The sequence below is a fragment of the Vampirovibrio chlorellavorus genome (genome assembly GCF_003149375.1).
In the GTDB taxonomy this organism is placed as follows: Bacteria; Cyanobacteriota; Vampirovibrionia; order Vampirovibrionales; family Vampirovibrionaceae; genus Vampirovibrio; species Vampirovibrio chlorellavorus_B.
This window is the reverse complement of sequence record NZ_QFWH01000001.1, coordinates 397,317-492,360: the sequence shown is the minus strand read 5'-3', so window position 1 is coordinate 492,360 and position 95,044 is coordinate 397,317. Positions and strand designations below refer to the sequence as shown.

Here is a 95,044-nt window from a genome sequence, read left to right as displayed (position 1 = left end):
GCTTGGGAATCACTGGCTCAATCAGTTCCCATTGCTCGTCACTCAAGGGCTTCCAAGGCATACTCTATCCTCTTCTAAACCCTGGAATTCTAACCCAAAGTTACCGTATTGGCTCTAAAAAATCTCCAATTTTAAAAAATATGTCATATTTTTTAGTCAATCAGAAACATAAAAAGGTTTCAAGATTACAAACTATTATGAATTGCCCTTAAAGGAAGGTAAATGTATTTTCTAGACAATAATTATTTAAAAAATATATTCCAGAATTATTAAACTTATTCTTCTTAATAGCCCGCTTTAGCGGTTTCGTTAATAATTTTGTGCAAGTGGGTAAATAGCTCCGTCAGGAACTCCACTTGATCTTCCCCGGTCATGGCCAGCAATTTCACAATGAGCACCGGCAAGCTGCCCTGCTTGGAAGTCACCCCCGGCACCCAGCGAGCTTTGCGCCCAATGTCCACCGGCAACTGCTTTTGCAGGAACAACCACTCTTGCAGGGTGTAAGGCACCGTAATGCGCAACGATTCATCATCGGCCCGCACTTGCGGAATATTGAGCGCTGTAGCCAAGATCCGCAGCCGGACTAAATTTACCAACATTTGCGTTTGCTTGGGAATATCGCCAAAGCGGTCTTTCCACTCGGCCTGAATAATCTCGATGGCCAACTCGCTGTCCACACTGGCCAGGCGCTTGTACTCCATCAGCTTCACATCGCGATCGCCCACCCATTTGTCGGGAATGAGCGCCGTGACGTTGATATCGATGATGGCTGGTTCTTTTTCTTCGGCCACTTCCCCCGTTTGCAACTCGTGGATGGACTCTTCCAGCATTTGGCAGTAGAGATCGAAGCCCACCGCCACCATGTGTCCGTGCTGCTCGGAACCCAGCACGTTGCCCACCCCCCGAATTTCGAGATCCCGCAGGGCAATCTGGTAGCCGCTGCCCAGAGAAGTGAACTCCCGAATGGCCCGCAGACGATCCCGAGCGTCCTCGGTCAGGTTGCGCTCCGGGTCGTAGTAGCAATAGGCGTAGGCTTGCACGTTGCTGCGGCCCACCCGCCCGCGAATCTGGTACAACTGGGCCAGCCCCAGCCGGTCCGCCCGATCCAGAATGATGGTGTTGGCGCTGGGAATGTCCAGACCGCTTTCAATGATGGTGGTACACAGCAGCACATCGTACTGGTGCTGGGCGAAATCCAGCATCACGTTTTCCAAATCACGCTCGTTCATTTGCCCGTGACCCACGGCAAAGCGTACTTCCGGCACCAGGGCCTGTAATTCCTCCAGCTTGGCGTAGATGGTCTGCACCCGGTTGTGCATAAAGTACACCTGTCCGCCCCGATCCACCTCTTGCAGGATGGCCATGCGGATTTGGGCCGGGTTGTACGGCCCCACGAAGGTTTTAATGGGCGCCCGGTTGATGGGCGGGGTGTTGATGACCGACATTTCCCGAATACCGGAGAGGGCCATATACAGCGTGCGGGGAATGGGTGTGGCCGACAGGGTCAGCACGTCCACCTCGGTCTTGAGCTGCTTCATTTTCTCCTTGTGGGCCACCCCGAAGCGCTGTTCCTCATCCACCACCACCAGGCCCAGATTCTTGAACTTGATATCCTTTTGCAGCAGGCGATGGGTGCCCACCACCACGTCGCACTCCCCAATGCTCAGGCGGGCAATGACCTCTTTTTGCTCCTGCGGGGAGCGAAACCGGCTGAGCAAGCCCACCCGCATGGGGTAGGGGGACAAGCGCTCCACCAGCGTATTGAAGTGCTGCTGAGCCAAAATGGTGGTTGGGACCAGCACGGCAGCCTGTTTGCCGGATAGAATGCACTTGAATATGGCCCGGATGGCTACCTCGGTTTTTCCAAAGCCCACGTCCCCGCATATCAGGCGATCCATGGGCTTGTCGGATTCCATATCCCGCTTGGTGTCCTGAATGGCCTGCCACTGATCGGGGGTTTCCGTGTAGGGAAAAGCCTCTTCCATTTCCACCTGCCAGGGGGTATCCGGCTCGAACTGGTGCCCCCGTGCCTTGGCCCGGGCGGCGTACAGGGCCTGCAAATCACGGGCGATGACCTGAATGGACTTTTTGACCTTGGACTTGACCTTGCTCCACTCCATGCCGCCCATTTTGCTAAGTTTGGGCGGTTTCTCACCGGCGCCGCGGTAGCGGGACAGGAGGTTCAACTGGTCAATGGGCACATGCAGCTTGTCGCTGGAAGCGTACTGGATGCTCAGGTACTCCCGCTTCTCGCCGTCAATAACGATGCTGGTCAGCTCGACAAACTGGCCAATCCCGTGCTTGGCATGTACCACGTAGTCGCCCATGCGCAAATCGTGAATGGAGTTGATGACATCGATGTCTTCCCGCTTGGAAGGCTTGGTCTTGGCCGTCATGACCCGTTTCAGGCGACGCCCGTACAGCTCGGTGTCCGTGAAGTGGGCGATTTTTTCAGCAGGCAGCACAAAGCCATCCTGCGGGCCGATTTTGGAAATAATCACATCCCGGCTTTCAGACAGCAGGGTGGTGGGGTCCAAGCCCTCCTCCGTCCAGTACGTGGCAGGGACGTCCCATTCCTTGCAGGCATCCAGCACCCGCTGGGGGTGATCGGTACTGATGAAAATCTGTACCTGCTGGCGGCGCAACTGATGAAAATGCTCGCAGGCCTTGGGCATATCGGCCTTGAACTGCTCGGCCCCAATGACATCCAGCGCGCAGCGCTCCAGGCCCGCCGTGGTTTCAGCCAACTGCCCGTCCCCGCTGAGAGGCAGAGTGTCCAGAAAAATGCGGCCTGCCACGTGCGACTTTAACTGAGTGAGCGCTTCGGCGTCCGTCCAGTGGTACTCAAAGCCCAAATCCAGCAGACGGCCTTTTTCCAGCCCCTGACTGACCTGGGTCCTGAGGCGATCCGACAGGCCCGCCAGATTGTTTTCCAACAAGGCCCAGTCATCCATGACCACGATGGCCGTCCTGGGAATGTAATCAATGATGGTTTTATAGTCCTGATGCAGCAAGGGGGCGTAATAATCAATGCCATCCGGCAAAAACGATTGCTCCAGCCCCTGAATCTGGTTCTCCAGGGTCATTTGCAGACCTTCCAGCTCCACCCCGGAGAGATGCTTCTTCTGCACCGTCAAGCGCTGATGCAGCAAGTCCGGCAAACGCCCACGATTTTCGGCATTCAACACCAAGCCCGAGCGGGGAATGGCCACCACCTCATGCACCCGTTCAATGGAGCGCTGGTTGTCCACGTCAATGATGCGGATATTCTCGATAGTGTCCCCAAAAAACTCGATGCGCACCGGCTCCCCGTTGACCGGGTACAGGTCAAAAATATCGCCCCGGCTGCTAAATTCACCGGGGTCCATAATCATGCTGCTACGCACATACCCCAAGGCCAGACATTGCTCCACCACCGCCTCTGGAGAAATCACCTGCCCCTGTTGCAGCTTGATGGCGTAGGCGTCCAGCTCTTCCAGCGACAAGTGCTTGATCAGCAGATTTTTGGGAGAAACCAGCAACACAAAAGGCTCGGCCTGCTTGAGCCGGTTGAGGATACGGTACTGGCTTTTGAGGGCCTGCACCGGAAACACCGACAAATCGTAAGGCGAAAAATCTTCCGCCGGGTAGCGCTCCACTTTTTCAGTGAGAAACTGGTTTAATTCAAATTCATACTTCACCGCCGTTTGCGGATCGGGGCAGACCACCACCAAGGGCTGATTCAGTCGCTCGAAAGTAGCGGCAATGGTCAACGCTTTGATCGAAGGATGGGCCAGATTTTCCAGATGCGCTTCCGGCAAAACCGCGGAAGCATGATGTAACTTGGCCTCAAAGCCCCGCACAAACTGATGAAACCAGTCGGTTTCCAGAAAGCGCTCCAGCATAAACCGGGGAGCGGTCACATTGACCAGCGAATGCTTGGACATTGAGGATTCTGAAGGGGTCATAAGCCTTTACTGTTTTGACACGGAAGAAGCCATGGGGGCCGGGACAGCCTGAGCCAGTGGTCTCAATCGGACTGTGGCGCCAGCCTGAATATGATGCTTGCGGGCGGTGCCTCCCGGCAGTTCAATCACCATATCCACCGGTTTTTGAGAGGAGTAGATCGGACAAGGCTCCTGCTGGCAAGGCTGAGCCTGATGGGCGATATGCACCACTCGCCCGGCCTGAATAAACACCATGTCCAGCGGAATCAGGGTGTTTTTCATCCAGAAGGCCACCGGGCGGGTTTCCTGAAACCGAAACAACATACCGCCATTGACAGGCAGCGAAGTTCGATACATCAGCCCTGTTTGCGCCTGCTGCGGGGTAGAGGCCACCTCCAGCAAATATTGACGCCCTCCCATCTTGACCTGGGTCAGCGGCAAACCCGTTTGCGGCATGGCGTCTTGAGCCCAGATGGTATTACTCACCCAAGGCACGCCAATCAGGACTGCCAAAAGGCCAATCAGCGGCTTGGTCAAGCCAGCTTGTCTGGAAAAAAGAGGTAGGACGACCATACACACATTGCCGTGGTTGGGTGGTTCAACCTTTCTATTGTACGCCAAGTCGCAGGGTCAAAGTAAGGGCTGGCCTTTGCAATAAAAAACCCGCCGAGGCGGGTAAACTTTTTGTCTGAGTAGATTTGAAAAGTAGGTAGATAGAAGTAGTGGAAAAACTTTGTAGCTTGTCGCTTACACTTGCATAAAAACAGGCGTTTCCGTTTCGATGTTAGAACTTTAAGAAATGTAAACCCCGAATTTCAAGAGAGCGTTCTCAAGCCACCAACCGCTGCACCAGCTGGCACACTTGCTCCAGCTCTTCGCAGAAAATAAATTCTCCCAAGCTGTGGGAATAATGAAACCCCATGCCCAACACCACCGTGGGCAGACCATTCCGGTTCAAAATATGCGCATCGGAACCAATATTCATTGGGGCCAACTGAGGACTCAGATTGAGCGCATCGCAATGCTGCACCGCCCGCTGAATCACCACTTGCTCAGGGTCCACGTAAAAGCGATCGTAGCGACGCACATTTTTCAGGGCCACCGAGCCACCGGCAAAGCGCTCCTCCACCTGCCGACAAACGGTTTGATATGTGCCCAGAAGCTGGCTTAATTTGTCCTCGTTATGACTGCGCATTTCCCCTTTGACAGAAAGGGCCGGGGCCACAATGTTCATGGCGCTGCCCCCCTGAATCACCCCCAGATTGCAGGTCAAGTCCTCCGCCAGCCGACCGCTGGGCAATTGGGCGCACAAGGCCGCCCCCATCTGGATGGCGCTGATGCCCGCCTCCGGGGCAATCCCGGCGTGAGCGGCCCGGCCCGTACAATCAATCTGGATATTCTCCTGCGAGGGCCCGGCGTTAAAAATCAGCCCCACCCGGCCTTCCCCATCCAACACGTAGCAATAGCTGGCCCTCACCTGCTTCATATCAAAGCCCTTGGCCCCGGTCAGGCCCACTTCCTCCCCGGTGGAAAAAAACAGCTCCAGCGGATGATTCTCCCGAAAGCCTTGCTGGGCCAGTTGACTAACCACCTCCAGGGCCACGGCGATGCCGGACTTGTCATCGGCCCCAAGGATGGTACGCCCTTCCGAGCGGATAATAGGACGCCCGGCCCGCTCATCCCGAACGGGTACAATGCCCTCGCAAGGCGGAACACTGTCCATGTGCGCGGAGAGCATAATGGTTTTTTTACCCGAATTTCCCGGCACCCGCACGAACAGATTTCCGGCAGCGTCCACACTACAATCCGAGATTCCCATTTCCCGCAAAGCCGCTTCAATGGCCTGCCGAATGGCGGACTCCCGGCCCGATGGGTTATCAATGGGCACTATGCTCTGGAATCGTTCAACCACACCCATGTTCAATCACCTCTTTTGGGTCCAAACCGGGGAAAAAGCCCGCCCGGGCAGCAGACCTGTCAACCCGTACTCATTGTATCGCAGCCATTCCCACCCGCCTACCCTTTGTTCATCCCTTATTTACCCTTTGCTTCCCGTGCCCTGAACACGAGCGCGCATGCCGCTTGCAAACGGTCTGGCCGAACAATTACCCTAGCCTGTCGGGCGACTGCGATAATCGCGGGTTAACCGCAACCCGTCCTTTCGCTGGCTCATGGCCAATGGGCTTTGCCGCAAAATGCCCCCAACCTCATCAGCCCATGCGGACTCCTCGGAGTACCACGGTGAGGACTTCTTCTGTTGCGCCACTTGCTGGGCAGTGGTTAAGATTCGCATTGCCAGAGCCTCCAGATAGGCATCCGGAATACTGCTCATTAAATTGAAGGCCCGATGGGTTAAGGGGTTGGGGTCATACCAGCGACGCCTGTAACTGGCCCGGTATAAGCCCAGGGTTCGGCTCCCCCCGAGGGAGAATGCGTGCTTGTCCGCCCGGCGATTTTTACGATGCTGATTAATGGCCTCATTCAACTGACGAGCGATGATGGCTTGCACTTCCGGCGGTAAAGCCTGGCTAATATGAATCGCCTGGGACAGATTGGGAATTTCATCGTACCAGCGGCGTTGATGGCCGGATGCCTTGGGGTCAGTCATACGCTCTCAAACCAGATTGCTTAATGACCCTATCGGCATCCCCGCTCAGAACTTGAATGCGATCAAAGCCTACATCAGACTGCCCGAAGCGCAAAAGTCCCCAGCGTAACATGTCAGGCCAGTTTTTTCAGCACCGCTTCCAGAATGGCTAGAGCGCTATCGGTTTGCTCCTGACAAATCACCAAGGGAGGGCTAAAGCGGATGGAATTTTCTCCGCAACCCAGAATGAGCAGGCCATGGTAAAAGCACTCATCCACAATGCGGTTGCGCAAGTCTGGCGCTTTGGCCTTGCTGGCCTTCGATTCCACGATTTCAATGCCCAGCATGAGCCCTTCGCCCCGCACCTCGCCAATCACATCGCCACGTGCGGCCAGAGCCTGCAAGCCAGCCTTGAGATAGGCCCCCTGCACCCGCACGTTCTCCAGCAAGCCATTTTCCAGTAACTCAAAGGTCTTCAAGGCGGCGGCGCAACTGACCGGATTCCCGCCAAAGGTGGTGGCATGACTACCCGGTGCCCAGTCCATAATGTCGAAACGGGCAATGCAGGCCCCCAAAGGCATGCCGGAGGCCAACCCCTTGGCGCTGGTCATGATATCCGGCTCAAAGCCGGGATAGAGCTGAGAGGCCCAAATCTGGCCGGTGCGACCCATGCCCGCCTGCACCTCATCGGCAATAATCAAAATCCCATGCTTGCGGGCCAGCGCTTGCAAGCCGGTTAAAAAAGAAGCAGGCGGCATCACATACCCACCCTCGCCCTGAATAGGCTCCACTATGAAGGCGGCCACCTCATCCGGCGGGGTCAGCATTTTAAAAATATAATCCTCAATATAATTCAGGCAAGCCTGAGCGCACACCTCTGGCGTTTCGCTCTGGAAAATATCCCGGTAAAAGTAAGGGTAATGGGCGTGAAAGACCCCGGGCATCAGCGGGGTAAACTGCTTCCGCTGAATGGCCTTGCTGGTACTGACCGACATGGAGCCATAAGTACGGCCATGAAAACTGCGGTAAAAGGAAATGTAATTTTTACGCCCCGTATGATACCGGGCCAGCTTTAAAGCCGCCTCATTGGCCTCGGTGCCGGAATTGCCGAAGAACACTTTTTTATCGGGAGAACCGGGGGTGGTTTCCGCCAGCTTTTGGGCCAAGTCAGCCATGCCGGTGTAATAAAAATCCGTACCGGACATGTGCAAAAACTGGGCGGCCTGCTCCTGAATGGCCTTCACCACTTCCGGGTGGGAATGCCCGGTGGAACACACGGCAATGCCTGCGCAATAATCCAGAAAAACATTGTCATCCATATCCACCACCATGGCCCCATAGCCCCGTTGAATGGATAACGGGTAGCCCCGGGTATAAGAGGGGGACAGATACTGGCTGTCCTTTTCAATCAACGCCCTGGTTTTGGGGCCCGGTAACGCCGTTTTGATTTGCGGATGAATAGCGCCTTCCCACAGCACAGCCTGATTACTCATGATACTTCCCTCTCAACATGTCCCAGACCTGACTTTCAGGCTTGAAACGCTTGAATACAAACCAACAGAAGCAGCCCCCTGACTCGGCCCTTCACTGGTATCATCATACCCCGAGCCGGTTCAGGTTTACACCCCCAAGTTAAAATGGGCAAAGCGTTTTAAAATCCAAAACGTGTTTCTTTTCAACTTTTTCGAATTTTAGAATTTGGTAAGTATCCCTTCACAACCGTTTGTAACTGTTTGAGCCCAGCGCGTTCAGGATCAATGCTGAGCAACTTTGCCAAAAGCAATTCCACAGTTTGTTTGAGCTGAGCGCAGTTTTACAGACGTGTTGTGAAGGGATGCTTGCCTAAAATTTTAAGCGCTTGACGCAAAAATCTCTCAACGCAGGAAAGTCCCTTCCGGCTCTGCTTGCAATTGGTTCAGGGCCTGATTCAGCAATTCCTCGTAGTTTCGACACCCTTTATATTCCGCCGCGCCCATACGCAACCGCAAACCGGACGCTACCCCCCCGCCCGGACCCTGCTGCAGTCGCTGGAAAATCCGGCGTCCCAATGCTAAAGCGCCTCGTTTCCCGGTTTGGGGCAACACCACCACAAACTTGTCCATAAAATATTCGCCCACCCAATCCAGCCCCCGGGCGGATTCCTTGAGCAAACTGCCCAACAGACTGGACTGTCCACCCTGAACGGCCACCATCAGTATGCTCAAGTCCTGAGCAGGATCGGCCTCCACCGTCCGGGCCGCGACTTCCAGTTGCTTGAGCAGGTAGTTGGTGGTCAACACCCCAGAACGAGCCGAAATCACGCCCAACTCTTCCAGAATCTGATCCTTTTGCCGGGCGATCTGGGCCAACCGATGCTCCTGCAACATGCTGATAACTCGGGACATCAGGTAGGCATCGGGAACCGGCTTCACCATAAAGTCACGAGCCCCGGCATCGTGGCAGGCCAAAAACAGAGACTCCTCAAAACGATCCGCCAAAACCAGTGGCTTGACCCCGGCAGGAACAGTGGCCATAAACGCCAGTAAGGCAGCCTCATTCCCCTCCGCATCCACAATCAGCAGGGCGGGTTGGTTGGCGGGCTCCACAGCCTTCCAGTCAATGGCCCCCAGGGGCATACAGATCAGTTCGTCAAAGCCCCGCAGCACCATCACCTGCTGAATAGCCTCTGCCCGGGCGGGAGAAGCGGTGACAATATAAATCGCGTCCGGTGCCTGTTTCATACCAACCTCTGCTTCCAACTTCTGCTCACTCACCTTAAATCATAATCATAAACCAGCCCTGACGGATGGCCTTGATCGGAATCTCCCGCCCCGGATCGGTGACCATTTCCGCGGGGGTTTGCTCGCACAAATTAAAGGTGGCGCTGACATGGTATTCCCCCGGTGTCCACTGATCCGTATCCAAAAAATGATAGCGTTTCAAATTGGCGCGCAAGGTCAGGCTCTGGCCACTTTCCAGCCATTGCACCTTCATGGGTTCCTGAAAAATAGTGCTGTTGTCCTTGATCACCAGGGGCTGCAAGGCCAACTTGCCCTGACCCGGACGGGAAATGGTAATATCCATCTGGCTAAGAATATCCTTGGCCAGACAGAGCTTGGTTCTTTGGGTGGCTTTAAATACCAGCTTCACCACCAAGCCTTCCCGCACCGAGTAAATTTGCTTGATGGGCTCAATGTCCAGCCGCAAACCCACCGGCTCTCCCGCTTGCCCGGCGCTTGCCATCAGGGCCAGGCCCACCAGTATAATGGAAGCCATTGGTCGTAGCCGTTTCATTAACCTGTGGGAAGTCATAATGCCCAAAACCGCTGTACCCGTCATCACCGAACCTTTTGTATTGTATCAATCCGCCTTGCTCAATACCTACACCGAACGGGTGATCCACGGTTTTACCGGCAAGCCGATCACGCTGGGCGGCCAAGCCTGCCCCCCGGCGCAGGCCCGAGCCAACCGGGAGCTAGTCTGCGAGCACACCGGGCTCTCGGTCGCTCGACTGACCCTCCCTCGGCAAACCCACACCGACCAATTCCGATTGAACGACATCCCCTGCGACCGGGAAACCGACGCCGTCATCCTGACCGAAACCGGCGTAGCCGCCATGGTGCAGGTGGCCGATTGTGTCCCCATCATCCTCTACGAGCCCGATCGGCACATTGGGGCGGTCATTCATGCCGGATGGCGTGGCACCGCCCAGAGCATCACCGCCAAAGTGGCCCAGATCCTGATAAGTCAATATCAGGCCAGCCCCCATCGGTTGTTAGCCGTCATCGGCCCCTCCATTGGCGGATGTTGCTATGAAGTCTCGCCGGAAGTGGCGGAGCAAGTCGGCCAAAGCCTCCCCCAAGTGACCGCCCGCCAATACACCAGCCTTTCGCTCAACGGCAAGCCCCAAATTGACCTGAAGCAGGTCAACGCCTTGCAATTACAGACCTTGGGGATCAGCCAGATTGACAGTCTCCCGGCCTGCACCCTGTGCGAACCCGAGCGGCTCTGGTCTCACCGCCGGGGCGAAACTGGACGGCAAGTGGCTCTATTGGAATTAAAGCCGCTTTCAGCGCTTTAGTCTGCAAAGCGCCAGCACATAGAGAACTGGCGTGCTAGTGGGGCTCAATCCGCAAGGGGGACTGCTGAACTTTACCCGTCTGCCCGATAGAGTTGACTGGGGTGACATTCCCTTTCGAACCAGCCGATGAGCCCGTCGAGCTGGCCTGAGCGGCGTTGCCGGAGGCTGCTCCTGTCTGGCCGGAAACCGGTTTCACGCCAGAAGTAGCGCCCAAGGCCTGCTTCAACAGCTCAATACGGGTCAAGGCCTCCTGCGTATATTTGGCGGAGGGGTCTTTGATGTAGGACTGATAGGAATCCAGCGCCTCCTGATACTTCCGCTGCTTCTCCAGAGTTACAGCCAGCCCGTAGCGGGAGTCGCTATTGGCCGGATCCAGACTCATGGCCTTTTTATAGGCTTCCGCGGACTGATCCAGTTGCCCCAGTTCGTTATACACAATGCCCAGATTGTAATGCACAAAGGGCATGCGCTCATTAAGGGTCAGGGCCTTTAAATAATGCTCCCGGGCTTTTTCCAGATTGCCCGCCTGTTGCCACAAGGTGCCAATGGAGGAAAGCAAATCGGGATTGTTGGCATCCAGCGCCAACAGTTTCTGATAGGTGTTGATGGCCGCCGTGGTGTTACCCTGACGCTCGTAGGCATTGGCCAACGTCAGTAAAACATCCTGATTGGTGGGGTTTTGCTGGGCCAATGATTCCAGCGTACTAATATTGGCATCCGACACCCCGACCGGAGCGGCATTGCCGGTGCCCGTGGGATTGGCAGTCGCCCGGGCCATGGCCAACTTGGTGCGGTACAGCTTGGCCGTCACGTTTGCCGGATCTTTTTCCAGCACCTTGCCGTAGGCGTCGTTGGCCTGCTCAAAAAGCTCCATGGCGTAATAGGTGTTGGCCAAACCCAAATCCGGGTAAAAATTCTTGGTGTCGGCGGTCAGGCGGGCATCACCATAGCGGGAAACGGCCTGTTTAAAGTCCTTGCTCTTGTAGGCGGCATCGCCCAGAGCGGTGAGGGCCACCGCCAGATCATTGCCCAGGCTTTCTCGATTGATCTTGAACTGCTGCCGCAAGGCTGGCTCGGCATAGTAAACCTGCTTGTAAAAGTCTACGGCCTTGTCGTACTGGCCTTCCCGGTGATAGGCAATGGCCAGATTGGACTTGAGCTGCAAATCCTTTTGGGCCATCGGATCAGACAGCAAGGTCTCCGAGAGGGTGATGGCCCTGGGCATATCGCCCAGCATTTGCAGGGAATAGGCCATATCCTTCTGGATTAAAAAACGCTGCTGCGGGTCAGTCGTAGCCTGAAGCAACAGGCCCAACTCATTGAAAGCCGCCTCGAAGTTATCAGCGTCCAGATAGGTAGTAGCCAGAGACTGCCGCACCCCTTGGGCATCAGGATGCGCTTTCAAGTACAGCTGATAATTTTCCGCAGCCGGTGCCCACTGCTTTTGGGCCCGGTACAGATCCGCAATACGGGGCAGCAGGTCATCCTTTTTGGGATTCAGGGCCAGGGCCTTCTGGTAGTTTTGAATGGCCAGATCCACCTGCCCCAAAGCGGAATGGGCCCGCCCCATTTCCTCATCAATATCAGACTTGCTACCTTCCTTGGCGTAGGCGACTTTCAGCTCTTCCAAAGCCTGTTCCGGCGCGTTGGAGCCGGTCAGGGCACGGGCCAGATCCAGATGTTCCTCAAACCGGCTGGGGAAGCGCTGCTTGAGAATGTCAAATTCTTTCACCGAAGCCGATTCCTGTCCGCTGACAAGGTACAACTTGGCCAAATGACGGCGGGCCTCGTAGTGATCAGGGTATTTTCCTAAAAATTGCTGATAGTGGGCAATGGCGGGCGGATACTTCTTCTGCTGGATTTCGGTACGGGCCAGATTGAGCAAGGCAAACTGGTACCGGGGGTTATTTTGCAGGCATAGCTCATAAGCCTCTTCGGCTTTGGTGTATTGGCCCAATTGTTCGTAAATACCGCCCATGCTGTACAGGATCATATTGTCCTGAGGGTTCAGGTTTAAAGCCTGCTGATAATAGCTGAGGGCTTCATTGGGCTTACCCAGCTGGTTGAGGATAGAGCCCAGTTTGACGAAGTTCAGGTAATCCTGGGAATCGAGGGCCACGGCCTTGCGCAAGGACTGCTCGGCCTGTTCCAGCTTGCCCTGCAGCTCCGCCTGCTGGGCCTCCAGGTAATATTGCCGGGACTGAGGGGACAAGGCCCAGCCACTCCCCGTCAAAGCCGTAAAGGCTAGCCCAAGGGTCACAGTCAAAGCCAGTGGCGCTTTGTAAAACAGGCAAAAATTCCGGGGCTGCATCATTCTGCTCTAACCTCTTTCCAGCGTTGACATCCTGTGGGGATTGGTTCGCCCATTATAGCAAAGGCCCAACCACCCGGTGCTAATCCAGTAGACTCTCAACCGGCGCTTGCGTTCCAGACACCATGGAATCTGTGCAATCCGTACATTACCAGCGTGAAAAAATGTAACAAACCCCTCAAGGTTCTTGCCAGCCTGCCGAAAGACGGGTGAAGGGATCAAACCCAGTCCAAGCACCGCCATTGGGAAGGATCATGATGCGTATTGAAGGTATCGAGGCCGCCTTGGGCCTTGGCAACGCCGTACCGGAAATTCACTGGTACACCCAGCCCAGCGAAAAAGAACTGAAACGACTGGGCATGCCCCTGACCCAGTACATTCAGGCGCAGGCCTCAGCCAGCGCCAAACAGATCGATCGCTCCGGCGGCCTGCTGACCGCCAGCCTGGATTTAAAATCGCTCATTAAGCTACTCAAGGTACACTCCCAAAAACTGCGCATTTTACGTATGATGCGCCGCAGCAACTGGATAGAGCTGCTGCGCCTGCTGCCCAAGGAAATGCTCATTAACGCCCTGCGCCTGTTCAGCAAGGCCAAACTGCTCAAGCTCATCTTGCACTTGCCCAAACCGTTCCTCATCAAAATGCTCCTGCGCATCTACAAGCTGGAAGATCTGATCAAGAAAATGCCCACCGCCGAACTGCTGCGCATTATGAGAAACAAACGTCTCAACAGCCGGGAACTGGCCAAAGGCATCCTGACCCTGGAGCCCAAGTTCATCCTGATGTTACTGCAAAAAATTTACGGCCAGCACGATTATTCCAAACTCAAGCCCTACGACATCATGCGTATTTTTATGCACACCCCCAAAGAACGCATTATGGAAGCGTTCAAAACCATGCCTTTCAAGGCCCTGCAACAACTGGTCACCGGTTTCATCAAGAAAGATCCGGTGCTGCTGATGGGCATGAGCGATGGGTTTATCCTGAAGCTGCTGGCCCCCTGCTCCAAGCCCGTCTTGATGGAGGGTTGCAAAGTCCTGCCCCCGGAAATCCTGATCAAGCTGCTCTCCCAACTGCCCGATCAATTCCTGATGCTGGCCGCCGCCCAGGTGGATGACAAAACCTTTGAGGAATTTCTCATTTCAAAACATGGGGATTTACTGCGCAAAATGGCTGCCTGAACAATCGGGCGAATCTACTGAATGCGCTGCTCGGTGGCCCCGTCAAACAACAGCACTTTATCCAAATCCAGCTTGATGCTGAGAGTTTCCCCTTCTGCCGCCGGTAAATCCGATGGCCAACGGGCCACCACCAACTGACCATTGAAGGGGAAATGCACCATCTGTTCACTGCCCAGCATTTCCACCCGGTCCGGCACGACCTCAAACACCGGCCCAGCCTCTGGAGCGGTTTCCGGCACCCAATGCTCGGGACGAATGCCCATGACCGCCGCCCGGCCCGATAGATCTTGTAGTTTCTCCCGCAAGGCCTGTGGCAGGGGCAACAGGGTTTGATCACCCAGACGCAAGCCTTCTGACTCCATCACCCCGGTCAGAAAATTCATTTGCCCCACAAAACCGGCCACAAACATATTGGCGGGCTGATGATACACCTGAAGCGGCGTATCCACCTGCTGAATCTTGCCCTTGTTCAGGATGACGATGCGATGCCCCATGGTCATGGCTTCCACCTGATCGTGGGTCACGTAGATCGTGGTGGCCTTCAGGCGTTTGTGCAAAGCGGCGATTTCCGAGCGCATTTGCACCCGCAACTTGGCATCCAGGTTGGACAGGGGCTCATCCATCAAAAAGACTTTGGGATTGCGCACAATGGCCCGGCCCAAGGCCACCCGCTGGCGCTGCCCACCGGATAACTGCTTGGGCTTGCGCTCCAGCAAATGCTCCAAATCCAGAATACGGGCGGCTTCCTTGACCTTGGCGTCAATTTCCGCCTTGGGGGTTTTGCGCATCTTCAGGCCAAAGGCCATGTTTTCGTACACGCTCATATGCGGATACAAGGCGTAGTTCTGAAAGACCATGGCAATGTCACGATCCTTGGGAGGCACCTCGTTTACCACCCGATCTTCAATCTGGATGGTACCGCCAGTAATGCTCTCCAAACCCGCAATCATGCGCAGAATGGTGGACTTGCCGCACCCGCTGGGGCCCACCATCACCACAAACTCCTGATCCTGAACGGTCAACGACACATCCTGTATCACGGGGGTCTTATCGTAGGACTTGGCTACGTTTTCCAAAACCACTTCTGCCATAGTATTATTATCCGGCTATCTTCGGATTGTGACAATCTATTTCCATCATCAAGCTGCCTTGCGTTGCCTCAAACGCCCATCAACCGGGCAGATCGAAGGACCCCTTCCGCTATGTACCATCAACTCGCTCACCTGTACGACTGGCCCGGCGCCCTGGAGTTTGCCCGTAAAATCACCGACAAAGACCTTCAGATTTTGAGCGAATTTGGCATCCAGCCCGGTGCCCACCTACTGGATTTGGGATGCGGCACCGGCACCCTGGCCTTATCGCTGGCCCAAAAAGGCTATCAGGTAACTGGCATCGATCTGTCGGCGGCCATGCTGGCCCAGGCCCAAGCCAAGCAAGCGGAGTACCCCGAGCCCATGACCGTGCGATGGGTGCAGGGTGATATGCGGGACTTTGTGCTGGAAGCGCCGGTCAATGCCGTGCTATGCCACTACGACAGCCTGAACCACCTTTCCAATGAAACCGAACTGCGCTGCGCCTTTTTACAGGTGGCCCAGGCCCTCCAGCCAGACGGACTGTTTTTGTTTGACCTCAACACGCTGGAAAATTACCAGACCTTCTGGAACGGCAAGGACAGTTACGAGGGCCCCAACTACCGGCTTAAAACCGTTTCCCACTTTCAGGAAGCAAGCGGCAAGGCGGAAGTTCAGTTTACCGTGGATGAATACAATGACGCGGGTGAGCTGCATCACCATGAGGAGACTGTCTTTGAGCAGTACTTCAACGAGAAGGCGGTGGAAAAATACCTGATGGCCGCTGATTTCTGTGAGATAAGCTATGCACCCTTCAATCCGGTGGAAGATTTACCAGCGGACTTTCCGCTGAAAACCTTTTGGGTGTGCAAAAAAAGACCCGTCTGAATCCTGAGTTCCGTTTCGGCGGTTGGGGCTTCCAGCCTGGCCGCTGTGAATCCGCCTTGACTAACACAAAAATGCAATCAGCCGTTTTTATGGGGAAAAGACAGCCCAGCCGGGCTCGCTGGAACCATTGCCGAGCTTTGGCTTGACAGCCCAACCGTGAGGATTTCATTATGGCCAGCACTCCATCCATCTCTACAGCGAACCCCTTAACACCCCCATCTGCATTGAGACGCTCAAACTCTGTGCCGAACCTGTCCACGCAACCCAGCGCTGACCCCATAACTTCTGATAGTGTCAAAATTCAGGGCAATAAGCCGTCAGCCGTTCCGGCCGAGGAAGTACCCAACCCGACCAAGAATACAAACCTGTTTTTTGAGCCGTTGCAGGATCTTTTGGGCTTTATTAAAAAACTCTATCAAAAGTTCATGGATTTTTTCACCCCCACCTCCAAAGAAGCCATTGAAAAATCGCTGGCCAAAGCTGGTTCAAAACAACGGAAATACTTGGACCGTATCTCTTTGCAAGAAGCCCTCCAAGCCCCTGAAAAAGGCCCGCCAGAATTACAAGCGCCTTTAGAAGCCTTAACGTCCACAGAGCAAGAATTTATTGTAAAGGATGGCCAAAAAGCAAAGAAAAAGCTGGAGGCCTTGACTCCAAAGATAGAAAAACTGGCCGCCAAATATACGAAACTAACAGGCATCACTATTACGGAAACCACTTCACAAAACAGCGAAGCGTCTGATACCAAGCCCAAAGGCAAAGTGTCCCAACAGTCGCCTATAACGCCCCCTAAAGCAGCTGTGACAAAGAACGCTGAGAATACCGGCGAAAGTTTGGTAAAGGATCTTGTAGACGCCATAAAAGATATACTTGACCCAAATGGAGAAACCGCCCAAGAACTCAAAAAAGCATGCCCAGCGCTGGCTGATATTTTTGAAAATATGCTGAAACCTGGAAAATAATTCAGCTTTTGCTCAAGGTTAAAACGGCAATTTCTGGCCAGGTATTAAAGCGAAATCGGGGAAACCCGATTTTTCGCTTTTTAAGATAAAACGCCGCCGACCCTACCCCGCTGGTGACGTGCAACTGACACCCATTTTTTTCATACAGCCCGTAGCGGTACTTCATCCTGAAAATTTTGCGATAAATAGGCCCTAAAAAAGGAATGTACACATGCCCGGCATGGGTATGCCCTGCCAATACCAAATCCACCTGCCCGTGAGCCCCCAGGGCAATGGGGTCAAACAACAAGGGATTATGGGCCATCATCAGGGTCACTTCCCGCTCCGTGGGAATGGCGGCCAGAGCTTGGGAGATATTGGGCGCCCCATACCAGAGATCGTCCAGACCGGCCAGCCACAAGCGCTGCCCATCCCGTTGCAGACAGTCGCTTTCGTTTTTAAGCAACCGAAACCCGGCCTGAGGGAGCATAGCCTCTATCAATTGGCCCCATTGACTGTCGTTGTAATCGTGATTCCCCAGAATGGCCCATTTTCCGAAATTCGCCCGCAACTGATGCAAGAACGATCGGGCTGGCTCGATGTAATCGGGCCCGTAATGCACCACATCACCCGTCAATAAAATCAAATCCGGATTTAAAGCGTTGACCTGCCGAACGACCGCATTATAAAAGTCCGGGCTGGTATATTCGTAAAAATGCAAATCCGACAGCTGAACCACGCGCAATCCGTGGAAGGCTTGCGGGAGCCTGGGCAGGCAAATTTGACGCTGAGAAACCCTGAGCTGATTGTGCGTGAGAACATCCATGCCTGCTATTCTATCAACAACCGGCCCTGTTTTTAACCCGACAAAGCCACAAAACTTTGCCCGGCTTACTTCGTCATAAACTGCAATACGGCGTTGATCACCACCGGCCCCATCAGCACAATAAAGAGCGGTGGGAAAATAAACAACACCAGGGGAAAGGTCATTTTAATACTGGCCTTGCTGGCCAACTCCTCAGCGCGCTGACGACGCTTGGTGCGCAGATCGTCGGCGTAAACCCGCAAAGTATCCGCCACACTGGTTCCCATTTTGTCAGACTGCACAATCATGGCGCACAAGGAGCGCACCTCATCCACCCCGGAGCGCTGCCCCATGTTCTGAAACGCCTCAATCCGGGAAATACCGGCATTCAGCTCTTTATTCAATCGCCTGAATTCATAGGAAATTTCCGGCGCCATTTTTTCGGTTTCATCCGCCACCCGCTGAATGGTGGAATCCAGACCCAAACCCGCCTCCACGCACACCACCATCAGATCCAGCGTATCAGCCAGCTTAAACCGTATTTCCACCTTGCGTTTACTGGCGGCACCCCTCAATCTGAACTGAGGCAGCAAACTGCCCAACATAAAACCACCGAGGGCGCTGGCCAGCGTCCACAGTAAATTACCCAGGCCAAAAACCGTGCCAACCACAGCCATTACCATTCCAGCCAACAGGCCAGCAGCGGCACGCTGGGCCATAAAGCTCAGGACCCGGTCTTCTGTATCCTGTAAACCCGCTTCGGTCAACAAGGTTTTGACCTGCTTCTTGTACTTGTCATTCTGGGCATACAGACTGTAAGAAACGGGCTTGGCCACCTTCATCAAGAGTTCCTGCAAATCATCAAAGGGTGTCGGCTTTTCATAACCGGCTCCCTCGAACGCCCCGTCTCCCTTTAGCTGATAAAGCCGCTGCTTCACCGGATTTTCCTCATAGTTGAGCAAGGAAATAATCACGGTTAGCACGCCAAATGTGGCCAAAATAACCACAATGCCCCCACCAATCAATAACAGAAAGTGAGTCGGATTGATAATTTGAAGATTCGCCTCAGCCACGATTACACCCGAATATCCACAATTTTTTTCATAATAGAAAAGCCTATACATTGTAAAACCACAGCGATCATCAAGGCCACATGACCCATTTCAGTCTCGTAGAGTGGGGAAACATAGCCATAGAAGAACACCGATAAAAGAATCAGCAAAAACGCCGGAGCCCCGCCCAACACATAACCGGTTAATCGGGACTGACCGGTCAAAGCCGAGATTTGACCTTTTAATTTAAAACGCTCACGAATGGTGTATCCCAAACTCTCCAGCACCTCAGCCAGGTTACCACCCGCCTCTCGCTGAATCATCACGGCGGTGGCGAACATGCGAACATCGGGCAACGTATCCAGTTTGGCCACCAGACGCGACAGAGACTCCCGAACCGGAATGCCCAGATTAATATCTTTCACCATGGACGCGAACTCCAGGGCGATTGGATTGGGCATTTCACTGGCAACCACGGTCAAAGCCGACTGGAAAGAATGGCCAGCCCTCAGCGCGCTGGTAATCATACTCAAAGCGTCTGGAAACTGGGCAATAAATTTCGCGTAACGCTGCTTGCGTTTGAATAAAACCAAAAGGTAGGAACCCACCGACCATATCAATCCCAGCAATATCATCATGAAAAAACCACTGACAAGCGCCAGAACCGTCAGGATCACCACTGGCATCAACATATTCATAATGAAATATTTATCAGCGGGTGTGTTAATACCAGCCTGCTGCATCCGAATTTTCAGGGTCAGGAAAAAAGGAATCCGCTCCAGCTTGGCACCGAGTTTTTCATTTTGATAATCGGCCTCCTTAAACAGAGAGGCCAGCTTTTTCAACTGATCTTCAGCGGGGCCCTGACTCTCGCTGACCGTCCTTTGCTTGAGCATCATTAACCGCTTCTGAACTTCGGTCGGCTCAGGATTGGCATATCTCTGGAACAAAAAAACAGCCGCCCCAAAACCAACCGCCATCAATAAGAAGGCCATCAGCATCAGAATCAGTAGCAGCATTGGACTCATTAACAGGCGCTTCCAGTTAAGTACAGTCTATTTCACCTCAGGTGGCGGAGAATCATCCCGCTCAAAAATGTTATGGGGCAACTCAATCCCTTTGGCCTTGCAAATATCGGCAAAGCGGGGACGAACACCGGTCGCCACGTGACGGCCAATCACTTTGAAATTTTCATCCAGACCGTATTGCTCAAATTTAAAAATTTCCTGCATGGTGACCATGTCCCCTTCCATTCCTGTAATCTCGGAGATGGAAGTGGTCTTGCGCTGTCCATCCATTAAACGGCTGACCTGCACAATCAGATGGACGGCCGAGGCAATTTGTTGCCGAATGGTTTTTTCAGGCAGGGGATTATCGTTCATCATGCACATGGTCACAATACGGGCAATGGCATCCCGAGGCGTGTTGGCGTGCAGTGTGGTCAAGGAGCCATCGTGTCCCGTGTTCATGGCCTGCAACATTTCCAGGGTTTCTGGGCCCCGACACTCACCCACCACAATGCGATCCGGACGCATCCGCAGCGAGTTGATCATGAGTTGCCGGGCCGTAATCTGACCTTCCCCCTCAATGTTGGGCGGACGGGTTTCCAAGCGCACCACATGCTCTTGCTTCAACTGCAATTCCGCGGAGTCCTCAATGGTCACAATCCGTTCATCGGGAGCAATCAGCGCCGATAACGAGTTCAGCATGGTTGTTTTACCGGAGCCGGTTCCCCCGGAAATAATGATATTTAAATGACACCTCACAGCGGCCTCTAATGTTTTGGCCATCGCGGGGGTCATGGAGCCCCAGCCCAATAGTTTTTCCAATGTCCCGGCATCCGCCTTGAACTTACGAATGGAGATAGAAGGGCCATCCAGCGCCAATGGGGGAATAATGGCGTTAAACCGGGAACCATCCTTCAGGCGGGCATCCACCATGGGCGTTTTCTCATCCACCCGGCGACCCACCGCAGAAACAATCCGCTCAATAATATGCATGACATGCGCATTGTCTTTAAAGCTGACGGTCGTCTTGTGCAGCTTACCCATGCGCTCGATGTAAACATTCTTGGGCCCATTCACCATGATTTCAGAGATGGTAGGGTCCCTCAGCAAAGGCTCCAGAGGCCCCAGGCCCACCACTTCTTCCACCAGTTCCTGAATCAGCATGGAGCGTTCTGAAGTGCCCATGGGCACTTTTTCAGCCATCAGGATTTTTTCCAGAAACTGATAGGCCGCTAGAGACACATCATTCTTACTCAACACATCAGTGGAAGTAATATTCAAATTTTCCACCAGCATGTTATGAACTTTCGTTTTTACCTCCTCAAACCGGTCTCCCTTTCTAGGCTGGTTGTTATGGTTCTCAGGGGCGCCTGCCGCTCCCGGCGTGGTGTTTCCATATCCGGACGACGATAGCGAGCCAAACGAAGTCTGTGCGTTTCCGGACGCCTGGGAACTGTTGGCTTCCAAACCAAAAGAGGAGCCACTCTGTGGCACTCCCGGTTTTTTTAAACGATCCCTTAAAGACATAGAGGCTCCCAGACCTTAATTGAATTGTCTTACCGTTTGCCGAACAAGTTGCCTAAAATACTTTTGGACTCCTTGCGGGCGGGTGTGGAATAGGCGACACCGGATGATGACAGGACACCGCTCAGTTTCTGGGCCAGTTCCAGGAAATTTTTCTCCAGCGCCTTGCTGTTCTCCACCATTGAGATTGGAATACCCCGGTTGATTGCCGTCATCACCACCCCATAATTATTGGGGATTTTCCAGAACAGGGGATGCTCCAGCGTTTCTTCCACGTCCTCAATGGTAATTTCCTCACCCGGAATATAACGATTGATCACCAGCTTTATTTTTTGAGCATCATAGCCAAGCCGCTCAAACAGGTTGAGCAATCGCTGGCTACTGCGAATACTGGGAAGATTAACCATGGTCACCAGAAGAATGTAATCGGCCAAATCGAGCGCCGCCAGCGTTTTAGAGTCAAAAGACGTGGTAGTATCAATAATCACGTATTCAAAGGTGGCCCGCAGTACGGTCAAAACAGCGTTAATCTGTTCTGCGGTTACTTCCTCGGCGTCTTCCACATACAAGGGATCAGCCAACACGTAAACCGTGGCGTTTTTGGTTTGATACTGTGCCAGGGAGCCTTCCAGATACGCCGCATCCACGCGCCCAATATTACGCGCAACATCGACAATGGTCTGCTTGGGCTCCACATCCAGGAAAGTGGTAATGTCGCCCAGTTGCAAGTTCAAATCAACCAGGGCAACCGGTTTGCCAATGGTTTCTGAAAGGGCCAAAGCCAGATTAACGGCAATGGTGGTTTTTCCCAGCCCGCCCTTGTTACTGAACACCGTCACAATTCGACCGCTTCTATCGCCCGCATCGGTACTGGCCAGTAAGGCCAACTGATGTTTCTCCAGCACCTCCTTGACCTGAGCAGCATCGAAAGGCCGCTTGAGAAAATCGCGAATGCCTACTTCCATGCAAGCCTTGATCATCTCCAGACTCATATCCGGCCCAGAGGCAATCAGCAGCACATCTTTGAAATAAGAGGAAATTCGCCGGGCCGTGTCCAGACTTTTCGCGGCATTCTCCCGTAAATCCAGAAATACCACTTTAGGACGATTCTGGCGAATCAATTCATAACCGTAAACCAGACTATCGGTCTCGGCCAGAATTTCCACACCGGGAATGCCCAGTAAAGCCGTCTGCAATAACGCTCGAACAGCCGGGTTTTCCTCAATAATCACAACGGTTAAATTATTTGACATGTCCTTACTCTCTTGCCGGACGCATTATTGCACGGTTCCTAAAACCTTGCCGTAATCGGCTGCCTTGACGATATGCGGAGTTATCACCACCACCAACTCCCGATCACTCTTACTCATATCGGCATTTTTAAAGAAGTTGCCTAAAATGGGCAAATTTCCAATAAACGGTATTTTGCTGAAAGTATTTTGCTCCTCTCTGCTTAAAATACCGGAAATCATCAGCGTTTCCCCATCCATCAGTTCTACGGTCGTATCCGTGGAACGTCTGGCGATACCGCAAACCTGTGTCCCCCCGGTGGTAGTCTGACAATTGGAAGTATCCACATTGCTGACTTCGGGAGAAACTTTCAATTCGATACGGCCAGACTTAATGGCAATCCACGGTGTAAAGCCCAGCTTCACCCCAAATTCCTTAAACTGAATAATCGGGCTGCCGTTCTGATCCGTGCCAGCCACGTATGGAAATTCTCCCCCGGCCAGAAAACTGGCACTGCGCCCATGCGTACATACCAGGGTTGGATTGGCCAGCGTATTCAGCTTGCCGGAAGTTTCCAGCATGTCCCACATTACGCTGAAATTTCGAAAAGGGGTAACCGAGCCTGTAGAGCCACCCACATTGGTACTGGCCTGATTGTTCTGTATTGGGCCAAAGGCACTGGGATTGAGTCCACTGGTCGCTCTCTGTATATTTGATAGAAAAGATCCATCCAACGGATTGGCCAGCCGAATCATATTGAGATCACCTTTGGCAGAACGCATCTGATAGGCCGTTTTTAATTCACGACCAATACTGCGGTTGGCCTCCGCAATCCGAACTTCCAGCAAAACCTGAGGTACCGGGGTATCGGTCAGATCGATAAATTTATCATCCCGGTAGCCATAGGCGGCCGCTGTTTTTCGGATCTCGTCCAGTACTACGGAACTCGATACCTGGCCCGACAGGATAAAGGAATCATCGGTCACCCGAGCCTGAATTTTCTCATTGGGAGCAATGTTACTGACCGCATCCAGCAGCTCACTGCTATCATTTTGAACGTACAGATCAAAAATACCCTCTTGTCCGTTTTCATCCCATACAATCAAACTGGTTACCCCACGCAGTTTGCCATTCACCATGATTTGATCCGGAGACAAAGGAATGATGTCGGCCACCGAAGGCTCCGCAATGGACAAGCGCATGATGGGCTGGGCGAACTTAACGATTTGAGAGCGTCCCCGCGTCACGTGAATACTGGTGACACTCCCTTGCAGCGCTTTGGTTTTTTGGGGTGCCCCAGCCACACGATTGAGTGTTTCACTCTCATCCAGATGCTGCAGGATAAAAGCAGGCGTTTCTGCCTTGGTGGGGGTTGCCTGCTGAACCGCGACCGGAGCGGGCAGACTAGAGGCCTCTAAAGGCTGAGGGTTTAACTCAGGCATCTGCACCACCATCTTGGCGGGCTTGCCCCCATTTCCGTCAGCGGCCACCGCCCCCAACAACAATGCGGACACGGGAAGCAGATGTGCGGCCACCACCACAGCCAAGGCCATTCTCATCAGCCTTTTTCCACTTCTCCCGTTCATAGCGTCATCCTTTTGGTTAAATAGATACTGACCAATCATCAGCGGGGTTTTTAGCGCTGAAAATCAATGGTTTCCGTACCGGTTCCCCGATACACCTGCATCGTAAATTTATTACCGGCCTTGCTATCCGGCTCCGGGTAAGGCAAATTATCCGCAGGGGAGTAATTCACGTTGTAAAAGCCGGATTTGTCGGTCCCTTTTGCTGGCCGTACGGGGATGTTTCCTTTGAAAGTAGCCGGCTGAATTCCGGTCATCACACTGGTCAAATCCGCACCCGCCAAAGTCGATTTCCGAGCATCCGAGAAATTACGAAGGGTTAAATGAAATCCTCCCAGCTGGCCGGCCAAAGTCAGCAATTCCGCCTGAGCAGGGTTTACCACCAAAGTAACGGCATAATTACCACCAGTCACAGCAGTCAATTTTGACGCAGAACCCGAACGAGCCGCGGAGCCCGCCCCGGCAGCGTTCACAGCGACAACCGGCACATTTTGCAGCAAGGTACGCGTGATGGCCTCATCTTCCTTGAACACGGTGGTCAATACATCCACATGGGCGCCCGGCGGCAATGCGCCTCCAAGCCCACCGATGTTATTCACTTCAATCGTAATGGCCCGCATCCCGGGTTCCACCGAAATACCACCGGTATCCATCAATTTGGAGCTGTCCAGCGGTTCTCCGGTCAGTACCGGCGACTTGACCACCTTGCCCATCGCCTGGGAAATCAGGCTCAAAGTACCGGGCAAGGGTCTTTCCACAACCTCCGCCAGGGTCACGATATCTTTGGTAATGGTTTGACCGGGCCTTAAATCGACCAAAGCCGTTACCACGCGATAGGTTTTGGGCGTTCTGCTCAGTTGTTCCTGCAATTTACGATACTTTTCCGCTTCCACCTTGGCGGCTTCCGCCTTGGCAGCCGCTTCTTTTTGCACCTGCTCCGCGTTGGTGGAAATACCCTGAATCACCATAAACCCGACGACAATGGCAGAAACCCCAAAGATGACAGCCACCACCATGGCGATGGCAAACTGGATGAAAATCTTTTTAGGCTTACGGGCTGCAGGCATATCGTTCGCTCAGTGATTACTCAAAAATCTGGATCTTGTCCTCTGTCCAGCATACCCTTCTATCCCTGCCAGGCTGATCCTCTATCCGAATGAATTACAGCCGGTGGACAAACAAAAACAGAGAACCAAAGGTCCTCTGTTTAGTAGGTACTGATAGGAAGCAGTGCCCTAGGGGCTTAAACGATCCATCAAGCGGGGGAATGGAATGGTTTCCCGAACGTGGTGCAGCCCACAAATCCAGGACACGGTGCGCTCAATACCCAAACCAAATCCGGCGTGGGGAAAGCTGCCATACTTGCGCACATCCAGGTACCAGTTAAACGCTTCCATGGGTAAACCGTGTTGCTGAATTTTGGAGACCAGCACCTCCAAATCATCTTCCCGCTGACCGCCGCCAATGACTTCCCCGTAGCCTTCCGGGGCAATCATATCCACGTTCAGGGCGTACTTGGGGTTCTCGGCATCCGGCTTCATGTAAAAAGGCTTAATCTCAGCGGGATAATGGTGAATAAACACAGGGCGATCAAACTGGCTGGAGATAATGGTTTCCTCATCACCGCCAAAATCTTCGCCCCACGGGAAGTTTTTATGTTCCTCTTCCGGCCCGTGCTTGCGGATCAGCGCAATGGCCTCATCGTAAGTAATGCGGGGGAAAGGCTTCCGGATGGCCTCCAGCTTGCTGATATCCCGCTCCAGCACTTCCAGTTCAGCCCGGCGGTTTTGCAGCACCTGCTGCACAATAAAGCACACAAAATCCTCCGCCAGATCCATGTCCTCATACAGATCCATAAACGCCACTTCCGGCTCCACCATCCAGAACTCCGTTAAGTGGCGGCGGGTTTTGGATTTTTCCGCCCGAAAGGTGGGGCCAAAGCAATAGGCCTTGCCAAAGGCGGCGGCGGCGGCCTCCATGTACAATTGTCCGCTTTGGGTCAGGTAGGCCTTTTCATCAAAGTAGTCGGTTTCAAACAGGTTGGTGGTGCCTTCGCAGGCGTTGGGCGTAAAAATGGGGGCGTCTACTAAAGTGAAGCCATTCTGATCAAAATAATTCCGCACCGCCCGAATAATTTCGGCCCGAATGCGAATGATGGCGTTTTGCCGAGCCGACCGCAGCCACAAATGACGGTGATCCATCAGGAAGGCCACCCCATGCTCCTTGGGACTAATGGGATAATCTACGGATTCTCCCAGCACTTTAAAGTCTGTCACGCCCAGTTCAAAGCCCAACTTGGAACGGGTATCCGCCTTTACCATGCCAGTTACCTGAATGGAGGATTCCTGGCTGACTTTATCAGCGGCCTCAAATACTTCGGGAGCCACATCGCCCTTGAACACCACGCACTGAATAATCCCGGTGCCATCCCGCAGTTGCAAAAAGTGCAGCTTGCCACTGGAGCGCTTGTTGTACAGCCAGCCATGCAAGGTGACGGTCTGCCCATCGTGCTGACCAATATTTTCCACGTAAATTCGCTTCAGTGGGGTTTGGGTTTCAACTGCCATCATGAATCTCCTGATTGAACGTTGGCTCTATCTTAGTGCGAGCCGGTGACCAACACAACAAGCCGCCGTCCTCATTCGGCCTGTTGTGCCTTTTAAAGAAAACGATCCCGCTTCCCAAGAGAAAGCAGGATCGCTGTGGTCTTGAATTTCAGTTGAAATTAATCGTCAATTTGGGCCCGTTGCAACTTGTCGCTGTAGTCCACGTACAGGCTCTTCCACTCGGAGAACACATCCAGAGCCGTGGTGCCAGCGTCCCGGTGTCCGTTGCCGGTGTCCTTGGTACCGCCAAAGGGAAGATGGACTTCCGCCCCGATGGTGGGGGCATTCACGTAGCACAAGCCGGAGTCCAAATCGCGCAGGGCGGTGAAGGCCTGATTGACGTTTTTGGTGTAAATGGCCGTGGACAAGCCAAAGGCGATGCCATTGGCCACTTCAATGGCTTCTGCAAAGCTGCCCACCGGAATCAGGGCCGTCACCGGCCCGAAAATTTCCTCCTGGGCAATGCGCATGGTGGATTTTACGTTATCAAACAAGGTGGGCTGCACGAACCAGCCGGAGCCCGCCTGCGTATCCCGAGCCCCCCCGGCAATCAACTCAGCGCCTTCGCTTTTGCCGATTTCGATGTACTCCAGGATTTTCTTCATGGCCGCCTCGTTCACCACGGGGCCCACTTTGACCTCTGGGTTGAGACCATAGCCCAATTTCAGCTCACCGATACGTTTTTTGAGTTTGTCCCGTACCTGGGCATGCACCGCTTGATGGACAATGACCCGGCTGGCCGCGGTACAACGCTGCCCGGAGGTGCCAAAGGCTCCCCACAAAACCCCATCCACCGCCAAATCCAGATTGGCGTCATCCATGATGATAATGGCGTTTTTACCGCCCATTTCCAGAGACACCCGCTTGAAGGTCGGGGCGCAAGCCTCATTAACCCGACGGCCAATATCGGTAGAGCCCGTAAAGGAAATCAGGGAAACGTCCTTATGGGCCATCAGCGGTTCGCCCACTTCCCGCCCGGAGCCGTACACCACATTGACCACCCCTTTGGGCAGGCCAGCTTCCTCTAAAATTTCCACCAGACGATGAGACAACAAGGGCGTATCGCTGGCGGGCTTTAACACGCAGGTGTTCCCGCAAATCAGGGCGGGCATCAGCTTCCAGCTGGGAATGGCCATGGGGAAGTTCCAGGGGGTGATGAGGCCCACCACGCCCAAGGGCACCCGCACGGACATGGCAAATTTGTTCTGCAATTCAGACGGCACAGTCTGCCCGAACATACGGCGGCCTTCTCCGGCGGCATAAAAAGTCATATCGATTACTTCCTGCACATCGCCACGGGCTTCAGCCAGCACTTTGCCCATTTCCCGAGTCATTTCCCGGGCCAATTGCTCCTTGCGTTCCACCAGAATTTGTCCGGCCTTGAACAGGATTTCGCCACGCTTGGGAGCGGGGTACAAACGCCAGCGCTCATAGGCCTTTTTGGCGGCAGCCACCGCCGCGTTAACATCCTCCGGCCCACAGGCAGGAAAGACGCCCACCAGGTCCGAAGGCTCGGCCGGGTTGCGGCTTTCAAAGGTTTTTCCCGATTTGGCGGGCACCCATTGCCCGTCAATGTAGTTTAAAAACTGGCTTTGCTTACTAAAGGCACTGGGTTTAATTTCAAAATTCAACTGGGGATTGGCTTGCGTAACGGCCATAAACTTCCCTCCTCCTCAACACTGCTAGCGTATTATACTACGCCTGCCCTTCAATCAACAGGCAACCCCGATGAACACGCGATCACTTCAACCAAACGGAATGGCCAACTATGCTAAAGTCAAGCAATGGCAAGTGGCAAAACACATGACTGGGTCACCGTGGCCCTGCTCCCATCCGTCTGGCTGATTGCCCACTGGGGCTTCAATTTACCGTTTCATCAAAGCCTGCTGATCACCATGGGCACTTGGGTGGGCGGTTTTTACCTGAGCCCGGATCTGGATACTCCCAGCCGTCCGTTTTACCGCTGGGGGGCGCTGCGCTGGATCTGGATTCCCTACCAGTGGGCAGCCCGGCACCGCTCGCCGCTCTCTCACGGACTACTCTGGGCTTCCTGGCTGCGCTTGTTTTACCTGACCGGCATGCTGGCCCTGATTTATGTGGGCCTGCGTCAGCTCCTGACTTTTTTTGGGGTACGCACCACTTTGCCCTCACTGCTCACAACGCAGCAATTTTTTAATGCCCACCAGCCGGATTTTTTCATGCTGGGTGTGGGCCTTTGGATAGGAGCCCTCATCCATATCGCCCTGGATGCCCTCACATCGGCGTTTACCCCCAAAAAGCGGCGGCGCTAAAGCGATATTGAGTTGCTGACGTGTCAGGCAGCAATGGCGGTTTACGCCGTTTACAATAATTACACACTGGGATTACGCACTGGGCTTTCACACTGGAATTCCGTACGTGTGCCGCCATCTATGACATATAATAAAGATTCTATCTTTTTATGGAGTGGAAGGATCCCCGATGAGAGCTAAAGCCTTCTGGTTGATACTGGTAGCGTTGGGACTGGGTACCAAGCGGCACTGGCACATTTTGGCGGCCATTTTACTGGGCGTGGTGCTGGGCATCTACCTGCCCTACCCCAATCAATCCCTGCAACCGGATTCCTACTATTTCATTCACCAATTGTTTGATGTCGTGGGTCAGCTTTTCATCCGTTTGATTACCATGGTGGTGGTGCCGCTGGTGGTCAGCTCCCTGATTGTGGGTGTGTCCTCCCTGGGAGATTCTCGTCAATTGGGCCGCATGGGCGGAAAGGTCCTGTTTTATTTCCTGCTGCTAATGGGCATTAGCGCCCTGCTTGGAGCAGGCTTAGCCCTGTGGATGGAGCCGGGCTCCCAAATTCAGCAGAATCTGCTGATGACCGCCGATGCCGCCACCATTATCCGGGAACTTCAGAACGCCCCCAGCCAGAGTTTACAGGCGCTGTTTTTCAATATGATTCCCCGGAACCCCATGGAGTCGCTGGCACAGGCCGACCTGGTACCGGTGATTGTGTACACCCTGCTATTTGGGGCGGCGGTAGCCAGTGTGGGCGAAGCCGGCAAGCCCATCATCAACTTTTTTGAATCCCTGTTTACGGCCACCATGAAACTGACCGATTGGGTCATGATTCTGGCCGTACCCGGGGTCTTTTCACTGGCCTTTATCACCGTGGCCAAATCCGGGCTGGGCGTGTTCGGACAACTGTGGGTCTATGCCCTCACCATCCTGATGGGGCTGCTCATCCAGCTATTCATTATTTTTCCGCTCATGCTGAAGTTTTTGGGCAAAATCAACTTTATGAACGTGTATCGGGCCATTTCGGAAGCCATCATGGTGGCCTTCGGTACGGCCAGCAGCTCTGCGACATTACCCATTACCATCGCCTGCATGGAACGTCGGGCCGGGGTATCCAACCGCATTGCCAGCTTTGTGCTGCCCACTGGCGCCACCATCAACAAAACGGCCACCACCATGTTCGAGGTCATCGCCGTCATTTTCCTGTTACAGGCCTATCAAATTGAAGTCACCCCGGATAAAGTCGGCTTCATCGTCCTTTTTTCCATCGTGGCCTCCATCGGGGCGGCAGGCGTGCCCAGCGCCGGACTAATTACCATCGCCATCGTCCTCAACAGCATCGGCCACTTCCAGATGGATCTGCTGGCCGGGGGCATTGCCATGTTGTGGTCCATCGATCGGGTGCTGGATATGTGCCGTACCGTGGTCAATGTGGTCAGTAGCTGCACCGTGGCCACCCTGGTGGCCTCCAGTGAAGGCGAACTGAACCGCGACATTCTCAATAATCACGACGCCTGGACGGAGGTTGTATAGTCCGCATGCGCCATCGCTTCAATTTGCGTAACCCCTGGTATTCCCTGTTCCTCATTCTGCTGCTCTGGCTGGGTGGAAGCCCCAGCTTGGCCGATACCAAGGCCAGCGGCCAGCGTCCCGAAACCAGTCCCTCCGCCCAAGCGGAGAAGGAAGGCAACCTGCCTCCCGGAGCGGAGACCTATAACAAAGGGGTGGAACTCTTTCAAATCGCCCAGATTCAAAATGAAAAAGGGAACAGTGAGGGCCAGAAAAAACTGCTGAAAGAAGCCATCAAGCAGTTTGAGCTGGCCCTGGGCACCAATCCCAAGCTGGTGGAAGCCCAAAGCAACATCGGGTTTGCCTACCTGACCTTGCGGGATTACCGTAAGGCGATTGCCGCCTTTGAGAAAGCCCTCACCATCAACCCCAACCACCTCAACACCCTCAACGGGCTTTCCACGGCCTACGCCTTTAACAAAAATATCGATCAGGCCCTGAAAACCTTCGACAAGCTGACCACACTGGACCCCGGAAATAGCCAGTACTGGTTCAATAAGGGCAGTGTGCTTCAAAAATCGGGACGCCTTCAGGAGGCCGAACAAGCGTATCTGCAAGCCCTGAAAGTACAAGCCAACGATCAGCGCACCTTGTTTAACCTGGGGACTCTGTACGAAAATCAGGGAGAGCTGGAAAAGGCCCGCCCCTATTATGAAAAAGCAAAAGGGGTTGAAATCGGCAATTCCATTGGCCTGGAGGCCATCCGGCGCCTGGAAGAAATTAACAGCACCCTGAAAAAGCCATAACCGCAGAACTCGCAGCCAGAAGGAGAGGCTGACCCTGTGTTTCATAGTCACTTAAAACATGGATTTCGACTCAGCCGAACCGTCGGCTTCTGTCTGCTGGCCTATACGCTGCTGGCGCTTGTCTCGGTCAGGTTGCCAGGCAGCGTCCTCGATTTGGGCGCGCCCTGGATTGGCCTTCGCTTAAGTCTGGCCGGGCTGAGCGCCGTACTTTTTCTACTGCTGAACGAAATCAGCCTGCGCTCCTTCAAACGGCACCCCCGGCTGGATGATGTCACACTGGAGAAGCTAAGCCTCCTGCTACCGCTGGTGACCGCCTTGCTGGTGGGCTTTCATTACCTGCTGTCGGGGCAGCTCGGACTGCTCCTGCTGGGCGTGGTCATCAGTTTACAAGCCCAGTTATTTGGCCACAACGGGGTGGCCCGAACCTTGCTGGTCATTTTCGGACTGCTTTATATGGCCAGCTTCGCGCTGGGCTACCCTTTTTTAGTGGGCCTACAGGCCAATGCCTTCAGTGGGGTTCCGCTGGGACTTCGCCTGCTTGGCATGCTGGGCCCGGCGGTGCTGGCCCTTCATCATCTGGGAGGCATTGTGGCTTCCACCCAGCGGCACACCTCCAACCGAGTCTCCAAATTGCAATCGCTGGCCGCCACCGACGGTTTAACGGGCCTCATCAACCGGCGACAATTCAACCAGCAACTGGATGCCGAGATGGCCCGGGCCCGGCGGTACCGCAAGCCCTTATCGCTGGCGTTGTTTGACATTGATGATTTCAAGAAAATAAACGATTTCTACGGCCACACCACCGGCGATCGCATATTAAAAGAGCTGGGCCAGCTCATCACCCAGAACATCCGGGAATCCGATGTGGCGGCCCGCTATGGCGGGGAAGAGTTCGCCCTGATTTTGCCGGAAACCGGACAAATCGACGCTTACGAGTTACTGGAGCGCCTGCGGGCCATGATTGAGCGCACCGTGTTTTGCCTGCCCGATAACCCCATTACCGCCACCATCAGCGTGGGGGTGGCCCAGCTGGATTTACATGACAGCAAGGGCTATGAAATCATCGAGAAATCAGACGCGGCACTGTATGAGGCCAAAAAGCAGGGTAAAAATCGGGTGGTCTACGGCACACTGCCCCCGCCCAAGGTCAGCTACCCGACTTTCGAGTCTTGAGGTACTCCAGACAGGACAGCCATCGCCAAGCACCCGCCTTCGTGGCACAATAGAAGCATTATGAGCAAATCCTCTCTCTCCAGCATTCTGCCCGATCCCCAGAAGGCGGCCACCAGCAAAGCCCAGCAGGTGGAACAAATGTTTGACCGCATTGCCGGGAGCTACGATCGCCTGAACAACTGGATCTCCATGGGATTTCATAAGCAGTGGAAACGCTTGGCCTGCCAAAAGTTGAAGCTCCAGCCCGGCCATCAGGCCCTGGATATCTGCACCGGCACCGGCGACCTGATTGCCTACCTCTTGCCGCTGGTAGGAGAACAAGGCCAGGTCTGCGGGCTCGATTTTTCGGCCCAAATGCTCTCCTTTGCCCGGCAGCGCTATCAGGATCAGGCCCAAGTATCGCTCACTCAGGGCGATGCCTTGGCTTTACCCTATGAGGACAACCGCTTTGATGGGGCCATTATCAGTTTTGGCCTGCGGAATGTGACCGATATCCCCAGGGCCTTGACCGAAATGCACCGGGTCATCAAGCCGGGCGGCTGGATGGTCAATCTGGATACGGCGCCCAAGCCCCTGTTGCCCGGTATGCAGTTCTACTTCTCCAAAATAGTACCCCTACTGGGCGGCATGCTGGCCCAGGACAGTCAGGCTTACCAGTATCTTTCCAACTCCACCCGGCACTTTTTAACCCCGCAGGAGCTGAAGCAATTGTTTGAGCAGACAGGCTGCGTCAACGTGGCGTCTCAAACGCTCATGCTGGGCTCGGTCTCTCTGCAAGTGGGGCAAAAGCCCTTTTAGCCGAGCCAAGTGCTAGGCCAGAATGCCTTTAGACGTATCAACGGCCCTGGACTGGCTTACGAACTGCTTCCACAGGATGTCTTTTTGATGAAAAAGGCGTTCTTTTTCTCGTTTTTCAGAGGATAAATCCTGATGAACCTTTTGCCCCTGAGAATACGAAATAATCAGCGCCGCCATCAAAGGATGAATGGAGGGCATCATGGGTGCTAGACCTTTAAAGTTACGATACTGCTTCTGAAATGACCCGAATATAAAATGGATCACACTGGTATAAAAACGTTACAACGTAACAAATTGCTACAAAACTCAAAAATTTGTGAAGCAATTCCTAAATCGTTTCAAATCTTTACCAATCTCCGCAAATACTTCGCCATGCTGACAAGATCTTTGGAAACAAGCCGCTTGGGGGTTTATTCCAGGTACTGGGTATAGGCCAAAATGCTGTAGCAAGATTGCAGCATCTGATAAACCACTTCAAACTGATCCGTTTGGAAGGCAATGCGAGTGCCATCCACACGCTGAACGCCAGGAATGGTGTTGGCGGCATCGGCGGCCAAGGGGTTGATAAAGGTCAAGACCAACTCGTAAGGCCCCTTTAATGTCAGGAGATTTTTCGACCAGACAGCATGATTTTTGAGAATCTGACAGGTTTTGGCCTGATAATCCGCCAACACGGCCTGCACCGGATGACATTCAGCCGCCGTGTACGTGAGGCCCACTTTGGTTTCCACGGTTTCAAGCCCGGGAATCAAGGAACGAATTTCTGATAAATAAGCCCGATCCCCACTGGTTAAAATAACCGGTACGCCGTGTACCAAACTGGCGTACAAGGCATTGATCCCGCCTTCCCCATAAGACACGCCATTAATCGAGACATCAAACAGCTTGGAGTGAAACGTATGGCACAACACGCCCTGATGGGTACCCGCTTTGGCGTGGTAGCCCACGTAAATGGCCGCGTCATAACTGGCGTCCAGCCCGGCGGACATGGCGCAGCGCTTGGGCTTGCCCGTCAACACCGACACCCGGGAATCCAGCTGATCCAGCCGTAAATTGGTCATGGTGAAATGAGAATCATTCACCAAAATGTGGGACACACCTTCGGCAAGGGCAGTTTGAACCACGGCGTTGACTTCCGCGGCCAACTGATTCACGGCCCAGTCATAGACGGTGCGATCGGGGTGTGGGGCGCAATGGTGCGTAGAGACCACGCCGCAGGCCCCCTCAATATCCGCGGAAATATAAAGCCGTGTCACCCAAAAACGCCCCCGATTACGAGGGGGTCTCAGACGTCTTTTTCACCGCATCCGTCAGGCGGCTGACCGTCTTGCGGCCAGTTTCTTCCAGCTCGGACGACAGATCGCACATCTTATCCTTGAAAGCGGCAGCCTTTTCTTTCAGCAAATCAGACTTCTCCCGCAGGGCGTCCGAGGATTCCCGGTAACGGTTATCCAGTTCCTCCCGAATCAGTTCACGGGTTTCAGCGCCGCTGCGTGGCGCCAGCAACATGCCAATGGCCGCACCAACCGCCCCGCCAACCAGGGTGCCTAAAATAAATTTTCCCAGTGAGGATGAGCTGGACATGGTGTATCTCCCTATCGCTTGCGGTTAAATGACTTGATGATTCCACCCCAGAAGGACTGGAATCCATGTTGAATCTCTCGGCCCAGGGATTGTAAGACAGGCTTGGTGGAAGCCACCCCTTCCTCAATGGACTTCACCCCACTGGCGGCCCGATCACTGAGCATTTCCACATGCTCGGCAATCAAACGAACGTCTTTCATGGCCGGGGCCAGCTCGTAGCGGGCCAAATTCAGAAAATCCAACAAACTGTGCAACAACATGGCCAGCTTGTACAGCACCAGACTCAGCAAAACGCCAGCCGGTATCAGAACGATCCAGCTCACTCGCAGTAGATGAGCCATTTCCGCTTGGGTGGCATTTGGTTCCATCAGCCTGTTTCCCCCAAAGGTTAATTCGTGCGTTCGCTAGTTAAACTCGTAACCACTGGCCAGCTCTTCGGCCATTTTGGCCTTGGCCATGCGATCAGCGTCCCGGTCTTTTTTGACCTTGCCCACCTGATTCTCAATACTGTAGCGAGTCTTTTCAATGAATTCCCGGGTGCGGGCGTTGGGATTGTGTAATTCCTCATTCATGCGCCCGGGCAAGCTCCGCACAAAGGCGTTGGCATCGGCCCGCAACTCATCGCCAGACTTGGGAGCAAACAAAACCCCGGCCAGTCCGCCACCTAAAATACCCAGAGCCATGCCGGACAAAAAAAGCAGGATACCGTCGCCGTCACTTTTGTAAGATTCGTTAGCCACCGTTCTCTCCTCTTTCTTGAACAACAACGACTACTGCCAGTCTACGCCACCGGGTCAGAAGCGTCAAGAACAGGCCATTCCAGAGCGCTTGAAAAGCCGGGCCGTCCAGCGAATCCATTTCCAGGTTCGCCGCAAACGGGGGCTGAGCGGCAATGCCACAGCCGATGCCTCCACCGCCAGAATTTGGCGACGCAGGCCACGAATCCGGCGGGCCGCCAACCGACAATCCGCCAACCACTGCGATTGACGCTCGGCAACCAGCGTTTGCCAGTAAATCAGGCGCAACAACAAAAAGCCCAAAGCCAATAACAAGCCAAATTCAGCCAGCATCAACAAGATGCCACTCAACGCACTACAGGTTTCCATTGGGCACTTCCTGCTTGGCTTCCGGCTGGTTGATGGGCAGCACCACCGGCTTCATTTTAGGCAAACTGGGCGGAAGCTCAATGTCCACGTGCTTCAGATACTCATGCTCTTGCGTCATCAGCTCGTTGGTACATTTGCGGTACTCATTCATCAGCCACAGTAACCGGGGTTCATAGAAAGGCTTGAGCAGCAGCGGTTTTTTGCTCAAATCCACGGCGCTTTTTCGGTAAGGCTCGCAATAAGTCAGCATGGCATTTTCCGGCGGTGGCTGAAACGTCTGCACCTGCTTGACCGGATCGTTTTCCGGGGGTGTTTTTTTCTCAAACCACCTGGCTTGTACTGGCTGCATCCCGGCCCAAGCCAGGCACACAGCAACCATGCAAAGGGTGACAAAACGCATGCGGGTCATCCAAACTTACCTCGTTAATGCTCCCCATTCTACACCGCAAACAGCAAGGTTTTAACACTTCGGGCCGGAATGGTCACAGATGCCGCTGAAACAGCCTGCTGCCGCTCCTCCAGAAAGTTCACCTCCCACAGAGAAGCGCATTCAAACCCGGTATGCAGGGCCGTTTGTTGCTCCTGTCCGGTGGGGTTCAGTAACCGCAGAATCCAGCCCTGCCCAACCGACCAGTAGCAGGCCGCCACCACCACTTCAGGGTTTTCCACCGTGATCAGCGCCCCGGCTGGCGCTGCGCTGGCCTGCTGGGCAACACCGGTCAGGCCCCATACGGTGCCATAAAACCGATCCGCCATCTCAAACAGAGCGCTCGGCTCATCCCCTTGGGGAGTCCAGGCGTACCGACACCGGAACATACGCCCCAGACACTGCCCTTCCGGCGTTTCAAAAGGAGGCCCAGCCTGAGCCCCTCGTACGCCCGTATCCGCACTGGACAAAGCACCAAAAGCCCGCAGCAAGGTAATTGCCAGCGTGTCCTGAAACACTTCGTACTCGCACAGGCCTTCGGTAACAAAACCCTGACCGTTGGCGCTCAAAAAGCGCTGAACGGGGCCCGTATTGGTCGCCAGTTCCTGCATGGGCGCTACAGGCATCCGATCCACTTCCCGGTACGCTGGGTCATAAGTACGCGCCACCACGCCCAAATGACTTTCCGCCACCACCCGACGAATCGGCTGCCCGGTATTGAACACCGCTTGCAGCTTATGCTGGGAGGCATGGTTGATAAAGGTGGTTTCAAAATCCAGGCGGGCACTCCCCGCATCTAGCCGAACCTGCGTGACCAGCGAGCAATCAGAATCCGGGAAGTGATGGGTCAGCGCCAGTATGCCCACCAGCGGCCCGGCTTGCACCACCCGACTACCAGTAAACACGGCCACCTGAGGAACCGTACCCGGTACCGGCCCACTGTTGTAGGAATCCCCCTGATCCGGCCGATCGGTAAAGGTCAACAAATCCTCAAACCGCTGACCGGTGGCCATCCACTCAACGGATAAGCGGCCTTGGGCATCGACAGACACCCGCAACTGATCATTCTCCAGCCGGGCAGAATCAGCCAAAACCGTCGCGTGGCCCTGCTTCCCAAGGGCTGTATCCCGATTCAGCACGGCATAGCCCAACGGCGGAATGTTCTCCACCCAAATCCAGCCCTGACGACGCACTTTGGTCAGGTGCGACAGGGGAATCCGCTGACTATCGTGGAGATACTCATCCTGTAGCACAGCGGTTTCCGAAGCCTGCTGGGTCAGGAAAGAAGGAGCCTGCCCATCGGGAACATCTTCTGTCACCGGCACCACCCCCGTATAGGGTTGCCCGCTGGTATTGAAAACAATCCACTCATCCCCAGTGGCCAGAACCCGACGAAAGCGCTGTTCACTGCGCTGCCGCAACCCCTCAGCGATCTGCGCCACCTGATCAAAGCGCACCTCATTCTCCCGATGTACGGCATCCACGCTGCAACCGCAAATGCTATCGTGGGGATGGTTCAGGATCAGGGTTTGCCAGGCTAACGCCAAAGCCTGCTCAGGATACTCAGCTTGCCGATTGGGGAGTAACCCCTGCGCCATGGCCAGCAACGGTTCCAGTTGACGCACCAGGGCATGCTCCAGCCTGCGGTTAGCCTGTTTCAGGTACATGCGGGCGGAATACACCCCCGGCAGCAGAAAACTGCCCGTATTATCCACCAATTCCCCAGCCACCGTTTCCAATGCCTCGATAGGGGTAAATTGGCGCAAGTAAGCATCGGGCGTGGTTGCCTGTAAATTCGGATACAACGCCTTCAGTCGCTGATGGGCTTCGGCTGGCAATGGCCCCAAATGATCGCCCCCCATGGGCAACAGCGGCGGAACGCCCTCCACCTGAACCGCTTTCAATTTTTGCACCAACCCCCGCAAGGCAGCAGCCTGCGCCTCCGGCTCCGCCGTCCAGTCCTGCAACATCATCTGAAAATAACCGTCGGTCAGGTGCAAGGTTTTAACCAGATGACCCGCAGGACTTTGCCATTGGAACACGCTTTTTTTCGGGAACACTCCCCGCCACACCACCGCCGAATCAAGGCCGCAGTGCTGAAAAAGGGTGGGCATATCCGCGGAATGCCCGAAGGTGTCCGGCAAATAGCCGGTGAAGGCCTTACAACCCCAATCCCGGGATTGACGCAGCCCCAGCGCCAAATTGCGAATGAGGCTTTCCCCGCCCACCAAAAACTCATCGGGCATGACATACCAGGGACCAATACTGAGTTGTCCGTACTGAATGAAATGCCGCAACCGATCCGCCTGTTGGGGACGAAGTGCCAGATAGTCCTCCAGCACCACCGTTTGCCCATCCAGCATAAAGCAGGAGAAAACGCCGCTTTCCAAGCGCTCCAGAATATCATCCACCACCTCCACCAACCTCAACTGATAGGCCCGGAAGGGTAGGTACCACTCCCGATCCCAATGCGTATGGTAGTAAACGGACAATGGCGCGGGCACGGTCAATGCCTCCGCTGATGTTGCAACTTGCTCGCTCTCTGTCCGGCCCATGGGCGGCTCTCCCTTGTCAACAGACTGATCAACCAAACCCGAAGACGGGCCCGCTATTCAGTGTAGCAGGCCCGCCAAATCTTGAGGAAGCGACTCGAGTTACTGAATCAGACGCAGGGCCTCTTCCAGCAGGGTCTTGTTGGTACTGATCAGCTTGGAGGTCACATCCAGCTGTAACTTGGCCTGAGCCAGATAGTTGGCGTTGGTTCTGAAATCCGTGTTGGACGATTCCAGCAGACCCACCCGCACTTCCCCGGAGCCTTCCACGGGCTCACCGGATAGCTCGGTAGGCTCGAACATCTGATCTTCCGGCATGCCCAGGGCACCCGGGTTAATGAAATTGACCAGGGCAATTTTGTAGAGGGGGGTCATGGTTTTCCCTTTATCGGCCACCCCCACCACCGTCCCATCGGACTTCACCTTGTATTCGTCGTATTTTCCAAAAAACTTACCGTTGCTGGGGTCCATCCACATGTTGATTTCAGTCGTGGGAATGTGTCCCGGCCCCCCGGCGCTGTGGTTGGGATTATTGGCCACCGGCGAGGCATTGGAATCCCCCGTGTTGACCATCTGGCCATCTTCTCCCAGCAGGTAACCCTGCACCACGTAGCCTTGCGTATTCACCAGGGTGCCTTCCGCATTCAGATCAAAGTCGCCATTGCGGGTATAAAGCAGCTTGCCATCCGGCTTGCGAACCACAAAGTAGCCTTTGCCCTCCACCATCAGGTTATTGGGGCCCCGGCCCGGCATGGACTTGCCTTGCCCTTCATTGCGGGGCAATTCCAGCAACTGCACCCCATTCACAAAATCCCCAAAAGTGGTTTTCACTTCCCGGAAGCCGGGGGTGTACATATTGGTCATGTTGGAGGCCAAGGAATCAAACCAGCCCAAAGCGGCCTTTTGGGTATTTAAGGCGGTGATAAATGGATCAATCACGATGGGGTGTCCTCCGTTTAACGTTCAGGCCTGGTACTCACTCGGAGCGGGATGGGGTTTCTTCATCCCCTTGCTTGTGGTTTTGCCGGGGGTTTTGATACTTGTATTCCAGGGTGCCCACGGGTAAATTGCGGGCGGTCATTCGGTTTCGCAGTTCATCCAGTTGTTGCTGGACGGCAAAGGCGGCGGCCCGATCGGCGGAAACAAACTCGGCGGAAACCTGCCCATTGCGAATCTTCAGCACCAGAGCCGAAGTGGCGTCCAACTCCACCCGAATGGGCCGACCGGTCTTAAACCCTTTTTCGATCAACTCGGATAATTTGGGAGACACATCAAAGCCCTTGTAACTGATTTCCCCGTCTCCACCGGTGGGAAACACCGTGTTAAAGGGCACCTGACCCACCAAAATGGGCAGCCCCGGGATGACCTCCTGCTTCAGATACTGAATATCCAGCAGGGTCAGATCATCCGGCTTTAAGACCATATCGGCATCCACCGCGGTATTAAACTCCCCTTCATCCTTGGCGGAAATCGCTGCTTTTTCGGGTACCGGCAAGCGCACCACTTTTTTGGATTCCGACACAGGGGCCTTGCCTGACATCAATCCAGCATCAGCCTTCACGCCCGGCAGCGAGGCCTGATTCCGGGCATCGGCCTTGGTGTTGATGGAGTCCAGCAGTTCCAGAAAAGACATGTCCAATTCATCCAGGGCAAACTCAAAAGACGTCTGCAAGGAATTGGCCCGCAATTTTTCAACCGGGGAGCGATTGGGAAAGGGGGAATCTTCGATTTTCATTCACTTCGATTCCTTCTGACTTATAACTTTCTAAAAAATGGATCTTTGAAAACTGACTTCAAGGAGAAAACTTAGTATTCAAACGCCTCTTCTTCAGACAAAACGTCCTCTTCCGATTTTTCCAGTTGAGCCCGAAAGTAACGCTGGCCCGCCACTTCATCCAGGCGCTTCATTTCCAGCTTTTTTTCCTCTTCCAGCCATTCTTCCCGGGCCTTTTCCTTATGCTTGACCAGGGCTTCCAAATCGGCCTGGGCCTTAATCAGTAACTGACGCTCATACTCCAGCTCGGACTGGGCGTAGTTCAAATCCCCATGCAATTGATCCAGTTGCCCGTTGAGGTGATGCAAAAAGCTGTCATGCGCCGCCATTAATGTATGCGGAGAGGCCAGCATGTTTTTCTGTACATCACGGATTTCATCCTTCTTTTCTTCAATGGCCATTTCCACCTCACGGACATACTTCTGAGCATCCAATACGCGCTGCTCCTGCTCTTTTTTGCGGCGCTCTCGAAGCTCAAATACTTTTTGCAATCGGTAGACAAAGCGGGCCATAATCTCAGGGGCTTTCCGGTAAATGCTGACCAGGGTCTCATCCTGTCACAAACGACGGTCCGTGGCAGCCACTTCAGGAGGAGGGCCATACGCTGACAATCCTTTGTATTGGGATTTTATTGAGGATTCGGCAAAACACAACAGAGCTTTAACCGAAGCGCTTAATTTCCATTAGCGGGAGGAGTCAACCCACCATTCACAAAACCCCGAAACGGCAAACCGCAAGGCCCAAACAATCAGGCGGAGGCTTCCGTTTTCGGACCCTCAGCGGTTTCAGCATCCGCCAAAGCCTGCACCTGCTTCTGACGACTCATTAAAATTTGCAACACGGAAATATCAGCGGGGGTTAACCCGGGAATGCGGGAAGCCTGACCCAAGTCCGCCGGTTTCATGCGGCTCAGTTTCTCACGCGCTTCGTTGGACAACTGCTTGATACTGGCGTAGTCCATATCCAAGGGCAGTTTAACCTTATGCGCTTCGGACAAATGCTGAATATTCCGGTTTTGCCGCTGTAAGTACCCTTCGTACTTGATTTCCGTCTCTACGTACTCTAAAACATCCTGAGCAACCCGCATACAACCGGGCTCCACCTGTTTTAACACCTCGTAGGTTACCGATGGACGACGCAAAAGCTGGAATAAAGTCGTTTTCTCACGAATCACTTCACCGCACTGAGACTCCAAGAGGGTGTTCACACCTTCAACGGGGTCCAGCTTGACCGTTTTCAGACGCTCCTGCTCAACGGCAATGGCCTCATTCTTTTTCTGAAAGACCTCCCAACGCTGGGCATCCACCAGACCAATTTCCCGGCCCAGCGGGGTTAGGCGCTGATCGGCATTGTCCTGACGCAGCAACAAGCGGTACTCACTGCGGGAGGTCAGCATGCGGTAGGGCTCATGGATTTCCTTGGTCACCAAATCGTCAATCAGGGTGCCAATATAGGAGGATTCCCGGGTGAACACCACCGGTTCCTGCTCCCCACAAAACCGGGCGGCGTTGATGCCTGCGACCAAGCCTTGGGCCGCCGCTTCTTCATAGCCGCTGGTGCCATTGATCTGGCCGGCTAAAAATAAGCCCGGGGCCACTTTGGTCATCAGGGACGGTAATAACTGGTAGGCGGGGAAATAATCGTACTCAACCGCGCAGGCGGGCCGCAAAATCTCGGCTTTTTCCAGCCCCGGCAGAGAATGCACCATTTCCACCTGGATTTCATAGGGCAAACAGGTGGAAAAGCCCTGCAGGTACATCTCATAGGTATCACGGCCTTCCGGCTCAATGAAGAGATGGTGACTGTCCTTATCCCGAAACCGCTGGACTTTATCCTCGATAGAGGGGCAATAACGAGGCCCGGCCCCTTGCAACAAGCCCGAATACATGGGCGAGCGGTGTAAATTCTCGTCAATCAGGGCGTGGGTAGACTCATTGGTACGGGTTAAGTAGCAGGGCATTTGTTCCCGCACGGGCCGGTTGGGCAAAAAGGAGAAAAACCGAAGTTCCGCATCCCCCGGATGCACTTCCAGGCCAGCAAAATCAATGGTGCGCCCATCCAGACGCGGTGGTGTCCCTGTCTTCAGGCGGCCCGTTTTTAAGCCCAAATCGGCCAGGCACCCGGTGATGCCATAAGAGCCAGATTCTCCGGGGCGGCCACCGCCCATGCTTTTTTCACCCACCCACAGCTTGCCGTTAAGGAAGGTGCCCGTGGTAATCACCAAAGCCTTGGCCTGATAAACAATGCCCAGGTTGTCTTCTACGGCGTTAAAACTGTTATCGGTTGGATTGACGTGCAATTTGGTGATCATGGTCTGCCGCAACTTGAGATTGGGCTCAGACTCCACCAATTTACGGGCAAAGGCACGGTACTCGGCCTTGTCCGACTGAGCCCGCAAGGCGCGAACCGCTGGCCCCTTGCTGGCGTTGAGCGTTTTCAGTTGCAGATAAGTGGCATCGGCGCAAATGCCCATGACCCCGCCCAATGCGTCAATCTCCTTCACCAACTGGCTTTTGGCCGGGCCGCCAATGGCTGGGTTGCAGCTCATCTGGCCGATGGTATCCAGATTCATGGTCATCAACAGGGTTTTGCACCCCAGTCGGGCAGCCGCCATGGCCGCTTCAATCCCGGCGTGACCAGCGCCAATGACGATGACATCTGCTTTTTCGATAATGCTCATAGTGTCGTATTGTAGGTTAAAAAATAAGATCCAGCCAATAGTTTTCGATCTGTTAAAGGTCACTGGCTCCTCAAAATTGCCTACAACACCCGCAAACGTCCCAACGGCTAACCGGCCTTGCTTTGAGCGCCTTTTTGCAGTCGATACAGCTTATCGATGGAGCGATACTGAAGGGCTTCTGCGATATGAGCGGCCTTGACCCCCTCGGATTGCTCCAAATCGGCGATGGTTCGGGCCATGCGCAAAATCCGATCAAACGTTCGGGCGCTCAGGTGCATTTTCTGGATGGCCTTTTGCATGAGCCCCTGCCCAGCCGTATCCAGCAGGCAGGCATTTTTGATTTGCAGCGGGGTCATCTCGGCGTTACACAGAATGCCCTCCCCCGCAAAGCGCAAGGCCTGCCGTTGCCGAGCCTGAATCACCCGCTCCCGAACTTCGGCGCTGGAAGCACCCGGCTCCTGATGGGTTTGCTGATTGAGCAATTCACTTTCATTCAGGCGGGGTACTTCCAGATGAATATCAATGCGATCCAGCAAAGGGCCCGATAGCTTCTGTAAATATCGGGCAATTTGCATTTCGCTACAGGTGCATTGCTTCACGCTATCGCCCGCATAACCGCAAGGACAGGGATTCAGCGCCGCCAACAGCATAAACTTGGCTGGATAGGTGATATTTTGATGCGCTCGGCTGATGGTCACCACCCCATCTTCCAGAGGCTGACGCATCACCTCCAGCACATTGCGGGGAAACTCCACAAATTCATCCAGAAACAACACCCCCCGATGGGCCAGGGTGATTTCGCCCGGTCGGGGATGGCTACCGCCTCCGGTGATACCGGCCTTGGAAGCCGAATGGTGGGGCGCCCGAAAAGGTCGCTGACGCATGAGACTTTGTTGCGTGCTACCCGGCTCCTGGGCCAGCAGACCGGCCACGCTGTAAATCCGGCTGACTTCCAGCACCTCCCCAAAGGATAAAGGCGGTAGAATCCCGGCAAAGGCTTTGGCCAGCATGGATTTCCCACTTCCCGGCGGCCCCAGCATCATCATGTTGTGTCCGCCCGCGGCAGCGATCTCCAAGGCCCGTTTGGCAACGGCCTGCCCTTTAATATGGGCAAAATCGACCGAGGGAACCGGTAATTCCGTGGCGGAGGCAATCAGGGCCGTCCGATCCACCGGCTTTAAAAAACTGGGCGGATGCAAAAACAGCACCGGCAGTTCATTCAGATGCTTGAGCCCGTAAACCTCTAGCCCTTCTACCAAAGAGGCTTCCAGCACATTCTCATCCGGCACGATCAAGGCTGTATAACCTTCCTGCTTGGCCATCAGGGCCATGGAAAGCACCCCGTTTACTCGCCGCAAGGAGCCCTCCAGAGACACTTCCCCGATAAAGCAGGCCTTCTCCAAAAAGGGCGTGGGGGTCAGATATTCCGCGGCCAGCAGAATGCCCACACACAGCGGCAAATCAAAGCCGGTGCCCTCCTTGCGCAAGGCCGCAGGCGCCAGATTAATGACCACCTTCTTCAATGGAAAGGCGAATCCGCTGTTTTTAATAGCCGCCTTAATGCGTTCCTTGGACTCGTTAACCCCGGTATCCGGCAAGCCCACAATGGTTAACCCCGGCAATCCGGCGCTCAAATCGACCTCTACCACCACGGGATGGGCATCCAACCCCGTCAGGGAACCTGTATAAACCGTCGCAATCATGAACGCTCCGTTTCCACCAGCGCAAGACAAACTGTACCCTCGCATTGTGTAAAAAGCGCGCGGGAAGCCAAAGGGTTAAATGTTCGGTTTTAGGACAAATGAACCGCCGCGTACTCCATTCCGGCAAGGTACGGTACAATAGACTGTGCGCCACTGGTTGCGGTGAAATCGTCGGATTTTGAGACACCATTCGGAGAGAGGCTAGGAGAACCACATTGAACACCCAGATCACTTCACGCCAAGTCGCCTTGGGCTTGCTGACCTTTTCGTTATTGGCCCTGGTGGTGGGCATTTTCAACTCTGCCCGAATTGTCCGGGAATCCGCCAAAGCCAAGCCGGAGATCAGCGGCAGCAACGTCTCTGCCCTGTTCAATAAAAAGCCCCATCTGGCCCTTTTAGAACTGAGCGGCCCCATCACTATGGATGGCGGGAACGACAACGGCCTCTTCCCCAGTGAATCCAACGCCGTCACCGTGCGTAAGGGCCTGGATGAGGCCGCCAAGGATGACAGCGTGAAAGGCGTGTTGCTGCGCATTAATTCCCCCGGGGGTACGGTGGGCATGAGTCAGGAGCTGAACGCCGCCGTGAAACGGGTCAGCAAGAAAAAGCCGGTGGTAGTCAGCATGGGCGATCTGGCGGCCAGTGGCGGCTATTACACCGCCTGCGCCGCCGATATGATTGTAACCAACCCCGGCACGTTAACCGCCTCCATCGGGGTGATCATCAGCACCGTGGAACTCAGCGACCTGCTGAACAACAAATTGGGTGTCCACGCCGTGACGGTGAAAAGCGGCAAATTCAAAGACCTGCTTTCCCCCTACCGCAAGCCCCGCCCGGATGAAATCAACCTGATCCAGACCGTGATCAACGACAGCTATCACGACTTCCTCAGTACGGTCATCGAAGGCCGCACCCGCTTCATCAAGGACACCGCCAGGAAGGCTGCGTTGACGGCCAAAATCAAGGCCGTGGCCGACGGACGTGTGGTCACCGGACGGCAGGCCCTGGAGGCCGGACTGGCTGACAAGCTGGGCGACTGGGATCTGGCCTACACCGAGCTGGATCGACTGGCCAAGGAAAAGTTTCTCCTGAAGGGTAAAGAACGCCTCCCGCTGGAAAATGCGCAAGAAAACTTTCACCTGCTGGAATTTCTGGGAATAAAACCCGAAGGGCTGTTCTCTTCTGGCGCTCAGGATTCCGCCGCCCTGGCCCTGAAAATGCTTCCGGTCAGTATGCGCTACACCAACCAGCCCCTCTGGATCCTGGAGTAATCAGCACTCATGAACGCAACAATGACCGAAGAATACGCCAGCTCCGAGAATCCGCAACCCGGATTCTCCGACCCGCTTGATACTCTTTATAACAGCCTGTTTCATCCGGTGGCGACTTTTAAAACCCTGACTGAAACAGACACCCTGCCCAATCGGGTGTACTTTCACGCCCTATGCGCCGTGGTTCTAATTTCAGCCCTGGCTCCAGCCGTTCAGCTGGCCAATCGGGGAGGAGACGCCGTTGGTTTGAGCTGGGCCATTCCCTTGAGCGCCCTGACCGGTGTGTTCACCTGGGCCTTTACCGGACTCTGCACGGGCTTGCTGGCTTTCGCCTTCACCGGAAAGGCCAGAATCGGACAATTTTTGACGCTCTCCGGGCTGGCGACCCTTCCCTGGCTTCTGCTGGGGCCCGTTAGCCTGATTAAATTCGGCCTTGGCCCGGTGGGGAACGCGTTGGCCATAGTCGCCACCCTGGCCATCTGGCTGTGGAGCGTTTACTTATTTGGCATGGCCCTGATGGTGACTTATCGCATGACCATCGAACGGGCGCTGATCGTTCTGGCCACGCCCTTTGCCACCCAGCTGTTTTTATTGGGCTGGATTTTGGGTTTTGTGGATAATATCCGGCTGCTCAGCCCCACTTAAAGGCGGATCAACGACTGTGGTAAGCCTTAATCATCCGTCAGCCGGAACAAACAACGGGTACAGTTGGCCTTGATAACGATCAACGGCCGATCTTGCAGATCCCGACGCTCAAATAACCGTGCCGCCAGAGGGGCACCGCAACTGGGACATAAATGGGGGGCGTCCGGTTCCTCCATAATGGCTTCCCGCAGCTCGACGCCCTTGCGGCGCAACAGGGGCACTTCCGCATCGTTGAATTCGGGGGCCCTCTCCACCTCCTGAATCTGCGAGGGTCGCACATGCAGCACCCGGGCAATGCGCTGACGGACCGCCGGGGCCAGAAACAGCTCAATCCCGCCCTCGATGTCCTCAATCATACGCACGGGCACCTGAGCCCTGATTGCCAGCAACTCGGGCGTCATATAGCGCTTTTCCCGGAGGAAGCGCACCCGTTCGGCTAATGTGGACGGCAAAGGGGAAGGGGGAATACCACGAGACATTTTACACACCTTTCAGGCAGGCAACAGCGCATCACAACCCCGGGGGCTAACCCAGATCCGTGTGCAATGTAATTTTATCCTGAAATGTGGATATGATGCCACGCCAAGTCCCAGCCTGAGTCAGGAACATGCCCTGACTGTCCGCATGAGCCTCGGCCACCGCCGTAAACGTATTTTGATACGCCAAGGGATTATGGTCAAACAGCTTCAATACGGCCACTTGCGGTTGCTGCAAGCCTACTTGGCCCATCAAGGCGTATATCCCGTTACTGCTCACCACCAGCAGGCGTCTGTCCCCAAACAGTGGACAGACTGCCAAAATCTGGATATCGGACAGTGAAAATTCCCGAGGGGGTTCCACCTGAGAGGGCTGGACAGCGGAAGTGACCACTTCCGAAGAGGTGTCATGCCACTGAGCCTCCAATGGCCCGCTAAAGGCTTGTGCTGGCGACTGCTCATCCGTTAAATGTCCATTATGGGGCAGCCGTTCTTCAGATGATGAGGCGGCAGACAGGCTCGCACCGGGAATCGGAGGCGGCGACACCTTCTGGAAAGGCGAATCCGCGTCCAGCGCTTCCAGACGCAGGGGCTCTGAAAGCTGCGGGAAAGGCTCTGGAACCTGTGGCTCCGCAACGACAGCGGCGTCACCGAAAACACCCTGCGCCTCTGCTTGCGGTACCCAAAAGTCTGCTGTCCCTTCGGCAGCCTCAAATGCGGAGAGCATCCCGGATTCTGCGGGGGCCACTGACAAAGAAGCGCCCGCTACTTCAGGCTCCAGAGGAACCAGCTCCCCCAGCGCATTCAAGGTAAAGTCGGTGGCATAAAAATCCTGATCGCTGAGATCCGGTAAAACCGGGCTCTCCGGAAAGCCCACATCGGAAGACTGGGGTGAATCAGCGGCGAAAGCCGTCTCCAACTCATCCAAATCGGCGTCTGCCGATTCCAAAGACTGGAATGTCAGACTGTCATCCGCTACAGACAATGGCCGATCCAATACAGGCTCAGCGATTGCCTCGTGAGCCGTGGGCTCTCCCGGCCACAAAATCCCGGCCTCATCCGCAGAAAGGGTCGGAAAATCCGAGGACTCTCCCGGGCCGTCCCAATAAGCGGACGCCGCTGGTAGCGGACTGAAGGGATCAAAGGCCAGCGCTGTCGGATCCGCCAGTGACGGCTCTTGCACCTCCTCAGACGGCAGCGGGCTGACCTCCCAGGCCTCCAGCGACGGGGATGAGGGCAATGCCAACTCGGGGTTAGCGAAATCAAAAGCACTGTCTGAACGGTCAAACGCATTGGACCCGGAAACCAAAGGCTCGGCAGCGTCTTCTGTATGGGGCACGCTGAATGGGTCAAAATCCAGTGCGTCTGGTCCCAGGGGATCAAAAGACGGGACCGGTGGCACAGTAAGCGAGCTGTCCAGCGGGAAGTCGAAGCTGGCTACACCCTCCGCCTCCGAACTGTCCGGTGGCGGAATGGCAAATGGGTCAAAGGCCTGTAGCGGATCAGTGACCCGTTGGGACTCATCGACCGATGAAAGCGCTTGCTCCGGGTTGTCAGGGGAAAAGGCTGATGGGAACGATGGCGCAGTGGACTGCAGAAGCGCGTCCGCATAAGTGGTCATATCGCTTACTTCGGAGCCATCACTCTGGATACTGGGGCCCAACTCCAGAGGGGGTTCCGTGAAAGCCGAACCCTCAGGAGACAATACCTGTCCCGAAAAGGGATCAAAACCATCAGACAGTGAAGTTTCCGGCTGCCAGTCCAGCGAAGCGCCCATTGTATCCGGGAAAAGGAACTGGGCGGCCTCTTCAAAAGCCTGCTGCCCCTGAGCCAATTCATCATAGCCCGGGGTAAACGGGTCTTCCGGGTATAGTTTCTCGTGGACAGAGTCCAAAAACGCACCAGACCCCATCGGCACTTGCTGGCCCGGCAGGGCAGCGCCCGAATCAAATTGCGCCCACAGGGCCTCTGGCGATGCAGGCCCCGGGTTACCCAGAGGCTCCGGCAATTGCTCCCAGGGCATCAAGTCCCCAAAGCCCGTTTCCAGCGATGAGGGCACAGTGGGCTCGGAAGGCTTGGCCCAATCCAGCTGAGAGTTCTGTGCGGCAGGCGGGGGTGCTACAGGAGGAGGAGAGGAAGCCGCATCCGGAATGCCAGAGATCAATTCAGTAGGCCAGGAGGTTGGTTCAAACGCGCTATTCCAGTCATCAGCCTGCGGCCCGGCGGATTCTTCCCATGCTGCATTCCCCACGGAAGGGACGAACGGGTCTGCTGGCAGGGCGGGTATGGAAGTCTCAGGCGTGTAATTTTCAGGAGAGTAATTCTCAAAAGTCTCTTCCAGATAAGACGGCCCGGCACCCGAACCCGCGGGGGGGGCCAGCGTGGGTGTCACAATGTCCAAGGGGGAAGCCGCAGACAGTTCCGCAGCGCTTAGCAACTCCGGCATGGCTTGCTGAGAGTCAAAACTGGGGCTCGCTGCTTCATATTGTGACATCCAGCCGTTGTCTTCCGGGATTTGCTCAACAGGGATGGCTTCAGGCACCAAAGCGGGCTCCTGAAAAGAAGGCTCCTGAGACGCATAGCCAGAAGGCTGTGGCGTTCTCCCAAAGCCAAAGTCAATGGGCTGCGCATTGGGATTAAGGGCTGGCGCAAACAGGCTGGCCTGCCCCATGGCGCCCCTCAGTGGATTCGATGGGTGGTTGGTCTCAACCGGAGGAGGATTCGACTTATTTTTTTTGAAAAACATACTGGACTCTACATCCTTTGGAGGGCATTATCCCCTCAAACTCTTAATTATTATAATACGCAGCAGGCCGTTTCATTTTAAAAAGGGCCTTTGCTCCGGGCAAAGCCCCTCTGTTTTCCGTAGAATATCATCCATTAACCAGCTTTCACCATTATCGCCATCAATCATGAGTAACCCAGCCCATGAGCCATCCTTCCCCCTCCAACCCAATCGCAGGCACCCACCCAAGCGCCTCTCTGGATTTTTCATACCTGCCAACCAGCCCGCTATATGGGAAGGACAGCGCCTCGGACAACGCTCTGGGCTGGCAACTCTCCCCCGAGCCCTTCAGCCTGACACCGGCACAGTGGGAAGACTTGCAAGCACTGGGAAACATTCTGGTCAAATTCACCAAGGCCGTTGATACCCTGTACAAGCAAAGCCAGAACCCCAACCTGTCCACCCCCGACTGGATAGCCGAGTTATACGATCAGGGGAAACCGGATGGTTTGAAACAACTGGCTGGCCTCAAACGCTTAAAAAGCCAGCTACCCCTGGTCATTCGCCCGGATTTACTGTTAAAAAAAGACGGCTGGACCCTGTGTGAAATTGATGCCGTCCCCGGAGGGCTTGGGTTTATGACCGCCCTGAACCATTTTTACCGACAGAACGGCTTTCCAGTCATTGAATCCAGCCAGGGCCTGCCCGGTGCCTTCCTGAGCCTGCTTCAAACGCTGACCCCGGACAATCCGCAACCGTTTATCGCCGTTGTGCTATCGGATGAAGCGGGGGATTATCGGGCGGAAATGAGCTGGCTGGTGGACACTATTCAGCAGGGCAGTGATTTGCTGCCAGCCTACCCCCATATCGCCCTCATTCACCCCAAGGACATTGACCTGGTGCGGGATCGGCTGGTCTGTCCCAATCCGATCACGGGTCAGGAACAGCCCATTGATGTGATCTACCGCTTTTTTGAACTGTTTGATCTGCCCAACATTCCCAAAGTCGAACTCATCCAATACGCCGTCAAGAAGGGGCTGGTCAAATGCACCCCGCCCTTCAAGCCCCACGTGGAAGAGAAACTGTCGCTGGCCCTGCTGCACCACCCCGTGCTGGCTGATTTTTGGACGAAAGAACTGGGTCAGGCCGATTTCCAGCAACTCAAACAATGGGTGCCCCAAGGGTGGATCGTCGACCCCGCCCCGCTCCCCCCACAGGCGATTATTGCCAACTTAAACCCCGGCGGCAAGGTCATTCAGGACTTCCTGCAACTAAAAACCCTCTCCCAAAAAGAGCGGGAACTGGTTCTGAAACCCTCCGGCTTCTCACCATTGGGCTGGGGTAGCCGAGGGGTGACCATCGGGCACGACCATTCCAGCGAGAGCTGGGGCCAACAACTGGATATCGCCATGGCCAGCTTTGGACAAACCCCCTATATTCTGCAGAAGTTTGAAGCCGCGGACGTTTTGCCCGCCCAACGGCTGGAGATGGGCACCGGCGAAATCCGGGACTTTCAGGCACGGGTTAGATTGTGCCCCTACTACTTTGTTGAAAACGAGCAGGTGACGCTGGCAGGAGTCCTGGCCACCGCCTGTCCCGCCGATAAAAAGCTCATCCACGGGATGAAAGACGCCGTGCTAGCCCCCTGCCAGGTTAAATCGCCCGGTCTTAAATAATCCGATCCAAGTCGGCGGGCTGGAGCCTTTCAATCAGGGCCTGCAGGGCCAGACGGTAGCCATCGGCTCCCAATCCACAAATAACGCCGGTCACCACCGCACTCAGATACGACTGGTGCCGAAACGCCTCACGGCGGTGTACGTTTGAGATATGCACTTCCACAACAGGATGAGTATATGCGGCCAAGGCATCCCGCAAGGCCACGCTGGTATGGGCATACCCACCCGGGTTGATGATCATGCCCCCCGTGGTCAGGCGCATAGCCTGCACCTGATCGATCAAATCGCCCTCGTGGTTGGACTGATAGCAAATCAGATCAAATCCAGCCTTGGCGGCCACCTCTTTCAGAGACGCGTTAATGTCCGCCAGAGTCTGCGCCCCGTAAATATGGGGCTCTCGCTCTCCCAGTAAATTCAGGTTCGGGCCGTTGATGACGGCAATGGTGCGATTCGGCGCTTGTGACACGGGAGGAACTCCTTGATGGGTTGTACCGGTTTGTTCTTATCGTAACCGAATTCTGCGGACTAACCGCTTCAGCGCTTCGTCTTAACTGGCCGCATCAGCGGCTAGGGCCTGAGACTGCCGCAACCTCAGCATGGCTTCAATAAAACGGGTTAAGTCGCCATCCATCACCCCGTCCACATCAGCCGTTTCCTCATTGGTGCGGTGATCTTTGACCATGCTGTAGGGGTGAAAAACATACGAGCGTATCTGGCTGCCAAAATTAACATCCATCACCTCACCCCGGCTGGCCGCCAATTTGGCCTCATGCTCGGCGATTTTTCGGGCCAACAGCTTGGAGCGCAGCATATCCATGGCGATTTCCCGGTTTTGCAACTGGCTGCGTTCCTGTTGGCTGCGTACCACGATGCCCGTAGGCTTGTGTACAATCCGCACGGCCGTTTCCACCTTGTTGACGTTCTGCCCACCAGCGCCTCCGCTGCGACTGGTGTCCAGCTCAATGTCCTCAGGCCGAATCTCAATATCCGCAGCGGTCACCCCGGTCACCACCGGGCTCACCTCCAGGGAAGCAAAGCTGGTTTGTCGCTTCCCCGAAGCGTTAAACGGGGAAATGCGCACCAGACGATGAACACCCCGCTCGGCCTTGGCGTAGCCATAAGCGTACTTACCGCTCAGGCGAATGGAAGCGCTCTTGATACCGGCCTCTTCACCTTCGTTCAGGTCCAGAACGTCCCGCTTAAAGCCCTGTTGCTCCGCCCAGCGAAGGTACATACGCATCAGCATCTGGGCCCAATCCTGGGCATCGGTGCCACCGGCTCCGGCGCTGATGGTAATAATCACATCGCACTTGTCATACTCATCGCTCAACAGGCTTTGCAGCTCCCAGCCGTCCACTTCGGCTTCCAAGGCGGACAACTCGCCATCCAGCTCGGCAATCACCGAGTCGTCGCCTTCCTCCTGCCCCATGGACAGTAAGACCTGCTGATCACTCAAGGCCTGAGCCCAGCGCTGCATGCGGGCGATACTATCCTTCAGATCGTTAAGCTCCTGCATGGCCGATTGGGCGGCATCCGCATCATCCCAAAAGCCCGGCATCGTAGTTTTGTTCTCTAAATTGGCAATTTGCTCGCGAATGGCCGGGGTGTCAAAGAAACCCCCTTGCCGCATCCAAACGAGGGGCCAGTGCCTCCAATCGGCGTTTGATATCGGAGAAATCCACGTTTTTTCCTTTTGGATTGATAATGACTCTTATTGTACTGAAGCCGGTAGCTCGCCCACAAGTCAACCGGACCGTAAATCCAAACCAGTGGACAGCAGAAAAACACTAAAAATACTGCACCTGCCGGACGCTTTTGACAGGCCTTCAAATTAGAATAATCTTTGAAATGAGCATTGATAATCAATTCCACCACCCAACCCCGGAGGAAGCCATCCCGCATGAGCCAACCCCCATTTCAACTGAATGTGCCCGCCAGCAATAGCAATCCCTTTACCAAAGCGGTGAAAGCCACCCTGCCATCGCTGGCCACACCCGCCGTCACCAGCAGCACAGGCAGCACCAAAAGAAGCAATCCGTTTATGACGGCCATGAACCCGGACAGCCCGGAGTTTCGGGAGCAATACGGGGTCAACAAACCTCTGAAAGACGCCATGTTTCTGGGGTACCGGGACGATCAACCGGTCTTTGGGGGCAATCGCCTGTTTATCCTGTATTAAGCCCGCATCAGGCAAGGGTCCTTCCTCCTAAATAATCGCGCCGAGGTCCGGTTTTCCCGACATCGCCGATAGCAAACCTTCTATGTGCTGGCGCATAACGTCTCGCAGTCCATCCGGGGACAGTATCTGGCAGGACGCGCCATACTTCAGCAGACGCAGCATCAAGCCGCTGGTCTCTGCAAGCCGGGTTTTTACGTGAATTTCCGTGTTCGACGAGTAGACCAGCCGCTCATCCGGATATAAGCGATAACTTTTGGCCAAACGGCCATACAGCGCAAAAACCACCGTGACCAGAACGGGCGACCTGCGATTTTTAGAGGGCGACTGGCGCACCGAGGCAATCCGATCCAGATCCAGCAAACGCTGCTCCTGACTGCCCCGATCCAGGCCGAGCAAAAAAAGCCCGGTTTCTCGCTCCAGCACTTCATAGGGTTCCACTGAAAGCGCCTGAACACCCCGCTCCGGATCGGCATAGGCAAGCTCAAGGGCAAAAGCCTCCTGGCAGTATCGCCTGAATTCATTGTATCGCTGCCGCCATAAGCCCAAATCGCGCATGGGGGCAGCCGGAATCAGGCCAGTCTCTTCCTCCATCCCAAGGGATGTATTGCAACCCACCGCCCAGGACAAATTTTCCATCAAGCGCCGATAGTCCTGATAAAGCACCTCGTCTGGCTGACTGGCCAGCACATCCAGCAGCCTGCGGGCCACGGAAAGCTCTTTGGGCTCCAGGGCCAGTGGAAAAGGGTTTCGGAGCAACTCGTAACTGTAATCGTTTCGGTTGGTCGAACGAGGGATGCGGCAGCCCACTTCCCGCAGGGTGTTGATGTACTTGGTGAGCGTTTCCGAATTGTAGCCCCGGCCGATCATGGGGTTTTCGTAGAGGAGGCGATTCAGTTCCACCATGTTCAGGCTGCGGTAGCGCACCAGCATCAACAGAATGAACAGCACTCGATAAGCTGAAATATTGATGTTTTGAAACACCTCTGAGGGCGCACTAGCCATGGCCATCCGCTGTACTTCCTTTCGCCTTGTAAAATTCCAGCATCGTATCAAGGGTTTCCCTCATGTCCTGCCTGAATACATCCGGGCTCTCAATGGCAAAGGGCAAGCCCAGAGACAAGAGCGTCTGCTTCACATAAAAGAAATCCCGCACCAGCAGGCGAACCTCGTAATGGGGGTCCGGGCCATCCACCCACAAACGGCTTTCCTGATAGACGCCCTGATTGGGGTCCAGGGCAAACCCCTGAAAACCGCGCGGTGATCTCACAAAAACCTTCAGCACAATCTCAACCTTGACCTGCTGACGGTCAATCAGCTGAGTGCGTAAGTCATCATCCTGAATCGTTTGCACACCCAGTAAACGATCCACTCGCAAACTGCTGGGCCCCGGATAGTCCAGACGTTCGCCTCGCACATAAACCACCCCCTGACGATAAAACAGGCTCTCAGGCAGAAAGGTGAACACACTTTCACCCTTCAGGGGAGAGGCGTAGGTGACTTCCAGTAAACTCTCTTCCAGAATAGAGCGCTCCAGTTGCTCAATGCGCGTCCGGCATTCCTGAGAGTCGAGACTGCGGCTTTGCACAAACAACTGGGTCATCCATTCACTACCATCCTCAGAGCCTTGCAACAGACTCTGGGCGATCATCTTCTTCAGCAGGCTGTCCAGGGCCAACATTTCCTGCGGCGAGAAATGCCGTTGCGCCACCACCTTGGCCTGCGCCAGAACCTCCAGCCCGTTTTGCTCGAGCGTCATTCCAAACGGATGACTGACCATTTGATAGGCAAAACCATTGCGTGGGCTGGGCCGACGAATAACACAGCCCAGCGCCTTGAGGGTATTGACATACAACCAGATGGAATCGTTGGAAACAGGCTTGCCGATCCCCGGATCCTGCTCAAATTTTCGATTCAGCTGGTCAACGGTCAGGGGCGCTTGAATGAGCCATTGCAGGAGTCGATAAATCCTATAGGCCGTTCCATTCAGAGCCCGACGAGCGGACAGGGGCTGGTCTTCCGAAGATCGCAGGCCTTCTTCCGTTTCCACGCCCAGCTCCAGAAATGGAGCGAGATTGGCGTCCAGATTGTCCGATTGCTGACTAATCACGCTTGAAACCCCGAATTGAACAAAACCGGTTCGGCTTTCATTGAATCTTCATGGTGACTGAGCCAACTTTAGATGTAAACCGATAAATGTTCGGTTTTCCAAAACAACGATCGACCATTTACCATCCGGGGCGAAACCCCTTGCCCTTACCTGCCATGGCAAATTTTTCTGTTGTCCCGGACGGCTCTTCGCTAGAATAAGAGAACTTCCGTACGAAAACAGACGCCCGATGACTCATAGAAATCCCCCTGCCGATAGCCCCGAGACCGCCTTCCCTCCCTCCAGAGGGATTGATTCGATCATTTCCCAGGTGCAAGCGCTTCTGGCCGAGGACAGTCGAAGCGAAATGCCTGTCGTGCAGTCCGTTTCGCTGTTTTTCTGGGACGACCTGTCCCGGTGGGCCCACCATATCGCCTTTGTTCCTCAGCCTTTTGTGGTTGCCCTCACCGGCCCTTCCGGCTCCGGCAAGTCTTTTATCCGGGAAACACTGGTGCAGGAACTGAGCCAGTTCACCGAAGTGGCCTCCTTTAGTCAGGACAATTACTACCGGGACTTTGAGGCGGACTTTCCGCATGTGCCCCTGAGCCTGTTTTACGATCATATCGACTTTGATGACCCCGATCACATCCGCTTTCGGCATTTGGGGCGAGACTTACAACGCTTTCAGGCTCAGCCGCTGGGCGGAAGCATCTACATCCCCAAACTGCGCTTTGGCACCCCCCAACAGAAACCCAGCATCATTGAAGAAGACCTGCCTCTCACAGTGACACCCTTTATGGTCACCGAAGGGATTCATGCCTTCTATGAATCGGCCATTTTGCCCTTATACCACTTTAAAATTTATGTGGATGTGGATGAACAGACCCGTCGCCAACGCTGGCTATCCCGAAATATTCAGGAAAACCGGGGTATTACCGACAACATGTGGCGTACCACCGTGCAATGCCTGGAACGACATATTCTGCCCACCCGTGAAGTGGCCGATTTGGTCATCAACAACAACGCCCCCATTCCCCAGGTAAGACGATTCCTGACCCAGTTGGCGCAGACATTAGGCCGGGCCCGCATTTTAAGCCAGAAACATATCGCATAAGCCTGCTCTTAAACAGACTTTACAAACTATCAAAAAACCCGCTTCAGGGTTGTTAAGTGTATAAAGCCTGTAATATCCGCAAAGAGATTCAAAGACCTTGCAACCGACTCTAGCGAATACCTTACCGCCAATCCCCGTCTGGACGGCCCAGCAGCCATACCCGCCTAACGGCTATGGCCCTGCTCGCCCAGCCTCTTTGGCATCGCCTTCCCCAATCTGGAGTGGTCCAGCAACCACCAAAGCCTTCCATGCGACGCCTGCCAATCAAAACCCAATGTCGGCGGCCCAGGGAATGGCTCCCATGGCCACACCCCGCCATCACCAGCCCCATCAAGGCTCCCACCATCACCAGCAGGCCACGGGAGCAGCTAAAGATATCTATAGAGATACGCCTTTGCGCTATCTGGGGTACGTAAACGAACTGGGGGAATCCTTCAAGGACCTGCTCAAAGCCTCTTCCCTTACCAGCAATAACGCCGATGGCATCGTCAAGCACTCCTATACCGCGGTGGGTGGCTACGTGGCTTTGGATGCCTTTGACAAAGCCGTCAAAGGGTACCGGCAATCCAGAAACGCCGGAGAGAGCCAAGGGCTTCAAGTCCTCAGCGCCACCACCTCGGGTCTGGATGCAGCCCTGTTCCAGTATGGGGCCAGCTATTCCATTCCGGCCTTTTTGGTGGCCGTAACCCGGGACAGTCTGAAGCTGGGACTAAACCGCCTATTGGGCAAGCAAAAGGCGGTCAAGGAAATACTTCAGCATGAAATCAGCCACGAGATTGAGGCCAAAGGCTGGTACCGCTTCGATCAGCGCTGGTTGGGCAAGCTGAAAAAAGGCATTGACGATCACCTGCTGCAAAAACTAAAGCCCTCTCAAAAATTCGCCGAAATGGTTCAAAAATGGGGGCCTAAAGCCGAAAAGAACCTGTGTATCGCCCTGCCGTTAATCGGCAGTATGGCCATCATCCCCTTTATCGTGCATCCCATCGACCATGGAGTAAACTTTGTGCTGGATCACAGCTACCGTCCGCTGGCCAAATGCCTGAAACAATGGGCGAGCGGTCACTCGTCACTGCGGTAACAACAGGCGCCCGTTATAACGGGTCATGGTTTCTTCCACCCCTACGCTCATCCAGGCTTCCACGGCATCCAGTGCCGCGTCAATAATCTCTGGCAGATGTTTCTGCTCTTCCGGGGCGAATTTGGACAGCACAAAATCCGGCATGGCCATGGGCGGGGGGGGAGAGCCAATGCCCACCCGCAGCCGGGCGAACTGCTGATTACCGCCCAACTGCTGAATAATGGAGCGCACCCCTTTTTGACCGGCATCACTGCCAGCGGGCCGTACCCGGATTTTGCCGAAGGGCAAGGCCGCCTCGTCATAAATCACCAACAGGCGCTCCGGGGGCACATCATAATAGTTCATCAGCTTCAGCACCGCTTCACCCGATAAATTCATGTAAGTCAGCGGTTGAGCCAGAATCACCGGGTAACTGCCCAGACGGCCCAGACCCACCACGGCCTTAAAGCGACTCTCCGACTTGCCGACGATACCGGCCCGACGGCTCAGGGCCTCCAGCACCATAAAGCCAATATTATGGCGGGTGGCCTCGTACTGTTTGCCGGGATTGCCCAGCCCCACAATGAGATATTTATCGCTCATAAGCCAGTTTGCGTTGCTTTCTCGGGATGCCCATTCCTTGTAGTATAGAAAAGTCTACAATAAGAGATGCAAAAGAAAGCGATCAAAAAGAGAACCAAGCCGTGGCCACTCAAAAAGAAAGACTGGATAAACTGGTGATGGATCGGGGCCTATGCGGTACCCGGGCTCAAGCCCAGGCCCTGATTATGGACGGCAAGGTCAAGGTGCGGGGAGAGGTCCTGAAAAAGCCGGGCACCCTGATTTCGGTGGAAGAAACCGATATTGAGGTCAGCGGGCTGCAACCCTTTGTCAGCCGTGGGGGACTGAAACTGGCCAAGGCCCTTCCCCGGTTTGAAATTACGGTACAGGATCGGGTGTGCATGGATGTGGGGGCCTCTACCGGGGGATTTACCGATTGCCTGTTGCAACACGGGGCCCGTCAAGTGATAGCCGTAGACGTGGGCTATGGGCAACTGGACTGGAAGCTGCGCAGCGACCCACGGGTTCAGGTGCTGGAAAAAACCAACATTCGGGAACTTACAGCGGAACAACTGGAAGGACAGCCCACGCTGGGCGTGGTGGACACCTCGTTCATCTCCTTAAAAAAGGTGCTGCCCCCTTTAAGCGCCCTGCTTGGCCCGGATGCCGAGATGATTGCCCTGCTAAAGCCCCAGTTCGAGCATAAGGACTACATTCAGGACACCAAATTCAAAGGAGTGGTAAAAGGCCTGGAAACCCATAAAACCATTGTGAACGGAGTGCTTCGGGATCTCCACGATTTACTGCCGGACTGGACTTTGGCCGGTCTGGATTTTTCTCCTATAACCGGCCCAAAAGGAAATATCGAATTTCTGCTATACTATACCCGAGGATGTTACCGAGCAGATGGCTCTTCCCTGCGGGAAAACCCGTCTCTCATTGAAAAAGTCATTGAGCAAAGTTACCAGACACACGCTTCGTAACAAAAAAGAATTTTCCCCTAAAGTTTTCACCAGAAACGTCGAAGCGGATATAGAAGCAGATAACGATGGAGCGTAAGACTGAATGCGACCCTATCAAACTTCTCGTGCGAATCAGCACCCCTCTCAACCCAAGGCCATCGCCATCAGCGTCAGTCCTGCCAATCCTGTGAAGAACCTTGCGATTCAGGTTGCCTTGGCTGGCTTGGCATACGCTTTAACGGTGTGGCTGCTGCCGTAGGTCATCCGCTATCTGAAAAACATCCCAAGCTGAAACGCGTTCCAGGCCAATGGATCTTTAAATTTGACAAGTGGCAGGGGCTGGTGAAAAATCTACCTATGACCATCCAACCCACGCCGGAGCCAAACGCTCCTGAATTAAATACAATCGCCAGACAAACACCGCTTTACCGTAACCATGTGGCCCGGGGCGCCAAAATGGTTGACTTTGCAGGCTGGCAAATGCCGTTGCAATACGGCAAAGTGCTGGAGGAGCATCATGCCGTCCGGCAAGCGGCAGGCCTGTTTGACATTTCCCACATGGCGTTGGTCATTGTCTCCTGTGGGGATGTGGAAACCACACGGGCTTTTCTGGATCGACTGGTGCCACAGGACTTACGCAAGCTGTTTCCGGGGAAAGCCCTCTACACCCAGTTTTTAAACGAACAGGGCGGCATTATCGATGACGTCATTGTGTATATGCTGCCTGAACTCCCCGCCTTCCCTGAATTTCAGGAATTTATGGTCATCTGCAACGCGGCCAATGCGGCAAAAGACCTTGACTGGCTGAACACTCAGGCCAAAGCGTTGCATTACCCGCAAATTCAGGTTCAGGATTTGTACGCGCATTACAGCCTGTTTGCGCTACAAGGACCCCTGTTCGCCGATATATTGGCCCGCACCGGCTTTGATACGGACTATCTGCCCAAGCGCTTCCAGCTTACCGACGCTACCATTCAGGAAACGGGCGTCCTCCTCTCCAGAACCGGCTATACCGGGGAAGATGGGGTGGAGATCATTGTTCCCGCCGCCAAAGCGGAATACCTTTGGGATTTACTGCTGGATCTGGGGAAACCCATCGGTTTGCAGCCCATTGGACTGGGCGCGCGGGACACCTTGCGCCTGGAAGCGGCCTATCCCCTACACGGGTACGACATTTCCGAGTCTGACACGCCGCTGGAGGCTGGACTGGCCTGGTCGGTCAAGCTCAACAAGCCGGGAGATTTCATCGGCAAGCAGGCCCTCCGCCAGCAACAGGAAAAAGGGCTGGACAAGGAATTTTATTGTTTTACCATCAACAAACGAACCATTGCCCGCCAGCACGATATCATTTATAAAAACGGTACACCGGTGGGCACTGTAACCAGCGGCTCCATTTCACCCTTGTTCAATGTGCCTATTGGCATGGGCTATATTCGCTCCCAAACGGTCATCGGCCCGGGTGACACCATTCAAATCCGGGTGCGTGGGGTGGATGTGGACGCTGAGATCGTTGAAAGACCTTTTTATCAGAAGTAGAGCCCGTTAGGAGATTACCCCCCATGGCGACCGAATTCATTATGCCGGATGACATTTTAGTTGCAGAGACACACGAATACGTCCGCACCATGGATGATGATCGGGTGCGAGTGGGCATTACCGAATACGCCGCCGGACAATTGGGCGACATCGTGTTTGTGGAGCTGCCGGATGTGGGCCAAACCTTTGACCAGAATGAGTCCTTTGGCTCCATTGAGTCCGTTAAAGCCCAGTCCGAGCTTTATTTGCCCGTAGCGGGCGAAATCATCGCCGTAAACACCCAACTGAGCGAAGAACCCCAGATGGTCAACGACGATCCCTACAACGGCGGCTGGATGCTGGAAATTCTGCTCTCCAACCCGGATGATTTAAAAAAACTGATGGACGCCGACAGCTACCTGAAATTCATCGGCGAAGCCAACTAAAGTCGCTCCTAACGTTTGTCTTGACCGGCTCTGAACAGTAACCTGCCCTTGCTCACTTGGCGGGGGTAACTCGTCGTACTATAATGACCATGGTGGTATTTGCGGATACTAGGCGTCCAAACGCAATTGTTAAACCGCTTACGCATCCAACAAGTGGAACTGTCAGGGGTCATCCAGCGCAGCGCACTCCAAACCCTGCATGGGGCTGCACACCGAGAAAAAAGGCAAAAGAGAGGAAAGGCAAAGTGATGTATAACTTTCTTCCCCACACCGAGGCGGAACGTCAGTTGATGCTCGCCAAAATCGGGGTAAAAAGTATCGACGCCCTGTTCAGTGACATCCCGGCCGCCCTGCGCCAGAATATGCAGTACTCGGTGCTACCCCAACAGGGCTTGACCGAGGCGGAGTTACAGGCCGAGTTACAAGCCCTGGCCCGCCAGAACAAGGGCACAGAACTCACCTGCTTTTTAGGGGGCGGGGCCTATAACCGGTTTATCCCCATGGCCGTGAATACCATTGCCAGCCGTTCCGAGTTTTACACCGCCTACACCCCCTACCAGCCGGAAATCGCCCAGGGCACCCTGCAAGTGACCTACGAGTTCCAGACCATGATCTGCGAACTGACCGGCATGGATGTGGCCAACGCCTCGGTCTACGATGGGGCTTCCGCCGTGACGGAGGCCGCCTTTATGGCCATGCGCACCACTCGCCGCCATCGCATTCTCATCGCCAACTCAGTCCACCCGGACTACCGCAAAGTGCTGCAAACCTACGCCAACGGGCTGGGCGAAGTGACTGTGGAAACCTTTGATCCGCTAAAACCCGGCGAAGCACTGAATCCCAACCATCCGCAGGCCCAAAAAACCGCCTGCGTAATCGTTCAAGTGCCCAACTACTGGGGAGGACTGGAAGAAACCCAGAGTATCCGCCAGTTTTGCCAGGCCACCGGGGCCCTCTTCATCGTTTCCGCCGAACCGGTTTCACTGGGACTGCTTAAAGCGCCCGGCAGCTACGGAGCCGATATTGTCACCGGCGATATCCAGCCCTTGGGCAATCACCTGTCTTTCGGTGGCCCCTATGGCGGCTATATTGCCACCCAAAACAAGTATGTGCGGCAATTACCGGGACGCTTGGTGGGCAAAACGGTGGATCGCCACGGCAAACAGTGCTACACCCTGACCCTGCAAACCCGGGAGCAACACATCCGGCGAGAGAAGGCCACCAGCAACATCTGCACCAATCAGGCCCTCAATGTCCTCAAGGCCACGGTGTATCTTACTCTGGTGGGGCCCAACGGCCTAAAGCACCTGGCCAATCTATCGCTGCAACGCACCCACGCGCTGGCCAGCGCATTACGAAAACTACCCGGCGTCAATTTGTACAAACCCGGCCAAGCCTTCTTTTCAGAAGTGGCTCTGCGCTTCCCGGTGCCGGTGGCCCCTCTGCTCCAGCATCTGGAGCAAGAAGGCATTCTGGGCGGTATTGCCCTGGAGCGCTTTTACCCGGACGCCAAAAACTGCCTGCTGATTGCCTGCACCGAAATGACTTCACCGAGTGAAATTGAGCGCTATGTGGAAGCCGTGCGGAAGTTCCTCAAGCTGAATGCCCCACCCGGCACCCCGCAACCCCCTGAGATTCTGCAACAAATGGAGGCCACCTGCTAATGAACGCCCCCCTGTTGAACACCCCCGTATTGGAACCCTCCATTTTCGAACTCTCCCACGCAGGGGCCCAAGGGGTTAGCCTATCAGCGATCGGCGTCGACGAAACACCGCTGGAGTCCTTAATTCCCCCGGAATTTTTACGAGAAACGGCCCCACGCCTCCCGGAAATTTCCCAAATGGACGCAGTGCGGCACTTCTTACGCCTGTCTCAGCTCAATCATTGTATTGACAAGGAGTTTTACCCGCTGGGCTCCTGCACCATGAAGTACAACCCCAAGGTGTGCGACTACTACGGCATGCTGGACGGATTGACACGCCTGCACCCCATGACCCCGGGCCATTTGAGCCAGGGGGCTTTGAAAATCATCTACACCTTGCAGCAGTATTTGGCCGATATTACCGGCTTTGACGCCGTGAGTCTGCAGCAGGCCGCCGGGGCGCAAGGGGAACTGGTGGGCATTATGATGATCAAGGCCCATTTTGCCCATATCGGAGACACCCAGCGCACCGAGGTCATCGTCCCCGACTCCGCACACGGCACCAATCCGGCCTCTGCCGCTATGTGTGGCTATAAAATCGTGGAAATCAAATCCGGGGCCAATGGACTGGTGGATCTGGATCGCCTCAAAGCGGCGCTCTCGGAAAAAACCGCCGCCGTCATGCTGACCAATCCCAGTACCGTCGGCTTGTTCGAGAAGGATATTCTGGAAATCACCCGTCTGGTGCATGAGGTGGGCGCTTTTATGTACTATGACGGCGCCAACCTGAACGCCGTGATGGGCCAAGCCAAACCGGCTCAAATGGGCTTTGATGTCATGCACATCAACACCCACAAAACCTTTGCCACCCCCCATGGCGGTGGTGGCCCCGGCTGCGGCCCGGTAGCCGTGACCAAAACCCTGGCCCCCTACCTGCCAGCCCCCATTGCCGATTTTGACGGGCAGCAATACTTCCTGAACGAGGATCGGCCTTTGTCGGTGGGCAAAGTGAAGGCCTTTTACGGCAATTTTGAGATGATGGCTCGGGCCCTCACCTATATTCAGGCTTACGGATCGCAAGGCCTGTCTCAGGTCAGTCAGGATGCCGTTTTGAACGCCAACTACCTCAAAGCCTGCCTGCAGGAAGACTATCAGGTGGCTTTTGATCAGGTTTGCAAGCACGAGTTTATTTTGACCAACGCCAAGCAAAAAGTGCATGATTCGCACCTGAACACCATGGCCATCGTCAAACGGCTGATGGATTATGGGTATCACCCGCCGACGGTGTACTTTCCGCTGATTGTGCCGGAGGCCATGATGATTGAGCCGACCGAAACGGAGTCCAAGGCCACGCTGGATCACTTTGTAGCGGCCATGAAGGCCATTGCCGAAGAGTGCCGCACCCAGCCGGAACTGGTGCTGAACGCCCCCCACACCACGCCGGTCAGCAAAGTGGATGAAGTGGCCGCCGCCCGGAATCCCAACCTGAATTACTTCGGCCAGTCCGCCTCCTGAGTAAACAGGCAGCACCCATCGCAGAGGTGTCCACCTGAATAACGGCTCTCTGCACAAAATGGGCCTGGCTCAACAGGCAAGGACTGAAAGGCACTCTGCCTGATCAAAAAATCAGCGGGCTTCCAGCAAATTGAGGCGTGCAAACGGCTCGATGACCGCCGCATCCAGAAAACTGCCCGCCGCTTGGGGTAAGGGCGGTAATAAGCCCAAAATGGGCACCGCCAGAAACGGCTCCAGCGTTTCCCGCAAGCTATGCACCGCCGGATCGGGATCATCGGCTTGCCAATTGGATATCACCACGCCCTTCACCTCCAGCCGCTGGGCGAGCAGGGCGTCCACGGTCAGTAAAGTATGGTTCATGGTTCCCAAATTGGGGCGAGCCACCACTGCCACGGGCAATTGCAGCATACGAGCCAGATCCAGCATTTCAACGTGTGGAGAGACCGGCACCCGAACGCCCCCGGCCCCTTCCACCAGCACCACTTCATAGCGAGCCTGTAGCTCCTTGAACTGAGTCAAGATTCGGCGAGGCTGAATGGTTCGCTGCGGATCGGCGGCATAAGGAGCCACTGGCGACGGAAAGCAGTACGTACAATAGGTGGGCACTTCCGCACTGACCAGATGCTTGACCCGCTCGGGATCTTCCGGGTGACTGGGGTCCGGCGAACCGGTTTGAATGGGCTTAAACACGCAGAAGGATTTGCCCTGCCGGGTTAGCAAGGCCGCCAACCCGGCAGTCAGAACGGTTTTACCAACCCCGGTGTCCGTGCCGGTAATAAACAGAGACATCAGCGAGTCCGCTCAGGCTATACGCTCAGGGCCATGTCCGCTTGCAGAGGCTGAGCCTGCTCACCCGGCACCCGGCTGGCAAAGCGGGGCATAATGTCGGCGGAAGTAATCAGGCCGTAGAAACCCCGCTGGTGCATTTCAATCGCCCGCAGCATAAAGCCCAGCGCAGGGCCGCACACGTTGTCCACCATGGTGGCTTCATCACTCACCACGAATTGATGACTGCCCACGGCGCCGCTCATGGTGCGGCCCGTCACGGTAACGGTGGTATTCACCGGCTTTTTGGCGTTACGGGTATCCACCAAACCGCCCACACGCACCCGATCCCGGGGGCAAACGCCCGCCAGTTCCAGAATGACATCATCGGCGTGTTCCATGTCCACCAGCTTCAGCAAGCCGTTGCGGACGCTCAGCTCTTCAGCGATTTCCTCATCGCTCATGCAGGCTACCCGCTTGGCGTCAAAGCCTTCCAGGTGAATAAAATCTTCGCGTACCGTGGCTTTGTAGGCTTCCCAGTTGGCAATACCCACCCCAAAGTGAATGTTGACATCCAGCACTTCCACAAAGGAATGCGCGGCCACGGCGGCCACGGTGGTCAGGAAGCCGGGAGTGGCGCCCGCCCCAGTGACGTACAAAATCCCTTGCTCACTCAATTCGTTGTGCAGCGCAAACAAGCGCTCCACCGCCTCAGTGCGCTTCAGGGCGTCCACGAACACCCCTTTAAAGCCGGTTTCCTCCACAATGCGCTTCACGGTATCGGCGAAAAATTCCACCGGCAAGTTGGGCAAGGCCATAAACACAGCGTCAATTTCATCGGCATGAGCCTTCAGCAGGCTGATGATGGAGTCCGAGTCGGAGTGCAAAGGCTGGCTCAGTTCGTAAGACTCGTTCAGGGACAAGCCATTGGCGTTAAAGGCAAAGCCCTGGCTGTCGGCCACGGCCACCAACTTAAAATCAGGACGATGGGGAATTAAACGGGCCATGCCCTTGCCCAGTCCACCAAAACCAAAAACGGCCACACGTACTGCCTGTTGCATCGCAAAATCCTCATCTCGTTGTGCTGATGGCATATATAATCCAACTCTACCCAAAAGACGCCAGTGGAACAACCACACCCCTCCCTCAGGCGCTGTGGCGCTTTCCGCTAGAGCGCCCTCCCAGCCCCTTGCAGCACCTGCAGCCGACCCACCTGATTGTAGTAACACACCGCCAAAGCAAGGCCATCGGCGGCATCATCCGGGGTGGGCTTCTTATCCAGCTTCAGCAACTGAATCAAAGCCTCCTGCACCTCGGCCTTTTCAGCCTTACCGTAGCCGGTAACCGCCTGCTTGACCTGCATGGGGGTATACTCGTAAACCGGTAAGTTAAAGCGATGGGTCAACATCAGGATGACCCCCCGGGCCTGAGCCACCGGTATAATGGTGGTGTTGTTCCGAAAGTAAAACAAGCGCTCAAGGGACACCACATCGGGCCGCAACTGCTCCAGAACCTGGGTGAGATCATCGTGAATCTCTTGCAGGCGGGCCCCGTCCGACTTATCTTTGGTGGTGGCGATAATCCCCCACTGGCACGCCCCGAACTCCTCCCCCGCCCAGCCTGCGGAACAGTTGGTATCCCGCACGGTTTCCACCAGGCCAAAGCCCACTCTGCCCAATCCCGGATCGATGCCTAAAATTCTCATAGCGGCATTATAGCAAGAGACCGTATCCCCGCATGACAGCTTCTTTTCCCCAGTCGTCCAGCTTACAGACGTTCTTGGCGGCCAACTTTCAGAAAAAGCCCTTGCCGATGGCATTTTTCGGAGTGTTATTGGGGCTCAGCGCGCCGGGATACCACCTGTGGTGGCTGGCCTGGCTGGCCATTGCCCCGGCACTGTTATGGACCTACCAATGCCCCACCTTTCAACAAAGGGCCTGGGGCGGATTCTGGTTCGGGTTTTGCTTTCAGGCCGCATACTGCCTCTGGTTTTTCGATTTACACCCCCTGACCTGGCTGGGCTTTGATGAACTTAGCAGCCGCCTGGTCACGCTGGCTGGATGGCTCCTGATTGGCACCGAGGGGGGGCTTCTAACCAGTGGATTTTTTGGACTGGCCGATCCTAATAAGCCTTTTGCTTGGCGGCTCTTTGGACTTCCCCTAGCATGGATTGCACTGTTTTCGATGCTAAATGCCACCCCACTAGCCCTCCCCTGGGGCTTACTGGAATATACACAAGCCGGATTATGGCCCCTGCGCTGGCTGGCCAGCCAGCTGGGGGGAGTGGGCATTGTGTTTTCACTGATTGTTTATGCCGTGCTGCTGGCTGAAAGTGTTCGAGCAATCGAAGCCAATCCTTTGAATCGCCCAAACATCCTGAAAACGGTAATCTTGTTTTGTCTACCGGGCCTATTAGCCCTGCTCAACGCATTACCGGAGCCGCAGAAGGGTGCCCATATCCCGATGCCGGTGGCCATCGTTCAGGCCAATTTGCCCATTGAACTCATTCGCTCCGGCCAGTTGACCGAAGAAGAGAGCAAGTCCGCATACCTGCATCCCATACAAACCACGTATTTTCCAACGGGCAGCCTGATTTTACTCCCGGAAGAAGGGGCAGCCCCCGGCCTGGTAGATCTGGCATCCCCTCTGGATCACCCGATTCTTGGGCAACTGGCTCATCTAGCCCAACTGAAAGCCGTTTCCATTGCGCTGGGCATCAGTAGCCAATCCCCAAACGGGCAACTGTTCAACAGCATCGCTTTATTACCGGCCACCGCAAAGGAGCCCATCCGTTTTTACCACAAGCGGCGACTGGTTCCCTTTGGAGAATACACCCCGTACCAGCTGGGCGATTTTCTGAGCAAGGCCTTGCGAACCTTTCAGGTGGAGTATTCCGCCCCTTATACTATGGGGCAAAGCACCCAGCCTTTAGCGGCAGGCCCTTACCAACTGGGCGGACTGGTCTGCTTTGAACTCATTGACGGCTCGTTCACTGAGGCTTACCGCAAGCGAGGTGCCGATTTACTCATCAACCTGAGCAATCTGGGCTGGTTTCATCAAAACCCGCTGATTGAGGCCCAGTTTCTGGCCATCGGCCAACTGCGGGCGGCAGAAAGCAGAACACCGTTGGCCATTGCCAGCAATACGGGCATATCGGCCATCTTGTCCGGCACGGGGGCCATCCTGACACAGAGTCACCCCTGGCCGCCCATGTCGGCAAGGCCCAAGCCCCGGCAGAGCCAGATACTTTTTTACAACAACTGACCGAGGCAAAACGCCACCCGCACAGGTCATACTGGAGAAGAACCCCAATAAATATCAGAGTGGGCTTATACTAAAAATAGCGAACGATCACTTTACTGTTGAACGGGTAGAGTTCACGCATCTCTAAAACGCCTAGTGGGATTGGGAGAACACAACGTCATCATGAGATCCGAGACGCAAAAGCTGGTGGCCATTGGATTATATAAACCATCCCCCTCCGGCCTGCTTCACCAGTGCGAAGAACTTTTGATGTATGGCATCCTCAGTCAGGCCGCCCGACTGACCAACGTTCAATACAAGGACTTGGCCACCGTCAGCGATAAAGTGGAACCCCAGTGGCTGCACGCTTGCGATGCGCTTTACACCAGAGACTCCCTGAACAAACTGAAGCAAATCTGCCAGTCCACCCGTACCCAGTTCCTGTTAACCGGAGTTCTTCAGCAGTCTGCAGAAATTAAAAGCGAGCTGCACATTGAAATCAGCCTGTACAGTCTGGCCCAAGACGTAATAGTGTTCACCGATAACACCGTTCTCAGCCTGGATACCGAGAACATTGGCGATGGCGGGGATCCTGAAATTCCGGTGGATGAATTAAACCGGGTAATTAATTCTGTGGTCTATCAAATCCTAAAAACCCTTGAGCCTGAAACAATCTGCCACCGCCCTAAGGACTTACCAGTTGCCAGCAATTCGCTCTCGGCCATCAAGCTGATTCTCAAGGCCCACCACGTTTCCAACAATACGGAAAAAATTGCGCTTTACGAAAGCGCCTTGCGGGAAGATCCTGCCATGGAAACAGCCTACTACCACCTGGCCCGATGTTTTCGCAGCGAATACGAGCTGGAAAAAAGCGTTATTTTTTATCGGGAAGCCCTTAAAATCTCCCGGGCCTCCGCCAGAAATAAAGCCATTTACGCCACCGAGGCTGGGGTGGGCTGTGCCCTGCTGGGCAAAAATGCGGTGGCCCTCCAGTGGTGGAATAAAGCCATTGAGTATGACCCCGGCTACATCAACCCCTACTTTAACATTGCCAACACCCAGGAAGATCTGGGCAATTACCCCGCCGCTGAAGAATACTTTTTGAAAGCGCAAGAATTGGCCCCCGATGACTTCCGTACCTTTTTAAACCTGGCCCGCATTTATTCCAAACTGGGCCAGTGGGACAAGGCCCTGAACCAGTACCAGTTTCAACTGAAAAGCGAGGCGAACGATCCCTGGTGCCACAGTGACTTAGCCACCTGCTACCTGAATCTGGGTGAGGTGGAGAACGCCAAGCGCCATTTGGAGAAAACCGTGGCCCTGGATCCTGAGGGGGAAGCCGGGGAATATGCTCAATTGATTCTGGGTGGATTGGGCTAAAAACCAATCCGCTTACTCATGGTTGGGGCTTCCCCCTTGCCATGTCCGCTTTCCAGACCCACAAACCATGAAAGGGCCCTGAAAAGCCTTGTCCTTGCATGCCTTTTTTCTTTCATCAATAATAGCCTCACTTTAATTACCTCACTTTCAGTTAAATTTTAAATCCCACATCCGCTGAAACGCTTCCTGCCTGAATCCCCCCCAGCCCTGCGCCTGTGACGGTGTTCATTGCACGCCCGATTATTAAGATTTTTCACACTCAACTTTCAGTCATGTCGCACAAACATCCATTGAGGGGTTTTTAGAAGGCAAGATTAAGCAAGTTTCCCAAAATTCAGGAGATTTTCCCCAATGAGCTACCTGCCCCCCAATACCCCTTATGCTCCCACAAACCCTATGCTGCTTCCACAGCCGGGATTGGGTGGACAGAACCCCATGCCCCCCCTCCCCCCCATGCCTGGTCTGCCGATGCCGGGCGGTCCGGGTGCTTTTTCCAATATGGCCCTTCCCGGCGTACCCCAAGCAGCCATGACTCCCGGGATGCCCGCTGGCATGGGCCAGGACGCCTTTGCCCCTGCCAACGGCGCGCCAGCCGCTGGCAACCCGCAAGGCACTGTGTTTCAGCACCCTTCGGGTGGCTATGCCGATAATAACAACAATTTATCCGGCGGCAATTTTTGGAGCAGCTGGAAAGGCATTAGCACCATTGCTGCCGGTATTGGAGCCGCCGTTTACACTGGTATCGCCATTTATAAAGGTAAATTAAACATCTTCTCAGGTTCCGGCAATGAATATGGCACCAAAGCCCTGCATGAACTCACAGGTGATTTAAAGACTGCCGCCGATGGACTGGTTAATAAACTCAAAACAGCCAAAAAAGCATTTGACGACAACTTAAACAAAGAAAACGTGGACAGCCGAGTCACAGAGTTCAAAAAGACGTTTAATGAACTGAAAGACAAGAACCTGCAATCGGAAGTCACAGAAGAAAATTACAAGCTGTTTACAAACCTTGAAAACGCCCACTCCGCCTATGTCGATAAAATCGCTGAAGGCGTGAAAGCAGATAAAGCGGTGGCTGATGTCCTCAAATCCAAGGAAGTCACCGATCTTGAGGAAGCCATCAAAACGGCGGAAGGTGCCTACAACACCAAGCTGACCCCGCCGAAATCAGCCGAGAGTGAAGCCGCAGGTGACGCAGGCAAAGGCAAACCAGCTGAAGCCACAGGTGACGCAGGCAAAGACAAGCCAGCTGAAGCCACGGGTGACGCAGGCAAAGGCAAACCAGCTGAAGCCGCAGGTGACGCAGGCAAAGGCAAACCAGCTGAAGCCGCAGGTGACGCAGGCAAAGACAAGCCAGCTGAAGCCACAGGTGACGCAGGCAAAGACAAGCCAGCTGAAGCCACAGGTGACGCAGGCAAAGACAAGCCAGCAACCGCTACATAATCGACCACTAAATAATCAACTAAAATAATAGAGTCAGGTCTTTAATGGCCTGGCTCTATTGCTTGTTCAAGGACGCTCCACATGATCCCCACCAAAGCCCCAGCCCTACAGCCCGGTGACACCATCGCCATTCTCTCCCCGGCCGGGGCCACGCCCATTGAGCCCGCTGATTCCGCTAAACCCGATCCCTTTGACCAAGGCGTTGCCCTGCTGGCGCAGGCGGGCTTTCGGGTCAAGTTGATGCCCAATGCCAAAAACAAGCGCCTCTATCTGGCGGGCACCGATGCCGAACGCCTGAGCGATTTGCAAGCGGCCTTTGCCGATCCAGCAGTGAAAGGCATTTTATGCGCCCGGGGCGGCTATGGCTGCACCCGACTACTTCCCCAACTGGACTTTGCCCTGATTCAACAAAACCCCAAAGTGTTTATTGGCTTCAGCGATATTACCGCCCTGCTGCTGCCTATTTACCAACAAACGGGGCTCATGGGCTTTTACGGGCCCATGCTCACCTCCAATCTCATTCATAACGAGCCCTACAGCCAAAGTCAACTATTACAAATGGTTCAGGGGCAGAACCAAGCCCCTTACCGCATCCCCAACCAAAACACCTACCAGTGCTTTCAGCCGGGGGTGGCCCAAGGGCGGCTGATGGGCGGGAACCTTTCCTTGCTTACCGCCCTGTGCGGAACGCCCTTTCAACCCCGCACCGACGGGCATATCCTGTTCATTGAAGATTGGCACGAAAAATACTACACCCTGGACCGCCAATTCCAGCAACTGAGGATGGCCGGGCTACTGGATGGCATTGCCGGGCTGCTACTGGCGGATTTCTCGGAAATTGAAACCGAGCCGGAGCAGACCCTGCCAGCGTTTTTACAAGAACTAACCGGCTTTTTAAAAGTACCCGTGGGCTTTGGCTTTTCGGTAGGGCATGGGGAGCAGACCGCCACCCTGCCCATCGGCTGCCTGGCGGAATTCAACGCCACCACCGGCACCCTGAGGCTGCTGGAAAACCCGGTGAGCCTGTAGTGCAGACAGAGCCTGCCTTTTAACACGGCAACACGGGCCTGAAAACCACGGCACGCCCGTCTTATAAAACACGGGCCCAAGGACTGCTACTTGCGCTTGTCGTCCAACGGCAGAAGCGGACCACCGGCGGAGTTGCCGCCCGACGCGTCATCGGTCGGGACATCGGCGGACGCGGGCAGGACATTCGGTTGCTCCAGACGAGCCCCGGCCTTCACCGGCAAATCGGCCTTATCAGGCTCCACGGGGGAGGAATCGGAGCCGGACTGGCCCAAACGGCCAGACGCATTTTTCTTGTCCTTATCCGAGGGGGCTTTTTGGGCGCCCGTCTCTTGCCCGAACTTAATAATGGAAAATTTACGGGTCAATCTGCCGCTATTTCCCTGGGTGGCCGATGGCTGTACCGGCGTCACCGGCTTGGAGGAAGCAGGGGACTTTGACGCTGCGCCCTGTGGCACTGATATTCCAGCGGCCTCAATGACCGGAATGACCGGCTCTTTCTCAGCAGCATCAGGGGTCATGGCAATCAGTCCAGCCCGAAACTTGACCGGCAGGCTTTTTTCCATTTGCTCTGTGGCCAGGTTCACCACAATCAGGTCCGTGGAACCGGCGGTGACCACATACGCCCGCTGCTCGGAAGGGGCGTTGACCGCACTGGCCGGAAAGGTATCGCTCAACAGGGGAATGGCAGGCAGCAGCGTGCGATTGGTCAAATCCACCACATCAAAACGGGCATCGCCAGCGGATAAAATAAACAGCTTGTTCTGGTAGGTGAGCATATCCACCGGCTTTTTTCCCACCGTCAGCGTCTTGAGTACCGTACCCTCCAGACTCAGGACAGAAACTTCATCCTTACTGCGGCTGGCCACCCAGATTTCCAGTTCACCAGCGGTATTTTTGAACGCCCGCAACACAGAAATATCAGGCAAGGCCGGAATGGTCTTCTCCACCGCCCGGGTCTTCAAATTGACCAAATAAAGCTGAGCCTTGCCGGAATCGGCCACCAATAGCCGGGTGTCGGCCGGGATGGGAGCCATGACCCCGCCATTACCGGGCAAATCGATTTTGACCCCGCCTTGCAGTTTCTCCCCATCCACCACCGACAGAAAGGGTGAATAACGATTGCTGACAATCACTTCCTTCATGCCGGGAATATACAGCACAGAGTCGGGTCGTTGCCCCACCGGTACACGGGTTTTCACCAGATTAGAGCCGGTATCCACCACCACCAGCTCATTGGTGGACAAACAGGGCAGAAACAGCAGTTTACCGTCGGGTGAAAGCTCCAAACCAGCCGGAACAGACTCCAGGGCGACTTCTCCCGTGATCTTGCCTGTCAAAGGCTCAATCGCCAGGATTTTTTGGTTGTTCAGGTCAAAAACATAAGTCAAGCGGTTTCCCACCGTCAAAGGGGCGCTTTGTCCGGCCTGTTGGGACAAGGCAACCGCGGGCGGAACGATGACCGGCTTTTTCTCCGGGACATACGAGGGATTGTAGGGCAGGGAGCCCAGCAATATCTTCAATTCCACCGGGATAAACAGGTTACCGGGGATCAAAAAGTCCTGGGGCAAAAGGCCTTCCCGCAACTGCATTGGGTATTCGGACATTTTGGGAAAGGTCAGCCGTCCGGAAGAGGTCAGAATCAAGCGCATCAGAAAAAAGTTGTTGTCAAACTGAATCAGGTCGGGATACACAGCGCCCTCGGGCAACACCGCGATGACCCGCTGGGAATCAGGGTGCAGATCGGGATCCTGAGGAATGACCGGCACATAGGACTCCCCGTTGCTGAACAGCACCAGGCCATCAAACCGAACCTTGACCTGGGGATCCTTCTCCCGTAGATAGTTCAGGACACCGGGCGGCAAGTCCGTGGCCCAGGCGGACAAGGCCCCCACGCCCCCAAACGCCAGAAACGCACTGGCGGCCATAGCCAATAAGCCTTTTTTAAACGGGGATCGCAGTCCTGTCATATCATTCTCTTCGCTTTATAACTCATTATTCGCTTGTGCTTATAGGGAAATTTTCGGATGAAGGGATCATCCAAGACAAGTGAAGGATTTAATAGCTTGAACCAAACTGCTCTAATATTTTAGACTGCCGCTGGTTTAGTTCAGTCGCCTCTTTTGACTGAAGCCCCAAGTTGTACAAGCACCCAGCCGCCACGATGATGCAACATACTGCTAATAATTGGGTGATAATCCAGACTGAGGATTTGTTATCTGGTGAAAGCAATGCAAACATCTTAACAATTATGTAAGCACCAATCATAAAACCAATTGTTGGAATCATTTTTTAACCTTTGCTTTAATATCAACTACTACGTAATGCATTGTGTGATTAGCTAACGAGCGTTAAAAGTACCGCCAATGGGGATGACGGCAAAATCAAAAACAGTTTTTCGATTGAGGCGCACACTGTCCAGCCAGCACAATAACCACCCACTAAGCCGGTACTTTGGGCAGAATAGAGGCGGGTACCTCGATCTCACCCTTGAACACATAGGCGGCAGGTCCGCTCATAAAGACGTGATCCTCCGGCTGGCCGTTCCATTCAATCTTCAGCGGGCCGCCGGGCAAGGCCACATTCACCACCGAATCCACTTTGCCCAACATCATGGCGCCAACGCCAGTGGCGCAAGCCCCGGTGCCACAGGCCAGCGTAAAGCCGCAGCCTCGCTCCCAAACGGTGACTTTTAACGCCTGCCGGGACAGCACTTCCACAAATTCCACATTGGTTTTGGCCGGAAAAGCAGGATGGGTTTCCAGCGCCGGGCCAAACACCGCCGGATCGAGCTGTTGAGGCAATTCATCCTGAAACACCAGACAATGCGGGTTCCCCATACTCACCGGAGTCACCGGAATCTTCCGCCCCAATACGTCCAGCTCAAACCGCTGCACAGGCACTTTGGCGTTATCCCCGGCAAAGGGAATCAGGGCCGGCTCTAAAATGGGCGGCCCCATGTCCACGGTGACGGTGCGATCCGCATTGATTTTGGGGCTAATGGGCCCAGCCAGGGTTTCTACGGTGAACGAATCACGGTCCACCAGACCCAAATCTTTCACGAACAGGGCAAAGCAGCGGATGCCGTTACCGCACATTTCAGCCCAACTGCCATCCCCATTTAAATACACAAAACGGGTGTCAAAACGGCTGGAGTCTGAGGCAGGCACAGGCAAAATCAGGCCATCCGCGCCAATCCCGAAGTGACGATCGCACAAAAAGGCGGCCAGCTTTTCCAGGGTTTCTTTTTGACGATCCGGGTGCAGATCCAGGCCAGCCACATCAGGGCCAGAGAGCAGGACAAAATCGTTACCCAAGCCGTGCATTTTGGTAAACGGGAGTTTTACGTGCATTTTTGGAGAACTCATATTCGCTCAACGAGTGTGTTATACAATACTAGCACCATGACCACTTCCATTAAAGCATCCCCCGAAAAACCGCCTCAAAAGGGATTCAGCACAGCCATTCAGGATATCGCCTTGCTGGTGCTGTTTTGTGCTGTTGCCTTTTTCTTTAAGCTGGGCAGTTATCCCCTGTTTGATCTGGATGAGCCCCGTTATGCCGAAGCGGCCCGGGAAATGCTGGAGCGTCACAACTGGATTACCCCTTATTTCAACTACGAAGTGCGCTTTGAAAAACCGGTTTTTTTCTACTGGCTCATCATCCTGGCCTATCAGGTGTTCGGGCTTTCTGAATTTTCAGCCCGTTTTTTCAGCGCCGTGACCGCTAGCGCCACCGTGGGCATGGTTTACGCCTTTGGCCGTCATTTGATATCCCGTCAATTTGGGCTATACGCAGCACTGATTTTGGCTTCCAGCATCCTGTTCATCGGCATTGCCCGCATGGCCATTACCGATATGACCCTGGCCTGCTTTATGACCGGCACCACCCTGTGCCTGTTTTTGGCCGCCCATCGCCATTTAACATGGTGGCTGGCAGCGGGAGCCGTTGCCGGTTTGGGCATTTTAACCAAGGGCCCGGTGGCCCTGATCATCCCCGGCGCCATTTTTACGTTATACACATTGGTCATTGGACAATGTAAGCGCTGCCTGCTGAACCGGTGGATGCCTTTGGCGGTTTTAATCGCCCTGTCCACTGCCGCACCGTGGTACTGGGCCATTTATCAGGAGAACGGCCCCATTTTCATTGAATCCCAATTCATGAACAACGTGACCCGATACTCGGATGTTGTCTCCGGGCACAAGCAGCCACCCTACTTTTACACCCTGGTTTTGCTGGCCGGTTTTTTACCGTGGACAGCCTACTTGCCCGCCGCCCTCCGTAATTTGTGGCAACAATGCAGAACCAACCATCAACAATGGGTTGATCAACAGGCTTTTCACTACCTCATCCCCTTATACGGTCTGGTGTGGGCCAGCTTTGTCTTTGGATTCTTCAGTCTGGGCAGCACCAAGCTACTGACCTATATCCTGCCCTTGTTTCCCGCATTGGCCTTGATGACCGCCAGCGCCTGGTACTCATTTTCCGCAAATAACGAAAAAAAATCAGACGGGGACTGGCGCTGGATGCAGCTGCCAAGCCTGATTTTACCCCTCAGCACTTTGATTGGGGGCTCGGTTTTTATAAGCAATATGGAAAAACTCCTCCCCCGGGAAGCGGCTGGCATTGAAGCCAATGGCTACAACGGGGCGGCAGTGCTGGTTCTTTTAACTGGCTCGGTGGCTACCAGCTGGCTGCTGAATCGAAAAAAAGGCAAGCAAGCCCTCTACACACAGGCCTTAACCGTATTTCTACTGGCTATCGTCGCCCTACAGGGCATTATCCCCAATATCAGTCAGGCGGCCCAAAGTGTTATGATGAACTACTTGAACAAAACCAATGGCCGACCGCTGATCCTCTATGAAATTCAGCGAACCAGCCTGACCTTTTACGGCAAACGCCGCATTCCCCGCTTTGTGGAAGAGCAAGCCCCGGCCCTGCTCAGTGAACTGCAACAACATCCGCAAAGCTTTATCATTACCAAGAATGAGCATCTCGGCACCCTTCGCCCCTTGATCCCCCCTTCCCTGGAATTGACGGTTGTTGAAAAAGACCGTGTTTATAGTTTACTTTCTGTACGCAAACGGCAAAATGCCCCACCACAGGAACCCCGACCATGACCGCAGCGAATTCCCTCTCCAGTATTCCCCAGCGAGCAGCCGCCCACACGGTGGATGTGTCCTTTATTATTCCGGTTTACAACGAAGTGGACAACGTGGATGCCCTGATTCGAGAGGTGGCCCAGACTGGCTACCGGCTGAACCGCTCCTTTGAAATGGTGCTGGTGGATGATGGCTCCAGGGATGGCACGGTACAAGCCCTGCGCCATTTAAGCGATGAATTTCCCCAATTGCGAGTGGTTTGCCTGAAGCGTAACTTTGGGCAAACGGCCGCCACGGCAGCGGGTTTTCGGTACGCTCAGGGCAAGTATTTTGTAACGCTGGACGGCGACTTACAAAACGATCCGGCCCAGGTGCCTGAAATTATCGACATGCTGGAAGCGGAGAATCTGGACATCGTTTGCGGGTGGCGCAAGCATCGTCAGGACAAGGCCTTGACCCGTAAGCTGCCTTCCATGATTGCCAATCGCATTATTGGGGCTTCCACCGGGGTGAAAATCCACGATTACGGCTGCTCCCTTAAAGTGTATCGGGCCGAAGTGGCCAAAGAAGTCCCATTGTACGGTGAAATGCACCGCTTTATTCCCGCTCTGGCCAGTATTGACGGTGCTGTGATCAAGGAAGTACCGGTCAACCATCGTCCCCGAGTGGCCGGTACCAGCAAATACGGTTTATCCAGAACCTTCAAAGTCATTCTGGATCTGCTGACCGTACTGTTTCTGAAACGCTTCCTGACCCGCCCCTTGCACATGTTTGGCCGGGCCGGTTTCGCCTTTTTCTTTGTGGGCGCTCTGATTCTAGGCTCGTTGGTGGTGGACAAACTGCTATTTGGTCACGATATCGGCACCCGCCCCCTCTTGCTGCTGGGTGTATTGATGTTTTTAACCGGCATTCAGCTCATCAGCACCGGTATGATCGCCGAAATTCAGGCCCGTACCTACTTCGAATCGCAGGACAAGCCCATTTACAAGGTCCGCGAAATTATTCAGCACGAAACGCCCCAACATGACCCTTTCCCCATTGGCCAATCCCTCGCACGCTAGGCAAACTCCATCGTTTTCTCCCAAACAGGTCCTAAAAATCCTGATTAGCGTGGTGCTGCTCGGTTTTTTACTGCAACACATCGGGCTGGAAAATGTTCTGCACAAGCTGTCCAAGGCCAACCTGTGGTATATCCCGGTGGGCGTGGTGGTTTACCTGGTGGGGCAGCTCATTAGCGCCTACCGCTGGCAGTTTTTAAGCGCCGCACTGAACTTCAAACTAGCCCTGCGGGAGTTTTACGACTATTACCTGATTGGCATGTTTTTCAACCTGTTTTTACCCGGGGCCATTGGGGGCGATGTTTTACGTCTGTACTATCTGGCCAAAAGCACGGGTCGTCGCAAACGGGAAGCGCTGCTCACCCTCCTTGCCGAGCGAGGGGTGGGACTGGTAGCGCTTTTGCTGCTGACCAGCGCCGTGTGCCTCAGTCCGGCCTTACAGGATAGCCATTTGGCCATCCCCATAACACTGCCCTTCCTGAACCAGCCCTTAATCTTCGACTTGAGCGTGCTGCTGGTCTTTTTATCCACCCTGCTGCTACTGGGCTATTTTTGCCTATGGTTGGTACCTCTGCAAGCCCTAACCCAGAAATTTCCCAAGCTGGCCCTGCTGGATCAGGCCAAGGTCTACTGGGCCAATTTGGGCTTACTGGCCAAGTCCGTTTCTATCTCTCTGTTCGTTCACGCCATGATGATTGTGATGCATTTGCTAATTGCCCAAGCCTTGCACACCTCAGTCAATCCCTTTTATATGACCGTGGTGTATGGCGTGGTTTCGCTTGCCAGCGTTTTGCCCATTGCTTTTAACGGCTTTGGGGTGAGAGAGGGCGCCTATTTGCTGCTGCTCACCAAGGCCGGGCTTCAGCCGGATACCGCCCTGGCCTTTGCCGTTTACTGGGACATTATTTCCACCTGCACATCGCTCATCGGCGGACTGGTGCTGCTGAAAGGACATTATAAAACGCCCACCGCCGCAGAGCAGGCTGATTTGAGTGAAGAATTGGCCTGATGGTTTCTTAAAAAGCAAAAGTGTTTTCCATTCTGTTTTTAATAGCGCAGCCTGCTGGTTCATCCGGTTCGATTTCAGTAGCTGGTGTAGCCACCCACCCATTTCCCGCCCCAGGATATTTCCCAAAATGATCTGCTTGTGGGAGAATTTGAATATCTATGGGAAAATGCCCAAATGCTGGCTGATATTTTTCAGTCTTTTAATTTTTCGGATCACAATCATGAGGTTTACGTTTTGAAAAGCCGTTTGCTCCACATCCATCAGCCACCCCTAATGCTGGCACTGTTGGCCCTTTCCATCGGCGTTTCCACTTCTGTAAGCCAGACTTGGGCTGAAGATGCCCTGGCCCCCGCTGGGGATGTCACTTCCAGCGAAGAAAGCACGCCGACCCCGCTCAGCGAGTTCGCCCCCGATGAAGTCCGGGCAGCCCGCGATCAGCGCTATGACCAGGGTTTGACCGTCAATAAGATCAGTATTGAGGGCAACCGACTGGTTCAGTCAGACAAAATCAAGGATTCCATGGTGATGCGTCCCGGCAGCCTGTACAGCAAAAACACGCTGAAAGACGACCTGCGCCGCATTTATGACATGGGCTACTTCACGGAAAAGATCAAAGCCGTGCCCGTTTCCACCAGTGAAGGCATTGTGTTGCGTATTGTGGTGCAGGAAAACGCGCCGGTCACGGGCGTTCACATCGAAGGCAACTCCATTGTCGAGGACAGCGAGCTTCAGGCCATTTTCGCCAAGCAGACCGGCATGCCCCAGAATATTGGCCAGCTGAATGAAAGCATCGAAAAGGTTGAAAAGCTCTACGCCGACAAGGGGTATGTGCTAGCCCGCGTTTCCAACATCGAGGACGACCCGGACGGGGTTATTAACCTGAAAATCAACGAAGGCACCATTGATAAAGTCCAGTTTGTGGGCAACCGTAAAACCAAGGACTTTGTCATCAAGCGCTTAATGACCACCAAAGTGGGCGACGTGTACAACGAAAAAGCACTGGCCGATGACCTGAAGCGGATTTTCGGTACCCAGGCCTTCTCCGATGTACGCCGAGTCATTACCGCATCGCCCGACAACCCGGATAAATACAACCTGACCGTTGAAGTCGATGAAAAACGCACCGGCTCCATTTCGGTGGGCGGTGGCGTGGACACCAACACCGGTCTGTTCGGCTCCTTGGGTTACAGCGATCCCAACTTCCTGGGACGCGGACAAAACGTGAACTCCATTTTCGCGGTGGGTAGCGGTATCATTGGCCGGGATCGCAACACTCAGGCCAGCGCCCGCACCTACCAGTTTGACGTGGGCTGGAGCGATCCCAGCTTCATGAATACGGCCAACTCGCTCAGCGCAAACCTGTATGGCCGCGACTTCTCCAGCTTTAATATCCCTCTAGGCATTGAGCGCCGGATCGGGACGGAAGTGGCCTGGGGCGCGCCGCTGATGAAGTACAAGAACACCTCTGTGGGCCTCAGCCTGCGGGGCGAAAACGTGCGGATTCGGGATTTCGCCAATAACAACGATTTAAGAGAATTCGGCATTTCCAGCTCAGAGCGTAAAGACCAGCTCAAGGGTGGCACGTTCGTTTCATTGTCCCCCACACTGGCCTTTGATACCCGAAACAACCGCTTCAACCCCACCTCCGGCTGGTTGAACACCGTGTCCCTGACGGGGGCTTACGGCTTGAGCAACAATTCCTACGGGCTGGTCAGCGCCAACCTGAGAAAGTACATCAAAATTCGGGAAGGCATCACCCTGGCCCTGAACGCGCAGGGCGGCAACTCCCTGTTGGGCGATATTCCAGAATTCAACATGTTCCGTATGGGCGGTGCCTATTCAGTTCGGGGCTTCCAGGAAGGCGGCCTGGGGATTGGGAACGGCTACCTGCTGAGTACGGCTGAATTGCGGGCCAAAGTGCCCATGATTGGCAAGATGAAAAATATCCCGGTGCTTAACAGCCTCAGCCTGGCCACCTTCCTGGATGCCGGTACCGTGCTGGGCGAGTCCAACTTCAACAACGTGTTTAACCGCACAGGTCGGGGTATGTCCACCGGTCTGGGGATTCGTCTGAATATGCCCGGTGTTGGGCCCATTCGGATTGATTACGCCATTCCCATTGCGGGTGGCAGCAAATACAACCGGCCTTGGAACTTTGGTGTCGGTGAAAAATTCTAGCCGGTGTTAACGCAAAATTGCCCAGGAACAAGACTCTGCCTTTTGCATCTTGTTCAATATAGCAGTTTCTGAAATAATCGACAGCATTGCTTGTCTGTTTGTCCAAAGGAGTTTTTATTATCCATGAGACGTATCCTGACGATTGTCCTTTCTGTTCTGGTCATTGGGTTGGGTAGCCTTCGGGCAGCTCAGGCGGCTGATACCATTGGCACCATCGACTACGAAAAACTGATCCGCTCTTACAACAAGGCCCAAATGTTTAACGATGACATGAAGGCCAAAGAAGCCGATCTGGAAAAAATGCAGGCCGAATTCGTAAAACAGATTCGGGAAGCCAAAACCAAGCAGCCCAACAACCCGGTGGCGGTGGATCAATTGCAAAAAAGTCTGGAAGATAAGCTGGCCGCCAAGGTCAATGAGTACCGCGATACTCAGGCCGCCAAAGCCAAAAGCCTGGAAACAGCCATGACCAACACCATTGAAGAAGTGGCCCGCAGCAAGAACCTGTCCGTTATTATTGCCAAGCAGTCCGTTTTTGTGGGCGGCACCGACATCACCAATGAAGTGCTTTCCAAATTAAACGCGGGCACCCCGGACGTTAAATAGGGCACCGCATTCAAACACTTTTTAAAAGCCAGGCTGTCCCCAGTCTGGCTTTTTACATGCAAGCCTTGTCCAAGCGCATATTTACAGTGTTTAACCTGTCCAGACTTTGCCCGCCAATCTTGCTAGAATCAAAGCATGAGAGAGCTCGCTTCCCCTGAAAACACCCCCAAAGTGCCTACTGGCAAACAGAGCCACTACGACACCCTGCACTCCATGTCGGTGGATCCAGTTGGGGCCACGCCCATGGTCAGTCAATTTTTGACGGTTAAATCCGAGTACCCGGGAATTATCCTGTTTTACCGCATGGGGGATTTTTACGAGACTTTTTTTGAGGATGCCCTGATTACGGCACGGGTGCTGGAAATTACCCTGACCGGACGGGACGCCGGGAAAGCGGGCCGCATTCCCATGGCGGGCATTCCGGTCAAAGCGGCCGAAACCTATTTAACCAAGCTGCTGTCCCAGAATTTAAAAGTGGCCATTTGCGAGCAAATGGAAGATCCCAGCCAGGCCAAGGGCTTGGTGAAACGGCAGGTGGTGCGGGTGTTGTCCAGTGGCACTATTACCGAGCAATCGCTGCTGCGCCCGGAGGAAAATAACTTTCTGGCGGCCATTCACATTCAATCGCAGCAAGCGTGCGGCTTGGCCTACTGCGATGTCACCACCGGGGAGTTTCGGGTCACCGAATTGAGCTTTCTGGAACTGTTGTCCGAGCTGGATCGCATCCGTCCGGTGGAGATTTTGGTGAAAGGCCGCAAACGCAAGGCCACGTCCATTCACGAACTGGATAGCTTTATCGCCGATGTGCCGCCGGAAATCAGTGAAAACTACCGCTGCACCCCACTGCCGGAAGGCGCTTTTCAGGTGTCCGATACCCGTCGTGGCCTGCTCGATCTGTTTCAAGTGGCCTCCCTGGAAGGCTTTGGGCTGGAGGATCAACCCTGTGCTTTACAGGCCGCTGGTACCATTGGCTATTACATCAGCCGGAATTTTCTGGATCAATTGCCCGTGTTCAACGGCATTCGGTTGTATTCGCTGCAACAAACCGTGACCATGAACACCACGGCTCGCCGCAATCTGGAGTTACTCTCCACCGCCAAAAGCGGCCAGACGGAAGGTAGCCTGCTGTGGGTACTGAACCAGACCTGCACCAGCATGGGCGCCCGCTTGTTGCGCCAGTGGATCAACCAGCCCCTGACCCATTTGCCAGAGATTGAATCCCGGCTGGATGGGGTAGAAGAACTGGTGCGGCATGCGGACATTCGAGAATCGGTGCGCCACCTGCTGCCCGATATTTATGACATTGAGCGCCTCAGCACCAAGGTGGCCAACTTCAGTGCCAGCCCCCGGGATTTAATCGCCCTCAAGCATTCCATTGCCCGCTTGCCCGATTTATCCAACCTGCTCAAGCCGCTGGAGAGCTTTTATTTGAACCGGCTACAGGACTTCCCACCGGAACTGTTCAAGATGATGGCCCTGATCGAGCAGGCCATTGATGATTCTCCCAGCCTGAACCTGAAGGAAGGGGGCATTATCAAGACCGGTTACCACGCCCAACTGGATCAGATGCGGGAATTGGTGCGCAATCATGAGACCTGGCTGGCCCAGTACGAGCAGGAACAACGGGAACGAACCGGCATTAAGACCCTGAAGGTGTCGTTCAACAGCGCTTTTGGTTATTTTATTGAGGTCACCCGGGCCAACAGTGGGGCTGTGCCCGCCGATTACCACCGGAAACAAACCTTAACCAACGCTGAGCGCTACACCACCGACATTTTAAAGACCCACGAAGCTCAGGTGCTGGATGCCCAGAGCAACCAGTACGAGCTGGAATACACCCTGTTTATGGATTTGCGGCAAAAACTGCTGACTTACGCCCATATCGTGGCCGATTCCGCCCAGCGGGTGGCCGTGCTGGATGTCTTGCAGTCGCTGGCCACCGTGGCTGTGGAGCAAAATTACGTGCGTCCGCACGTGGATGACTCTCTGGAAATTAACTTACAGCAAAGCCGCCACCCGGTGGTGGAAAAGATTCTGCCTTTGGGACGCTTTGTGCCCAATAACGTGGCCTTGTCCGCCGATCCCGAAGCCCTGCAAATCCCGCAGATGATGATTATTACAGGCCCCAATATGGCCGGAAAATCGACTTATATGCGGCAAGTGGCTCAAATCATTTTAATGGCCCAGATGGGGTCGTTTGTTCCGGCCAGTTATGCCCGCATTGGCTTGGTGGATGGCATTTACACCCGGGTGGGCGCCGTGGATGATCTGTCCAGCGGACAATCCACCTTTATGGTGGAAATGAACGAAACGGCCCAAATACTGCACGGGGCCACCCGCCGCAGTCTGGTATTACTGGATGAAGTGGGGCGGGGCACCAGCACTTACGATGGGGTGTCCATTGCCTGGGCTGTATCGGAGTACATGACCCAGCGCATGGGTTGCCGCACCCTGTTTGCCACCCACTACCACGAACTGAACACCCTGGAGCAGAATTACCCTAAAATTGCCAATTACCGGGTTTGCGTGGCTGAAGCGGACGGGGAAATTGAGTTTTTACACACGGTGGAACCGGGCGCCGCCCAAAAGAGTTACGGCATTCAGGTGGCCAAAATGGCCGGATTGCCCGCGGAGATTATCCACAAGGCAGAAGCCATATTGAGCCAGATGCAACGAAAAGAGCTGGCGGCGGTCAGCGCAAAAGCTTCCCGTGAGGAGACTTTGGAAACCCCACAGCTGAGCTTGTTTTAGCGAGGCAGAGTTGCCGTAGCAGGCGTCATTACAGTACACTGATGAGAGCCTAGGATAATCCCCCGACTGTTTTCATACCCAGCGCTCCCAGAATGCCATCAATCGAGAAAGCCACACACCGATCATGATCAGCACTGACAGTACCATCGCCGCCATTGCCACCGCCCGAGGCCAAGGCAGTGTGGCCGTCCTCCGTATTAGCGGCAAAGAGGCCTGGAGCATCGCCTATGAGCTATTCTCCAAGAAAAATTTAAAGTTCCAGCATGGGCGTTTTTACCACGGCTGGATTGCCGATGAGGGCGATATCATTGATGAGGTGCTGTTGTTATCGTTCAAAGGCCCGCACAGCTACACCGGGGAAGATGTCATCGAGATTCACTGCCACGGCGGCGATGTCATTTCTCACAAAATCCTGAACCTGTGCGTGAAAAACGGGGCCCGAGTGGCCATGCCCGGCGAATTCACCATGCGCGCCTACCTCAATGGCAAAATGGATCTGACTCAGGCCGAATCGGTCATGGATCTGATCTCCTCCCGCAGCGAGCGGCTGATTTCTCAGGCCTCCAACAATTTGAAAAACCGCTCTTTGGGTAAGTATATCGATGACATGAGCCAGGGCCTGTTGACCTTGCAGGCTCAAATTGTGGCCAGTATTGATTTCCCTGATGAAGTGGAGGAGCCGGATCGGCAAGTGCTGGCCCATCAGCTGGAAGAGTGCCTGTCTGGCATTTCCCGCCTGAAGGAAAGCGCCCAGCGCAACCGCATGGTGCGGGAAGGCCTGAAAGTGGCCTTGCTGGGCATGCCCAACTCCGGGAAGTCCTCGTTATTCAACGCCTTATTGGCGCGAGATCGCTCCATTGTGACCGATCAGGCAGGCACCACCCGGGATGTGGTCACCGAGGTGCTGGATATCGATGGCATCGCCATCACCCTGATTGATACGGCAGGCATTCGGGAAACCCACCACAGCATTGAGATGATGGGCATTCAGCGCAGCTGGCAGGCCGCTTCCGAAGCGCAGATTGTCATTTACCTGATCGATTGCTCGGTGGGCTTGCTGCGTTATGACATGCAGATTTTAAGCAAGCTGGAAGCCAGTAATACCATTGTGGTGGGTAACAAGAAGGACTTACTGCGCCCCGGCCAAAAAACCTTCCCCAACTGGATTTATGTGTCGGTTAAATCACGGGAAGGCATGGATGAAATTTACGCCGCCCTGCAAGAAAAAATCCGAGCGTTTTCTCACGAAGATACCGGGCTGACCTTGTCACTGAATCAGCGCCAGATTAAATGCTGCATTGAAGTGGAAGAGTGCCTGAAGCAGGCTCAGGCGGCCATTCAGTCCACCCTGCCTTTAGATGTGGTGACCATGCCCATGACAGAGGCCCTGCGTAAGCTGGATGAGCTGATGGGACGGGACACCACGGAAGAAGTACTGACCAGCGTGTTTCAGCAATTCTGCGTGGGCAAATAGGCTTTTATGACTGAAGCGAACGGGTTTGAGCATCTAACCCTGGCGGAACAAGTAGCCCAACTGTTTATGGTGGGTTACGAAGGGTTAACCCCCAACCCCATCACCCACCGCTTTTTGGAGCGCGGCGTGGGGGGCCTGATTTTTTTTCGGGATAATTTTGACGCCTTACCCCAGCAAACCCCACAGGCAGTGGCGGATTTGACCGAAAAACTGCAAGCCAGCGTCCCGGCGCATCTTCCCCACATGTTGATGGGCATTGATCAGGAAGGCGGTCAGGTAGAGCGCTTGCCGCACACGCTGTTTCCCACAGCCCTGTCCCCCCGAGCGGTGGCCTTGGCCCCAGCAGCGGAACCACTGGCTCAGTCAATGTATCAGTCCATCGCTCAACATTTACGGGCACTGGGCTTGAATCTGAATTTTTTTCCCACCCTGGATGTGAATTTACAGGCTGAAAACCCCATTATCGGGGTGCGCAGCTTCGGGGATGATCCCGAAACGGTGTGGCGCTTTGCGGACATTGCCTTGCGGGCTTTTGCGGCTGAAAAGCTGATTGCCGTGGGCAAGCACTTTCCCGGGCACGGCAACGGCACCGTGGATTCCCATCTGGACTTGCCCACCCTGCACTTCAGCGAAGTCGAACTCCAGCCCTTCCAGCAGGCCATTGAGGCCGGGGTACCCGTGATGCTGGTGGCCCACGGCTATTACCCGGCGTTGCAAACCACGGAAGCGGAACGACAGCTCCCCTCCTCGGCCTCCCCGGCAGTTATTCAGGGCTTGCTACGGGAGCGGTGCGGCTTTCAAGGGGTCATCATTACCGATGATATGTGCATGGGGGCCATCACCAAACACCGAAACCCGGTGGAGGCAGCGCTGGCCTCCCTCAAGGCAGGGGTGGATATTCTGCTTTACAAACAAAGCACCGAAGCGGAATGGGCGGTTTATGAAGCGGTATTGGCGGCCTTTGAGAGCGGAGTTCTTCCCCTCAGCCAGTTGCAAGACTCCCTCCACCGGATTGCCCGCTTAAAAGCGCACTATCTGGCGGAAGTCCGGACCAGCCCGATTACGCTAACCCCAACCGATTGCGCCCAACAGGCCCGCAACTGGGCCGAACAGGGCATCAGCCTGTTGGCGGGCTCCGCCGATGCGCTGCCCCTGCCCTTGGAGGCGCCCTTGCTGCTGGTGCATCCTGAGCGCACCGGCATGGGCAATTACGCCTTTGATGTGCCCACCTCGCCGTCGCTGGAATATTATCTGGAGAAGGCAGGCTTCAATCACCTTGAGGGTTTGACTTATCCCGCCAAGCAAGCCTTTGAGGCCCAAGCGCTCTGCGATGGCTTGACGACTTCCGCCCCGGAGACCGTGCTTTTCGTCAGCTTCAACCCCTTGATTTACACCAGTCAGGCTAACTTATACACGCTTTTAAAGGCCCGGTTCCCCCAAGCCCGCTTCATACTGGCCTCAGCGGGGACTCCTTACGATTTGCAAGCCTTGGCCGCACCCGAAGCGCACCTGAGCCTTTGCACCTATCGGCCTGCCAACATGCAGGCCTTGGCTAACTTGCTGGCAAATGGTTTTTCAACAAAGGCAACACCTGACGCGCTGCAACCCGCAAAACCGCTTCCCGCAAAGCCTCTTTAGGCTTCGCCATGGCCGCTTGAACACTGGCTTCATCCTGGGCCAGGGGTTGGCAATAGCTGCTATTCGGCAATGGTAAGCCCGACTGGCATTGACCGGGAAGCAAAAAGACCGGCTTATCCCCAGCCAGCGCCAGCAAATGCCCTACCGCCTTCCCGCCCAGGGATGTGGCGTCAAAACGGCCCTCCCCGGTCAGGATGATATCGGCAGCGGCCACTTTTTCGTGCAGGCCCAGGGCTTGGGCAATCCAGTGGCTACCTGAAATCAATTGGGCATTTTCCGAGCAATGCAGCAGCCCGAAGGCCAAACCGCCTGCCGCCCCGGCCCCCGCCAGCGCCGCAGAATCGACTTTAAAAGAGCGTTTTAGCAAAGCGCTCACGTGGGCCAAGCCCTGCTCCAACTGCTGACATTGCTGGGCGGAAGCCCCTTTCTGAGGCCCAAAAACCGCCGCTGCCCCTTGTGGACCCAGCAAAGGATTCTGGACATCCGTGGCGATGCGCAAGGCAGGCAGTGGTGAATGGCCAGCAGTCAATCCGGCAGTTAGTGGTGAACGCTCCAGTCGGTGGATACGGCCTAAATCGCCTCCACTCAGAGGGGCTTGAATTTCGTAATTCTGATCATCCCAAAAACGCCAGCCCAAAGCCTGCAAGGCCCCCAGACCGCCATCAGTGGAGGCGCTGCCGCCCACGGACACCACCACCGTGTCCGGCTGATGCTGGCGTACGGATTCACGAATCAATTCCCCCACCCCGTAAGACGTGGCCGCCACGGGGTGCCGTTCTGCGCCTAGCAGCTTTAAGCCATGGGCCTGCGCCGACTCGATGATCACGGTTTTGGCAGCAGGCTCCCACAAATAGTGGGCCTGTACCGGCATAGTGGCGATGGGGCCCGTCACCCGCAGGCTGTTCAGGCGGGCTTGCGCCCAACTTTGGCTGAGGACCTGCAAGGTATCGTCTCCCCCATCGGCAATGGGGCATACCTGAAGGTCCACCGTATCCCCCAGAGCCTCCCGGAGGGCGGATTGCATGATCTCGGCTGCCTCCCCGGCGGACAGGGTACCTTTGTAGCAGGCCGGGGCGATCAAAATACGAGGGCTTCGGGCATTCATGGCAGCATCATACCACCCCGCCCCCCGGCCAAGAAGCGCCTCCGAGTAGTCCCAACGGCCAGCCCCGCAGCTTGGGCCAAAACCTTGCTAGAATAAGAGCATCTAAACCATCCGGGAGTGCGCGTGTTCTTGAAGCAATGCGATCTGAAAATCGCTGGCTTGTGGCTGGGCCTGCTGACAGGCTTTGTGATGCTGGCCTTCCATCTAATGCGCCCGGACGTGGTCGGCTTTCTCTACGATGACGGCATGTACCTGATGGTGGCCAAAGCCATGGCCGAGGGCCACGGGTACCGGCTCATGGGCATAGTGGATCAGCCCTATTTCTACAAGTACCCGCCCCTGTTTCCCCTGATGCTGACGCTGGGCTGGCTCATCAACCCGCAGTTTCCGCACAATATTGTGTGGCTCAAGAGCATTAATATTCTGCTGGCCACCGGCACCTTGGCCCTGTGGGGCTATTACTTCCGCACAATCCGCCAGTTCCCGCAGTGGGTCTGCGTGCTGCTGATTTTCATTCTAGGCACCCACTGGCGCTTTCTGGAAGTCAGCATCGATCTGATGTCCGAGCCCTTGTTCATGCTGATTAGCACCCTTGCCCTCATTCTGTGTCATCGGTTTAACAGAGACGATCAACCGTTCACCGCTGCCCAAGTGGCTATGCTGGTGCTTTTGAGTGTGGCCGCCTTTTATACCCGCACCATGGCCTTGCCCCTGATAGTGGCCATTGGCCTGTGGCTGTGGCTAAGCGGTCAGCGCAAGCAAACCGGGGCTTACTGGCTGGGGAGCGGACTGCTCATGCTGCCCTGGCTCCTATGGTCGGGCTCCCGGAAAGACACCACCTACGCCCTGGGCGATTTTTTAGTGCGCACCTTTCAGGAGACTTACTTTCAGTCCTTTCGCATGGATTTAAAGTATGAGTACACTTTGCCGGCGCTGGTGGGAAAGGGGATTCAGGAGCTGCTGGGGAATTTCTCCGTACAGTTTTTCCCCCTTCTGGAGCGCTTTTTTCTGCAAAAGCCCACCCTGCTCTCGGAAAGCGTCATTCTGGGCCTGAGTTTTGCCCTGATTTTGCTGCTGGGCCGCTACGCCTACCAGCGGCTCAAGGCACGCCAATTTTCCCCGGAAGGGCTTTATGTTTCCGTCTATCTGGCGATTCTACCGTTCTGGAGTTTTTACAACGTCTACCCCCGGTTTTTAATGCCCTTGTTGCCCATCCTATGGGCGCTACTCTGGTGTGCGCTTCTTCCCCGGGGGACGCAGAGCAGCCCAAAGCCATGGTTCCTGCCCGGTCTGCTGATGGTGGCCATATTGGTATTGAACAATATTCATCTACAGCCCTACCTCTACAAGCAAAGCGCCAATCAAATGGCCATCAATACCCAGATCGATGTTTGGCAGGAGTATGCCGACACCCTGCACTTTTTGAACACGCAAGTTCCACCGCACAGCCGAATTTACTTGGAAAATCTGGATGAAGCCTACTTCTATGCGCTAAATACAACCCATCAGGCCCTGGACGCCTTCTTATTTCTACCCATGAATAAGCTAGAGCAGCACTGCCCCCAAAGTCAGCGGGCGTGCTTAGAATCACTTTATAGCGCTAACAACCAAGCCAAGCAAACCTTAATCAATCAAAAAAACATAACCTATCTGGTCAGCAGTACGGTGCAAATCACCAAGTTACCCAAGAATAACTGGCGTCTCTCCGCTAAAAAATACCCCTTGGCAATTGAATTAAAACGGTCAAATTCCCCAAGATTTCTGCGCGTCTTTCAAAGTCCGCACGGCCTTATAGAAATATTCAAAATTCAACACGCTCAAAAAGATCGGTAATTTTACCGATACGGAACGCGTCCAAGAAGCCGACACTCCTAACAGAGATATAATAAATAATAAACAATCATTTTGGTTTCAGAACGCACAATGTTCGTCCAACGGTAAGGTGAGGAAAAGGAGCCCCTATGACAACCCAAAAAGGTTTTACCCTGATTGAATTGGCCGTGGTTATCGCCATTATCGCCATTTTGGCCGCCGTGGCCCTGCCCCGTTTCGGTAACACCACCGCCCAAGCGGAAGCCTCTATGATTAAAGACTTAAAAGCCCAATTGGCCAGTGCAGCAGCCATTTACACTGCGGAAAACGCTTCGACCCCCAATGGGTTTGACAACTTTGTTGATCAAGCCAGAACTACTGGAGCAGGAAAAACCATTGCCATTGGCAGCTTTGGAGCTCAAACTGGAGGTACTTGCCAAGTTGCAGCAGCTAGAATTACTTGCACCAACCGCTTTGCCAAATGGAGCCCTGTGACCTACAACTGGAACCAGGGTGTTATCGGTGTAACCGCGACTCCAGTTAACCAAGGCACCAACGCTTTACCCGCCATCAACCAATAGGATTAGCAGAAACTCAGCAGAGAGGCTTTTGCTTAAGGGCCTCTCTGCCGCCTTAAGCCCGACAAAACTATCGTGAAATTCAGAAACCATATTCTGGCACCATTGTTGGTCATGGTGCTTTTAACGTTTCTGGTGGGCGGCACCGCCTACCAGCAAGCCGTGGGCTGGAAACAGGAAGTCACCCGGGTCACCCACAAGGTCAGCCAACTGGTCATCCTCAGCAACATCCGCTGGGGCATTAAAAAAGTGCAGCGGGAACTCCCGGAAAACCCGCAGCAAGCCCAGGCCGACTGGAACGAAATTTATCGGCAAGCCCTGATGCTGGCCGATATTGAGCAAAAGGCCGCTCCGGCCCCTAACACCACGACCATGGTGTCGCCGCTGCTGCAAAGCATTTTGGCCAACCCGGCCCCCAGCGCCCCCTTGCTGGGCAAGCTCAGCCAAAACGAACTGTTTACCCTCAAGCTGGAATCGCTGACCGAGCTGGGCGCCCTGCAGGATCAGGCCCAGCAAGTAACCCAGCAAATCACCCTCAGCATGGTGGTTCTGGGGCTCATCTTAACCGCCATCACCGCTTTCGATCTCGATCGGCTCATCCAGCAACTGGCCCGCTCCCGAGATTTAAACGTTCGCTTGCAAGAAGAAGAGCGCCAACGCATCGCCCAGGAACTGCATGACGGGGTGGTGCAGGAGCTGGTGGATCTCAAACGGGCTTACTCGGCGGACAAAGTGGATTCGGTGATTGAGAACCTGCGGCGGGTTTGCCACAACCTGAAGCCGCAAATACTGGAGGATCTGGGTCTGGTGGCCGCCCTGGAATTTCTGGCCGACGATTTACGACAAACCGGCATTGCGCAAGTCTCTCTCAATACTGCCGCCGAAGGACTCAAACAACTCCCCAAACGCTACGAACTACCGCTTTTTAGGGTCTTTCAGGAACTTTGCTCCAACATTAAACATCACGCCCAGGCCAGTCAGGTACAAATCACTCTGGCCTATGCCCCGGAGGACGGCCCCATTTTAAGCGCCACCATCAGCGACAATGGCCGGGGCTTTGACCCGAAGCAGAAAGATCCCCATAAAATGGGATTAACCGGTGTTCAGGAACGCATCCAGCAATTGGGCGGAAAAATTCATATCCGCAGCCAACCCGCTCAGGGCAGTCACTTCCAGATCATTGTCCCGGTGAAATCTAAATGAAAGCGTCCATCCCCGCACAAGCAAAAGTCCCCATCACCGTGCTGCTGGTCGATGACCACGATGTGGTGCGTCAGGGCACCCGGGAAATGCTGCACCGCCATACCCACTTTACCGTGGTGGGAGAAGCCGCCAATGCCGAAGGACTGTCCGGCCTGATTCAACTCAAGCAGCCGGATCTGGTGCTGCTGGACATCAATTTACCCGGCAAAAACGGCCTACAACTCACCCAGGAGCTGCTCGCCCGCTTCCCCACGCTCAGCATCGTCCTCTTCTCCGCCCACTGTGAACTACAGTACATCCGCAAGGCCCAACAATTGGGGGTGGCGGGCTTTTTAAGCAAAACCATCGATGAGCAAACGCTTTGCGCCAAGCTGCTGGAAGCCATGCAGGGCGGCCAAAGACCGGTTTTCTCCCCCGACGTGGCCGAGAAGCTGGCCAAAGAACGCCGCGAGAGCGCCCCCAATCCTTTCACTGCCCGAGAGCAGGAAATTTTAATCCAGTTGGCCCAGGGGCTCAGCAATCAGGCTATCGCCAAACTGCTTTGCCTGTCCGTCAAAACCGTGGATACCCACATTGCCAACCTCATGAAAAAAACCGGCCTGAACAAGCGAACCTTGCTGGTGGCCTACGCCTTTGAACACGGTCTGGTGTAAAACCTGCGGCTCTCAAACGGAGAAAGTGATCTCGATTCGCCGAGCGGGCCGCCCGAGATTGACCCCATGGTCTATTCCTCCAATCCGCAACAATCAGTTACAATACAACCAGTGCATAGTCAGATTGAGTGGTTGACGTGGCGTTGAGACACCCTGTTTTAAATGGCTTGATTTTGGCCCTGAGCCTTGGCCTTCTGGCTGACAGCCTTTCTGTTGCCGCTGAGCTGAACGGTTTTGCCATCGACACTCAGGATAAAAATGTGACGGTCACCCTGTTCACCGATCAGCGGGTGAGCTACAGCACCGAACATCAGGGTAAACAGTTCGCCATTATCCTGCCGGAGACCCAATTGTCCCAGGAACAGCTCGACAATGGCCTTCCGGTGGTGCTGGATAACAAGAACCGCTTCATCGGGCGGGCCGTTCCCCATGGCGACGGCAAGGTTAAAATCATTTTACCCAATCTGGCGGCCAATGAGTATGCCGTCTCGGTTCAGCAACAGCACAGCAAACAGCCTCAAAAAGTGGCCACCAGCAGCCCGGAAAAACTGAAACCCCGGCCAGCGGTCAGCAAAGAGCGGAGCGACCACTTTGAGCAGGTAGCCGCCCACTTCGAGAAACCCAGCCCTAAAAAAGAGACGGCCTCTGCCAGTGCCAGCAATCATCGGCTAAAGCTGAGTCCGACACCAGTGAAAGCTACCCAGGGCGGGGTGTGGAACCCTTATGTCTATCGCCCTTCGGATTTCCAGCCGGAACAGCCGGTGCGCAAAGCCAGCAAGCCGGTGCCCGCTAGCCCTTCCCTCCGGGCAGAACCCATCAACACCCTCTCGGTGGCGGAATCCATGCCAGCGCCGCCAGCCGGGACTGCAACCAATGCCGATCCGCTTTGGTATTTGCACGCCCTGCCGCCCGCCCAGCCAATGCCCGCAGACGCCCTGAAAGGGCCAGCCGCTTCAGCGCAAGGCCAGACCCATTCGCCAAACGTCA

83 protein-coding genes (1 of these 83 running past the window's edge) are annotated in these 95,044 nt (G+C 54.8%); 38 read left to right on the top strand and 45 right to left on the bottom strand.

The genetic code is table 11. The annotated features are described in order from the left end of the window. Window positions 1-284 precede the first annotated feature (284 nt). The 7 genes from mfd to DF283_RS02335 all read right to left on the bottom strand — a co-directional run bounded on the left by mfd (window position 285) and on the right by DF283_RS02335 (window position 9,768). Window positions 285-3,926 carry a transcription-repair coupling factor gene (gene mfd, locus DF283_RS02365; protein ID WP_303673086.1) on the bottom strand — a complete coding sequence of 1,214 codons (3,642 nt, stop codon included), beginning with the start codon at window positions 3,924-3,926 and terminating at the stop codon, window positions 285-287. Window positions 3,927-3,953: 27 nt separating this feature from the next. After that, a complete protein-coding gene (locus tag DF283_RS02360) occupies window positions 3,954-4,499 on the bottom strand; it encodes a DUF192 domain-containing protein (RefSeq protein WP_303673084.1) in 546 nt (181 codons plus the stop codon). A 256-nt stretch (window positions 4,500-4,755) separates the two neighbouring features. Further along, a complete protein-coding gene (locus DF283_RS02355; protein WP_303673083.1) occupies window positions 4,756-5,844 on the bottom strand; it encodes a M20/M25/M40 family metallo-hydrolase in 1,089 nt (362 codons plus the stop codon). Window positions 5,845-6,036: 192 nt separating this feature from the next. Beyond that, window positions 6,037-6,534, bottom strand: a complete 498-nt coding sequence (locus tag DF283_RS02350; protein WP_303673082.1) for a hypothetical protein — start codon at window positions 6,532-6,534, stop codon at window positions 6,037-6,039. A gap of 113 nt (window positions 6,535-6,647) precedes the next feature. Next, window positions 6,648-8,006 (bottom strand): acetyl ornithine aminotransferase family protein, encoded by a 1,359-nt coding sequence (locus DF283_RS02345; protein ID WP_303673080.1) that lies wholly within the window; start codon window positions 8,004-8,006, stop codon window positions 6,648-6,650. 381 nt (window positions 8,007-8,387) lie between these two features. Further along, entirely contained in the window at window positions 8,388-9,233 is an 846-nt protein-coding gene (locus tag DF283_RS02340) for a PleD family two-component system response regulator (protein WP_303673079.1), read from the bottom strand. Window positions 9,234-9,267: 34 nt separating this feature from the next. Next, on the bottom strand, window positions 9,268-9,768 hold the full coding sequence (locus DF283_RS02335) for a hypothetical protein (RefSeq protein WP_303673078.1): 501 nt from the start codon (window positions 9,766-9,768) through the stop codon (window positions 9,268-9,270). Between the two features lie 37 nt (window positions 9,769-9,805). Between DF283_RS02335 and pgeF the strand changes: the two genes are divergently transcribed. After that, the gene (gene pgeF, locus DF283_RS02330) at window positions 9,806-10,573 is read left to right on the top strand and encodes a peptidoglycan editing factor PgeF (RefSeq protein WP_303673076.1); all 768 of its coding nucleotides are present in this window, start codon (window positions 9,806-9,808) and stop codon (window positions 10,571-10,573) included. Between the two features lie 34 nt (window positions 10,574-10,607). Here pgeF and DF283_RS02325 read toward each other — a convergent pair whose 3' ends face one another. Further along, complete coding sequence (locus tag DF283_RS02325; RefSeq protein ID WP_303673075.1) at window positions 10,608-12,887, bottom strand: tetratricopeptide repeat protein; 2,280 nt, start codon at window positions 12,885-12,887, stop codon at window positions 10,608-10,610. A 251-nt stretch (window positions 12,888-13,138) separates the two neighbouring features. On the opposite strand from DF283_RS02325, the gene DF283_RS02320 reads away from it, so the two are divergent. Beyond that, window positions 13,139-14,065, top strand: a complete 927-nt coding sequence (locus tag DF283_RS02320) for a hypothetical protein (RefSeq protein ID WP_303673073.1) — start codon at window positions 13,139-13,141, stop codon at window positions 14,063-14,065. Between the two features lie 14 nt (window positions 14,066-14,079). Here the strand turns inward: DF283_RS02320 and DF283_RS02315 are convergent, their stop codons facing one another. Then, complete coding sequence (locus tag DF283_RS02315; RefSeq protein ID WP_303673072.1) at window positions 14,080-15,156, bottom strand: ABC transporter ATP-binding protein; 1,077 nt, start codon at window positions 15,154-15,156, stop codon at window positions 14,080-14,082. 111 nt (window positions 15,157-15,267) lie between these two features. On the opposite strand from DF283_RS02315, the gene DF283_RS02310 reads away from it, so the two are divergent. Continuing rightward, complete coding sequence (locus DF283_RS02310; RefSeq protein ID WP_303673070.1) at window positions 15,268-16,023, top strand: class I SAM-dependent DNA methyltransferase; 756 nt, start codon at window positions 15,268-15,270, stop codon at window positions 16,021-16,023. 170 nt (window positions 16,024-16,193) lie between these two features. Continuing rightward, a complete protein-coding gene (locus DF283_RS02305) occupies window positions 16,194-16,985 on the top strand; it encodes a hypothetical protein (RefSeq protein ID WP_303673068.1) in 792 nt (263 codons plus the stop codon). 1 nt (window position 16,986) lies between these two features. On the opposite strand, the gene DF283_RS02300 is transcribed toward DF283_RS02305, so the two are convergent. The 9 genes from DF283_RS02300 to DF283_RS02260 all read right to left on the bottom strand — a co-directional run bounded on the left by DF283_RS02300 (window position 16,987) and on the right by DF283_RS02260 (window position 28,429). Continuing rightward, complete coding sequence (locus tag DF283_RS02300; RefSeq protein ID WP_303673067.1) at window positions 16,987-17,790, bottom strand: metallophosphoesterase; 804 nt, start codon at window positions 17,788-17,790, stop codon at window positions 16,987-16,989. 65 nt (window positions 17,791-17,855) lie between these two features. Continuing rightward, window positions 17,856-18,842: a type II secretion system F family protein gene (locus DF283_RS02295; RefSeq protein ID WP_303673065.1), complete on the bottom strand. Its 987-nt coding sequence runs from the start codon at window positions 18,840-18,842 to the stop codon at window positions 17,856-17,858. Between the two features lie 2 nt (window positions 18,843-18,844). Continuing rightward, on the bottom strand, window positions 18,845-19,849 hold the full coding sequence (locus DF283_RS02290; RefSeq protein WP_303673064.1) for a type II secretion system F family protein: 1,005 nt from the start codon (window positions 19,847-19,849) through the stop codon (window positions 18,845-18,847). Window positions 19,850-19,876: 27 nt separating this feature from the next. Next, a complete protein-coding gene (locus DF283_RS02285; RefSeq protein WP_303673062.1) occupies window positions 19,877-21,124 on the bottom strand; it encodes a CpaF family protein in 1,248 nt (415 codons plus the stop codon). 260 nt (window positions 21,125-21,384) lie between these two features. Then, complete coding sequence (locus DF283_RS02280) at window positions 21,385-22,605, bottom strand: CpaE/TadZ family protein (RefSeq protein WP_303673060.1); 1,221 nt, start codon at window positions 22,603-22,605, stop codon at window positions 21,385-21,387. Window positions 22,606-22,629: 24 nt separating this feature from the next. Continuing rightward, window positions 22,630-24,141, bottom strand: coding sequence for a type II and III secretion system protein family protein (locus DF283_RS02275; protein ID WP_303673058.1), 1,512 nt, complete (start codon window positions 24,139-24,141; stop codon window positions 22,630-22,632). Between the two features lie 77 nt (window positions 24,142-24,218). After that, window positions 24,219-25,232 carry a Flp pilus assembly protein CpaB gene (gene cpaB, locus DF283_RS02270; protein ID WP_303673057.1) on the bottom strand — a complete coding sequence of 338 codons (1,014 nt, stop codon included), beginning with the start codon at window positions 25,230-25,232 and terminating at the stop codon, window positions 24,219-24,221. A gap of 168 nt (window positions 25,233-25,400) precedes the next feature. Next, on the bottom strand, window positions 25,401-26,732 hold the full coding sequence (gene asnS / locus DF283_RS02265) for an asparagine--tRNA ligase (RefSeq protein WP_443082982.1): 1,332 nt from the start codon (window positions 26,730-26,732) through the stop codon (window positions 25,401-25,403). Window positions 26,733-26,890: 158 nt separating this feature from the next. Then, on the bottom strand, window positions 26,891-28,429 hold the full coding sequence (locus DF283_RS02260) for an aldehyde dehydrogenase family protein (protein ID WP_303673054.1): 1,539 nt from the start codon (window positions 28,427-28,429) through the stop codon (window positions 26,891-26,893). A gap of 126 nt (window positions 28,430-28,555) precedes the next feature. Here DF283_RS02260 and DF283_RS02255 point away from each other — a divergent pair, with 126 nt between their 5' ends. From DF283_RS02255 to ubiE, 5 genes are all read left to right on the top strand, one after another. Next, the gene (locus DF283_RS02255; RefSeq protein WP_303673052.1) at window positions 28,556-29,062 is read left to right on the top strand and encodes a metal-binding protein; all 507 of its coding nucleotides are present in this window, start codon (window positions 28,556-28,558) and stop codon (window positions 29,060-29,062) included. Between the two features lie 169 nt (window positions 29,063-29,231). Then, a complete protein-coding gene (locus tag DF283_RS02250; RefSeq protein WP_303673050.1) occupies window positions 29,232-30,581 on the top strand; it encodes a dicarboxylate/amino acid:cation symporter in 1,350 nt (449 codons plus the stop codon). A 5-nt stretch (window positions 30,582-30,586) separates the two neighbouring features. Next, window positions 30,587-31,363 (top strand): tetratricopeptide repeat protein, encoded by a 777-nt coding sequence (locus tag DF283_RS02245; protein WP_303673048.1) that lies wholly within the window; start codon window positions 30,587-30,589, stop codon window positions 31,361-31,363. Window positions 31,364-31,399: 36 nt separating this feature from the next. Then, window positions 31,400-32,536, top strand: a complete 1,137-nt coding sequence (locus DF283_RS02240) for a GGDEF domain-containing protein (RefSeq protein WP_303673046.1) — start codon at window positions 31,400-31,402, stop codon at window positions 32,534-32,536. 60 nt (window positions 32,537-32,596) lie between these two features. Next, entirely contained in the window at window positions 32,597-33,334 is a 738-nt protein-coding gene (gene ubiE / locus DF283_RS02235) for a bifunctional demethylmenaquinone methyltransferase/2-methoxy-6-polyprenyl-1,4-benzoquinol methylase UbiE (protein WP_303673045.1), read from the top strand. 12 nt (window positions 33,335-33,346) lie between these two features. Here ubiE and DF283_RS02230 read toward each other — a convergent pair whose 3' ends face one another. The 13 genes from DF283_RS02230 to DF283_RS02170 form a co-directional block, all read right to left on the bottom strand. Further along, window positions 33,347-33,535: a hypothetical protein gene (locus DF283_RS02230; RefSeq protein ID WP_303673044.1), complete on the bottom strand. Its 189-nt coding sequence runs from the start codon at window positions 33,533-33,535 to the stop codon at window positions 33,347-33,349. A gap of 209 nt (window positions 33,536-33,744) precedes the next feature. After that, window positions 33,745-34,590, bottom strand: coding sequence for a M55 family metallopeptidase (locus DF283_RS02225; protein WP_303673042.1), 846 nt, complete (start codon window positions 34,588-34,590; stop codon window positions 33,745-33,747). A gap of 16 nt (window positions 34,591-34,606) precedes the next feature. Continuing rightward, window positions 34,607-34,918, bottom strand: a complete 312-nt coding sequence (locus DF283_RS02220; RefSeq protein ID WP_303673040.1) for a YtxH domain-containing protein — start codon at window positions 34,916-34,918, stop codon at window positions 34,607-34,609. A gap of 11 nt (window positions 34,919-34,929) precedes the next feature. Then, complete coding sequence (locus tag DF283_RS02215) at window positions 34,930-35,286, bottom strand: hypothetical protein (protein ID WP_303673039.1); 357 nt, start codon at window positions 35,284-35,286, stop codon at window positions 34,930-34,932. Between the two features lie 36 nt (window positions 35,287-35,322). Continuing rightward, entirely contained in the window at window positions 35,323-35,658 is a 336-nt protein-coding gene (locus DF283_RS02210) for a YtxH domain-containing protein (protein ID WP_303673038.1), read from the bottom strand. A gap of 63 nt (window positions 35,659-35,721) precedes the next feature. Further along, window positions 35,722-36,024 carry a hypothetical protein gene (locus tag DF283_RS02205; protein WP_303673036.1) on the bottom strand — a complete coding sequence of 101 codons (303 nt, stop codon included), beginning with the start codon at window positions 36,022-36,024 and terminating at the stop codon, window positions 35,722-35,724. Next, the gene (locus tag DF283_RS02200) at window positions 36,011-36,424 is read right to left on the bottom strand and encodes a hypothetical protein (RefSeq protein WP_303673035.1); all 414 of its coding nucleotides are present in this window, start codon (window positions 36,422-36,424) and stop codon (window positions 36,011-36,013) included. The genes DF283_RS02205 and DF283_RS02200 overlap by 14 nt, the downstream gene beginning before the upstream one ends. A 38-nt stretch (window positions 36,425-36,462) precedes the next feature. Next, the gene (locus DF283_RS02195; protein ID WP_303673034.1) at window positions 36,463-39,006 is read right to left on the bottom strand and encodes an alpha-mannosidase; all 2,544 of its coding nucleotides are present in this window, start codon (window positions 39,004-39,006) and stop codon (window positions 36,463-36,465) included. A 99-nt stretch (window positions 39,007-39,105) separates the two neighbouring features. After that, on the bottom strand, window positions 39,106-39,942 hold the full coding sequence (locus DF283_RS02190; RefSeq protein WP_303673032.1) for a flagellar hook-basal body complex protein: 837 nt from the start codon (window positions 39,940-39,942) through the stop codon (window positions 39,106-39,108). A 37-nt stretch (window positions 39,943-39,979) separates the two neighbouring features. Next, window positions 39,980-40,738 (bottom strand): flagellar hook-length control protein FliK, encoded by a 759-nt coding sequence (gene fliK / locus DF283_RS02185; RefSeq protein WP_303673031.1) that lies wholly within the window; start codon window positions 40,736-40,738, stop codon window positions 39,980-39,982. Between the two features lie 71 nt (window positions 40,739-40,809). Continuing rightward, a complete protein-coding gene (fliJ, locus tag DF283_RS02180; RefSeq protein WP_303673030.1) occupies window positions 40,810-41,289 on the bottom strand; it encodes a flagellar export protein FliJ in 480 nt (159 codons plus the stop codon). Between the two features lie 236 nt (window positions 41,290-41,525). Beyond that, on the bottom strand, window positions 41,526-43,457 hold the full coding sequence (mnmG, locus tag DF283_RS02175) for a tRNA uridine-5-carboxymethylaminomethyl(34) synthesis enzyme MnmG (RefSeq protein WP_303673029.1): 1,932 nt from the start codon (window positions 43,455-43,457) through the stop codon (window positions 41,526-41,528). A gap of 107 nt (window positions 43,458-43,564) precedes the next feature. After that, complete coding sequence (locus DF283_RS02170; protein WP_303673028.1) at window positions 43,565-45,160, bottom strand: YifB family Mg chelatase-like AAA ATPase; 1,596 nt, start codon at window positions 45,158-45,160, stop codon at window positions 43,565-43,567. Window positions 45,161-45,375: 215 nt separating this feature from the next. On the opposite strand from DF283_RS02170, the gene sppA reads away from it, so the two are divergent. Together sppA and DF283_RS02160 are read left to right on the top strand one after the other, a co-directional pair. Next, the gene (gene sppA / locus DF283_RS02165; protein ID WP_303673026.1) at window positions 45,376-46,431 is read left to right on the top strand and encodes a signal peptide peptidase SppA; all 1,056 of its coding nucleotides are present in this window, start codon (window positions 45,376-45,378) and stop codon (window positions 46,429-46,431) included. Between the two features lie 9 nt (window positions 46,432-46,440). Next, window positions 46,441-47,076, top strand: coding sequence for a Yip1 family protein (locus DF283_RS02160; protein WP_303673025.1), 636 nt, complete (start codon window positions 46,441-46,443; stop codon window positions 47,074-47,076). Between the two features lie 26 nt (window positions 47,077-47,102). On the opposite strand, the gene DF283_RS02155 is transcribed toward DF283_RS02160, so the two are convergent. Then, window positions 47,103-47,555, bottom strand: coding sequence for a helix-turn-helix domain-containing protein (locus DF283_RS02155; RefSeq protein WP_303673023.1), 453 nt, complete (start codon window positions 47,553-47,555; stop codon window positions 47,103-47,105). A 46-nt stretch (window positions 47,556-47,601) separates the two neighbouring features. Next, window positions 47,602-50,223 carry a hypothetical protein gene (locus DF283_RS02150; protein WP_303673022.1) on the bottom strand — a complete coding sequence of 874 codons (2,622 nt, stop codon included), beginning with the start codon at window positions 50,221-50,223 and terminating at the stop codon, window positions 47,602-47,604. Window positions 50,224-50,480: 257 nt separating this feature from the next. Here DF283_RS02150 and DF283_RS02145 point away from each other — a divergent pair, with 257 nt between their 5' ends. Then, window positions 50,481-51,953: a hypothetical protein gene (locus DF283_RS02145; RefSeq protein ID WP_303673021.1), complete on the top strand. Its 1,473-nt coding sequence runs from the start codon at window positions 50,481-50,483 to the stop codon at window positions 51,951-51,953. Here DF283_RS02145 and aroQ read toward each other — a convergent pair. Together aroQ and prfB are read right to left on the bottom strand one after the other, a co-directional pair. Beyond that, window positions 51,946-52,419 carry a type II 3-dehydroquinate dehydratase gene (gene aroQ, locus DF283_RS02140; RefSeq protein WP_303673019.1) on the bottom strand — a complete coding sequence of 158 codons (474 nt, stop codon included), beginning with the start codon at window positions 52,417-52,419 and terminating at the stop codon, window positions 51,946-51,948. The two genes, DF283_RS02145 and aroQ, sit on opposite strands and share 8 nt — an antisense overlap. Window positions 52,420-52,500: 81 nt before the next feature. Next, window positions 52,501-53,635 (bottom strand): peptide chain release factor 2 gene (gene prfB, locus DF283_RS02135; RefSeq protein ID WP_333782274.1). Its coding sequence is split into 2 segments (ribosomal slippage): window positions 52,501-53,562 and window positions 53,564-53,635, totalling 1,134 coding nucleotides; the frame shifts between segments, so codons are not numbered across the junction. A gap of 218 nt (window positions 53,636-53,853) precedes the next feature. On the opposite strand from prfB, the gene DF283_RS02130 reads away from it, so the two are divergent. Further along, window positions 53,854-54,132 (top strand): hypothetical protein, encoded by a 279-nt coding sequence (locus tag DF283_RS02130; protein WP_303673016.1) that lies wholly within the window; start codon window positions 53,854-53,856, stop codon window positions 54,130-54,132. A gap of 27 nt (window positions 54,133-54,159) precedes the next feature. On the opposite strand, the gene DF283_RS02125 is transcribed toward DF283_RS02130, so the two are convergent. Both DF283_RS02125 and DF283_RS02120 read right to left on the bottom strand, forming a co-directional pair. Beyond that, window positions 54,160-55,134 (bottom strand): helix-turn-helix transcriptional regulator, encoded by a 975-nt coding sequence (locus DF283_RS02125; protein ID WP_303673014.1) that lies wholly within the window; start codon window positions 55,132-55,134, stop codon window positions 54,160-54,162. Continuing rightward, entirely contained in the window at window positions 55,127-56,239 is a 1,113-nt protein-coding gene (locus DF283_RS02120; protein WP_303673013.1) for a WYL domain-containing protein, read from the bottom strand. The genes DF283_RS02125 and DF283_RS02120 overlap by 8 nt, the downstream gene beginning before the upstream one ends. Before the next feature lie 229 nt (window positions 56,240-56,468). Between DF283_RS02120 and DF283_RS02115 the strand changes: the two genes are divergently transcribed. Continuing rightward, window positions 56,469-57,332 carry a uridine kinase family protein gene (locus DF283_RS02115; protein WP_303673012.1) on the top strand — a complete coding sequence of 288 codons (864 nt, stop codon included), beginning with the start codon at window positions 56,469-56,471 and terminating at the stop codon, window positions 57,330-57,332. 301 nt (window positions 57,333-57,633) lie between these two features. Then, entirely contained in the window at window positions 57,634-58,410 is a 777-nt protein-coding gene (locus DF283_RS02110) for a hypothetical protein (protein ID WP_303673010.1), read from the top strand. Here the strand turns inward: DF283_RS02110 and pth are convergent. Next, entirely contained in the window at window positions 58,399-58,992 is a 594-nt protein-coding gene (gene pth / locus DF283_RS02105) for an aminoacyl-tRNA hydrolase (protein WP_303673009.1), read from the bottom strand. The genes DF283_RS02110 and pth overlap by 12 nt on opposite strands. A gap of 101 nt (window positions 58,993-59,093) precedes the next feature. On the opposite strand from pth, the gene DF283_RS02100 reads away from it, so the two are divergent. From DF283_RS02100 to gcvPB, 6 genes are all read left to right on the top strand, one after another. Beyond that, entirely contained in the window at window positions 59,094-59,933 is an 840-nt protein-coding gene (locus tag DF283_RS02100) for a TlyA family RNA methyltransferase (RefSeq protein WP_303673007.1), read from the top strand. Between the two features lie 82 nt (window positions 59,934-60,015). Then, window positions 60,016-60,171 carry a hypothetical protein gene (locus DF283_RS02095; RefSeq protein ID WP_303673005.1) on the top strand — a complete coding sequence of 52 codons (156 nt, stop codon included), beginning with the start codon at window positions 60,016-60,018 and terminating at the stop codon, window positions 60,169-60,171. Window positions 60,172-60,269: 98 nt separating this feature from the next. Continuing rightward, window positions 60,270-61,448, top strand: coding sequence for a glycine cleavage system aminomethyltransferase GcvT (gene gcvT, locus DF283_RS02090; protein ID WP_303673004.1), 1,179 nt, complete (start codon window positions 60,270-60,272; stop codon window positions 61,446-61,448). Between the two features lie 23 nt (window positions 61,449-61,471). Next, complete coding sequence (gene gcvH, locus DF283_RS02085) at window positions 61,472-61,873, top strand: glycine cleavage system protein GcvH (protein ID WP_303673002.1); 402 nt, start codon at window positions 61,472-61,474, stop codon at window positions 61,871-61,873. 248 nt (window positions 61,874-62,121) lie between these two features. Next, window positions 62,122-63,537: an aminomethyl-transferring glycine dehydrogenase subunit GcvPA gene (gcvPA, locus tag DF283_RS02080; RefSeq protein WP_303673100.1), complete on the top strand. Its 1,416-nt coding sequence runs from the start codon at window positions 62,122-62,124 to the stop codon at window positions 63,535-63,537. Further along, window positions 63,537-65,030, top strand: a complete 1,494-nt coding sequence (gene gcvPB, locus DF283_RS02075; protein WP_303673000.1) for an aminomethyl-transferring glycine dehydrogenase subunit GcvPB — start codon at window positions 63,537-63,539, stop codon at window positions 65,028-65,030. The genes gcvPA and gcvPB overlap by 1 nt, the downstream gene beginning before the upstream one ends. Window positions 65,031-65,141: 111 nt before the next feature. On the opposite strand, the gene bioD is transcribed toward gcvPB, so the two are convergent. The 3 genes from bioD to ruvC form a co-directional block, all read right to left on the bottom strand. Continuing rightward, window positions 65,142-65,819: a dethiobiotin synthase gene (gene bioD, locus DF283_RS02070; RefSeq protein ID WP_303672999.1), complete on the bottom strand. Its 678-nt coding sequence runs from the start codon at window positions 65,817-65,819 to the stop codon at window positions 65,142-65,144. 17 nt (window positions 65,820-65,836) lie between these two features. After that, on the bottom strand, window positions 65,837-66,856 hold the full coding sequence (locus tag DF283_RS02065; RefSeq protein ID WP_303672997.1) for a saccharopine dehydrogenase family protein: 1,020 nt from the start codon (window positions 66,854-66,856) through the stop codon (window positions 65,837-65,839). A gap of 107 nt (window positions 66,857-66,963) precedes the next feature. Beyond that, a complete protein-coding gene (gene ruvC, locus DF283_RS02060; RefSeq protein ID WP_303672996.1) occupies window positions 66,964-67,500 on the bottom strand; it encodes a crossover junction endodeoxyribonuclease RuvC in 537 nt (178 codons plus the stop codon). Between the two features lie 32 nt (window positions 67,501-67,532). On the opposite strand from ruvC, the gene lnt reads away from it, so the two are divergent. From lnt to DF283_RS02040, 4 genes are all read left to right on the top strand, one after another. Beyond that, window positions 67,533-69,059, top strand: a complete 1,527-nt coding sequence (gene lnt, locus DF283_RS02055; protein WP_303672995.1) for an apolipoprotein N-acyltransferase — start codon at window positions 67,533-67,535, stop codon at window positions 69,057-69,059. A 162-nt stretch (window positions 69,060-69,221) separates the two neighbouring features. Continuing rightward, window positions 69,222-70,418, top strand: coding sequence for a tetratricopeptide repeat protein (locus tag DF283_RS02050; protein ID WP_303672993.1), 1,197 nt, complete (start codon window positions 69,222-69,224; stop codon window positions 70,416-70,418). A gap of 552 nt (window positions 70,419-70,970) precedes the next feature. Next, window positions 70,971-71,864, top strand: coding sequence for a hypothetical protein (locus tag DF283_RS02045; RefSeq protein ID WP_303672992.1), 894 nt, complete (start codon window positions 70,971-70,973; stop codon window positions 71,862-71,864). A gap of 81 nt (window positions 71,865-71,945) precedes the next feature. After that, entirely contained in the window at window positions 71,946-72,893 is a 948-nt protein-coding gene (locus DF283_RS02040; RefSeq protein WP_303672991.1) for a S66 peptidase family protein, read from the top strand. An 86-nt stretch (window positions 72,894-72,979) separates the two neighbouring features. Here the strand turns inward: DF283_RS02040 and DF283_RS02035 are convergent, their stop codons facing one another. From DF283_RS02035 to dapF, 3 genes are all read right to left on the bottom strand, one after another. Further along, window positions 72,980-74,860: a YncE family protein gene (locus DF283_RS02035; RefSeq protein ID WP_303672989.1), complete on the bottom strand. Its 1,881-nt coding sequence runs from the start codon at window positions 74,858-74,860 to the stop codon at window positions 72,980-72,982. A gap of 88 nt (window positions 74,861-74,948) precedes the next feature. Further along, window positions 74,949-75,179, bottom strand: coding sequence for a hypothetical protein (locus tag DF283_RS02030; RefSeq protein WP_303672988.1), 231 nt, complete (start codon window positions 75,177-75,179; stop codon window positions 74,949-74,951). A 152-nt stretch (window positions 75,180-75,331) separates the two neighbouring features. Then, a complete protein-coding gene (gene dapF, locus DF283_RS02025) occupies window positions 75,332-76,243 on the bottom strand; it encodes a diaminopimelate epimerase (protein ID WP_303672986.1) in 912 nt (303 codons plus the stop codon). Between the two features lie 51 nt (window positions 76,244-76,294). On the opposite strand from dapF, the gene DF283_RS02020 reads away from it, so the two are divergent. The 8 genes from DF283_RS02020 (at window position 76,295) to DF283_RS01985 (ending at window position 88,706) form a co-directional block, all read left to right on the top strand. Beyond that, a complete protein-coding gene (locus tag DF283_RS02020) occupies window positions 76,295-78,010 on the top strand; it encodes an ArnT family glycosyltransferase (protein ID WP_303672984.1) in 1,716 nt (571 codons plus the stop codon). After that, window positions 78,007-79,053, top strand: a complete 1,047-nt coding sequence (locus DF283_RS02015) for a glycosyltransferase family 2 protein (protein WP_303672983.1) — start codon at window positions 78,007-78,009, stop codon at window positions 79,051-79,053. Before DF283_RS02020 ends, DF283_RS02015 begins: the two co-directional genes overlap by 4 nt. Then, a complete protein-coding gene (locus DF283_RS02010; protein ID WP_303672982.1) occupies window positions 79,016-80,059 on the top strand; it encodes a lysylphosphatidylglycerol synthase transmembrane domain-containing protein in 1,044 nt (347 codons plus the stop codon). Before DF283_RS02015 ends, DF283_RS02010 begins: the two co-directional genes overlap by 38 nt. Before the next feature lie 174 nt (window positions 80,060-80,233). Next, window positions 80,234-82,237, top strand: coding sequence for a BamA/OMP85 family outer membrane protein (locus DF283_RS02005; protein WP_303672980.1), 2,004 nt, complete (start codon window positions 80,234-80,236; stop codon window positions 82,235-82,237). A gap of 123 nt (window positions 82,238-82,360) precedes the next feature. Beyond that, on the top strand, window positions 82,361-82,843 hold the full coding sequence (locus tag DF283_RS02000) for an OmpH/Skp family outer membrane protein (protein WP_303672978.1): 483 nt from the start codon (window positions 82,361-82,363) through the stop codon (window positions 82,841-82,843). A 135-nt stretch (window positions 82,844-82,978) separates the two neighbouring features. After that, window positions 82,979-85,594 carry a DNA mismatch repair protein MutS gene (gene mutS, locus DF283_RS01995; protein ID WP_303672977.1) on the top strand — a complete coding sequence of 872 codons (2,616 nt, stop codon included), beginning with the start codon at window positions 82,979-82,981 and terminating at the stop codon, window positions 85,592-85,594. A gap of 124 nt (window positions 85,595-85,718) precedes the next feature. After that, on the top strand, window positions 85,719-87,068 hold the full coding sequence (gene mnmE, locus DF283_RS01990) for a tRNA uridine-5-carboxymethylaminomethyl(34) synthesis GTPase MnmE (RefSeq protein WP_303672975.1): 1,350 nt from the start codon (window positions 85,719-85,721) through the stop codon (window positions 87,066-87,068). A 6-nt stretch (window positions 87,069-87,074) separates the two neighbouring features. Further along, window positions 87,075-88,706, top strand: coding sequence for a glycoside hydrolase family 3 N-terminal domain-containing protein (locus DF283_RS01985; protein ID WP_303672974.1), 1,632 nt, complete (start codon window positions 87,075-87,077; stop codon window positions 88,704-88,706). Here DF283_RS01985 and DF283_RS01980 read toward each other — a convergent pair. Further along, window positions 88,621-89,811: a glycerate kinase family protein gene (locus DF283_RS01980; protein WP_303672973.1), complete on the bottom strand. Its 1,191-nt coding sequence runs from the start codon at window positions 89,809-89,811 to the stop codon at window positions 88,621-88,623. The two genes, DF283_RS01985 and DF283_RS01980, sit on opposite strands and share 86 nt — an antisense overlap. A gap of 123 nt (window positions 89,812-89,934) precedes the next feature. Here DF283_RS01980 and DF283_RS01975 point away from each other — a divergent pair, with 123 nt between their 5' ends. The 5 genes from DF283_RS01975 to DF283_RS01955 all read left to right on the top strand — a co-directional run. Then, window positions 89,935-91,644 carry an ArnT family glycosyltransferase gene (locus DF283_RS01975; RefSeq protein WP_303672971.1) on the top strand — a complete coding sequence of 570 codons (1,710 nt, stop codon included), beginning with the start codon at window positions 89,935-89,937 and terminating at the stop codon, window positions 91,642-91,644. A gap of 128 nt (window positions 91,645-91,772) precedes the next feature. Next, a complete protein-coding gene (locus DF283_RS01970; protein WP_303672970.1) occupies window positions 91,773-92,204 on the top strand; it encodes a prepilin-type N-terminal cleavage/methylation domain-containing protein in 432 nt (143 codons plus the stop codon). A 72-nt stretch (window positions 92,205-92,276) separates the two neighbouring features. Further along, on the top strand, window positions 92,277-93,404 hold the full coding sequence (locus DF283_RS01965; protein ID WP_303672969.1) for a sensor histidine kinase: 1,128 nt from the start codon (window positions 92,277-92,279) through the stop codon (window positions 93,402-93,404). Continuing rightward, window positions 93,401-94,057, top strand: coding sequence for a response regulator transcription factor (locus DF283_RS01960; protein ID WP_303672967.1), 657 nt, complete (start codon window positions 93,401-93,403; stop codon window positions 94,055-94,057). Before DF283_RS01965 ends, DF283_RS01960 begins: the two co-directional genes overlap by 4 nt. Before the next feature lie 137 nt (window positions 94,058-94,194). Continuing rightward, on the top strand, window positions 94,195-95,044 hold the 5' portion of the coding sequence (locus tag DF283_RS01955; RefSeq protein ID WP_303672966.1) for a hypothetical protein. 506 nt of this gene lie beyond the right edge of the window; the window shows 850 of its 1,356 coding nt (coding positions 1-850); the start codon lies at window positions 94,195-94,197; its stop codon lies beyond the right edge, outside the window.

What these genes read in the sequence shown, in the direction of transcription:
- mfd (WP_303673086.1), bottom strand. Translation starts at nt 3,926, where the DNA reads ATGTCCAAGCATTCGCTGGTCAATGTGACCGCTCCCCGGTTTATGCTG.
- DF283_RS02360 (WP_303673084.1), bottom strand. Translation starts at nt 4,499, where the DNA reads ATGGTCGTCCTACCTCTTTTTTCCAGACAAGCTGGCTTGACCAAGCCG.
- DF283_RS02355 (WP_303673083.1), bottom strand. Translation starts at nt 5,844, where the DNA reads ATGGGTGTGGTTGAACGATTCCAGAGCATAGTGCCCATTGATAACCCA.
- DF283_RS02350 (WP_303673082.1), bottom strand. Translation starts at nt 6,534, where the DNA reads ATGACTGACCCCAAGGCATCCGGCCATCAACGCCGCTGGTACGATGAA.
- DF283_RS02345 (WP_303673080.1), bottom strand. Translation starts at nt 8,006, where the DNA reads ATGAGTAATCAGGCTGTGCTGTGGGAAGGCGCTATTCATCCGCAAATC.
- DF283_RS02340 (WP_303673079.1), bottom strand. Translation starts at nt 9,233, where the DNA reads ATGAAACAGGCACCGGACGCGATTTATATTGTCACCGCTTCTCCCGCC.
- DF283_RS02335 (WP_303673078.1), bottom strand. Translation starts at nt 9,768, where the DNA reads ATGGCTTCCATTATACTGGTGGGCCTGGCCCTGATGGCAAGCGCCGGG.
- pgeF (WP_303673076.1), top strand. Translation starts at nt 9,806, where the DNA reads ATGCCCAAAACCGCTGTACCCGTCATCACCGAACCTTTTGTATTGTAT.
- DF283_RS02325 (WP_303673075.1), bottom strand. Translation starts at nt 12,887, where the DNA reads ATGATGCAGCCCCGGAATTTTTGCCTGTTTTACAAAGCGCCACTGGCT.
- DF283_RS02320 (WP_303673073.1), top strand. Translation starts at nt 13,139, where the DNA reads ATGATGCGTATTGAAGGTATCGAGGCCGCCTTGGGCCTTGGCAACGCC.
- DF283_RS02315 (WP_303673072.1), bottom strand. Translation starts at nt 15,156, where the DNA reads ATGGCAGAAGTGGTTTTGGAAAACGTAGCCAAGTCCTACGATAAGACC.
- DF283_RS02310 (WP_303673070.1), top strand. Translation starts at nt 15,268, where the DNA reads ATGTACCATCAACTCGCTCACCTGTACGACTGGCCCGGCGCCCTGGAG.
- DF283_RS02305 (WP_303673068.1), top strand. Translation starts at nt 16,194, where the DNA reads ATGGCCAGCACTCCATCCATCTCTACAGCGAACCCCTTAACACCCCCA.
- DF283_RS02300 (WP_303673067.1), bottom strand. Translation starts at nt 17,790, where the DNA reads ATGGATGTTCTCACGCACAATCAGCTCAGGGTTTCTCAGCGTCAAATT.
- DF283_RS02290 (WP_303673064.1), bottom strand. Translation starts at nt 19,849, where the DNA reads ATGAGTCCAATGCTGCTACTGATTCTGATGCTGATGGCCTTCTTATTG.
- DF283_RS02285 (WP_303673062.1), bottom strand. Translation starts at nt 21,124, where the DNA reads ATGCTGGTGGAAAATTTGAATATTACTTCCACTGATGTGTTGAGTAAG.
- DF283_RS02280 (WP_303673060.1), bottom strand. Translation starts at nt 22,605, where the DNA reads ATGTCAAATAATTTAACCGTTGTGATTATTGAGGAAAACCCGGCTGTT.
- DF283_RS02275 (WP_303673058.1), bottom strand. Translation starts at nt 24,141, where the DNA reads ATGAGAATGGCCTTGGCTGTGGTGGTGGCCGCACATCTGCTTCCCGTG.
- cpaB (WP_303673057.1), bottom strand. Translation starts at nt 25,232, where the DNA reads ATGCCTGCAGCCCGTAAGCCTAAAAAGATTTTCATCCAGTTTGCCATC.
- asnS (WP_443082982.1), bottom strand. Translation starts at nt 26,732, where the DNA reads ATGGCAGTTGAAACCCAAACCCCACTGAAGCGAATTTACGTGGAAAAT.
- DF283_RS02260 (WP_303673054.1), bottom strand. Translation starts at nt 28,429, where the DNA reads ATGGCCGTTACGCAAGCCAATCCCCAGTTGAATTTTGAAATTAAACCC.
- DF283_RS02255 (WP_303673052.1), top strand. Translation starts at nt 28,556, where the DNA reads ATGGCAAGTGGCAAAACACATGACTGGGTCACCGTGGCCCTGCTCCCA.
- DF283_RS02250 (WP_303673050.1), top strand. Translation starts at nt 29,232, where the DNA reads ATGAGAGCTAAAGCCTTCTGGTTGATACTGGTAGCGTTGGGACTGGGT.
- DF283_RS02245 (WP_303673048.1), top strand. Translation starts at nt 30,587, where the DNA reads ATGCGCCATCGCTTCAATTTGCGTAACCCCTGGTATTCCCTGTTCCTC.
- ubiE (WP_303673045.1), top strand. Translation starts at nt 32,597, where the DNA reads ATGAGCAAATCCTCTCTCTCCAGCATTCTGCCCGATCCCCAGAAGGCG.
- DF283_RS02230 (WP_303673044.1), bottom strand. Translation starts at nt 33,535, where the DNA reads ATGATGCCCTCCATTCATCCTTTGATGGCGGCGCTGATTATTTCGTAT.
- DF283_RS02220 (WP_303673040.1), bottom strand. Translation starts at nt 34,918, where the DNA reads ATGTCCAGCTCATCCTCACTGGGAAAATTTATTTTAGGCACCCTGGTT.
- DF283_RS02215 (WP_303673039.1), bottom strand. Translation starts at nt 35,286, where the DNA reads ATGGAACCAAATGCCACCCAAGCGGAAATGGCTCATCTACTGCGAGTG.
- DF283_RS02205 (WP_303673036.1), bottom strand. Translation starts at nt 36,024, where the DNA reads ATGGAAACCTGTAGTGCGTTGAGTGGCATCTTGTTGATGCTGGCTGAA.
- DF283_RS02200 (WP_303673035.1), bottom strand. Translation starts at nt 36,424, where the DNA reads ATGCGTTTTGTCACCCTTTGCATGGTTGCTGTGTGCCTGGCTTGGGCC.
- DF283_RS02195 (WP_303673034.1), bottom strand. Translation starts at nt 39,006, where the DNA reads ATGGGCCGGACAGAGAGCGAGCAAGTTGCAACATCAGCGGAGGCATTG.
- fliK (WP_303673031.1), bottom strand. Translation starts at nt 40,738, where the DNA reads ATGAAAATCGAAGATTCCCCCTTTCCCAATCGCTCCCCGGTTGAAAAA.
- fliJ (WP_303673030.1), bottom strand. Translation starts at nt 41,289, where the DNA reads ATGGCCCGCTTTGTCTACCGATTGCAAAAAGTATTTGAGCTTCGAGAG.
- mnmG (WP_303673029.1), bottom strand. Translation starts at nt 43,457, where the DNA reads ATGAGCATTATCGAAAAAGCAGATGTCATCGTCATTGGCGCTGGTCAC.
- DF283_RS02170 (WP_303673028.1), bottom strand. Translation starts at nt 45,160, where the DNA reads ATGATTGCGACGGTTTATACAGGTTCCCTGACGGGGTTGGATGCCCAT.
- DF283_RS02160 (WP_303673025.1), top strand. Translation starts at nt 46,441, where the DNA reads ATGAACGCAACAATGACCGAAGAATACGCCAGCTCCGAGAATCCGCAA.
- DF283_RS02155 (WP_303673023.1), bottom strand. Translation starts at nt 47,555, where the DNA reads ATGTCTCGTGGTATTCCCCCTTCCCCTTTGCCGTCCACATTAGCCGAA.
- DF283_RS02150 (WP_303673022.1), bottom strand. Translation starts at nt 50,223, where the DNA reads ATGGGGCAGGCCAGCCTGTTTGCGCCAGCCCTTAATCCCAATGCGCAG.
- DF283_RS02145 (WP_303673021.1), top strand. Translation starts at nt 50,481, where the DNA reads ATGAGCCATCCTTCCCCCTCCAACCCAATCGCAGGCACCCACCCAAGC.
- DF283_RS02130 (WP_303673016.1), top strand. Translation starts at nt 53,854, where the DNA reads ATGAGCCAACCCCCATTTCAACTGAATGTGCCCGCCAGCAATAGCAAT.
- DF283_RS02125 (WP_303673014.1), bottom strand. Translation starts at nt 55,134, where the DNA reads ATGGCTAGTGCGCCCTCAGAGGTGTTTCAAAACATCAATATTTCAGCT.
- DF283_RS02115 (WP_303673012.1), top strand. Translation starts at nt 56,469, where the DNA reads ATGACTCATAGAAATCCCCCTGCCGATAGCCCCGAGACCGCCTTCCCT.
- DF283_RS02110 (WP_303673010.1), top strand. Translation starts at nt 57,634, where the DNA reads ATGGCCACACCCCGCCATCACCAGCCCCATCAAGGCTCCCACCATCAC.
- pth (WP_303673009.1), bottom strand. Translation starts at nt 58,992, where the DNA reads ATGAGCGATAAATATCTCATTGTGGGGCTGGGCAATCCCGGCAAACAG.
- DF283_RS02095 (WP_303673005.1), top strand. Translation starts at nt 60,016, where the DNA reads ATGCGACCCTATCAAACTTCTCGTGCGAATCAGCACCCCTCTCAACCC.
- gcvT (WP_303673004.1), top strand. Translation starts at nt 60,270, where the DNA reads ATGACCATCCAACCCACGCCGGAGCCAAACGCTCCTGAATTAAATACA.
- gcvH (WP_303673002.1), top strand. Translation starts at nt 61,472, where the DNA reads ATGGCGACCGAATTCATTATGCCGGATGACATTTTAGTTGCAGAGACA.
- gcvPA (WP_303673100.1), top strand. Translation starts at nt 62,122, where the DNA reads ATGTATAACTTTCTTCCCCACACCGAGGCGGAACGTCAGTTGATGCTC.
- gcvPB (WP_303673000.1), top strand. Translation starts at nt 63,537, where the DNA reads ATGAACGCCCCCCTGTTGAACACCCCCGTATTGGAACCCTCCATTTTC.
- bioD (WP_303672999.1), bottom strand. Translation starts at nt 65,819, where the DNA reads ATGTCTCTGTTTATTACCGGCACGGACACCGGGGTTGGTAAAACCGTT.
- DF283_RS02065 (WP_303672997.1), bottom strand. Translation starts at nt 66,856, where the DNA reads ATGCAACAGGCAGTACGTGTGGCCGTTTTTGGTTTTGGTGGACTGGGC.
- ruvC (WP_303672996.1), bottom strand. Translation starts at nt 67,500, where the DNA reads ATGAGAATTTTAGGCATCGATCCGGGATTGGGCAGAGTGGGCTTTGGC.
- lnt (WP_303672995.1), top strand. Translation starts at nt 67,533, where the DNA reads ATGACAGCTTCTTTTCCCCAGTCGTCCAGCTTACAGACGTTCTTGGCG.
- DF283_RS02050 (WP_303672993.1), top strand. Translation starts at nt 69,222, where the DNA reads ATGAGATCCGAGACGCAAAAGCTGGTGGCCATTGGATTATATAAACCA.
- DF283_RS02045 (WP_303672992.1), top strand. Translation starts at nt 70,971, where the DNA reads ATGGGCCAGGACGCCTTTGCCCCTGCCAACGGCGCGCCAGCCGCTGGC.
- DF283_RS02040 (WP_303672991.1), top strand. Translation starts at nt 71,946, where the DNA reads ATGATCCCCACCAAAGCCCCAGCCCTACAGCCCGGTGACACCATCGCC.
- DF283_RS02035 (WP_303672989.1), bottom strand. Translation starts at nt 74,860, where the DNA reads ATGACAGGACTGCGATCCCCGTTTAAAAAAGGCTTATTGGCTATGGCC.
- DF283_RS02030 (WP_303672988.1), bottom strand. Translation starts at nt 75,179, where the DNA reads ATGATTCCAACAATTGGTTTTATGATTGGTGCTTACATAATTGTTAAG.
- dapF (WP_303672986.1), bottom strand. Translation starts at nt 76,243, where the DNA reads ATGCACGTAAAACTCCCGTTTACCAAAATGCACGGCTTGGGTAACGAT.
- DF283_RS02020 (WP_303672984.1), top strand. Translation starts at nt 76,295, where the DNA reads ATGACCACTTCCATTAAAGCATCCCCCGAAAAACCGCCTCAAAAGGGA.
- DF283_RS02015 (WP_303672983.1), top strand. Translation starts at nt 78,007, where the DNA reads ATGACCGCAGCGAATTCCCTCTCCAGTATTCCCCAGCGAGCAGCCGCC.
- DF283_RS02010 (WP_303672982.1), top strand. Translation starts at nt 79,016, where the DNA reads ATGACCCTTTCCCCATTGGCCAATCCCTCGCACGCTAGGCAAACTCCA.
- DF283_RS02005 (WP_303672980.1), top strand. Translation starts at nt 80,234, where the DNA reads ATGCTGGCTGATATTTTTCAGTCTTTTAATTTTTCGGATCACAATCAT.
- DF283_RS02000 (WP_303672978.1), top strand. Translation starts at nt 82,361, where the DNA reads ATGAGACGTATCCTGACGATTGTCCTTTCTGTTCTGGTCATTGGGTTG.
- mutS (WP_303672977.1), top strand. Translation starts at nt 82,979, where the DNA reads ATGAGAGAGCTCGCTTCCCCTGAAAACACCCCCAAAGTGCCTACTGGC.
- mnmE (WP_303672975.1), top strand. Translation starts at nt 85,719, where the DNA reads ATGATCAGCACTGACAGTACCATCGCCGCCATTGCCACCGCCCGAGGC.
- DF283_RS01985 (WP_303672974.1), top strand. Translation starts at nt 87,075, where the DNA reads ATGACTGAAGCGAACGGGTTTGAGCATCTAACCCTGGCGGAACAAGTA.
- DF283_RS01980 (WP_303672973.1), bottom strand. Translation starts at nt 89,811, where the DNA reads ATGAATGCCCGAAGCCCTCGTATTTTGATCGCCCCGGCCTGCTACAAA.
- DF283_RS01970 (WP_303672970.1), top strand. Translation starts at nt 91,773, where the DNA reads ATGACAACCCAAAAAGGTTTTACCCTGATTGAATTGGCCGTGGTTATC.
- DF283_RS01960 (WP_303672967.1), top strand. Translation starts at nt 93,401, where the DNA reads ATGAAAGCGTCCATCCCCGCACAAGCAAAAGTCCCCATCACCGTGCTG.